The sequence below is a fragment of the Flavobacterium rhizosphaerae genome (genome assembly GCF_046000445.1).
In the GTDB taxonomy this organism is placed as follows: Bacteria; Bacteroidota; Bacteroidia; order Flavobacteriales; family Flavobacteriaceae; genus Flavobacterium; species Flavobacterium rhizosphaerae.
This window is the reverse complement of sequence record NZ_JBELPZ010000004.1, coordinates 115,343-206,914: the sequence shown is the minus strand read 5'-3', so window position 1 is coordinate 206,914 and position 91,572 is coordinate 115,343. Positions and strand designations below refer to the sequence as shown.

Sequence of the window (91,572 nt, the reverse complement as noted above, 5' to 3'; positions counted from 1 at the left end):
CACATAACCTGAAAAAATGCGCTCTTAGGACATCATAACAGGGATAATTTTGTCTTTTTGAAAGATATACGCCTTAAATAGAATTAAAGTCGGAAGCAATACATATAAATCAGTAAATAAAGAGAAATCAGAATTGATTATAAAAAAAAGGAGCTGTCCCTTTTGAGACAGCCCCATATAATTTAATCATACAGATACTTGTTGTTTTTAGTAAAGTTGTATGAGTATATCAGCAGATATATTCAGTCTCTCTTTTAAGGCACGTATCATGGAAAGACTAAGCTTTCTTTTACCGGATAGGATTTCAGATTTGCGTGAACGTGCTCCTAAGATTTCAGAAAGCTCAGCATCAGAAATATTCAATTGCTCCATCCTATATTTTATGGCTTCTATAGGGTTGGGCTCGGGAACGGGATAATGTTCATCTTCATATTTTTTAACCAGCATCGAAAGAATTTCCAGTTCATCGGATTCCTCAGTATCCGGTTGCAAATCAAGTTGCATCAGTTCGTATATACGCGCAAGGGTGTCTTCATGTTGCGCATCATTTTTTATCAGTCTTAACATAGCTAATCTCTTTTGCGTTAATCTTATCGTATTCTTTGTGTGTTCCTAACCAAACTACAAATACTATCTTCAAATGGTATTCAATATCTACAATCAGGCGATAGGTGTTGCCGTGTATATTAAAAACAACCCGTTTGTTTGTGAGTATTGACGCATTGCCGAACTGGCCTTTTAGTTCGTTTGGGTTATTCCAATCAGCAGCCGTCACATCCTTATGCCAATATTGCAGTGGCCTTTCGGAATCCGGAAAAAGCTCCCAGAATTCTTTTAATGTTTTTACAGCAATTATTCTCACTGCAAATATATTAAAATGTTACCAATTTGGTTACATTGCTTTTTGATTTAATTTTAAGTCTCGGTTTTTTGTAATTGTTTCATCACTGATGGGACAATTCAAAGTATTGACTAAGTGATGTTTACAATTGTTGCCGCACTGCGGCAACAATTGTAAAAAGCCTATTTACATATCCTAAGTACACTTTTGATTTCAGGTTTAGTTTCATTTTTCATTCCTAATTATTTCCTCAGCGAAATAATTTCTTCCTGCATCTTTAATACATTAGCAGTCATTGGGTCATCGGGAATTTCTGTTTTTTGGTTTAACCTTAATTGCAGCTGTTTCATTTCTCTGCCGACCGATTGTTGTTCGGTTATGGTATACTCCTCTGTTTGCTTTACAGATTGGTGCCCTAAAAGTTCCTTCACCACATGGATAGGAACGTCATTATTGAGTGTTACAGTGCTTCCAAATGTTCGCCTGGCCTTGTGGGTATTTAAGGTGCTTTCGATGCCGCATAGGTCAGCTATTTCCTTGAGATAGGCATTCATCTTTTGATTGGAAGTAACAGGAAGTACGGAATTGCGCTCCAAACAAAGCTTATGGTTTTTGTAGCGTTCCATAATCGCTTTGGCTTTCGGCAATAGTGGAATATTGATATTGCCACCGGTTTTCTGGCGTTCGGTAATAATCCACATCTCGCCGTCAATCCCAAATTTGATATCCGAATTCTTCAGGTTAAAAGCATCTATGTAGGCCAGCCCGGTATAGCACTGGAATACGAATATATCCCGTACGGTAGCGAGGCGTGGGGTAGAAAAGGTGTGGTTTTCCAGCTGGGCAAGTTCATAGGCGCTGAGTGGCTTTTTAGGAACCTTGATTTTTTTTGCCTTAAACCGCTTGAAGGGGTCTGCGGTTATGATTTCCTTATCAATGGCAAGCAGCACAATTTTCTTAAAGTTAGTGATGTACTTTACCGCCGTGTTATGGCTGATGTTCTTCACCGTCTTTAGGTAGAACTCATAATCCTTTATGAACTCAAAATTGAGTTCATGGAAATCCATATCTTCCAGATTGTATTTGTAATGCAGGTAATCTTTGACATGCTTCTTGGCTATTTCAAAACGCACGTGCGTACCGATAGCATATTCGCCCTTTTCGACTAAAGCTAATAACTCATCATTGTGTTTTTGAAACTCCTGGACAACCTTCGCCTTTGAAACATTCTTGCCCATTACAAAGTCCATGATCTTTTGAGTTGTAATTGCATGCCCGGCTAACATGAGCTCACTTTTAAACTGCTGGATTTTCATATGCAGTGTATCGAGGAAAAAGTTTAATACTTTCGCATCCTCTCTGCTTCAGGTAGCGCGTTCTGTTCTTTGGCTCCAGCGGTTAACTTCCCATTTGCGTTTGGTAGATGTTTCTTTGGGTACACCATCTACTGTAATTCTCAGGTAAACATACCTTTCTTTTGTGCCTTTTGTGGAACTCTTCAAGAAGAAGGTAATTCCGAAACTGTTCTCTAACATAAATTCAACGTTTTAAAAATTAATAAATGTCGAATTATAGTGCTTTCAAATCAAGTCGTTAAGCAGCTTTACCGGTTGATAATCAAAAACTTAAACCTGTTTTTGTGGCAATTTTTTTTTGAATTTGAAATTGCCACAGATTTGCCACAAAAACTTTGTGTATTTTTGAAAATTTTGATAGTGCAGGGATAAAAATAAAAAACCTGCAAAGCCGTAACTTGCAGGTTTTCATTGTTTTAATGTACTTTATAATGATATAAAGCCGAATTGTGGTGGTCCTTACGGGACAATTTTCGAACCATTTTAAAGTGGATTTAAAACGAATCTTAAATTTCGGTTAACCTTATTTACGGCGATTAGTTATAAAATTTTGCGCTAATCAAACTTTTCAATTAGTTGACGTAATTAAACTTATTTATGAAAAATAAACCAGGAATTAATCTAGACGTTGAGTATTAGACGGTCATAGTACAATTAATTCCCCGGCAGCTCAAACACCAAAATTCCTAGTCTTTCCTGCAACGTCAAAGTGTCGACATTTCCATTTCTTTAACCAATTTAAAATAAGCGATTTGACTTTCATCTTACGATAGTTTGTCTTTAAAACAAGTTTCTATTTCTGATAAAATTTCCATTGTTCTATTATACACATCTTTTGCCCAAAAACGTAATACGACCCATCCGTCATTTATTAAAAATTCATTTACTTTTCTATCACGCTCAATGTTGCCTAAAATTTTCCTTTCCCAAAATTCAGTATTAGTTGCCGGCTTCTTTTTGGTATAAAAATTCTTTCCATGAAAAAATTCCGAATCGATGAAAATTGCAATTTTATATTTTTTAAATGTAAAATCAGGCTTGCCAAAAACAGTTTTATTATTTTTTCTATACCTATACCCTAGCGCCCAAAGCTTTTTGGCCAAAAAAATTTCAGGTTTTGTTCCTGTCGCTTTAATTGCAGCCATATTCTTCGAACGCTGTTCAGTAGTGTGAACGTCCATAATTAGAAAATTAATTAGTAATTTAACCTTGCCAAAAATGTTAATATAAGTTTTTTTGTCATATTTTCGTGTAAATTGATAAAATATTCATGGCTTTAACATATATAGATTTATTTTCCGGTGCCGGGGGACTGTCCGAAGGATTTATAAATCAAGGATTTGTTCCAACTGCTCATGTTGAATTAGATAAAGCGGCCTGTTTTACTCTAAAAACACGTGTGGCATATCATCACCTAATTAGTGAGCAAAGAAGCAATATATATAATTCCTATCTAAAGGGTGAAATCTCTAGGACTGATTTGTATGCACATATACCAGAAAAGCTTTTAAATTCGGTTATAAATGCTGAAATCGGAAAAGAAAATAAAAAAATATTTAAGTCTATCGACTCTATTTTGGGAGAAAAGAAAGTAGATTTAATAATTGGTGGACCTCCATGTCAAGCTTATTCAGTGGTGGGACGTGCTCCTCTCAAGCATAAAAAAAATGACGAAAGGACAAAACTCTACATACATTATGGAAAGTTTCTAAAGAAATATCAGCCTAAAATGTTTGTCTTTGAGAACGTTCCCGGAATCTTATCAGCTGCTAAAGGTATTTATTATAAAAACCTGAAATTGTATTATAAAGGTTTGGGTTATGAGGTTGAAGCAAAGCTCCTTAATTCATATGATTTTGGAGTGGTTCAAAATAGGAAAAGAGTAATTATAATAGGATGGAAAAAAGAAATGCCCTTATCATATCCAGTTTTTAAAGAAATACCAAAGAAATATTTTCGTGACGATATCTTTTCTGATCTCCCCATTATTGGAACTGATGAAAAGAGAATGGTGCAAGAATATGCTGGAAAAATTAATGAGTATCTAAAACTAACTGGTATTCGTAATGGAGTCGATTTTGTAACACAGCATATTACAAGACCGCACAATGCAAATGATCTTAAAATTTACGCAAGAGCCATAGCGGAACTAGAAACAGGCAATAGACTAAAAAATAATCAAATTCCAGAAGAAGAACGTACTCAGAAAAATGTAACTGATTTTTTAGATCGGTTTAAAGTTGTTGATACTGAACCTCACACTATGATCGCTCATATTGCCAAAGATGGTCATCATTTTATTCATCCTGACATTAACCAGTTAAGATCAATATCAGTAAGGGAAGCTGCTAGGATTCAATCGTTCCCAGATAATTTTTATTTCGAAGGAGTTAAAGAAAATCAACCCAGATCATCAGCATTTAGGCAGATTGGTAATGCTGTACCACCCCTTATGGCTGAATCTATTGCTAAACAAATAAAAGATATTTTACTAAATGAGTAGTATTAAGTTAAATTTTCAACCGCGTGCTCGACTGCTTCTTCAGCTCGGAGATCAACTAATACGTAATGAAAGTATTGCTTTTATGGAACTAATTAAGAACTCATATGATGCATATGCGTCTCAAGTTCGAGTTACCATGAAGGATGTCGATGAGAAATCTGGAGAAATCACAATTGAAGATGACGGAATCGGAATGAGCAAGGACATTATTACTAATGTTTGGATGCAGCCGGGGAGTGATCATAAACTTAAAATTATTAAATCAATCAAAGATAATCCGAGCGCTAAAGTTGACAGAGCCCCCATAGGTGAGAAAGGAATTGGTAGATTTGGTGTACATAAACTAGGGTATCAAATAGAAATGATATCCAAAATGGAGAATAAAAAAGAAGTCTTTCTAAGAATTAATTGGCGTGATTTCGAAAAAGATGATTTGTTAGAAAATATAAAAGTTGACCTGTATGAGAGGGATACACCTGAGTATTTTAAGAATGGGAAAAGGGGTACAAGAATATCAATTAAAGAACTTAAAAACAAATGGTCTAGAGGTACAATTAGAGAGCTTTACAGAGCTGTAAATTCGTTAAGTTCACCATTTGAGACATTAGATTCATTTAAAGTCTTTTTCTCAATTGATAAACAGGACTGGCTAAGCGGATTAATGTCATTTAAAGAAATCAAGGAGTATGCATTATATTATGCAGAAGCCGTAATAGATGGTAATCAAATTTCTACTTTAAAATATGAATTTCGTCCTTGGGACACAATGTCAAAGTTGGAGGAAAGGGTCGAAACATATCATAACATAAGAATGGTAGAGCAAGTAATTGATGAAGTTTCCAAAAAGAAAGCTTGGCAAGATTTAGATCTTACAGGTTATAAAATTGGTAGAGTTAGATTTAAATTATTAATATTTGACCGAGAATCCAAAATACTTTCACTCGGCGTTACTGACAAAAAGGGGTTTACTAATTATTTAAATACAAATGGCGGAGTTAGAGTTTTCAGAAATGGAATCAGGGTGTACGATTACGGAGAACCTGGAAATGACTGGCTGAATCTTGATATGATGAGGGTGAATCAGCCCGGAAAAACCATTAGCAACAATATCGTGATTGGAGCAATTGATCTAAGTAGAACTAGTAGCAGTGGTTTAGATGAGAAAACTAATAGGGAAGGCTTCGTAGAAAACGAAAGTTATTTCAAATTTTTATCTGCCATTAGATTCACAATAGATAAAGTATTAACAGAGCGAAATAAGGATAAAGAAAAAATCAGAAAGCTTTATAGCCCTACTTCTGCAAGTCAACCGGTTATTGGTAATTTAGGTGTTTTACAAGAAAAAATAATATCGCAAATACCTCCTGGAGATTTCCAAAAAGATTTGCTGAAATCGATTAAAGATATTGAAGAGGATTATAAAACAATTAGTGATATATATACACGAAGCTCAAGTGCAGGATTAAGTCTGGGAATAGTTATTCATGAAGTAATCCATATGATTGCTGAACTGGTTGCCGCCGTTGAAAGTAAATCTGTGGATGATCAAGTTAGATCACTGGTAAAAACATTACAAAGAACTGTTAGTGATTATGCTGGTGTAATAAAACAAAGCGGCAAATCGCGAGAGGATCTTCTGGAAATAATTGATCAGTCTTTATCTAATATCCAATTTAGACTTAAAGTGCATGAATTAGAAGTCATACGCCAATATAAAAAAAGAGTAAATTTAAATACGATGGTAAGATGTTCTCATAACCTTGTAGTTAGTACTCTAATTAATCTGACTGATAATTCTATTTGGTGGCAAAACTATGCTAATGTAAAAAAGAAAAAGCTTTATATAGATCTAATAGAAGAACCCCAAGGTTACATTTCAATACTGATAGCAGATAATGGACCTGGATTTACAATCTCAACAGATGATGCAGTAAAGCCTTTTGTATCTGATAAGCCCGGAGGAATGGGATTGGGATTACATTTAGCATATGAGGTTATGAATAGTCAAAAAGGAGAATTAATTTTTCCTGAAGAAGGAGATTATGATCTTCCAAATGAGTTCAAAAAAGGTGCAAAATTATTACTCGCTTTTAAAAGATAAAATATGGCTGATTTTCAATTACCTTCAGACGGTTCTGTTATTGTTATAGACGATAAAATCAGCGAGGCGATACCACTTATTAAACTACTTTCAAAAAAAGGAATTGCTACTACATATTACTCCGGTAAAGATACTGAACTACCATTACAACCACTCCAAAAAATCAGATTGGCTTTTGTAGATATACAGCTATTTGGCCCTAGTGATCCTCACTCTTATGCTCAAAATATTCTTCGGATTCTGGAGAATGTCATTCCTATAGATAATGGGCCTTACATATTGGTCTTATGGAGTACCGTCGAAACTATGCATGCAGATACAATAGAACAAAGTGTTAATGCACAAAATTTCTCCAGAAGACCAATAATAGTTCTTAGGCTCGAGAAAAGCTCTTTTTTTAGCACCGAGTATGACAGTGATTTGAAAGAAGATATTTTTGAAGAAATCGACAATTCTCTTAGTGCCAGATTCGCAAATGATGACTTAGATGCGATTAAAGGTGTGATAGAAAACACCTTGAAATCTCATACAAAAAAAATTGCCATTGATAATGCATTATCCTTAATTACGGCCGCATTAAACGACAATCTTAAGAAAGCAAATGCATTTCACTTATTTACATTGTGGGAAAATTTAATTAATAAAGCATCGGGAGAAATTGTGAAAGATTATTCCTCACTCCACATCAATGATAAATACTGGGAAAGTAACTTGAAGTATAGCATTTACAGGATGTCTAAGGCTCAATTGGGTAAAACTATAAATAAAGTAAGCGAAGATGAGTTATTAAATAATGCTTTGAAAACAATGAACAGTTCATTTCTCGACGCATTAGAAAATAAGGTTGCTAACACATCTAATATATCTGGAACTATTAAAATTGAAAAGAATAACATATTTTATTCTAAAGAATTTAACAGTGTTGAATATAAAATAAAATTAAGACCATATGCGGATAAATATTCGTTGCTAATTAATGGGAACAAAATGCCTCAAGGCAATCCTAAGGAAGTGAAAAATATTATGTCATTAACTGGATGGGGAGGTAGCCCAGCTAATAATGCGAATATTAAAAATTTGGTAAGTGAATATCTTTCGATAACTCCTGATATTAATACAAGATTGTTAGTAGATATAGCTCCAGTAAATACAATTCAACCAGGTAATGTATTTATTAGAACTGGGATTCACTGGAAAAGAAGAAGAAATTTATTAAAAAATTATTTTGATAATGAAAAATCGGCAGTATTTAAGAAGACAGCAGCAGGACAGAATCAAATTTCCACTAGTGAACTCAACAAAATTCTTTTTATTGAGTTAGAAGTGACACCATTATGTGATTACGTCCAGGATAAGTGGAGAAAGTCAAGACTTCTGCCAGGGGTACTTATTCCAGAAAATTTATTTGTTGATTTACAAAGTTCAGACTCTTTTTATACTCAGATACCGATATTGCGGATAAGTGGTGTATGCTACAAAGCCATGTTTGATTTTAGATTGTTAAAATCGGTTGAAATTCAAAAAAATAAGGACTTAATTCAACCTCCATTATTTAGAGTTAGAAGTGAATTATTTGCTGACATTTTATCAAGATTATCAAGCCATATTAGTAGAATTGGCATAGCATATATAGAATAATGGCTAAAAATGACTGGACATATGAAGAACATGTGGTTGCATTCAATCTCTATTGTAAAATCCCGTTTACAAAAATAAATGCAACTTATAAGCCTGTTATAGAACTTGCTAAGTTAATAGGGCGAAGTAACGGTTCTGTAGCCATGAAACTAGCTAACTTTGCACGTCTTGATCCAGCGCAACGAGCAAGAAATGTATCTGGATTAACCCGAGGAGCAAAAGGCGAAGAAAAAGTTTGGAACGAATTTAATAATAATTGGGAAGAATTAGGGTGGAAAAGTGAGCAGATTCTTGCTCGATATAAAAGCGAATCTATAGAAAGTTCTGCTGAAGTTTATATTGATGATTTGCCATTAGGTATTGACCGAGAAACAATTGTAAGATTAAGAGTTAACCAAGCTTTTTTTAGAAAAACAATTTTAGCTTCATTTAATTATAAATGCTGTATAACTGGCATAAATTCAACTGAATTATTGATTGCTAGTCATATCAAGCCTTGGGCTGCCGACAAGGAAAATCGTCTTAATCCAACAAATGGATTATGCTTAAATGCGCTATTTGATAAAGCTTTCGATAGCGGTTTGTTAACTATAACACCAGATTACACAGTTAAAATCTCAGACACTTTAAATCTTGAAAAAGAAAATAATCTTTTTTTTAGTAAATACAATAAATCAAAAATTTTTCTTCCTCAGAAGTTTCTTCCCAACAAAGAATTTTTAGAGTATCATAATTCAAAAGTTTTCAAAAAATAGAGTAAGTGAAATAAACTTAAAAACTTATTATTTAAGGTCAATTAAATAGATTTGAGCCATCAATTCATAGATATCAATACTAGCATTTTCACAAACAATAAAAGATCTATTCATTAGTTCATTTCTTACTATCGCTTCTTCAACTGTATAGGTCGCTTCATTTGTTTCGTAGTTAATATAATCATTAAAATCGTCATCTGGATGTGCGCTCACACCTTCATTATATAAATCTTTAAAAAATGTTTCTACGTCCTGGATATTATTTATTGTCGCAATCATAACCTTATAAATTTAATAGCTAAAGAGATTTAAAATTAGTGATTTATTTTAATTATAACATAACGTCGGTAAGTTAAATTTCCGACAATACATTTAGGTTTATACTTTACCAATCAAAAGATAAAGTATCACCTTTGCGGTCAAAAAATTATATAAATATTTGTCTCACGATTGATGTTATAGTCTCAGTATTTTTCATCGATTCAATAGTTAGAGCGTAGCAGCAATCCTCCGCCCCCGAGTTCCGAGGGATGGGCGGCAAGATCCGGTTGTGATACAACCGTTCATCTTGCCGATTGCGCCAAAGGAGGCAATCTCCCCAGAAATTCAATGTTTTCCAGGACATACAAATTGCCTTAAAAAGGTGCAAGCAGTCTCCGGCGAAGCTGTTGCCTTCAAAAAGGTATAAGGGCAGGTTAAAGTACCTGCCCCGCTTAAAATTGGTATAATCCTGTATCAGTTTAAGAGGAATATCCCGCTGTCATTCTTGGCAAAACCACTGCACAATTCAAAAGCTTTTTGCGCTCTGGTCTGTGCTGTTCCCCCCATAACAATAGATTGCAATTTGGCTTCTTCATCTTTATAGTTCCGTACGTTTTGATAGTAGCCTGTCACGGCATTGTAAGCCCCAAACAAAGTGCCTTTTGTGGTATCCATTTGTTGGGTATCATTTCCCATGGCATAGGCAAAAGCATCTTCCACCATGTTCTTGAATGCGGTCGATAATTCGTCTTCTGCTCCCTTCTTTAAAAGGTCATAGGTTTCTTTATTCGGGCATAGCGCCAACTGTATCAATTTCTTTACTTCATCATCTTTAACCCTTACTGTTGCCCACTCGTTAAAAATGTTCTCTAACTGGCTGCTCAGGGTATTTGCCATTCCCATTACTTTGTGCGCATTTTCCAAACGTTGTTTCGCTCCTGAAGTGTGTTTAATGCGTACTACGTTGGTCATATTTTTAAGTGCTGCGTTTAAAGTATTTCGGCAGACAATGCGCACGGGTGTAAAGGCTGCTGTTATGCTTCCGCTGCCATCGTGCGAGGTGGTCAGGAAAATATATTTTTCGGTTACGTCATCGCCATTGCCCACGCGGATATAATCAGGTAGTTTAGCAGTTATAAAAATGCGTTCGCCATTTCCTAAAGCCCCTGCTGTCTCGTATAGGGTTCCATCCTCACCTCCTACGATAGCATCAAAGAAAGCAAATGCATCACGGTTCTGCACGATGTGGTAATCTTTGCCCACTACTCCTAAAACTGTGTTATTGTCGCTTCGCACATTGGCAAAATAATTTGGTACTGTTAGAGGCTCGCCGGTAGTTAAATCTGTACCAGCCTGTACCGTTTCGATACTGTTAGTGAATAGCGGAGATTTTACCACTTCATAATCCAGTCCCGCATGTGTGATTGCTTCGACGCTTGTTGGGTAGTCGGTTACTACCTGACCTAAATTGTGCCACGCTTTTTCCTTTACGCTAAAGAAAGAATAACGGCCTGTGCTTTCGTTGAAATTCAGATTGTGTCCCATGATTTCTAAGATTTAAAAAAATTAAGTAATACGAATTCATCACTTTTCTTTTAAGCCGTCAGCCTCAATAAAAGACATTAGTTTTCCACAAAGAAAAAACGGAAAAAAAGAAAGCAGATAAACCGTGCGGGAGCAGCGGGAAACCAAAAGGAAACGGAATAAGTCCCGACAGGGTGGCGAGGCACGAGCCATTATGCCGTAGTCTTTTGGTTTACCATCGTGAGCTGCGCCCGCAATAAATTAGCTGCCTTTTTTGACGTTTTCGCAGGTGGAAAACAATCAGCAAAAAATAATAGAATCTATAGGATTTAGAAATGACAAAAAGTGCATGCCTGAAGGAGCATGCTCTTGAAATAATATAGAAAACAAATCCTTACGGTGCTCCGGAAGATTTTGTTTACATAAATTTTTTTTTCTTAATTTTGAGTATAACACTCTAAAAACAAAACCATTAACTTTAATAAATATGGAGAAAATTAAAATTAATGAAGTGGTCGATTTTCGACGCAAAACAACTGAGAAATCAAAACGAAATTTTATTTCTAAACTTATGACAAGAGTGCCGAAGGAAAAAACTGAATCCGAGGATGATGATGATGAACCAAGAGATTATTGGGTATTTAGCACAAGCTGCATCTACAATGTTTTTAAAAATAAAAGTGACGAGTTTTATGATCCTAAGATATCGGAGCTTGAAACGAAAATGCTTAATCCAGATTTAAAAAGTACAACACTATCAATGTATAAGAGAAACAGAGATATATTACTTAATTTTAAAGAGTTTGACTTATATAATTTAAGGCCGGAGAAGTTTACTCGTCAAGGAGTTCAAACAGAACATAAAATTTTAATGGTTGACGGTTTTCCGCTCTATATCAAGCCTACCATAGTATTTTCATTTGATATGAAAGACAAAAAGGTAATAGGTGCTCTTTGGCTGGTTCCTCAGGTCAATGGTTTTAAAAAATCTGAATTAGGGATTTTTTGCGAGGCATTATACAGATTTCTATTGAAAAATTATTCACAGAATTTTCAAATTTCGGAACAGTATTGTATTGCCATAGATACTTTTAACTCGCAATCAATTACATATAAAGATATTTTAGATGGTAATTTACAACCCTTGTTGGATGTAACTATTAATGAGATGAAATACTTATAATTATTTTTGTTGTAGTGTACTATTTGTACATTAATGATAATCTTATATGATTATAAACTTTGTGAGGAAAATCTAACCTTATCCAATGATCACCTTTTTCATATTGCTTCCTTAGACCCTCAACTAGATTTGATATTTCGGATAATTCTATGATCGCTATAAACTTTATTAAACTCTCCCAATTATCATCAGCCCACAATTCTTCATTGCTGTTGGATTCCCAAATATTCCATTTACTTAATATTTTTCCAACGTTGTATATTGCCAATTCTCTTTTAGCTAATTGATACTGGACTCCTAATATAATACTTACAAATTCACTTGAAATGCTGTTAGCTTTAGACCATAGAAAGTCATCATTTCTATTCGTTTTTGGAAAGAGATATTCTATATATTCATTTATAAGTTTAGCAACTTTGTCATAATCAGTTGGCTGCAAAATCTTACTCGCAGAATACTTGATTGAAAATAATACCGACTTTATTTGTAAAGGATCTTCAGACACCAAAGCTCCTATTTCGCCAAAAATTAATTGATTGTAGAAATCAAGATTAGAAGTGAAATAAATTAAATCTAAAATACAGTATAAATTTAAGTCTTTAACTTTTAAATCGGCATCTATACTTATACTTATCTGTGGATAATGCTTTTTAAAAATGGGTACGTCTTGGACTAAATCCTGAACAATATCATCCCAAAAAAGTATCATCACTGGAAATTTATTTTGACTTGTTCTTTCCTGAGATAGAACTCTTACTTCCTTCTGTAGCAATGAATCTGTGCGATCTGTACAAGCAAAATAATACATCTTTAGCTTTGGAAGGAAAGATTCAGCTTTAATTATTTCGGTTTTTATAAGACTTATATTTAATTTGTCTTTGTAATTTTTGCATTGTACTCCTACTAAATCAAACAGATGATTTGAACCTAAAATGTCTACACCATTTTGAGTTTGTCCTTGCCTACCATTTCTTTGAAGATCGGGGTTTTGCCATCGAATTTTACACGCATCTAAAGTCATTTCTTCAAATTCTTCCCATGACTTAGGTGGAAGTATGTTCATAGAACTTAGCGTAGGCATATAGTATATGAGAATTATAACAAAATTACTTTTTATCTAACAACTTCTCCAAATAAACAACTTTGTCTTTCTCCGCTTGCAATAGCCTTTCATAAAGCTCAACAATTTTTTCAACGGTGTTAAACGTTGGCTGATAGTTCAATGAACTTGCAATCAAAGTTGATGTGTCGCTACTCGTATTATGGTAAGTATTAGATATAATATTAAAAACAGCTTCTTCTGAAAACTGTTTTATACCTTCAGCAGTAACCCCTAATGCTTTGGCTATTTCTTCCAATTTAGCATCCTCAACTGTTTCACTATTCTCAATATTAGAAACTGCCTGTTGGCTAATGCCTAAAGCAGCAGCAAGTGTTTCCTGCTTCATATCACGCAATTCACGGATGCGGCTAATCTTTCTTCCTATATGGTTTTTTGTTGCTGTGCTCATAACTCAAAGGTATTGAAAATCCTGTAAGGTTTTTATTAGTTGGTAAAATACAAGCAGTTACTGGTAAACTACAACCTGCTGTGGTTCGGTACTTTACCATAACTTCTTTACTTGCTGTGTATTAGCAAAAATAAAATTTTTTAATGATGTACCACAGTAAAAGTAAGATAAAATGGACTATTCAATTAAAATTCCGCAAAGCTATTCCGACACAAAGCGTTTGGAAGAGGCTGTGAGAAGCGTAGTAGGCTTTTTACATGCAGACGCAGTATATGTCTCCCTGATTGGAGAAAATGAACAAGGCAAAATCTTTATTTGTACGATTCTTTCCGATGGATATTATCAGGAATTGGAGGAATTCCAGAACAGCAAAGTCGTGGAATCACACCCTGATTTTATTTTTAAATTCTTCAGTGCCGACTGGGCAAAGCATGCTTTTGAAAAAGGGCTGCCTCTGTTCATTGAACATTGCTACGTGGGTAAGCTGGTTTACGCGCAGCCTGAAGTCAAGGTATTCTATCCATCTCAAATAAACACCAAGCTCTTTGTAAAAAGAATTGAGTTCCGTTTCAGGGAAATGATGTGGGCTACCGATGCCTGCCTGAAAAACTACAAAGACCTTAACCGTTCGGAAAGGACTTTAGAGGCCACCTTTTGCCTGCACCAGGCTTTACGTTATTTACTGATGTCTGTTTCAGAACTGTACGGCGATTCATTTATAGGGAGTAACAGCCTTTACGAGCAATATCAATGGGTTATTAATTTCGCCCCGCAACTAAAGGAAATCCTAGATTATAATACGGAAGAAGGACTGAAAATTATAGAAACACTTGATGCGGCTTACTATTCAGTTTATTTTAAAGAATTAGGAATGGTAGAAAAACAAAATGTTGACAAAGCATTTGAAACGGTAGAAACACTTAGCTCATTTTTCGGAAAACAATTAAAGCAGAAACTTAAAAATTATGCTTCTCACCTTTCCAGTACGGTAGCAACACCCTTTATAGGATTGCGAATATTACAGGATAAATTGAGCGGTAATTATAAGATAGAGGCAGCACTATTACAAATCAGCGATATCATCTACGGTTATATCCATACCCGTTCCGCTTTCTGTTTTGGCTATCGCCTTTACGATAGCCCGAAACGAGCTGAAAAGTATTACAGAGATCCAAGCTTTCATTTTTATATCGTGGTGTTTTCGTTGGAACATAAAGATAATGCCGCCTCAGCTATTGAAGCCAAAGTACGTGACCTTCTCAATGGTAAATACAAAGTGACGATCCTGCTACACCGGAAGCAGTCGCTAAGAAAGAAAAGGGATAATGACAGATGGTTCCTAAATAAACTTATTAGTAACGGGCTTCAAATTGGCAGCAGCCTTGAAATTGAAGAAAGGACTATTACAAGGGACGTTCAGGAATCTGTTTGTTACTGGTATGACAGGCAGCTTGCCGCAGACTCTTTCCTTGCTTCTGCCGCGATCCTGTCACAGGATGATGAGGCATTAGTGAAAAATTCCCTGCTGCATCAGGTTGCGGTAAACTTATCATTAGGGCTTATTGAGTTATACCTGAGTTACCGCCCTAACCGCATCAATATCGGGCATTTGCTTTCGCTTTTAGAATACGTCTTTGAAAAAGACTTTGCAGATGATTTTAAAAGAAAAGAAGATAGTTCGCTATATGTGTTATTAGCGGCTAATCCGGATATGGCGCGATACAAAGATGTAAAGCAATACAGCATAAGTGACAGCAACAGGTTGGAAACTTTATGTAGAGGATTTTACGAGTCTGCTTTAAAATTGGCAAATGAACAGATTGAAAAACTAAAAAACAATAAAGATGGAAACAGATAAATTAAAAGCGCTTTCAGACCTGGCGCAAACATTAGAGAAGGCAACCCAGTTCAATATGTTGAAGCCCTACAATGACCGAGAGGATATGTATACAGCCAAACTGTTCTTTAGCAGCTACAGCAATCTTAATCTAGCCGTTATGGACATCATTCAAGTATGTATGACTGCCTTGTATGTCATGGAAGAAAGCGGCAATGACAGGAAAATGGCTTCGGCACTTACGATTGCCGACGTCCTTAAAATTGCTCTTGATCTAATGCCGATGGAAGAATTTCAGATATTGGATAAATGCCATCAACTGCATTTAAAGCTTAAAGAAAATGAGCCTGAAGATACGGATAATTTAAATTCAAGATAGTAACGCTTTAAGTAGGTAATCCAAGCTTCTCTTTAAGTTGAAAATCATATAGTGCATATTCATCATTTAAGCTAATCTCCCCTTTAAGCAGTGCTTCATCTTTTCTAAATTCCCAATATGAGTTATAGAAGCCGTTCTTAAGCCATAAGAGAATCTTTTGAGTATTGTTTTCAAAAGTATGATCCACCTTTTCAACATAGAAATGCTTGGAGTTAACCTTGGCATTCACAAATGGCAATTCTACCTTTTCACCAACCCGGGGCAGATGCTTTATATCATTGACAACAAACTGTCCGTAAATCTTATAGTTATTCAGATAGAAAGTAATCTCTGTTTTGCCAAAGTCAAGCCTGAGATTTGCTTCAGGGTTAAATATTTTATCATACATTTCAAGTAGAAACTTCCGCAATGATGCTGTCTTTAATCCGGTTCCTACTTCGACTTCTTTTAGTGTGGGGTAAGCCAGTTCATAGTCGTTGTAATAATCTTTTGCGGTAAGGAAGGCGACTATAGCCTCGTATTCTGATTCAGGAAACAATGTCTTTAACTGGCATTGAATAGCAAGCAGGTCTACCAATATATGCTTTGGTGATGGTGTATGTTCTATCATGTTTTTTTTCTTAAAAATACTAAAATCTAATACATTGAAAGTAGAAGCGTTTTATGGGTAAATTTTGACTATGATAAATCCGAACCTGTATCGTAATTTTATTTGCTACGTGTTGCTGAAAGGCAACATTCTTAGAAAATGTCGAATTACAAATGAAGGTGAATTATGAGCGAGCATGTAACTAAAGACGATTTAAGGCAGTATAGCCTTATGATTATTGACGAGATTCGTAAATTAAAACCCGAGATTAAAAAAGATGACCAAGTAGAATGGCTTAAAAGCCGCGCTGCCAAAAAAATGCTGACGATGTCGGCAGGTTCTTTACAAAACTTGAGGGTGACCGGGCAGGTACGCTTTAAAAAGGTTTTAGGCTCCTACTACTACAACAGGGCAGATTTAGAAAAATTATTTACGGAAAACTGATGGATTATGAAAACAAAGTCCATTCATAACCATCTTTCCAAATTGGAAAATGATGCCAGGCTCAACGTCTGGCATTTTGCGCTCCTAACAGCTATCTTAACTTTAGCTGCAAGACAAAAACAATCCAAAACCATTAATGTGAGTAGGAGAAAACTAATGGCACTTTCACATATCAAAACACTTCCTTCTTACCATAAGTATTTAAAAGAACTTCAAGAATTAGGGATTATTAAATACACTCCATCATATCATCCTGGGTACAAAAGTGAAGTGGAAATCATGATACCTTAATTCAACCGGCTTTCCGTAGTACTAAACAATCATATTATTAGGAACGTACATCATTTGCAAACCAAATCAAATTATGAGCATGCTTTGTGTGCGCTACCGTTCATGAACATACTCTTTTGCACTACTATCATAATGTGAATAATGAATTTCTCGATTAGGCTAATTGAATATATTTATTCGAAGTCAGATTTTTAAGTTCTTAGAATGTGGTAATTTGTGCATTTAGTCGTGAATGAAATAACGTTATACATACTTAATTACGTAAATTTACATCATTCAAAATCAGGTAATTATACCTATATCCAATTACCGAAAACTTTTTATATTTGAGATTAAAAATACCTATTCTTGGGTATTTTTTAACCGATAATGGAATTATAACTTTCAAACTCAAGTTTAACATCAAACAAACCTACTATGGCAGATTGGTCACCTAACAACAGGGCCTGCACAACTTTGTGGTCTACACTTTATTACATGCAGCAGCTATTTACAAATTTTGATGATAGCGGAGAATTACCCATGAGCGAACTAACGTTTTACAATACATTAGGAAGTGCTGAATTCAGGAAACAACAAGCAACAATTATTGCGGATCAATTGGACTACGTTTTCAGGATTGGCCGTGGGGCCAAATATGAAAACGCCATTGACAGGACAAAAGCGATAGCCAGCATCTTAAAAGTCCTTACTGATAGTAAGAAGATGGTAAAGGATCTGGCTAAAGCCGTGGATGATGCGTACAAATTCTGGGGAGAATCAACTTTGTCAAATCAATAATCCAGAACCATGAAAAAACACTACCTAGTTCTTCTTCTTTTCTTCTTTATCTCTTTTTCCGGCTATGCCCAAATTTCCGATAAGCAAATAAATGACTTGGTCACCGTATTAAGAGCAGCAAATAAAAGTGAAGATGAAATTAAGAATGCCGTTGACGGCATTATAAAAAATCCTGAACTCTATAACACTTTGTGGCAAAACTTTATCAAGCAGAGCTACATCAGTGAGGACAGCAAATTTAAGTTCCTGAACGATTTAAATATTACTTTCAAGACTTTTCAATCTAAGGATAGCACTACTACCTCATTAGGTTTTAGCTATGACTTCAACTTTGATTATGCCAAGTTCATCGAGAAGGATCGTCACAGAATCTCACACACTTTTGGGCTCTCGGCAAAAGGGAACGTTGCAATAAATAGAGATGCCAACCCAAACAACTTTTTAGAAACAAAAGTTAATTACAGCTATGCCCATTTTAGTGGCGGCGTGGCCAAGCAAAACGATTCCGTAATTTTCACAAAACTAAATGAAATAGATTTCAAGCTTGTGAAAATTAAGGATATGAAGAGCAAGGAAGCCATTGCATTATGGGAAGAATTCGGGCAAAACCTAAAATTATCCAACCAGTACTATTACGCTTTCTCACCAAAATTTGCTTTCGAATCGAATCAGGATTTTACCAAGACACAATTTACGCCGGGTTTAATAGTCGATCTTGGTGCCAAGGCATGGAATACTGAAGATCCATTGTCAAAGTTCAATATATTTGACTACCCATTTGCTTTATTAAGATGGATAACAGGAACTGATGAAACTATAACGGCATATGGTTCAACCCTTCCAACAGTACAGTTTGGATGTGATTACGTAATTCCAGATAAGGATACGGTAAGGGACAATTTGGTTGGAGACCTTGACCCTTTTCCAAGATTCAAGTTTGAGACAAGCTTCAGGACTTTTATTTCCAGAATTAATAAGGAAAATATTTTTTTTAACGCAAATTACCGACTGTATCAAGAAATCGATGCGCCAAGGCAAATCAAAGACGCTAATCTCAGTACCATAAATTATTTTGTCATGGCACTGCAGTCTACTTCCGGTTTCTATGTGAGTTATGCCACGGGAAGGCTTCCCTTTGATGCAAAAGATGACCAGGTATATTCCTTGGGCTTCAATTACAAATTTTAAGTAGAACTGATAAATTTAAAGCCTCTTTGTTGTCCGCGACAGGGATAGCAGCGGCATCCTTTCACGGAAAGATATAGCGCAGAGTCCGGGTGTCGCCATGAAAATTACATGGTTTAGCGTTTACAGAAATAGTTACTGAAATTCTAGCCCATATCGTTTAAGTGTATAATTATCGAAATCTTATTTAAGAATGGAATTTCATGATCTGATTTTTATAGGAGAGGTTGTGTTGCAGTCAAAAATTGCACACAGAGCTTCCGAACGGTTAGAAGAAACCAGCAACACTTTTGACCGTATTGAAGTCTGGTGTTCCATCCAGTCTATACTCGTAGCTGCAGGAAATGTTTCCAAGATCCTTTGGCCAAGCCATAAATATAAAATTCGAGGTGAAAGGTTACGACAATTACTCAAAGTAGAGGAAAACAATCTTCTCTCTAGCCGCAAGTTCCGCAATCATTTTGAACATTACGATGAGAGAATTGAAGAATGGTTTCAAAGTCGCTCAGGAGGTGTGTATGTTGATTTGGCAATGAATCCCTCCATGTCTGGATTGGGGAATAGCCACCGTGGTTATAATTCACTCAACAATACTTTGGTTTTTCGAGGTGAATCGTTTGACTTGGCCGAGGTCTTAAAGGCGCTTGAAGAAATATATGAAAATTGTAAGCCACACGTTTTGACTGAAATCCCTTAGATAACTGCCATTAGCGACCATACGTTATTGGCTGCCAACAATAAAAACCGACCAAAATCCATGAAGAAACTCTATATTATAGGAAATGGCTTTGACATCCATCACGGACTAAAAACCAGCTATTATGCGTTTGCAGAGTACCTCAAAGAAAAAGATCGAGATTTGTATGATTTATTAGAGAAATTCATATCACTGCCTGAAGATGAGGATGATTTATGGGCAAAATTTGAAGAGAATTTGGCATATTTAGATGCTAGTGAAATATTATCAGATAATGCCGATTATTTACCTAACATCTCAAGCGAAGATTTCAGAGACCGCGATTGGCATACATTTGAAAGCGTTGTAACAGATATAAAAGACCTTCTAACAGATGGATTATTAAATCAATTTAGAAATTTTATCCTAAAGGTAAAAATTCCCGTCGACATACTAGAGTCGAAAGTGCAATTAGAAAACGACGCGTTATATCTAAATTTCAACTATACTGAAACCCTAGAATCCGTTTATGGAATTCCAAAGGATTCAATCAATTACATTCACCATTGTGCGAATTCAGATTGCGAATATATAATTCTAGGTCATGGAATTGACCCTAAAGAATTTGAAGAAGTTTTACCTGAGCCACCTGAAGATTTAGATCCAGAATATTTGCAGGATTGGTATGAGGAACATCAAAGTTATGATTATCCATACGACTCGGGAAAAGATTCTTTGATGAAGTTTTTTACGGATATGCATAAACCAACTGAAAAAATAATTGCAGATAATGAAAATTTCTTTTCGAAACTAACGGATGTCGAAACAATATTTGTCTTTGGGCATTCGATGTCGCCAGTAGATTTGCCTTACTTTGAAAAAATATTCGACTCTACCAAAAAGGACACAAAATGGATAGTATCTTATTATAGCAATGAAAGTATTGAAGGCTACAAGAAAGTACTCAACAAAATTGGTGTTGAAGAAAGCAATTATGAACTTATTAAACTTTCTTCAATTCAAGTAAATAATAACCAATTAGAGATTGATTTTCACTCCGGTAACCAATAAGAATCCGAAGACTAATCTTTTCAAAGGAATGATCCAGGTACTAATTTAACCGACTTTTCCATTTATTGCAATCTTTTATGGTGTGGGTATTTCGCTCACTGTTTAAGAATTGCAAACATACGTTTGAATCTGGATGAATCGATGTTTAATAAAAAATTGTCGCCGAAGTATGGCGACAATTATAAATAATCATATTCAAACACTTGATGCTTTTAGTAAAGCTGTATCAATATATCCGCAGATATATTTAGTTTCTCTTTTAAAGCCCGAATCATTGAAAGGCTAAGTTTTCTTTTACCGGACAGGATTTCAGATTTGCGAGAACGTGCGCCTAAAATTTCGGAAAGTTCGGCATCTGAAATATTCATCTGCTCCATCCTGTATTTTATAGCTTCTAAAGGCGTAGGCTCTGGGACTAGATAATGTTCATCTTCATATTTTTTAACCAACATCGAAAGGATTTCCAATTCGTCTGATTCCTCAGTATCCGGTTGCAAATCAAGTTGCATCAATTCGTAGATACGCGAAAGGGTATCTTCATGTTGTGCATCATTTTTTATCAGTCTTAACATAGCTAATCTCTTTTGCATTAATCTTATCGTATTCTTTGTGTGTCCCTATCCAGACTATGAATACTATCTTCAAACGGTATTCAATATCTACGATCAGCCGGTAGGTATTGCCATGTATATTAAAAACAACTCGTTTGTTTGTCAGTATTGACGCATTGCCAAATTGGTTCTTTAGTTCGTTTGGGTTATTCCAATCAGCAGCCTCCACATCCTTATACCAATATTGCAGCGGCCTTTCAGAATCCAGATATTGCTCCCAGAATTCTTTTAATGTTTTTACAGCAATAATCCTCATTGCAAATATATTAAAATGTTACCAATTTGGTTACATTGTTGTTTATAAATTTTAAGTTCCCGTTTTTTGTAATTGTCTCATCAGTGATGAGACAATTTAGAATATTGATTAAGTGTAGTTTACAATTGTTGCCGCAGTGCGGCAACAATTGTAGAAAACCTTATTTACATATCCTAAGTACACTTTTGATTTCAGGCTTAGCCTCGCTGGTAATCTCTAGCTGTTTTCTAAGCGAGTTAATTTCTTGCTGCATCTTTAAAACATTAGCAGCCATCGGGTCATCGGGGAGTTCTGTTTTTTGGTTTAGCCTCATCTGCAACTGTTTCATTTCCCTTCCAACGGATTGCTGCTCCGTTATGGCATATTCCTCAGTCTGTTTTACCGACTGGTGTCCCAAGAGTTCTTTCACTACATGGATAGGAACATCATTATTGAGCGTTACGGTGCTTCCAAAGGTACGCCTGGCCTTGTGGGTGTTTAATGTGCTTTCGATACCGCACAGTTCAGCTATTTCCTTAAGGTAGGCATTCATCTTTTGGTTGGAGGTTACCGGCAATACAGAATTACGCTCCAGGCAAAGCTTATGGTCTTTGTAACGTTCCATAATCGCTTTCGCTTTCGGCAATAGTGGAATGTTGATGTTGCTTCCGGTTTTCTGTCTTTCTGTAATAATCCACATCTCTCCGTCAATGCCAATCTTAATATCGGACTTCTTCAGGTTAAAAGCATCAATATAAGCCAGTCCGGTGTAGCACTGGAAAACAAAAATGTCCCTGATCTGTGCCAGGCGAGGTGTGGAAAACAAATGATTTTCAATTAGTGCCAATTCATAACTACTTAATGGTTTCTTAGGCACTTTTACTTTTTTAGCCTTAAACCGTTTAAAGGGATCATTAGAGATAATTTCTTTATCAATAGCTCTCAATACAATCTTTTTAAAGTTGGTGATGTACTTCACTGCTGTATTATTACTGATATTCTTTACAGTCTTCAGATAAAATTCATAGTCTTTAATGAATTCAAAGTTCAGTTCCCTAAAATCCATATCCTGCACGTCGTATTTAAAACGGACAAATTCCTTCAGGTGTCTTTTGGATATTTCAAACCGTGTATGGGTACCAATGGCATATTCGCCTCTTTTCACCAAAGCGAGAAGCTCATCATTATGCAACTGAAACTCTTCCACAATCATCGCTTTGTCAGTTGACTTGCCTAATACAAAATCCATCAGCTTCTGGCTTGTAATAGGCCTGCCGTGATTAATCAGGTCATTAATGTACTGGTGGATTTTTGTCTGTAGGGTATCTAAAAAGAAATTCGTGGTACGGGCATCTTCCCGGTTTCCTGTGGCACGCTCTTTACCCTGATCCCATCGAGTGGCATCCCACTTTCTCCTGGTGGAGGTTTCTTTGGGGATTCCATCAACGGTAATCCTCAGGTAAATCATTTTCTCATTGGTCTCTTTTCGCGGGGTCTTCAGAAAGAAGGTCATCCCAAAACTTGCTGCTAGCATAATTCAACATTTTTAAGTTAATAAAATTAGAATTATAGCGTCCTTAAAACAAGATGTTAAGCAGGCTTATCAGTTGATAATCAAAATCTTAATTTACATTCTGTGGCACATTTGCTCACCCCTTCAATGTGCCACAAAAGCGCCATAAAAGGCCATGTATTTTTCCAAAATTTCGACTGTACAGGGATAAAATAAAAAAAAACCTGCAACTCTTAAAGTGCAGGTTTTCTGTGATTTAGCTTACTTTATAAAAAATAAAGTTAGATTTTAGTGGGCGATGAGGGATTCGAACCCCCGACCCCCTCGGTGTAAACGAGGTGCTCTGAACCAACTGAGCTAATCGCCCTTATTGTTTTGCTATACCACTGTAACCAGTTCCGTATAGAAAGTGCAAAAATACATTTAGTATTTGTATCCACAAGCTTTTTTATAAATATTTTTAAGGGTGAACTATATCTTTTAATTCTGCCTTATTGGTAAAATTTATTATGTGAATTATAATATCCTCATTATTAGCATTACGTCCTTCTATTACATATAATTTTCCACCACCTTTCTGGGGTTTATTACTTAATGAAAAATCAACGTCTCCATAAGTAAGTGTATTGGTTATATCATCCATAGTAACCCAGTCCTGGTTCAATTTCACCTGGGCAGAGTCGCTCACTACCATTTTTTTATTTCTTATATCTTTCAAAACCCTGCAATTGGGCAAATAACAAAATTCGGTTTGCTTATTGTTAAAAATAAAATATAAAAATAGACTGCCTATAAACAATCCTAAAAGGTAATATGCTAGCCGTTGATAAAATTTCATAGTAATAATTTAGTCTGTTTTTCTACGTTTACGTTCTGTACTTATAAGGGTAAGCTCCCTGCTGGTTTGCCCTGCTACAGAAGTGTTTTCCTCTGCCCTGCGTATCAGGTAAGGCATTACATCTCTTACTGGGCCAAACGGCAGGTATTTAGCAACATTATATCCGTGCTTGGCAAGGTTAAAACTAATATGGTCACTCATTCCAAATAATTGGCCAAACCATATCCTGCTATCATTATTTGCAATACCATTTTCCTTCATTAATCTCATAAGAGTATAGTTACTTTCTTCATTATGAGTTCCTGCAAAAATACTCATTCTATCAAGATTCTGTAACATATAGGAAATTGCTGAATCATAATTTGCATCAGTGGCCTGCTTGTTCTCACATATTGGGGAGGGATAACCCATTTCCGTAGCGCGTTTATTCTCTTTTTCCATATAAGCGCCGCGTACAACCTTCATTCCTATATAAAACCCTTGCTCTAAAGCTTTTTGATGAAGCTTTTTTAAATAGTCAAGCCTATCCCATCTATACATTTGTAGTGTATTAAAAATTATAGCCTTTTCCTTATTATACTTCATCATCATTGTTTCAACAATTTCATCAGCAGCATGTTGCATCCAGCTTTCTTCAGCATCAATGAGCAATACAACATTATCGTTATAAGCTTCTTTACATACTTTATCAAAACGATGTACAATATGATCCCATTCTGCCGTTTCAGCTTCGTTAAAAGGTTTTCCTTCGCCTTTCTTAACAAAAAGATCAAAATGACCAAATCCCGAAGGTTTAAAAACAGCACAAGGTATAGCGGTATGCTCTTTAGAGAAATCTATAGTGTTAAGGGTTGTTTTAAGTGCTTTATTAAACTCTTCTTCTTCTTCTTTTGCTTCAACAGAGTAGTCTAATATAGATGAAACCCCTTTAGTATACATTTTATGCACTACCGGCAAGCAATCTTCTTCTGTTGTACCTCCACAAAAGTGGTCAAAAACAGTAGCCCGTATAAGGCCTTCAACAGGCAGGTGCGCCTTTAAAGCAAAGTTAGTTACAGCTGTCCCTATTTTTACCAAAGGCTCAGATGCTATCATTTTAAATAAAAAGTAAGCCCTATCCAGTTCCGTATCGCTCTTTAAGGCAAAGGCATCTTCAGTATTGTCGAAGATTTTTTCCATTATTTCCAAAATTTGTGCAAATATAATTACTGCTCCATAATAAATTACTTTATTTTGCCCTTTAGTAAAATTATATTTCATGCATTCCATACAAACAAACGGGCACAATATTTTTTTTGGGGAACATTGCTATACTTTCCTGAAACAACATTTATCGCAAACACCTTACTCTAAGATATTTGTATTGACCGATTCTAATACGTCGCAATATTGCCTACCACAATTCCTGGCAAATCTGGCTACGGATATTCCTTTTGAAATTATAGAAATTGAGCCGGGAGAAGAGCATAAAAACATTCTTACATGTACTGAATTATGGCAGGCGCTCACCGATTTAGGCGCCGACCGAAAAAGCCTTTTGGTTAACCTTGGCGGTGGTGTAATTACCGATATGGGAGGGTTTGTAGCCGCTACATTTAAAAGAGGTATAGCATTTATAAATATCCCCACTACCCTATTGGCAATGGTTGATGCATCTGTTGGAGGCAAAACAGGTATTGACCTCGGTGTGCTAAAAAACCAGGTAGGTATCATTATTAATCCGGTTGCTGTGCTGATTGACAAGGAATACCTTAATACATTACCTGCTAACCAAATGCGTTCCGGACTCGCAGAGATGCTTAAACATGGCCTTATTGCCGATACTGAATACTGGTGGAAACTAAATAACCTTAATGATCTTACAACAGAAGATCTTGAAGACCTTATTTATACTTCTGTTACAATTAAAAACAATATAGTATTACAAGACCCCACCGAAAAAGGCATACGTAAAACCCTCAATTTTGGGCACACTATAGGCCACGCTGTGGAATCATATTGCCTTGCAAATATTAATAAAGAAACACTTTTGCACGGTGAAGCTATTGCAGTGGGTATGGTTACAGAGGCGTATTTATCTAAGGAACTTAGTTTACTATCCGAAAATGAGTATAAAGAAATTAAAAAAGCCTTTACAGGTTTTTATCCCCGTGTAGCTTTTACTAATGAAGATATAAATGAGATTATTTTATTACTTTCTCACGACAAAAAAAATGATGCGGGAAAGGTACAATTTGTTTTACTTAACGGAATAGGAAAAACAATTGTTGATAAACAGTTATCAAATAGTTTGATATTCAATGCCTTTCAGGATTATCAAAACTAACATTTTTTTAAGGTTTTTGTTTTTAAATACGCTGCATTATTTTTTACATTTGCTGTGATGAAAGTAGTTTTTAACACGTTTTTCGCCGTATACCGCATACTATATCCAATTCTTGTACATACAGGAAAAACTGTTGTACATTTTAAAAAAAGTGTAATAGCCAATATCCTGTTGAGCAATGGTATGGGCCGTGAAAAACTTTCAATTATTTATGCCAACATAAGGGTTTGATAATTAGTTATTTATTTGCTTTTTATAACTTAATTCCTCACCCCTAATAACTTAACATGAATACAAGATATTTTGACCTTATAGACCAGACTTTTTATTTCCCACAAGAAGAATTCACCCTTAATAAAGACCACCTGCTTTGGCACAATATAGACCTGATGAAGCTGGTAGAACAATACGGCACACCACTTAAATTTACCTATCTGCCACAGATTTCTAACAATATTCGCAGAGCAAAAGACTGGTTTAGGGCTGCGCGTGAAAAGTATAATTATGAAGGCGAATATTATTACTGTTATTGCACTAAAAGCTCACATTTTGAATATGTAATGAACGAGGCTTTTAAAAATAATATCCATATTGAAACTTCGTCTGCTTTTGATATAAACATAGTTGAAAAACTGCTTGAAAGCGGAAAAATAAATAACAAGACCTTTGTAGTGTGTAATGGCTTTAAGCGCGACCAATATATTACAAATATTGCCCGCCTTATAAACAACGGACATGACAATACTATACCTGTAATTGATAATTATGAAGAGTTTGACCTGTTGCAGGATGAAATAAAAGGCAAATTTAAAGTAGGTATACGTATTGCCGCCGAAGAAGAGCCCAAATTTGAATTTTATACTTCAAGGTTAGGTATTGGATACCGCAACATTGTCCCGTTTTACCGTAAACAGATTCATGACAATCCCAATGTGGAGCTTAAAATGCTACACTTTTTCATCAATACCGGTATTCGAGACACCCTATATTACTGGAATGAGCTATCAAAATGCTTAAAAGTATATATAAGCCTTAAAAAAGAATGTCCGTCATTAGACAGCCTTAATATTGGCGGAGGGTTTCCTATAAAAAACTCATTGCATTTTGAATATGATTACCAGTATATGGTGAGTGAGATTATAAACCAGATTAAAATTGCCTGTGATGAGGCGGATGTAGAGGTCCCGAATATTTTTACTGAATTTGGCTCATTCACTGTTGGCGAGAGTGCTGGTGCCATTTATGAGGTATTATATCAGAAACAACAAAACGATAGGGAAAAATGGAACATGATAGATTCTTCTTTCATTACTACCTTACCTGATACGTGGGCCATTAACAAACGTTTTATAATGATGGCCATTAACCGGTGGAATGACCAGTATGAGAGGGTACTTTTAGGTGGGCTAACCTGCGATAGTGACGATTATTATAACTCGGAGCAAAACCTTGGTGCCATATACCTACCAAAATATAACAAAGACAAGCCATTGTATATTGGGTTTTTTAATACCGGCGCTTACCAGGAATCAATTGGGGGTTATGGCGGGTTGCACCACTGCCTTATACCACAGCCAAAACATGTATTGATAGACCGTGACGAAAATGGCTTTTTAGCCACTGAAGTTTTCTCTGAAGAGCAGAATGCCGAAGATGTGCTTAATATTTTAGGGTACGGAAAAGGAAAAAAATAAAAACTTATATATATTTACACGCACAAACACATAACAGATGAGTAAAGGACCCATAAGCCAGTTTATCGAAAAATATTATCTGCATTTTAACTCTGCGGCACTTGTAGATGCTGCCAAAGCTTATGAAAAACAATTAGAGGATGGCGCAAAAATGATGGTTACCCTTGCCGGGGCCATGAGTACGGCAGAACTGGGCAAAATATTTGCCGAGATGATTCGCCAGGATAAAGTACAGATTATTTCGTGCACAGGCGCAAACCTTGAAGAAGACATTATGAACCTTGTGGCACACTCTCATTACGAAAGGGTCCCTAATTACCGTGACCTTACCCCACAGGAGGAATGGGATTTACTGGAAAGGGGCCTTAACCGTGTAACAGATACCTGTATACCCGAGCATGAGGCATTCCGCAGGCTACAAAAGCATATTCACAAAATATGGAAAGAAGCAGAAGAAAAAGGCGAGCGTTATTTTCCGCATGAATTTATGTATAAAATGCTGCTAAGTGGTGTTCTTGAAGAATATTATGAAATTGACCTGAAAGACAGCTGGATGTATGCCGCAGCTGAAAAAAACCTGCCTATTATAGTACCCGGATGGGAAGACAGTACTATGGGTAATATTTTTGCCTCTTATGTAATTAAGGGAGAGCTAAAAGCCAGCACCATGAAAAGTGGTATAGAATATATGACCTTCCTGGCAGACTGGTACACAAAAAACAGTGATAATGGCGTAGGCTTCTTTCAAATTGGCGGCGGCATTGCAGGTGATTTTCCTATTTGTGTGGTTCCAATGCTGTATCAGGATATGGAGATGCATGATGTGCCTTTCTGGAGCTATTTCTGCCAGATATCAGATTCTACAACAAGTTATGGATCTTATTCCGGCGCTGTGCCAAACGAAAAAATTACATGGGGAAAACTGGATATTAATACACCAAAATTTATTATTGAAAGCGATGCGACAATAGTTGCACCACTTATATTTGCTTACTTATTAGATTTATAATTAACTGTATGAAAAGAGTTATTGTTGACTACGCTAAATTAACTAACGAAATTTTAACCCTGCTGGTTGAAAAATTTCCTGATGGTTATGATGATTCTCACATTATTCGCTTTAAAAATGCTAAAAATGAAACCATTGAAGCCGTTGAAGTGAGAACTGAAGACACCATTTATCTTGTAAAAGTGAGCACCAAACTTGCTGACAGAATTGAGAATTTTGAAGATGACGATATGGTTGATGAACCAGCAGATGATCTTGATGCATTAAAAGATCTTGAAATTGCCGATGAAGAACCAGACGATGATAATGAGTAGCGGCAAATAAAGTATTTGCTATTATAACTTAAAGAACCTTTAAAAAGGTTCTTTTTTTGTTTTAAACGCTTTAATTTTACTAAAAAACATCTATGAGCAACATAAAAATAATTGTATTTACGGCAATATGCACCATTGTTTTTGGCGCTTGCAAAAATAGCAAAGAGCAAAATAATAGTGTACCTCAGGATAAGCAACCTGCAAAAACGGTATTAGGCAACACAAAACAATGTTATTTAAATGTAACTGAGGCAGCAGCAGGACATAATAATGAATCTATACGAGACAGTATAATTTTTGAGATAGAGCATTATGGCGACAGCGTAAAAGGCATTTTTAACTGGAAACCGTATGAAAAAGATAAAAAATTAAGCTCATTTAAAGGCGTACTGAAGGATACTATAGGCACCGCTATTGCAAATTCTAAAGCCGAGGGAATGGAATATAAAGAAGAATTAGATTTTATATTAAAAGACTCTACCGTTACAATATTTTATGGTGAAAAAGTAGAAAAAAGTAATGGCATCTGGAGCTATAAAGATAAAAACAACACATCTGTTCAGGTATTAAAAAGAGTAGACTGCTTTTAAACAAAAACTAAAGGTAGCGATCGTTAAACACCTTAATATGATGGTTTTGATGGCCTATAATTAAAAAACCCAGAGCACGCACACTTATAACATATCCGGAAGCTGTTCCTCTCTTTAAAAAATCTTCAGGGGTAAATGATTTAAACAATGCAATATTACTGTGCCTAACCATAGAAAGTTCATTTAGCAGGCTTTGCAGATGCCGCTCGTTAGCATGGTTAGCAACTGCATAAGCATTTTCATCAAACCCCGGAAGCAGGGTTTTGTCATTACGGGAAAACCGGAGCGCCCTGTAAGCAAATATACGTTCAGCATCTATCACATGCTGAATAATTTCTTTAATGGTCCACTTGCCTTCAGTATATCGGTAATCATATTTATCCATGGGTATATCCTGCACAAACCGTATAAAATTGTGCAGGCTAACTTCCATTTCCTCTACCAGACTCCAGCTTTCATCTATAAGATTAAAATAATCTTTATGCCAGGGGGCATGCTCATCATGAGCTAAGTCACCTACCTTCATTTTTACGCAGAATTACGGCTTGCATTAATATTACCAAATAAAGACCGGGTAACTATTTTTTCATACACTTCAAGCAGTGTATCATCAGTACCATTATGTTTCATTTTCCTTATACGGTTTAAGGCGTACTGTTGTATTGTAAGCAAAGGCAATACAATATGCTCACGAACTTTAATAGATGCCCTGCCATCGGGGTAATTTTCCATCAGTTCTTCATAGCCTGATATTTTAAGCAGTAACTTTTGTGTAAGAAGAAATTCATCATAAATTATCTGCCAGAATTCTCCAAATTCATCATCTTCTTTCATATAGGCTGTAAGCGGAAAAAATGATTTTGTTAGCGACATCATACTATTTTCAATCAATGTCCTGAAAAACAATGAATCTTCATATAAATCTTTTACCTGTTGCCACTCCCCATTGTTTTCAAAGTGGTTCAATGCAGTACCAAGACCAAAAAATCCGGGTACATTTTGTTTTAACTGGCTCCAGGAACCTACAAACGGTATAGCCCGTAAGTCATTAAAATCAAGTTCGGCAGATTTGCTTCTTTTAGAGGGCCTGCTGCCTATATTAGCTTTGGAATAATAATTAAGTGTACTCATTTTTTCCAGATAAGGTAAAAATTTAGGATGCCCCTTAAAAGCCATATACTTTTCGTAACTAAGGCTGGCAAGTTTATCAAAAAGATTACGCTGCTCTAAACTAAACTGCTTTTTATCACGGTTAAATACACCATTGGTTATACCCGCACTTATAAGGTTTTCTAAATTAAAACGACAGGAATCCAGCGTACCAAAGTTAGAACTTATTGTTTGTCCCTGTATGGTAATTTGTATTTCGTTATTTTCAATAGTTGAACCCAGTGAAGCATAAAACTTATGCGTTTTACCACCACCACGGGCCGGCGGGCCACCACGTCCATCAAAAAACACTACTTTTACATCATGCTCACGCGCCACAAGTGTAAGGTTTTCTTTAGCTTTATAAATACCCCAGTTAGCCATAAGGTAGCCACCATCTTTAGTACCATCAGAAAAGCCAAGCATTATATGCTGCTTATTGCCACGGCTTTTTAAATGTGCTCCATATTTCTCATTTTCATACAGCAACGTCATTACATTGCCTGCATCTTCCAGGTCATCCACAGTTTCAAAAAGTGGCACAATATCCACTGAAGGATTTTTCCAGCCCAACAAACCAAACAATGTTAATAATTCAAGCACATTAAGTGCGCTCTCATTATTACTGATAATATACCTATTAGACCCCAGTTCACCATTTTGCTGCTGTATTTTCTTAATAACTAAAATACTCTCTAACGTCTTACGGGTATTTTCATCTTCAAAATCCTCGGGAACTATATTACCTTTAATTGATGCCAATGCTTTTATTTTTTCATCATCAGTAAAACCTTTATAGCCTTTTATTTCAGGGTTATCGCCCTCTATAGATTTTATTACATCTTCAAAAACTTTGTCATGTATATGGCTGTTTTGCCTTATGTCTAATGAGGCAAAATGGAAACCAAACAGGTTAACTTTATTAATAAATCCATCCAACTCATCAGCATAAAGCGATTGGTGTTGCGTTACTAATAATTCACGTATTTCGCTAAGCGCTTTTTTAAGCTCATCCAGAGTGATAAAAATCTCACCTTTAGAATAATATACAGACCGATATAATTTATCCTCTATATCTTCAAGTTTATCATTAACCCCCTTAAAGGTTAGTTTTCTTTTAAGTTGGCGTATATCTTTATAATAACATTTTAATACTGATGTACGCAGCCTGTCGGCTACTTTAACGGTAGTTTCTGTAGTAACAAAAGGATTACCGTCACGATCGCCCCCTGGCCAAAAGCCCAATGCCACTACGGGATGTTTCAGCGCTCCGTCCTTATAGATAGCATCTTGCACATAAGATGAAATATCTCCCGCAGACTGGTAAAATACATTTTCAAGATACCAGATCAGGCTTACTGCTTCATCATAAGGTGTAGGCTTCTCTTTTTTTATAAAAGGAGTTTTGCCCAACTGTGCCAGTAATTTTTTTATATCTCCAAGATTATTATTTTTAATAGCTACGGTCAAATCGGTAATAATACCTAAAACTGACCCCGGATAAAACTGCGTTGGATGCGCCGTAAGCACAGGCCTTACCTGAAAATCAGATAAAAATTCCCTCAGTTCGGGCATTAGTCCGTTGTTTTCTGCTTTTTCCCTGCTATCCCTAATAGAACCACTACCTTCAAGATGGTGTAGTTTAGAGAATGCCGCATCTTCAATAGCGTCAAAAAGCACTATTTGCCTTTCTACGTATTGTATAAAACGAAACATGAGGTCTATTTTTTCCTGCTCATCAGCTTCCTGTAGATACTTTTCAGCAAAACCGTTAAATATCTGTTCGGGGTTTTTGCCCTGCCTGTACCCTTCTTCACATATTTCTGAAAACAAAGGCAACAAGACACCTGTATTATCTATTTCCCTGAAAGGCAGGGTCATAAAAATACTATTGAAAAGCTGGTACTTTAACTGCACCTCTTCATTAAAGCGTTCTATTCTGGTTGTGGGATACATATTATTTTTTTGTTGAAATTAATAAAAAAACCCTCAGCCTGAAAGCCTGAGGGTATTAATGTTTTTATAAAAAATCTTACAAATCTTTAAATATGGTATGCATAAGCCTTTTTTTATCGTTAAGGCTTTCTTCAAGCGATATCATGGTTTCTGTTCTGTACACACCTTCTATATCATCTATAAGAAAGATCACCTCTTTGGCATGTTTTGTATCACGAGCCCTTATTTTACAGAATATATTAAATTTTCCTGTGGTAACATGTGCAACTGTAACATAAGGAATTTCGTTAATACGCTCTAACACAAATTTGGTTTGAGATGTATTATGCAGAAAAACACCTACATAAGCTATAAATGAATAACCAAGTTTTTCATAATCAAGTGTAAGAGATGAACCTTGTATAATACCTGCATCTTCCATTTTCTTAACCCTTACGTGTACGGTTCCCGCAGAAATAAGTAGTTTTTTTGCTATATCGGTAAACGGCACCCGTGTGTTGTCTATCAGCATATCTAAAATCTGATGATCAACTTCATCTAAACGAAATTTACTCATAATGTGTTCTTTAAGGTTATAATATATAATCAGGTGAAAAGCCAGTTACATTATAAGGAATGTTACTATACCTCTTTGCCGTTAATAAATTTTCTTTCTTGTCCAATAAAAAAATCCGCATTTTCTCCAGCCACAGGATATTTTTTACCATCTGCACTCAAAAATTCTTCGCCATTTCCATCATATTCCTGATGTGCATAAAATCCTTCCAAATTGCCTATTTCGCTAATTATAGACTGAAAAATTACAGATTTGTCAAACAACATTTCCTTATATTGTGATGCAAAATTCGTAATTATTTCTTTATTTTCATAATTTATTTTAATTTTTTTATATATCATATCATAAAAAACCACCTTATTTTGAGGAATATCAAAATAATCTGTGTTTTTATTTTCAACTAAAACGTTTTCGTTAATTGAGTAAAATCCTGAAAATAATGCAAAAAATATAAATTTACGTGTAATGTCTCGTTCATAATCTCCGGCGTAATGCCCTGCCTCCAAAAGAATTGTTGGTACGTTTAACGACTGGAACATATCACCAATACAGTTAATATTAAACGAATCATCAAAACGCCCTACCTGGCCCGGAATATAATTTTGTAAAGTTTTATTCATTGCCACAATAAGATTTATTGCATTTTGCCTTACACTGTTAACACTTCTCTCCTCATTATACGCAGGTGCTAAAAAAGATACAGTTGCCGGCTTACCGGTATCCCCTGCACCAAATATAGTACGCTGATCATGCATATTAAAACAGAAATCAGGTTTAAAAAATTCAAATTCTTTGCGCAATATGCGGCTTTCTGGTTGCGAAAGCGCTACAGAATCTCTATTAAGATCAATTTTATTTGCATTTGCCCGTGTATACAGCTCAGCGCCATCCGGGTTGAGGATAGGGAGTATATAAAAGGTAAAATACTCTCGCCATTTTTTCGCAATACCGTTGTCACTTATAAAGAAGTTTAAAAAATCAAAAATGGCCTTAGTGGTGGTTGATTCGTTTCCATGCATTTGAGACCACATAAATATCTTACAATCTCCGTCTCCTGCTTTGATACTATACACTGGTTTATTAAGTACAGAATACCCAGCAACTTTTATCTCACAACAAACTTTGAGTTTATCTAATAAAGGCTCAATATCAGTATTGGTAATATATCTTCCTTCAAGCACCTGCTGTTTATGGGTATCATATAAAGTGTTTAAATCTGTAATCATTTTGATATAAATATATTTGTTACAAAAGTAAACATCTTAAATATTACAAATGTAAACTGTAGTAATTTTTCTTTTTGTTACACTTGTAATCTTTGTTATTACTTTTTTACCCTGAATAATAAATACATCTATATGTAATATATTAAATATATAAAAATCAGTAAATTAAATCTATTCAAATAAACAATTACTTTGTATAATAGCTTCTATTATTAATATATGTTTGTTTAGTAAATAAATATGATTTACATTTGTAATCGTTTCAATTATTTTAAATTGGTTTACAATGGTAAACACTGATTCTTTCATAAAAAAACTCGAAGAAATACTGGATTTTTATAGTTTATCGGCTTCTGCATTTGCAGATAAACTTAATGTGCAGCGTTCCGGTTTATCACATCTGTTATCAGGGCGTAACAATCCAAGCCTTGATTTTGTATTAAAAATTGTAGAGAATTTTCCTGAGGTAGACTTATATTGGCTCCTATTAGGTAAGGGAAGTTTTCCTAAGAGCGATTTGGAAAACACGCCCCCCCCTGCTAATAATAACAGTACTATAAGTAATAGCAAACAGGATTTGTTTAGTGAACCAGTACTTCTGGAAAATAATGATGATGCCGTAATAAACACTCCTCAAAATATATCTTCTGATAAAATATCTCAGACAGATCAAAATTTTGAAATAGAGCGTATTGTTATTTTTTATAAAAATGGTACCTTTAAAAATTATTTACCCTAAATAAAAAACCCCGGCTTGTACTTTATAAAAAGTCAAACACCGGGGCCATTAACCAATAAAACAAACACAAATTATTTTAAAACGTAACGTCTATTACTTATTTCGTTTTATAATATAAATTTACTCTGTTTATTTGTTAACAAAGCCCAACAAATAGTTAAACTGTTCTTAATATTAAATATACAGGCTTTATATGCTGAAAAAAATTTTAAGCTACCTGGTACCTATAAATATTTACAAAAAAAAATCATTAACCAGCCACAGGCTGGAAGTAACATTAAATTATGGCAAACTTGTATTAGACTCTAAAAATACCAATTACTCTTACGGCAGCCTGCAACGCATACTGCGCAAAGGCCTTACTTATATAGGATTTGAAAGGATACGCAGATTTAATGAAGTATTGGTACTTGGTGTAGCAGGTGGTAGCGTTATAAAAACACTAACCGAGGAAATTAAATTTAAGGGAGCTATAACCGGGGTAGAAATAGACCCTGAAATTATTTCTCTGGCCAACACATATTTTGGCCTTGATAAGGTAAAAAACCTTACTATAGTGATTGATGATGCCTTTGATTTTGTGCTTAAAACCCATATAAAATATGACCTTATTATTATAGATGTTTTTAAGGATGCAGAAATGCCCGGTTTTTTATTTGAAGATTTTTTTGTAAACCGTATAAATAGCCTGCTTAATATAAATGGTTTTATACTTTTTAATACAATGACATTAAATGACGAGCATAAAAAACGTAATATAAAATATCGCTCTTATTTTGATGCCTCGTATTCGGTTAGGATGTACCCGAAAGTGGAAGACCATAATGAATTGTTTACTATTAAAAAATTACGGTGATTTATGAATAGTGATGCGCTGAAGTTTCAATTAGACAATAATGGTTTCGCAATAACCAAACCTATATATAGTAATGATGAAATTGAGTCTGTTTAAAAATAATACAGCAAGCTGATGCTACAACACCATCATTTAGAAAATCAGAAAATCTTTTTGCAATCAGAACTTTTTTTATTGAAATACCACAAGCATTACCTATACTATTTAATGAGAGTTTTAAAAACCTGATAAGCACCATTTTTGGTAATAATTTTTTTATTATTAAATCAATTTATTTTGATAAACCCGGAAAATCAAACTGGTTTGTATCTTATCATCAGGACTTGAGTATTTCAGTAACAAATAAAAATAAAATTAGCGGCTTTGGCCCCTGGACAGTAAAACAAGGTTATTATGGAGTGCAGCCACCTGTTAGCATTCTTGAGAATATATATACTGTGCGAATACATCTTGATGACACTGATATAAATAACGGAGCTTTAAAAATATTACCTAAATCCCACCTCAAGGGAGTTAAAAGGCTGGAAAATAAAATCAATATTGATAATGAAGTAGTATGCGAAGTATCAAAAGGCGGCATAATGCTAATGAAACCCTTGCTTATGCACAGCTCTTCTAAAACAACAAACGATAAAAACCGCAGGGTTATCCATATCGAATTTTCGGCAGACTCTCTGCCCAAACCGTTGGAATGGGCAGAAAAAATACCGCTGCCCTGCCCTATTTAATATATACCGTTTTTACGTTTACAAATTCTTTAATACCATTTTCAGCAAGCTCACGCCCAAAGCCGGAATGCTTTACACCGCCAAAAGGCAAGGCAGGGTCTGATTTAACCATGGCATTAATAAATACTGCCCCTTCTTCAAACAAGTGTATTTTTTGCTTAATATCATTAATATTACCCGTAAAAACTGAAACACCAAGCCCAAAACCGGTTGCATTGCTTAGTTGTATTGCCTCATCAAACGTATTAAAAGACAATACCGGCACGGCCGGGCCAAATACTTCTTCTTTAAAAACAGGCATATCTTTAGTAACCCCTGTAAGTACGGTTGGCTCATAAAACGCTTCATTTCTTTTACCTCCAATAACTATTTTAGCTCCCATTGCTACTGATTTGTTAACCTGTTTCTCCACATCTTCAGCAAGGTCTTTTCTCGCCAATGGGCCAATATCAGTATCTTCATTCATTGGGTTGCCACTTTTAAGTTCTTTTACGGCGCTTGTGAATTTCTCTATAAACTCATTATATATATTATTGTGTACCAAAAAACGTTTTGCAGCAATACAACTTTGCCCTGTATTTTGCATCCTAGCTTTTACCGCAATAGGAATAGTGTCATTCAGGTCGGCATCTTCACATACAATAAGTGCATTACTGCCACCAAGCTCCAATACCGCCTTTTTAATTTTCTTTGCCGCAGCAGATGCTACTGACGCACCAGCTTTTTCGCTACCCGTAAGAGAAACTGCTTTTATTAACGGATTATTGATTACAGCTTCTACCTGGCTGCCGGATATAAGCAAATTTTGGTATATACCTTCGGGAAAACCTGCATCAATAAAAAGCTCTTCAAGCATTTTACCACACCCAGCCACATTAGAGGCATGCTTAACTACAACAGTGTTACCTGCAATTATTGCCGGTATTGCAAAACGAAACACCTGCCAGTACGGAAAATTCCATGGCATAACCCCCAAAATAACTCCAAGAGGCTCATGGGTAACGTAGCTTTCACTGCCATCTGTAGTTATTTTATAGCTTTTTAGAAATGTTCCTGCATTATCTAAATAAAAATCACACAACAAACCGCATTTTTCAACTTCTGCAATACTTTGCTTTATGGGTTTTCCCATCTCATTAGTGCAGTACTCCGCCAAGGATTTTTTGTTTTTTTTTAAGCTAAATTTTAAATTTTTAATAAAATTTAACCTCTCATCTACAGAGTTTAACCTCCATTTAAAGAATGAATTATGAGCAATTGCTATCTTTGCCTCAGCTTGTTGATCAGTAAAATATTGGTGTTCAGCTAAAAAAGCTGAATTAAAAGGATTGATTATTGAAAACATTTTTTACTTTTGTTTTAAAATTGATTAAAAATAACACTATTTTTCTTAAAATAAATTTACTATTTTTACCCGAAATTATTTAGTACTGCTAACAATAAACAATTATTATGAAGAAAATTGTACTCCCCCTATTATTTCTGGGCCTTGCCACTACCTCACTAAGTGCGCAGGAGTCTGGTGCAAACGATTTTAACAAATTTTCAATCGATTTTGGAGGTGGTTTTAATAAAGCCGCAAACCCAATGACTGAAGGCTATCACATGAAAACAACAAACCTGTTTAACGCTAATTTAGGCTTCAGGTATATGTTTAATACAAAATTCGGTGTGAAGTTAGAAGGATATTATGACAAATTCCAGGAAGATGATATAAGCCGTGGTGATTTTGACACCAATGTTATGGGTGGTACATTACAAGCGTATATAAACCTTGGCAGGGTACTTGATTTTCAAACATGGACACAGCGCCTTAACCTTTATACACATTTAGGAGTTGGTATATCTGTGCTTAAAGGTGACAATATTGATTATAACGACCGTTTAGGAAACGTAGTAATGGGTATAGGTGCTAAGTATAAAATATCGCGCCGTATTGCTTTTGATGCAAACTTTACAATGCTGAATAACTTTAGTCAACAAAGAACATGGGATGGTAATGAATACGATCGTCAGGGAAAACAAGGTTTTGACAGTACTCTTTACCACGCTACAATTGGTTTCAACATCTATTTAGGTAAACATGAAGAACATGCTGACTGGTATGTAGATGAAAAATCTGATGAGCTTGAAGAGCTTGAAAACAGGATTGGCGAACTTGAAACCATGATGGACGATTCAGATAAAGACGGTGTGCCAGATTATCTTGATGCTGAACCAAATACAATTACTGGTGTAGCTGTAGACAGTAAAGGTAGAACTATAGACCGCAATAATAATGGTGTGCCTGATGAGCTTGAATCATACGTTGAATCTAAAGTTAGCGAAAACAACAGCGAAATGAGGAGTCAGATGGGTCTTGATTTAGCTAAGCTAATAAATGGCGGCTATGTTAATGTTTATTTTGATTTTAACAAAGATATGCCTAATGCACAATCTGTAGGCGGTATTAACTTCCTTGTAAAATACCTGAAAGAAAACCCAAGTACCGGTGCTGATGTAATTGGTTATGCTGATGAAGTAGGTAATAACGAGTACAACAAACAACTTTCTCAGCGCAGGGCTGAAAATGTTAAGAAAATACTTGTTGATTCAGGTATTGAAGCTTCAAGGCTAAATATAGTTGGTAATGGAGAAGATTCATCTGTTAACCCTGATTCACCTTATGCACGCCAAATAGTAAGACGTGTAACATTTATACTGAAATAATAATTAAGTTATTATATATAGTAAAAACCCCTGCTTTAAAGCAGGGGTTTTTTTATTATCTTTATATTCTAACCAATAGAATATAAAAATGAACACCCGAGATGAAGGAATACTTACCCTTAGGGGCAATGTACTTGGAGAATTACACCCGCAGTCTTCAGCAGAAGAAATTTTTCAAAACCAAACTATACGTCCGGTTTTAAAATTACAAAACGATCTTTTTATCCAGAGTTTTATAAATTATGCCATAAAACAAAAAGGCCATTTTTTTACCCTTTCCACAGAAAAAAAATTACAATATATTGATAACGTTATACACAAGGATATAAAATTCAGGAATGCGCTTAAAGGTATGGTTATAGCATTTTTTACTGTAGATGAATATAAAGAATATATAACAAACTCATCAAACCTGAATAAGCGTATGATGAACCTGCTTATAGACAGGCTTAAGGACCATGTACAACTTTTGGTAAATGAAAATAGTAAGGCATAATTTATTATGCTCCATCAGTATAGTCTTATTGTTTTAAAACAATATTTATTTTTATAAATTAGCCACATGTTAAAAGTTGTGGTTATAGGCTCCGGTAATGTAGGGCAACACCTTATAAAAGCCCTTAAGGCAGTACCGGACGTATTGCTTTTACAGGCATTTTCCAGGCATCCGGAAAAGCTTGATAATATTTTGGTTCCTGAACAGATTACCGACAATATTACTAACCTTGTTGATGCTGATTTATACATAATAGCCGTAAAAGATGATGCTGTAATGCAATTATCATCCCAATTAAATTTTACCGATAAACTTGTGGTACATACATCCGGGAGTCTTGGCTTAGAAGCTATCGACAATAAAAACCGTGGTGGTGTATTTTATCCGTTACAGACATTTTCAGTAAACAGGGAAATCAACTTTAATACGGTACCGTTTTGCCTTGAAGCTGAAAATGAAACCGATTATACTATCCTAAAAGAACTGGCATCAAAACTTAGTAAAAATGTTTACAATGTAAACAGTGCGCAAAGGCAGGCATTACATGTAGCCGCCGTATTTGTAAATAATTTTACTAACCACATGTATACGATTGGCTCAAAAATATGTGACGATAATAGCCTGCCGTTTGATATATTAAAACCACTTATACAGGAAACAGCATTTAAAATACAAGACTTACCTCCTACGCAAGCACAAACAGGCCCCGCCATACGCAATGATATTTTAACAATTCAAAAACACGTAAATTTTTTAACCAACGAAAAAATAAGGGAAATCTATATCCTGCTTTCACAATCAATACAAGCAAATGCAGAAAAGTTATAAAGAACTAATGAATAATATTACCACATTTATTTTTGATGTGGATGGTGTGCTTACAGATGGCACTATACATGTTTCCCCCACGGGTGAAATGCTTCGTAATATGAACATTCGCGATGGTTATGCTATGAAAGCAGCAATTGAAAATGGTTATACTGTTTGTATCATATCCGGAGGTAGTAACGAAGGGGTACGTATCAGGCTGAGAAACCTGGGAATTACTGATATTTATCTTGGTGTGCCCGATAAAGTAGAAACTTTTAAAGAATTTACAGACATATACAGTATTAATCCTGATACTGTATTATATATGGGCGATGACATTCCTGATTATTATGTAATGCAATTAGTAGCATTGCCGGTATGCCCACAGGATGCCAGCCCGGAAATAAAAGAAATAAGCAAATATATATCTCACAAAACGGGTGGCACAGGCTGTGTACGCGATGTTATAGAACAAGTGATGAAAGTTCAGGGGAAATGGATGGAACATTTTAATGCCCGTTATGACTAACCTACAATTTTAAAAACAAACATGAAGATACTCAAATACATAAATATAAAATATTTATTACTACTGATTGTAGGTATGCTGGTTTTTAAATTCGGTTTACTGCAAACACAACCGGGTTACAGTTCTGTATTAAATACAATGCATTATTTTATTTTAATTGTTGCCTGCGTTTTTATTGCAGCAGGGGGCTTCTTTGTAAATAATGTAATGGGGATAGGCAAACAGACTGACATCCCTGAATCCAAAGCTTTTAATATATACCTCATACTTACAGGTATAGGCCTTTTATCGGGGCTATATATAGCAAATTACATTGGTAAACCTTTTTTTACAGGAGCATTTATTGTAGGCGCTGCCGTGTTTTATATATATGCCACCAGCCTTAAACAGGTAATGATTTTAAATAACATTGTAGCGGCTTTACTGTCTATATTGCCATTTTTCATCATTATATCGTTTGACCTCTCCCCTTCGGTAGCTTTTTCAGATAAAGTAATGGCCCGCACCCTGTTGGGCCTTTTTATTGATTATAGTGTTTTTATTTTTGTATTAGCGCTTATTACCGGCATAATAAATGACCTTGCTAATACCGATGGCGATTATAACGAAGGCTTAAACACACTACCCATTGTGTTGGGCCGTTCCCGCACAACTAAAATAATTTTCTTTGTTTCATTGGTTTTGCCATTTTTATTACTGGTATATACAGATATGTACCTCACTAACCTGCTTTATGCTTTTGCCTATATACTTGTATTTATTGCTGGGCCGCTTATTTATTACCACATAAAACTATGGACTGCCGCAACCCCGAAGGATTTTGTGCATCTTGAAAAAGTATTGTTTTTTGTAGCACTGTTCAGCCTGTTATCTATAGCGGTTATAACCTATAATATAAAACTTAATGTTACGGGATAAATTAAAAAAATATAAAATTATACTTGCTTCAGGATCTCCGCGAAGACAGCGCTATTTTAAAGAACTTAATATTGATTTTGAGATACGCCTTAAAGATGTTGAAGAAGTATACCCTCCTGAATTAAAAGGCGCGGAAATAACCGATTATCTGGCAAAACTAAAAGCGGAGGCTCACATACCCATCCACAATCCGGAAGAAATAATTATAACCAGCGATACTATTGTATGGCATAATGGTAAGGCTTTGGGCAAACCAAAAGATTATGATGATGCCTTTGCCATGCTTAAGTCGCTTTCCGGTAACACGCATGAGGTAATAACATCGGTTTGTTTTCTACATCAACATGGGGAGCATGTATTACACGAAACCACAAAAGTGACCTTTAACCTATTGTCAGACCAGGAAATAAAATTCTATCTTGATAATTATAAGCCTTTTGATAAGGCAGGCGCCTATGGAATTCAGGAATGGATTGGCCTTGTTGCCATACAGAAAATAGAAGGCTCTTATAATAATGTAGTAGGGCTACCGGTAGACAAAGTCTATCAATATTTGAGTACTTTTGCTGAGATTACCCACTTTCGGAACTAAACTTAATTTAAGACAAAGCAAATGAAACCTGCATATAAAGCCCTCATATATATTTTTCTCATTATAGGTAGTATTTGCCACGCACAACCCCATAAACCAACTTCATCTGAAATATACCATAAGCTTAAAAAATTGAATTTTCTGGGTTCTGTACTTTATATTGCAGCACATCCGGATGATGAAAATACAAGGCTAATTTCATATCTTTCTAACGATGTACATGCCCGTACAGGTTATTTAGCACTTACACGTGGAGATGGTGGGCAAAACCTCATAGGTAATGAGTTAAGGGAACTTTTAGGCGTGATCCGTACACAGGAGCTTATAGAGGCCCGTAAAATTGATGGAGGTGAGCAATTTTTTAGCCGTGCAAATGATTTTGGTTATTCTAAACTACCGGATGAAACGCTAAAGATTTGGAATAAAGACGAGGTATTGCAGGATATGGTATGGGTAATCCGAACCTTTAAGCCGGATGTTGTTATCACCCGTTTTGACCACCGCACACCCGGCAGCACACATGGGCATCATACCTCTTCCGCTATGCTCACCCAGGAAGCCTATACACTTGCCAATGACCCTGATTATGAAAGAAGTCAGTTACAATATACATCAGTATGGCAGCCGCAAAGGGTATTTTTTAATTTATCGTGGTGGTTTTTTGGAGGTAAGGAAAATTTTGAAAAAGCAGACAAATCAAAATACATTCATCTTTCTACAGGTACTTACTACCCTCTTTTGGGAGAATCAAATCAGGAAATAGCTGCCTTAAGCCGTAGCAGGCATAAATCTCAGGGATTTGGCGTTACAGGAGAGCGCGGTGATGATATGGAATACCTTGAATTGATTAAAGGGAATGATTTAAAAGACAGAGAAAATATTTTTGATGGCATAAACACCTCATGGAGCCGCGTTAAGGGAGGCACTGCAATAGGGCTTGCTATAGATAAAATTACAGAACAATTTGATCTTGCAAATCCTGCTGCTTCTGTTACCGCACTGGCTGCAGTATATAAACAAATACAGGCGCTTGATGATGAATACTGGAAAGAGGTTAAAACCAATGAAATTACTGACATAATAGCTAACTGCGCAGGCCTTTATATTGAAGCTGTAGCTGAACAACAATCCGCCACACCGGGAAGCAACATAAATATTAAGTGTGAAGCTATAAACCGCAGTAATATCCCTATGAAGCTGGTAACACTGCAATTAAATCCGGGCAATAAAGCTGTAGATAAAAATATTGACTTAAAAAATAATGTAGGGTATTATGAAACTTTTGCAGCACAGCTGCCACAAAACCTTAATTACACTTCGCCTTACTGGCTTACTAAAGAGGGTACATCCGGCATGTATAAGGTTTCTGACCAGCAGAAAATAGGTATAGCTGATATTATACGCCAACTTAAGGTAAATTTTCAGGTAAATATAAGTGGTATAAACATACCTTTTGAACGCACAGTAGCCTATAAGTATAATGATCCTGTACAGGGTGAAACCTATCAGCCGTTTGATATTATACCTGCTGTAACAACACAAATATTAAACAAAGTAGAATTGTTTACTGATGATAAAACACGTTTAATAAATGTAAAAATTAAGTCTGGTATAAATAACTGTACGGGAAAATTAAAATTAGACTTACCAAAAAGCTGGACCATATCTCCTGAGTATATAGATTTTGACCTGCCTACTAAAGGCAGCGAATCCATAGTTACTTTTGAGGTTACCCCCCCACCTGCGCCACAGGAAGCTACTGCAAAAAGCCTGGCCTATATTGATGGAAAAGAATATGACCGTGAACAGGAAATAATTGCATATCCGCATATCGCTTCGCAGCAGGTACTGTTACCTTCTATAGCTAAGTTCGCCAAAGTAGATTTAAAAATAAAAGGCCAAAAAATAGCCTATATTATGGGCGCCGGAGATAATGTTCCCCAAAGCCTGCAACAAATGGGATATGAAGTTTCATTATTAGTGCCGGAATCAATTTCTGCAGAAACACTTAAAGCTTTTGATGCAGTAGTTATGGGTATAAGGGCTTATAATGTGCTGGATGGGCTTGCATACAAGCAACAGATACTTTTAAATTATGTTTATAATGGCGGCACAATGCTGGTACAGTATAACACTACCGGTATGCTTTCTGTAAAAGATGTTGGCCCCTACCCGCTTCGCATTTCTCGGGATAGGGTTACAGATGAAGATGCAAAAATAAAATTTATTAACCCGGACAGCCCGCTATTAAATTATCCTAATAAAATAACCGAGAACGATTTTAAAGGTTGGGTTCAGGAGCAGGGGCTTTACTATCCAGATGAATGGGATAAGCATTATGAGCCTGTATTATCATCTGCAGATAGTGGTGAAAAAGCTAAAAAAGGGAGCCTTTTAGTAGCCCATTACGGTAAAGGATATTATATTTATACCGGCCTGAGTTTTTTCAGAGAATTACCGGCAGGGGTATCCGGAGCGTACAGGCTTATGGCTAACCTTATAGCTGTAGGCAAATAGCTATTGTAACAATGTTATAAAAAAAGAGTTTTACTATATAATAAAAGAACGTGCAACTTATGAAAAGCCCATCATCGTGGAAAAAAAGCTATTCGCTGTTATTGCTGCTAAATGTGGTTTATATAGTGCTGTTTTATTTTATAATGCAAATTTTCAATTAGGGCATGCAACTACTGGACTGGGTAATACTCTGCGGCACATTATTATTTATAGTACTCTATGGTACGCTTAAAAATAAAGGCAGTAAAAACGTAGATGAATATATTTTAGGGAATAACGAAACCCCATGGTGGACAGTTGGCATATCAGTTATGGCCACACAGGCCAGCGCCATAACCTTTTTATCCACTCCCGGTCAGGCTTATCATGACGGTATGGGTTTTGTGCAGTTTTATTTCGGGTTGCCCTTGGCTATGGTGGTAATCTGTGTCACCTTTATACCTATTTATCACAAATTAAAGGTATATACAGCCTACGAATTTTTAGAGCAGCGTTTTGATGTTAAAACAAGAACCCTTACCTCACTAATATTTTTAGTACAACGTGGGCTTGGTACCGGCATAACTATTTATGCTCCGGCTATTATACTATCATCACTATTAGGCTGGAATCTCACCGCAATGAATTTTACAATAGGCATACTCATAATAATATATACTTTAGCCGGAGGTACACGTGCCGTAAATACTACGCACAAGCAACAAATGGCCGTTATTATTACCGGCATGGCTATTACCTTTTTTATTATTTTAGACAGCCTTCCGGATGAACTTAGTTTTAGCAATGCATTGCATATTGCTGGTGCAAATGATAAGCTTAATATTCTTGATTTTTCTTTTGACCCCGAAAAACGCTACACTATTTGGAGCGGTATAGCAGGCGGATTTTTCCTTATGCTTTCTTATTTTGGTACAGACCAGAGCCAGGTGCAGCGCTATTTATCAGGACGCTCAATAAGAGAAAGTCAGATGGGTATGATTATGAATGGATTTTTAAAAGTACCTGTACAGTTTTTTATATTGCTTATCGGTGTTATGGTATTTGTATTTTTTCAGTTTCATGCTGCGCCACTGCATTTTAACCCTAATAATACAGCTCTAATAGAAAATTCGGAATACAAAAGTGACTATAAAAATCTTGAGTCACAGCTTAAAAATGTAGCCAGTGAGAAGGAAGAAATCAGCATGCTTTACGTTAATCAACTGCATCAGGATTATGATAATAAAGAACTGCACAACCGCCTGGTAGCACTTAACACGCGCGAAAAAGAGCTTAGGGAAAGTGCCCGTGTGCTTATAAAAAAAGTGGATAACGATGCCGAAACAAATGATAAAGATTATGTATTTCTTTATTTTATATTGAATTTTTTACCTAAAGGCCTTATTGGGTTATTATTAGCCGTTATTTTTTCAGCGGCAATGTCTTCCTCTGCATCAGGGCTCAATGCATTGGCATCTACTACAACTATAGATATCTATAAACGAAATAAAGAGGGAAAATCTGAAAAACATTATGTAAATGCCACAAAGCTGTTTACTTTATTTTGGGGTGTAGTTGCCATATTATTTGCCTGCCTAAGTACCTTATTTGAAAACCTGATACAGTTAGTAAATATTTTAGGCTCTGTTTTTTACGGAACGGTTTTGGGTGTTTTTCTTGTAGCATTTTATATTAAATATATAAAAGCCAAGGCCATGTTTTGGGGAGCGCTCATTACACAGATTATGGTAATTATTATCTGGTACGCCGAAATTGTGAGTTACTTATGGCTCAACATTATTGGTGCCTCTATGGCCATAATACTCTCCCTGGTTATTGAGACAATAGATAATACCAACCATGCAAAGCCTGAACAAATAGCATAAAAAAAGCCCTTTTTTCAGGGCTTTTTTTACAAATAATACTATTTTATTTTTTACTCCAATCCTGTATAGAATCTTTATTCATTTTAACATAATCCTGATTGTTGGCTTTTTCAGCAGCAGCCAGAGATAGTTTAGCAGTTTCAATGGCTCCTTTTGTATCACCAAGTTTGGCTTGTATCAGCGATTTTTGGCGTAGAATATAATACGGTATATCTTTGCCAGTCTCATTTTTTTCAACAGCTGCGTTAACCCATGTTAACGCTTTGTTTAAATCTCCCCCTGTCTGGTAATAATATTGTGCCGCAGCATAATACTCTGCCTGGCCGGGGCCAGACATTGTTTTCTCTATACTTTTCATAGCTATTTCATTAGTAGGCACATCTATACGAAGGGCTACCATGGTTTTTTCCCATGCAATTTCAAGATAACCAAAATCATTATCAAGGTTGTTAATACCAATGGTAAGCGTTTCAACCTTACGATTTAAGAATTCAGGCTTAACCGTTGCACGTAATGCTTCTTTACTTTCTTCCCATTTTTCTGGTAATCCCCAGTTGTCGGTATCAGTATAAAAGATAATGTCCCAACTATCAGCCTTAGGCTGTGTATACAAGGCATATTCACCAGCTTTAAGGCTTTTGCCACCTATTTTTACATCATTACTAAATGAAATAAGCGTATTGTTATTTGCCCCGGTACGCCAAACACGTCCAAATGGAACTAATTCTCCATATACAGCCCTGCCCCTGGCACTAGGGCGATAATATTCAATTTTAATGTCAGTAAGTCCCACCATTTGTTCCACTACCGCTTTCGGACTCACTAAAGGCGTTTGTATCTGGGCATTGCCTACAGTTATAAAACATAACATTATTGCAACACATAACACTATTTTTTTCATAGTAATATTAGATTTTTTTATAAAATTATTGAAAAGCGAAATTAGTCATTAATAAAATTACATCTGTTAAAAAAGGTTAAAATTATAATGCATCAGTGCGAATCTATAACCTATGTTTCTTAACTTTCAATTATAAATAATTATAAAAGATGCTTTATTCGCTTCACAGAAAACAAAACTTTCCGACACCCGTTAACGAAGTGTGGGAGTTTATATCAAATCCCAAAAACCTTGCCGTAATTACACCTGATTCAATGGGATTCAAAACGCTTTCTAGTGATGAGCGTAGTATGTTTGCAGGACAAATTATTACCTATACTGTAACACCGCTGTTTGGTATGAAACTGCAATGGGTAACCGAAATTACTCATGTAAAGGAAAATAGCTTTTTTGTTGATGAACAGCGCTATGGCCCTTACGCTTTTTGGCATCATAAGCATTTTTTAAAAGAAATTCCTGGTGGTACTGAGATGGAAGATATTGTACACTATAAGTTACCTATGGGTTTTTTGGGCAATTTGGCACATCCGTTTATAGTAAAGCCTAAACTTGAAGAAATTTTTAGGTATCGTGAGAAAAAGATGATTGAATTGTTTGGCAAATATAAACTGCAAAATTAATGGTAATACACTGGTTTAGGCGAGATTTACGTATTAATGATAATACAGCATTTTATAATGCTGTATTATCAGGAGAGGAAGTATTGCCCATTTTTATTTTTGACCCCAACATTCTGGAAGAACTACCTGAGGATGATGCAAGGGTAACCTTTATAAGCAACTTACTGGATGACTTGCAGGCCACGTTTAAAAAGCACCAACGCGCTTTGGCTGTATTTTATGATACTCCTGAAAATGTATTTAAAAAATTGCTGGAAGAACATGATATCACTGCGGTGTATGCTAATCGGGATTATGAGCCTTATGCCCGTGAACGGGATGAAACTATTGAAAAATTGCTTAGAAAACATAATGCTGAACTAAAAACCTTTAAAGACCAGGTAATTTTTGAAACAGCTGAAATTCTGAAAGATAATGGAGAACCCTATGTAGTGTATACGCCATACAGCAAAAAATGGCTGGAAAAATTTAAAAATATAAATCTTACACAGCAGCATCATGAAATAAAAGCAGATACTATTTTTAACCATAATTATAAATATATAGCGTTGCAGGATATTGGTTTTAGAGAATCTGATATTACACCGGTACCTTTTGATATTGATGCCCCATTATTGGATAATTATAAAGATACCCGGAACTTCCCTGCAAGGGATGGCACCTCTCGTTTGGGGCCGTATCTGCGCTTTGGGGCAGTAAGCATACGTGAAATTGTAAAAAAAACAGCTGGTGCCAAAGAAAATACTTTTTTAAAAGAACTCATTTGGCGTGAATTTTTTATGCAGATATTATGGCATTACCCCAATACCGTTACTAAAGCTTTTAAGCCTAAATATGATACTATAAACTGGCGAAACGATGAAGAAAATTTTAAAGCCTGGTGCAGTGGTAAAACAGGCTATCCAATTGTAGATGCCGGCATGCGACAGCTAAATACAACAGGGTATATACATAACCGGGTGCGCATGGTAGTGGCTAGTTTTTTATGCAAACATTTGCTTATAGACTGGCGAAAGGGGGAAGCTTATTTTGCTGAAAAATTATTAGATTATGAGCAATCTAGCAATATAGGCAACTGGCAGTGGGCTGCCGGCAGTGGTGTAGATGCAGCACCTTATTTCAGGATATTTAACCCTACAGAGCAGGTTAAAAAATTTGATAAGGATTTAGCATACATAAAAAAATGGGTACCGGAGTTTGAAGAAATAGACTACAAACCTATAGTAGAACATAAAGAAGCCCGGGAGCGGGCACTGAAAGTATATAAAGATGCCGTTAGTGAATCATAGCTATCTTTTGGTAATTTAATTCTTTAAAATCGGTAACCAGTATATCTGCTGCAGTGGTATCCTGAGGTAACCCCAATCCGCTTTTATACGCTATACAATATATATTAGCTGCTTTGGCTGCTGCTATACCGTTGACGCTGTCTTCAATTACCACGCATTCATTTGCTGTACATCCTGTTTTTTTAACCGCTTCTAAAAAAATAGCAGGATGCGGTTTAGAAAATTCAAAATCTTCTCCGCTAATAACGGCATCAAAAAACGGATGTAACCCAAAGCGGTCAAAAATTTTGGTTATTTTTCTTTTTGCCGCCGATGAAGCTAGAATAAGTTTCATGCCATGGCTGTGCAAATCTTTTATAAGTTCTTGTACTCCAGGCATCAGGGTAAGATCGTCCGCAGCGTCAAAAACCTTAAAATAATATTCATATTTTTTGTCAATAAGCTGCTGGCGGGTATACTCAAGATTATATAGGTCTTTCAGCTTCTGCATATTGTTCTTATCACTACCGCCAATAAAAGTAGCATAAACTTCATCCGGAACGGTAATATTAAGATCTTTATACATTTGATGGTTAGCCCTGTAGCCAATTGGTTCAGTATTTACCACTACCCCATCCATATCAAATATTACTGCTTTCTTCATGTTTACTTCAGGCTTTTTATTTTCTCATAATCAAGCTGGCTAAAGTCTGAAATTTTCATATCTGCAAGTGAAATATCCTGTACGGAATGCTCATCATTTTTATAGCCAATACAAAATACCCCGGCTGCATTTGCTGCTTTAACCCCATTGGTGCTGTCTTCTATTACAACACATTCATTAGCTGTAAAGCCTGATTTAGCTACCGCCTCCAGAAAAATAGCAGGGTGCGGTTTGGAAAATTCAAAATCCTGACCACTTATTTTATGGCTAAAGTACTTATCAAGCCCAAACCTGTTAAACACTCTGTCAATTTTTACTTTAGATGATGATGAAGCCAAAAGAATTGTCATACCATTGTTATAAAGGTCTTCAATAAGCTTTTTCACGCCCGGCATCAGCTCCAGGGTTTTGTCATTGTCAAAAGCTTCACAGTAATACTTAAGCCCTTTCTCAAGTAATTCATCTTCAGGGGCTTCTACTCCATAAATATTTTTCACTTTCTGAATAATATTTCGGTCAGAATTACCAATGAATGTTGTATACACATCGTCGGTTACTTCTATTCCCAACGATTTATAAAAAGCGAAGTTAGCCCTGTGGCTCAGTGGTTCGGTATCAACCACTACTCCATCCATATCAAATATTACACTTTTAATCATTATTTTGTATCTAAGTTGTGAACTATATTGTAGTTAAGTTCATCAAAATGGTTAATTACTTTTTTGGCAAGGCTCAGGTCCTGTGGTTTTGTATTGGCGCTTTTATAAGCAATACAATAAATACCGGCATCTTTTGCGGCTTTAATACCATTGGTACTGTCTTCAATCACAATACATTCAGATACAGGGGTTCCGGCAAGCCTTGCGGCTTCAATAAAAATAGCGGGGTCCGGTTTGGATTTGGGGAAGTCTTCACCGCTTACGGTATGTGTAAAATACTGGTGCAATTCAAAGCGCCCAAAAACTCGTTTTATAGTAACTTTTGAAGCAGATGATGCCAAAACAAGCTGCATTCCGTTAGCATACAGGTCTTGTATAAGTGTAAGTACTCCCGGCAATAGCCCTAATGCCTCATGTGTATCAAAAATGGCATTAAAAAATTTTCGTTTATAACCAACAAGGTCTTCAATATCATGCTCAAGAGCAAAGGTTTCTTTTAATTTCTGGTAAGTGTTTATGGTACTCAGCCCGGTAAAAGAAGCGTACATTTCCGCAGAAACATCAATATTAAGGTGCCTAAAGTGCTCATAATAGGCTGCATGGTGCAATGGCTCAGTGTCAACAATAACACCATCCATATCAAATATTACAGTTTTAACCATATTTGTGTTTAAAAACCAAAAATACAATATCCTGTTGTAACAGTGGCCTGCAAAGCCTGTTAATGCTATTTTTTAGGGTAAATTGTACTATTTATAAATTACTGAGAATTTTCTTATCACTTGTACTATGGCACAATATTAGCATATAGCAAACACATAGTAATCGGACGTTATTTATAAAAGAAGCCACGTGCAAAACGACGAGAAAGTATTTATTAAACAAATATTAGACCCATCTACACAAAATGAGGCATTCCAAAGGCTTGTAAATCAATACAGCAGGCCATTGTACAGCCATATACGTACTCTGGTAATTGATCATAACGATACTGATGATGTTTTGCAGAATACGTTTATTAAAGTTTTTAAAAATATTGCTAAATTTAAAGGTGAAAGCAAGCTATTTTCATGGATGTATCGTATTGCGACGAATGAAGCGCTTACGTTTTTAAGCCAAAAAGCTAAGAAAAGCGGAATCAGTAGTGGAGACCTGCAACAAAATGCTATACAAAGTTTAAAGTCTGATGATTATTTTGATGGGGATGCACTGCAAATAAAACTGCAAATGGCTATAGCAAACTTACCTGAAAAACAACAACTGGTATTTAAGATGCGGTATTTTCAGGAATTAAAATATGAAGAAATTTCAGAAATTCTGGGCACTTCTGTAGGGGCTTTAAAAGCATCTTACCACCATGCAGCAAAAAAAATTGAAGATTATATAAACAATGGTTAAACCATTTAGTAATAATACAGTCTAAAAGGTATGAAAAATTTTAAGCTTGATAATAATGTAAAAACCGGCTCTGGCTTTAAAGTGCCAGACGGTTATTTTGAAAGCTTCACCGAAAAGATGATGCAACAATTACCACAAAAACAAACTGTAGTTAAGCCATTATACAGGCGGTTACCTGTTTGGGTTAGAACTGCTGCTATTTTTATTTTGTTGGTTGGTATTGCATTCTTTATTAAAAATACAAAATTTCAAAGTGCACCAAACAGTCAGGATATTGAAGATTACCTGGTGTACCAGACAAATTTTACATCTTATGATATGATGCAACACCTCAACCATAAAGATATTGAAGAATTAGAGTCATCTATTGCTATAAGTGATGATGCTATTGAAAATTACCTGAATGAAAATGTATATTTAAGCGAATAACGCCATGAAACTTAAACTGAAACTTTTTTTACCTATACTGCTGCTTTTTTCGCTTTGCTCTTTTGCCCAAAAAGAAAAATGGGAAAAAATTAAAGCATTAAAAGTATCCTACATTACTACTGAACTGGAACTAACACCACAGGAATCAGAAAAATTCTGGCCTATTTATAATGTTTATGAAAGTAAGCAATACCAAATTCGTCACAACAAAATGAAGCCCTGCATTAAACGTATTGATGAAGTAGGCCTGGATAAAATGTCTGCCAAAGAAGCTGAAGCCTATCTTAATAAGCTTGAAGCTGCAGACAGGGAACTTTTTGAATTACGTGAAAAACTGGTAACTGATTTAAAGCCGGTTATTGGGGCTGCAAAAATACTGAAACTCAAAAAAGCCGAGGAAGATTTTAAACAAAAGCTCCTTGAAAAATATAAACAAAATAAATCGTGAGATTTAGGTTGGTTAGTTTTGTATTATTATGAAGAGGGAAGCAATGCTTCCCTCTTATTTTAGCTTTAAACGGATTATTTTTTTATTGCCGGCTGCTATTACTGTTTTAGCATCAACAAATTTTAAAGTGTGTAACTGGTTGTCATCAAATATTTTTTTCCAGTTTTGCCCGTCGTCATAGCTATAATATAACCCGGCAGGGCCAACACTTAACAATTCATGTCCTTTGCTACCTGGCATAAACTGCACACATGAGGCATAACCAAACGCTTTATTTTCTGCTACTCTTTTCCATGTTTTTCCACCATCATCTGTTACAATTTTATTTGCTGAATTATCATCAGGTTTAGTATAATCTCCCCCAACAGCAAATCCAATCCTGTCATCGTAAAAATCTGCTCCGTATATACCTTTAGTTTCACTCCCCTGTACTATAGGTGTTTCATAAACGTTCCATGTATCACCTTTATCATCACTGCTGTAAACCCTTGATTTTTTACCGCCGGATACCATCCATACTTTATTACCTTGTATTATAATATTGGTATTACTGGCTGCAAAAGCAGCTTCTCCCTCTACGGCTTTAGGCAATGTGCTACAGTCAATTTTTTTCCAGGTATGGCCACCATCAATCGTTTTTATAACCGATAGGCATCCATCGGTTGGGTCTCCCATGGCCAGGCCTTCTTTATCATTAAAAAACTGCATACTGTCATAAAATACCTTTTCTCCCTCTTCGGTATATACTACCTCTGTATACTTGCCGTTTTTAGATATACGGTATAGGTTTGCCGGAGTTCCTGCATGTAATATAAATATATCTTCATCTGTTTGCGCTATAGCCCTGAATTCCGGAAAGATAGTGTCGTTAGCAGCAATACCTACAAACCCTGTACCTTCAGTAAGAGGCACCCATCCATACCTGCCTTTGCTGCCGGCATACCATGCCTTATCACCATCAATTACTATGGCCCTTATACTTATACTGTCATGTAATAAAGTATCTACTTCTACTTTTGTAAAAGACGGCCCGGTAATTTTATCTTCTTTTTTACAGGAAAGTATCACCAAAGCTAATAGCAACAGCAGTACATATTCTTTATTCATATTTAAAATCTTTACGGCTAAAATAATACAATAAATATTAAACCGGACAAAACGGATTTCTTTCAGTAGTATAAAAAAACTGCCGGTATACGGCAGTTTCCAGATATAAAAATTAAAAAAATTATTTACTGTGTTTTAATTCGGTAAACTTAACATCAGGTTTACGTAAGGGGTGGTCTTTTTCGGCTACAATTGGTTTTGATAGTGTAAAAGTATTTTTTATTTTAATATTACGTGATGATGTTCCTACCTTAACTGTATAGTCTCCCGCATCGGCAATCCATTCTGAACTGTCAGTGTGATATGATGCCAAATCCTTAGCCGTTATAACAAATGTAAGTTGTTCTGATTCTCCTGGTTTGAGTAAACGCGTTTTGCCAAAAGCCTTAAGTTCCTGCTCGGGTTTATCAATAGTGCTATCCGGGGCAGAAATATAAATCTGGGCTACTTCTTTTCCTGCAACATTACCAGTGTTTTTTACAGTTGCCGTTACTGTAACTGTAAGGTTACCGTTAACTTCTTTTTTCGATATTTTTAAACCACTTATATCAAAATTTGTATAAGATAAGCCATAGCCAAACTCATACATAGGTTTTATATTAAAGCTGTCATAGTATCGGTAGCCCACATATACACCTTCTTCATACAAAACAAATTCTGGACGTTCTGCCGGCTGTCCGGGAAAATTCTCAGCTGAAGGTACATCGCTGTATTTTACAGGGAAAGTGGTGACAAGCTTGCCCGAAGGGTTTACTTTTCCGGTTAATACGTCAGTTATAGAGTTCCCTGCCTCCTGGCCGGGCTGCCAGGCCAGCAAAATAGCATCGGCAAAATTCTGCCAGCCCTGCATATCTATAACACCGCCAATATTAAGTACGGCTATTACTTTTTTTCCTTTAGCATGAAAGGCATCGGCTATTTGCTTAATTTCATCCTTTTCATCATCAGTAAGCATATAATTATCTTCAATACTGCGATCATAACCCTCACCAGATATACGTGCTATGGTAATTATGGCTATGTCATTTTCTATGGCTGCTGCGTCAATAATAGCACCTTTTAGCGGTTGTTTGCTTTCATAAAGTGCCCTAAGGCTTTCATCCGCTTTAAAACCTGCATCTGTTAAGCCTTTATAAACAGAATTTACATAGGCTTTGTTTACTTCGCCGCTACCGGTACCGCCTGTAAGTGTGTTATAGGTACCCCAGCCAAATGCTGCCACATTTTTAATGCTTTTATTAACTGGCAGCGCAGCGTTTTCATTTTTTAAAAGCACCATACCTTCGGTTGCTGCATTATATGCTATTTTAGCATGGGCTTTCAGGTCTGGCTTATCACTATATTCATACTTTTTTAATGTAGGAGTTTTTAGCATCACATTAAATATGTGCTCAAGGTTTCGGTCTAATACAGACTCTTTAAGAGAATCATGCTTTACTGCATTAATAAGGGTTTCTATTTGGTCTGGCCTTCCGGGCATTATCATGTCATTACCGGCCTGCATTTCTTCAACCCAGTTATATCCCCCACCCCAGTCAGTAATCACAAAACCTTTAAAGCCCCATTCGTCTCTAAGTACAGTAGTAAGCAGGTCAGTGCTTTGTGCCGTATATTTTCCGTTTACACGATTGTATGAAGACATTACCGTCCACGGTTGTGCTTCTTTTACGGCTATTTCAAAAGGTTTCAGGTAAATTTCACGTAGTGCCCTTTCACTTATTGTAGAGCTTACGTAATTACGGTTTGTTTCCTGATTATTAGCAACAAAGTGTTTTATTGAGGTACCAACTTCATTAAACTGTATACCATTAATAAAAGCTGCGGCTATTTTACCCGCCACAAGCGGATCTTCAGAATAGTACTCAAAATTGCGTCCGTTACGTGGGTTACGGTGGATGTTTACTCCCGGGGATAGTAATACATCAACACCATATTCTTTTACCTCATCTCCAAAAGCACGGCCAACTTCTTCTACAAGCTCTGTATTCCAGGTAGACGCCAGCATTGTGCCAACCGGCCATGCTGTTGCATAATATGTATTTATAGTATCTCCCTTTCTTTTAGGAGAAATACGGACCCCGGCTGGACCATCGGCAAAAGTTAGCGATGGAATACCAAGGCAGTCAATTTCGCAAGAGTTGCCTGCTGCTCCCGGTACCTTTTTTTCGGTATGGCCAATCATAGTAGGCTCGGGTACCCAGCCACTACTTACACCGGGTGGTGTTTTAGGTTTAGGGGCCTTACCGGTACCAACCAGTACTTTTACTTTTTCTTCAAGGGTCATGGCATCTATAACTTCCTTTACGGTGGCTTTACCAAGTTGTGGTGCTTTTTTTTCCTGTGCCTGTAACCATACAGGGCTTAATACGAATATTGAAAACAGCAATTTTGCTGTATATTTTTTTGAAAAATTCATGCGGATTTACTTTATAAGGTTAATCAGGGTTTTTGGGTAACTTTAATCCAATCTATATAGGTTTTGCCATTACCTGCTATAATATCATTTACTGTACTTTGGGGCAGCCCGTAATAGGGTTCTTTCACACCGTTTATTTTTGCCGGGTAAGCCCCGCCAAGTGCCATATTCACTAAAATATAATGAGGATTGTCAAAAGCCCATTCGCCATAATTTTTAATCATAGGCTTTGTAACCCTGAAGTATAATTTGCCGTCAACTTTAAATAAAATCTGGTCTTTTTGCCAATCAACAGTATATACATGCCATTGGGTTACATCATTTTTATCATCCAGGTACACATAATTTACAAATGGCGTATCGCCATAGTATTTCTGGCCGTGTAGCGCAGCGCTAACCCAATCCGGCTCTCCTATATATTCCATAATATCAATTTCGCCACAATCCGGCCATTTACCATTGCCTAACATCCAGAAGGCAGGCCAATAGCCACTTCCGGCAGGCATTTTTATACGGGCTTCAACAGTGCCATAGGTAAATTGCACTTTATCACGTGTATGCATACGCCCGGAAATAAAATCGAACGTTTGCCCATCTTTAGTTTTAAAACCGGGACTGTAAAGGGCTTTTATAACCAGTGCGCCGTTTTTTGCACCTTTGGCTTCTTTGGCATCAGTTAAGTACAATGTAGTGGTAGAATCAACATACGCCTGCTGTTCATTATTTACAACATGGCCGGTAATAACAGGGGTCCAGTAATTACGGTTAATTTCTTTTCCTGAAAAATCTTCAAAAAAAATTACTTTTTCGTCTAAAGCAGTGGGCTTTTCGGGCAATGTAGCAGATGTAACAACTAATGCCCCTGCAATTAAGGCTGTAAGCCTGAAGGCATGGAATTTCATAGTGAATAATGATTAAGTTTGGGGCAACTAAGATAGCTCTTTTTTGTAAGTTTTCTAAAACGATATTTTAAGGTAGTATCAAATTAAGCAGTGTTGATAATTATTACATTTGCCTAACTGTAAAAATACATGATGAGATATTTACTTTTTTTTGTGGTTTCAATTGCTTTTTCCCAGCAAAATAAACATGTTGATTTTACCACCTGTAATGCTACTATAGGCTTTAACGTTGCCGAAAAAGAAGTTTACGGGCAGGTAGCTTATACTTTTGATGTTAAAGATGAGGCAGATACCATATATATTGATGCCCGTAACATGGCTTTTGAAAATGTACGCGTTAATGGTAAAAAGAAAACAGGATGGCTTGCAACTACCAATGCATTGAAATTATATAAAGGGTTTAAAAAAGGAAAAAATACGGTTACCTTCAGATATAGTACAAAACCCCGACAGACCCTGTATTTTGTAAAAGATGGCAACGATGTGCAGATATGGACTCAGGGTCAGGGTAAATATACCAGTTACTGGCTGCCCAGCTTTGATGACATGAATGAAAAAGTGGTATTTAACCTTTCTGTTACTTACAATAAAGGCTATACTGTTTTAGCTAATGGCACATTAAAAGATACAGCTACAAAGGGCAGTAATACTTCTTGGTTATATACAATGGATAAACCTATGAGCAGTTACTTAGTAATGTTGGCCATAGGCAAATATGAAAAACGTACCGTAACATCGGTCAGCGGTACACCTCTGGAGTTTTACCTAAGGCCTGAGGATACTGCCAAATTTGAGCCTACCTATCGTTATAGTAAACAAATATTTGACTTTTTTGAACGGGAAATAGGTGTTAATTACCCTTGGCATATATACCGCCAGATTCCGGTGCTGGATTTTCTATATGCCGGTATGGAAAATACGACCTCAACTATTTTTAGCCAGGATTTTGTGGTAGATTCCATAGGCTTTAATGACCGGACGTATATAAATGTAAATGCGCACGAACTGGCACACCAGTGGTTTGGCGATATGATAACCGCACAAAGCGGTAAACACCACTGGCTACAGGAAGGCTTTGCAACTTATTATGCCCTGTTGGCAGAACAGGAGCTGTTTGGGGAAGACCACTTTAATTATGAGCTGTACGAGATTGCCGAACGCTTGCAGCAAGCCAGTGCTACCGATACAATACCTATTCTTAACGAACATGCAAGCTCATTATCTTTTTACCAGAAAGGCGCCTGGGCATTGCATGTATTGCGTGAAGGAGTAGGGCATGAAAAATTTAGGGATGCTGTAAAAAACTATCTCATAAAATATAATTTCAAAAATGTAAATACTGATGAATTTCTGGCTGAAATAAGTAAAGTTGCCCCGGATTATGATACAGCCGGTTTTAAACAGCGCTGGCTGGAAAGTGGCACGTTTCAGGTTCAGGAAGCTATTGATATATTAAGCCAAAACCGATTTATGCAGCTTTATTTTAAAGTAGGCGAACTGGCTGATAAGCGTTTTGAGGAAAAAAAGCCGATTTTTATTCAGATTTTGCAATCAGACCAATTTTATCCGGTAAAAGAAGAAGTACTGTTTCAAATGGCGGAAGTACCTTTTGAAGATAAAGCCGAACTCATAAAATATGCTATGCAAAGCGGTGACATAAAGCTTAGGCAGGCCGTTGCGCGTACTACAACAGTATTTCCGGAAATTTTTTACGAAGATTACAAGACCTTTTTATATGACAACTCTTATATAACACGCGAAATTGCCCTGAATGTATTGTATGCAAAATTTCCCGAAAAACGATCGGAAATTTTAAATATAAGCCAAAACTGGCTGGGCTTTAATGATAAAAACCTTCGTATATTATGGCTTACTTTGGCTTATAAAGCTAATAATTATAAGCCTGATGATAAAGCAGCCTTTTATGCTGAATTACTTAAGTATGCCGGGCCGGAATATGAAAGTTCTATACGGCAAAATGCGCTTTCTAACCTACTGTATTTAAACAGTCCAGACGAGGCAGTGCTAAAAAACCTGGTAAATGCCACTACACACCACAAATGGCAGTTTGTAAAATTTGGAAAAGATAACATACGTAAACTGCTTAAAAAAGCGGGGTACCGTGAACGTTTTGAGGCTTTACTGCCAACATTACAAGAGCCGGATAAAACTAAACTGGAAGTATTATTAAAAGAATAATCAGTCTGCGCTAAAAACAAACTCTTCACCCGTAGCCCCCATAACTAATACTAATTCATTTCCGGTAATATTTATTACTTTCCATGTTTTTATGGCATTACTGCCTTGTAGTGCCAATAAGTGCTCTTTTTCATCGTATTTCCATACCCCCTGCTCTATATTACCACCAAAAGAAATTGTATAATTAGAATTTGCGGTAAGTAAAATAAAATTACCTTCCGGAATTGGTGTTATGTCATCACTATTTAAACTATTAGCGGGCCTTACGCCAATAAGATTCCATTGTTTAACTAAGTCAAAATTTAAGTTAGCATCCACTTTGTCTGGCTGTCTTGCCAAAACTATTGTAACTCCCTTAAAATCAAATGTAAGCGCATCGTGGCTAAATGCTTTTATTTTTACTGTATATTCAGCATTTGCCCCTTCATACGTATTTTTAAAATAAATTATACTGTTTGCAACAGACCACGTTCCGCTTTCATAATGTTCCATCATCTGGTTCTCGTATAACATATTTATTTTAAATACAAACTCCAAACTGCTTAATAACTCTGCAACTTTTACTGCCTTGCTATCATCAGTATTACCGTCTCGCTGTACTGACTGAAATTTCCAGTGCCCTATAATATCTTTTTCGGTCTGGCTGTGTACTGTAAAAGTTATAAATAATACCAGTATATATATATTTTTCATGGGGGTAGTACCTGCATTAGTTTAATCTAAGATAAAAAAATAAAAGCTTCCCTTTTTGGGAAGCTTCCTAAAGCAATATTACTTAAAATAAGAAAACGTCTGTTCATTTTCTATAGTGAGTAATGTTTCATAAATCAGTTTAATAACATTTTCAACATCGTCTCTGTGAACCATTTCTACGGTAGTATGCATATAGCGTAACGGCAGCGAAATTAATGCTGAAGCCACCCCTCCATTACTATAGGCAAATGCATCAGTATCAGTACCTGTAACGCGAGATGAAGCCAGCCTCTGGAAGGGTATTTCATTTTTTTGTGCGGTTTCAATTACCAGTTCCCGCAGGTTATTTTGTACCGCAGGCGCATAGGTAATAACCGGCCCCTTGCCTATCTGGGTATCGCCTTCAACACGTTTATCAATCATTGGTGTAGTAGTATCATGGCATACATCAGTTACAATAGCTACATTAGGGCGTATGGTTTTAGTAATCATCTCAGCACCACGAAGCCCTACTTCTTCCTGTACAGAATTTGTTATATACAGCCCAAAAGGCAGTGTTTTTTTGTTTTCATGCAACAGGCGCGCTACCTCGGCTATCATAAATCCTCCCATACGGTTGTCTAAGGCACGGCATACAAACTTATTGTCATTTAGTACCATAAACTCATCAGGATAAGTAACTACACACCCCACATGCACGCCAAGGTTTTCTACTTCTTCTTTGGTACTGAACCCAAGGTCTATAAAAATAGTTTCTATTTTAGCAGGTTCTTCTTTACCGCGCAGTCTTGTGTGTATGGCAGGCCAGCCAAAAACCCCCTTAACTATACCTTTTTTAGTATGGATATTTACCCTTTTTGAAGGGGCAATCATGTGGTCTGACCCTCCATTGCGTATTACATGTACTAACCCATTATCGGTAATATAGTTAACATACCATGAAATTTCATCACTGTGCCCTTCTATAACCACCTTATAAGGCGCATCAGGATTTATAACCCCTACGGCACTGCCATAAGTATCGGTTATAAAGGTATCAACATAGGGTTTTATATATTCCATCCACAATTTTTGGCCTTCGGCTTCGTAGCCTGTGGGAGATGGATTATTAAGGTAGTTTTCAAGAAATTTGACTGAAGCGTCATTCAATATACTTTCAGATGGCATAAAATTTGATTTTTTTGCTAAAATATAAATAACATAACAGAGTTATGTATAATTGCATAATTTTGATACAAATTTTTCTTACGGATGGACAAACGGATATATATATTGTTGCTTTTATTTACACTGTTTTCAGCTCGGGGGCAGGTAGTAGATAATGATTCAATTGTAAATGATTCGATTGTATTTAATATGCAACTGGATGAAATTGTAATCAGTAATGTAAAAGACAGCCTTACCGACGAAGAAAAAAAACAGCTATGGCTATTGCGCCGCCGCGTGCTAAAAGTATATCCGTACGCCAAAATTGCTGCTGAAAAGTTAACAATGCTTAATGCCAACATGGCAAAGCTTAAGAGTAAAAAAGAAAAGAAAAAATATGCCAAAATAATAGAAAACTACCTTGAAGATGAATTTGAGGGCCAGCTAAAAAAACTAACCCGCAAGGAGGGGCAAATACTGGTAAAATTAATATATCGCCAAACGGGCAGCAGTACATATGACCTTATTAAAGAACACAAGAGTGGCTTTAGGGCCTATATGTCTGACCGTATGGCGCATCTTTTTAATATTGACCTTAAAACAACTTATCACCCAGACAGGGTGCCCGAAGATTATAATATTGAAGGGATTTTATTAAAAGCGTTTAATGATAGACGTTTGCAACGCCAGGAACCTGCCTTTGCTATTGATTATGATGCCATAACCAAAGCCTGGATTGCCAAAAATGAAAATGGCAGATAAGTTTTTTTAAAAAAAGTTAGGGTTTTTATTAATTGAGTTGTTTATAATAAAAAGCAATTAGTCTTTATAAAGACTTTTACAGAGTAATGTAGTGTAGTAGAATTTTTTTTAAATCTTAAATGCCACAGTTTATATTGTGGCATTTTTTATTTGGTAAAAACCCATATAACTTTCTTATTTTTGCACTCTAAAAAAGATATTTAATGAACACTATAACCTCAACCAATTTTAATTTTCCGGGGCAAAAATCTGTTTACAGAGGTAAAGTAAGGGAAGTTTATAATATAAACGATGATCTACTGATAATGGTAGCTACAGACAGGCTCTCAGCTTTTGATGTTGTGATGCCTAAAGGCATACCGTATAAAGGCCAGATATTAAACCAGATTGCCACTAAATTTATGCGTGCCACCGAAGATATTGTACCTAACTGGCTTATTGATACGCCAGACCCTAATGTGGCAATTGGCTTATTATGCGTGCCTTTTAAGGTAGAAATGGTAATTCGCGGATATCTTTCAGGCCACGCTGCGCGTGAATATGCATCAGGAAAAAGAATATTGTGTGGTGTGGAAATGCCTGACGGCCTGAGTGAGAATGATAAATTTCCAACCCCTATTATAACCCCTACTACTAAAGCCGATAACGGTGAACATGATATGGATATATCACGGGAGGATATATTAGCAAAAGGTATTGTTACAGAAGAAGATTATAAAATACTCGAAAAGTATACCCGTGCCCTTTTTCAGCGCGGTACAGAAATAGCCGCTTCGAGGGGATTGATACTGGTTGATACAAAATATGAGTTTGGTAAAACCAAAGAGGGTGAAATTGTGCTGATAGATGAAATACATACACCGGATTCTTCTCGTTATTTTTATGCAGATGGCTACCAGAAAAGGCAGAACGAAGGAGAGCCGCAAAAACAGCTTAGCAAAGAGTTTGTAAGGCAATGGCTTATTTCTAAAGGTTTTCAGGGTAAAGAAGGACAGCAAATTCCTGAAATGACTACTGAGTATATAGAAAGTGTATCAGAACGCTATATTGAACTGTATGAAAATATAATAGGTGAAAAATTTGCCAAAGGAGATATTTCAGACATTAATAAACGTATTGAACGAAATGTATTAAGGTTTTTAGATACATGGTAACACTACATAACCGCCCACACGGGCGGTTTTTTTTATATGTTATATGTAAGCAGCTAATGTTAAAGCTGCCATAGCAAAAAGAAGTAAGAAGAAAAGTAGTGGTAAAACAAACTGTATCCATTTGTTATAGCCAACTTTTACCACAGCCAGCGATGCCAGTATAAGCCCCGTTGGGTTAATAAAGGCAAACAGGCCCATACCATATTGGTAAGCATCTACAATTACCTCTCTGCCCACACCTGCAGTATCTGCCAATGGCGCCATAATGGGCATAGTTAATACCGCCATACCAGATGATGAGGGTATAAAAAAGGATAATCCCGCATAAATAAACATCATCATATTAGCAAAAATACCCTTATTGGCTCCTTCTGCTATATCACTTGCATAGTATAATATGGTATCGCTTATCATACCTTCGTCCATAAGTATAGATACCCCACGTGCAATACCTATTATTATAGCAACCCCTAAAAGTTCTGAGGCACCTTTTACAAAAGTTTCTACAAATACAGCTTCTTTAATACGGCCTATAAACCCAATAAGTATGGCCCCGGCTAAAAAAGTAGCGGTCATTTCTTCAAACCACCAATCAAGCTGAGATACACCATATATCATAACCGCAAAGCACATTACAAAAATAACCAAAATAATGCGGAGCCGTGCTGATAAAGTAACAGTAGCATTTCGGGATGTTATTCCAAACATTCGTTCTATATCCCCCTTCTGTTCAAAAATCACAGATTTTTCAGGATATTTTTTTACGCGTTGTGCATAACGGGTAATATAAAGTATACAAATTAGTACTCCCAATATGAGCATTATAAAGCGTGATGTAATGCCGGTTGTCCAGTTAATACCAGCAGCATTAGAAGCTATTATAGCACTAAAAGGATTTACTGTAGAACACATAGTACCGATGGAAGAGCCTATATAAATACTGGCCAAAGGCACCATAGCATCATAACCCGAAGCTAAAAAAACGGGAATAAGTATGGGATAAAACGCTATTGTTTCTTCTGCGAGGCCAAAAGTAGTACCACCAATAGCCACAAGGGTAGTTACAAAAAAGATAAGTAAATATTCCCTGCCCTGTAATGTTTTGGCAAGCCACGCAATACCGGCATCAAAAGCGCCGGTATAATTCATTATACCAATCAGCCCGCCAATAATTAATACCAGGAAAATAATATCTGCAGCCTGTATAATACCTTTAATGGGAGATTTTATAAATGCAGCCAGCCCTTGGGGCTTATTTTCTACAAATTGAAACGTTCCGGGAATATTGATAGGCTTCCAGATGTCGCCGTTTGTAAATTTTTCAATTGCAATTTTAATATGTAATGAATCCAGTGTTTGCTGAGATGCTTTTAAAACCACCGTATTTTTTATTCCTGTTTTAGTAAACGTATCACTTGCTTTGTCATAGCCAAGCACATCATACTTACCGGCAGGTATAATCCAGGTAAGAAAAGCTGTAAAGACTGCTATTATTAATAATATAGTCTGGGCTGTAGGAAATTTGATTTTCATGTTGGCAAACTCTTTTAAATACCTGCAGCAAATAACCGATATTAAATAACAAGGTTATAAAACGAAAAATGTTAAAATTATGTTAAATAAAATTTTATGAGTAACGTTATCATCATTGTATGCGTCTACTATATAAAGAGAATCAATTAATTGTCAATCATCAAAATTCAATCATCATGAAAAAAACGATCATTTATTTAAGCCTTGCCCTTGTAGCATTTTGCAATGTAAATTTAGCAACAGCCAGTACAGGCAATTTAGAATTTGGGTTAGTTAAAGAATACAAAACTGCCACTCCTCTGGCTGTAGCTATTGCAAAAGGCGACATTGAAGCTGTTAAGAAATTTATTGAGTATGGAGTTGATGTAAACGAGTCCTCTAATGGGATGACTCCCCTTATGGTGGCCGCCCGTTACAATCAGGCAGAAATTATTAACCTGCTTGTAGAAAATGGTGCAAATCTAAAAACTACTGACAGTAACGGTTTTAGCGCCTTAAAATATGCCCAGCTTTCTAATGCCGAAAAAGCCGTAAAAACTATTGAAGCACTTGAAGCTTAACATTTTTTTAATTACAAAAAAAGGCCAGCAGATTTGCTGGCCTTTTTTGTAATTTTTAAGTATAACCTATATTATACTTTTAATCTTCCTTCTACACTATTATCATCTACAGCACTGCCTACAATAGCTCCGGCAGCCCATTTAAGCATAGATATCATTTTTCCGCTTTTGGTATCCCAGTAATAAGCATCAGATGGTATCACTTTAATTACTGTAGCTTCAGGATCGTCTTTACCTTCATCAAACCATGTTTTGGCAATGGGTGTCCATACATCCTCTACATGGCTTTTATCTTTGTAAATAACTGCTTTACCAAAAATGCTGAGATAATGCGCATCAGAATTTTTAGCAAACATCAATTGTACATCATCATCATGGCGTATCTCAAAATTTTTATTACTGCTTTTAGAACTTAAAAACCAAAGGTTGCCTTCGTCGTCTACCTCAAGTACACTCATTGGCCTTGTAGGTATGGGCCTTACAGAAAGTTCTGTACAAAACATACAGACCCCTATATCTTTGGCCATTTCTTTTATTTTATCTTTTGCTTCTTTACTGATTAAATCTTTATATTCTCCCATAATAATTTTTTTGGTTATTTAATATGTTTCGTCATCTATACGTTCAGATGCCCAGTCTACAGCCTTTTCATACTGCTCTTCCGGATAGCATCGAAATTCCCCTGGCATCAATTTACTGAAAACATCGGTAAAATTTTTAACTACTTTTAAGTCAGAAATTATAGCTGCCCGGTTCCATTTTGTAATGTGTGTAATGCCTAAAAGTGCATCCTGCAGCCATGCACCAAGTGTAAAATCGGCAGGTGAATTGTCAAGTAGAAGTAGGTAATTAAGCTTACCTTCTTTTTTAACAAAATTATTAACCTGTACTTTTACAATTTCAAAATCTTCGGATGTCACTTCGCCATCAGAACGGAAACCTACCAGATTAGCCGGAAGGTCAGGAATTTGTACTATCATGTTGTTTTTTTAGTAAGTTACTTATCAAAAGTAATTTATCTAAAACTAAACATGTGTTAGCACCTTCATAATATAAACAAAAAAAATGCTAAATTGAGGAATTTAAGAAACTGCTTTAGTGAAGATTTCTAAAAGTATTACACTTTTTGAAAGAAAATTACACCTGTTGTGTATAACAAAATTACAATTGTTTTTTCATGATATAATCTTCCATAAGATATCCATTTCCAATATCAATATCTTCGCTGCCGATTATGGTAAAATCATTTTTCTTGTAAAAATATACTGCATTGTTATAACGGTTTACATTAAGTATAAGGTGTGTATTATTTTGAGCTGTGGCAATATTACCGGCATATTCAATTAAAGCAGTGCCAATACCTTTTGTCTGTATATCCGGCAATACATATAATTTATGTATTTTGGTCTGCCCGGGCATATAGCTTATTTCAAAAGATATAAACCCCACGCAGCTATTATCAATAACAGCCAGGTAAAATACATGTCCTGCTTCTCTCATCTGCCTGTGTAATGCCTGTGTACTATACATCATCTGCAGCATATACTCCATTTGTTCCTGGGTTAATATATTTTTATAGGCAACAGGCCATACTTTTTTAGCTATCGCAGAAATAACTACACTGTCTTTTAATAAAGCTTTTCTTATATACATAACAACTTAAAAAATTATAACACTATATATCAATTACTTAAAAACAACAAAAGTAACCTAATAAACATTGGCACAGTAATTGGATAATAGTATATAACGAAAACATTTTTTATAAAAGTGTTTATAAATGTTGAAGATCATGAAAACAAAAGTATTAAATATCTTATTCGCCTTTTTTTCTATAGGTGGAATTTTTGCCCAGGATGTAACTACTGTAAGGGCCAACAGTACTGATATAAGTGATAACCTGGATCTGCAGGCGGTAGCTTCAATTTTTGGTGAATCTGCCGATCTTGAAGATTTTGAACGCAGGCTTAATAATCCGGACCTGAGGATATCTAACCTTGACCTTAATGGTGATAACCGTGTTGATTACCTTAGGGTGGTTGAATCTACCGAAAACAACACACACCTTATTATACTACAGGCTGTTTTAGGTATAGATGTTTTTCAGGATGTAGCTACAATTGAAGTAGAGCGTGACCGCCACAATAATGTAACCGTTCAGGTGGTGGGCGATGTCTATATGTATGGGCCAAATTATATATATGAACCTATATACGCAGTTAGGCCTGCTATTTTTAATGTGTTTTGGGTGAGCAGTTACAGGCCATACTATTCTCCATGGTACTGGGGTTATTACCCTACTTATTATACATATTGGAACCCCTACCCTGTATACCGTTACAGGAGCCACATACACTCTTATGTAATAAATACCCGCAACTCATATCACTATGTTACCAACAGGAGAAGCAGCCGTGCTGTAGCAATGCACAATAGCCGCAGGCAAAATGCTTACGAAAGGCAACATCCGGGTACATCATTTACCAGTAGGAATACAAATAGTAGCAACAGGCACGATTTGGTACAGGGAAGAACTAACGAAGTTGCTGCAAGAGGAACTTCATCACGCGATGCAACACAAAGGGCGTCAACCGTATCTACAGGAAGAAATAATCCCAGTGTAAATACCTTAAGGGATAGTAACGCTTCAAGAACTGCTGTTACCTCTGGCGGAAATAACTCTGGAAGAAATAATGCTCAGCAAGCAACTGTAAGAAGCTCTGGCTCTGATTCTAATAGAAACACCCGAGGTATACAACCAGTAAGGCAGTCTGCCGCTACTACTTCTACCAGGGCTTCAGCCTCGAGCCCGGCAAGGAGCAGCAGTGCTTCTCCTGCCAGAAACAATAGTAAGCCCTCCAGAAGTACCACTGTCCCAATACGCAGTAGTAGCCCTGCTACGCAGAGTACTCCGTCCCGCAGTAACAGTCCTGCTGTAAGAAGCAGTGCCCCAACTCGTAGCACCAGTACTCCATCACGCAGTAGTGCTCCTAACTCATCTGGCAGAAGCACTGGCAGGGGTTCTTCAAGAGGATAAAAACATATATCAAGAGGATAAAAACATATATTTAGTTAGTTAGTAAAACCCGTAAAGTACATGGTACTTACGGGTTTTTTAGCTTATACGTTTGTTATTAATAGCCAGCACCCACTCGTGGCGGCCACACACCGTACAAGTGCCCCGTGTAGGCTCCAGTAATTGAACGTTAGCACAAAATGTACAGGCATACGTACCTGTTTTAGGTATATCAATACTCTTTAGGTTAAAAAGCTGCGGCTGAATTGGTAAGCCGTATTTTATATTTTCATCACCATAAAAATATACACTTATTGCGCCATTTGTTTCTATATATGCATTGCGAACCTGCCCCAAATGGTCAACTGATTTAAGCCGCAATTCTGCAAAAAATTCATCTAATGCCAGGGTTTCTTTTTCAAAACTCTGTAAAGAAAACTGTCCATCTTCAATAATACAATGCACTCTACCCTCAATAAAATTCTCAAAGCGCTTGCTTTTGCCCAAAAGCCAGGTTATGGTACGATATAAAAACAACACTACAATAAATACACTTATAGCCGGTATAAGGCCTACATCTTCATAGAACATAGGGTCTCCTGCTGCCGAACCAAGTGATATTATAATTACCACCTCAAATATAGAAAGCTGTTTTACCCCCCGCTTGCCTGTTAGCTTAAGGGTAATGAGTACTATAATAAACATTACGGCTGACCGAAAAGCCACTTCAAATACAAATTCAGCAGGAAGGTCGTTAAACAAAATGCGGTTCCAATCAAAAACCTTTTTCATAGTATAAAGATTTATACTCATAAAATTACAAAGGCTAAGGTGTGCATTAACAAACATTAGGACAACTTTAATATGGCATTAAAACAACCTCCGTTTATTATGGGCTAATTTTACAGTAATCAAATTAATAACATTTAAAACTAATAATCATGGATAAGAGAATAGCAATTTTAGCTACTAATGGATTTGAAGAAAGTGAACTGAAATCACCTAAAGAACATATTGAAGCACAAGGCTGGACAGCTGAAATTATAAGCCCGGAAAGCGGATCTATTAAATCATGGGCCGGCAAAGACTGGGGGCCTGAATATAAAGTTGATAAAACCCTTAGCGAAGCTAATGCATCTGACTATAATGCCCTGGTATTGCCAGGCGGTGTTATAAACCCTGACAAACTAAGGACAAATGAAGATGCCCTTGCTTTTGTAAAAACATTTTTTGACCAGAAAAAGCCTGTAGCAGCCATTTGCCACGGTCCACAAACACTTATTAATGCAGGTGTGGTAGAAGGACGTGAAATGACATCTTACCCTTCTATAAAACAAGATCTGATTAATGCCGGAGCCAAATGGGTAGATAAAGAGGTAGTGGTAGATAATGGTTTTGTAACCAGCCGCACACCGGATGACCTACCTGCTTTCAATAAAAAACTTGTTGAAGAAGTTAAAGAAGGAAAACATCAATTACAGCATAGCTAATATTATTGAGGTTAATACTTAATTCAACTGAGAAGCCTTTGCAATTACGCAAAGGCTTCTTTTTATTATTACTGCGATAAATAACGGTAAATTTTCAGGTTATTTATTAGGCACAAAAGTCAACACCTCATCTGCTTCATCATACAGTACCAATTTATCCTCAGTTATTTTTATGATGTTAGCAGAATTAAGCGCATCAAAAAATTTATTTTCGGCTACTCCTTCACAAAACATTTTGGTTGAAACCAGTTCACTTATGTTTATACCGTTTTCTTCATTAATATTATAACTGCCACCAAACTGGTTACAACCACCATTACCAGTAATTTTTAAATCATTAGTAAAAGTAACTGTAGGAATCTCTTTAGGATATTCTGAGCTGTCTACACCTTCTCCTTTAATTGAGCTAAGCTTCCAGTCTGTAGCGGTTAAAATTTCCATCGATTCACTAGCCGATTTTGAACTGCCGCATCCGGCAAGAAGTAAAAACATGAGTACAAAACCCCATGCAAACAAATTACGTTTCATAAATAATAAATTAAAATTTTGTATAAATGTAGCGAGAATAGGCAGCAGGTGTTTTGTTTTTAAAGAAACTTTAAGGTTATACCAAGCCGTTATACTTACGTATAAACCATTCTGCAGCAAGCGAAGCACATAAAACAATTAGTAATGTTATCCAGTCTATAAGCGGACTTTTTTCTATAACTTCCTTTTGTACTGCTTTGTAAGCTTCGTTATCCGATAAAAATTTTATCAAATCATCTACATTCGCAGGATAAAACACTTTCCCCCCTGTGTTAGCTGCCGTTTGCTGTAACCGTAACAAATCGGGGTTTACAAATTGTTTCTCAATTTCAAAATCAAGTACTTCAAAATTACCACTATATAAGGTATTAGAATTGCTTTCTTTTACGGTAAAGCTGTATTTTCCGGCAGCAAGTCCGTTAAGGTTAACTTTATATTCGTTATTACCTTTTACAAAATCGTATGCTTTGGTAGTATTGTTGCTTTTATTTTTTAACTGTATAGTTAGGCGTGCATTCTGGTCAAATTCATAATTTTTATTAAAGTACTGTGCTGTAATAGAGATAACTTCGCCTGAATTGTAAAAACTTTCATGGTTTACAACAAGCGATTTACGTTTTGAGTCTGATGCCAGATATTGAATAGTTTTATCTATAAAAACATCAAATTTGTCAAATGAATTATTATCAATATGGGTTTGTAAACGCCATTTCCATATGTTTTCACCCAAAAGCATGGCAGAACGGGAGGCCCCTTTTTCTGAAAACACCATTAATGGGCTTCCGGTTTGTATATTGCGTACACGGGCATTAAGCAAAATGTTACCACCCGGCTGTGCCGTTATGGTACCAAAAGGGTTTTGTAAGGGGGGAAAATTACTAAAACCAATATCATCAACAGCAAACACATTAAATTGCGGATTAAAATCAGCCAGGTAGTCTTCACTTTGAGTACTCATTTTAAAATTGAGTACGTTTTGATACTGGTTGAGCAGATTAAAATCAGTATTTAGGCCGGTTATGATAAAAGTATTTAACCCAAGGGCTTTATTTTCTTCAAGCAATGACCTAAATGCCGGACCCGGCTGATATAATATCAGCACATTATAATCCTTCAATGACTTTACCTCTCCGGGTTTTATAATGCTTACATTACGCTGTTTATTAGTTTCTATTGCCCTCTTTAGCGCACCAAGGTCAGGATGGTTTACAGAAGAAATTATAGCCACTTCACTACGCTGGTCAATAACTTCTACCGCAAAGTTTTTTGTATTGTTATAGGTGTTTTTTTCCGGCTCTGCCGATGTAATAACTGCCCGGTAGGTATGTACACCTACGGAATTAGCATTGAGCAATACCGAAACTGTCTGGGCTTTTTTATCTTGTGTAAACTGTATATTTTGTTTAAACACTACCGCATTGCCCTGCATAATATTAAATACGGCATTTATACTCTTGTTGCCGCTGTATTGTAAAAACACCTCTACAGGAAACTTGTTTTTTAAAAATGCATACTTATTTACATTAACCTGGTTAACACGCAAATCTGAGTAAGCAGTGGTATCCCCCAGCACCACAGGATAAACCGAAACATTTTCAGGAAAGCTGTAAATATAATCGTTGCCAATAGTTTGGTTGCCATCACTAAGCAACACAACCGGATAGGCACTATTTCTATATAGCTGTTTCAGGTTTTGTGCGGCTTGGTCTATATGGGTTTGATTGCCGTTAAAATCAGTAGCATTACCGGCATTAAAATCGCCCGAAAAATTATACAGTTGCACATCATATTTATTTCTTAATGCGCTGTTTTCAGCTATTTTTTCGGCCAGTAATTTTGCCAGCGAGTCCTGGCCAAGTTCTTTTACAGAGAGGGAGTTGTCTACCAAAACAGGTAAGGGGGTTTTTACTACCTCATAATCTGTATGGGTTATAACCGGGTTAATAAGCAATATAAATATTGAAAACCAGGTTAAAAAACGTAAAAAAGCCAAAAGCAGGAATACTTTACCCCTGTTTTTGGCTCTAAAAATATATTGATAGAAAGAAAGTGCTAATGCTGCAATTGCAGAAAGTATTACTAATAAAACCGTAAATGCAGTCATTCGCTATGTGTAATCTTCAATGTTAAACAATTTTTAGGTAAGCATACCGCCATCTACATTAAGGGTTTGGCCTGTAATATAAGCAGACATATCTGAGGCAAGAAAAACACAGGCATTAGCTACATCTTCCGGAGTACCGCCACGCTTTAAAGGTATATTTTCCCTCCAGCCTTTTACTACCTCTTCACCAAGTTTTGCCGTCATCTCGGTTTCAATAAATCCCGGTGCTATGGCATTGCATCTAATATTTCTCGAACCAAGTTCAAGCGCTATTGATTTAGTAAAACCAAGCATGCCTGCTTTAGAGGCAGCATAATTGCTTTGTCCGGCATTGCCTTTTACACCTACAACAGAGCTCATATTTATTATAGAACCTTTACGCTGTTTTAGCATGGTACGCTGTACAGCTTTGGTCATATTAAAAACCGATTTAAGGTTTACCTCAATAACGTTATCAAAATCTTCTTCAGATATACGCATTAGCAGGTTATCTTTAGTAATACCGGCATTATTAATCAATACATCTATACTTCCAAATTCAGCCACTACATCATCTGCCAGTTTTTGCGCTTCATTAAAATCAGCAGCATTACTCTGGTAGCCTTTTGCCTTTACACCGTGACCTTTAAGTTCTGCTTCAAGTGCATTGGCTGCTTCAACCGAAGAACTATATGTAAAAGCCACATTGGCTCCTTGTTCTGCAAAAACCAATGCTATCCCACGGCCTATCCCACGGCTTGCACCGGTTATTATCGCCGTTTTACCTTCTAATAATTTCATACCTGTTTGTTTGTTTTTTATGAAAGCAACAAATATAATAAATGTTTATCGTTACAACATTGACTTTAATTCATTAAATGGACACCAATAATTAAAGACCTGAAGTCTGTCAGCCTCATAGGCCATAAATAAAATAATTTGTGTATAGGAAATATGTTTGGAGAATGCATCAAAAAACGTATTTATTTCAAATTGTTTTATCAGGGCTCACAGCACAGAAATAAATTTTCAGAATCTTAAAACTTCATCATTTAGTTACAATTAGCACACATAAAATATCACAAAAGCTAAATAACTATTAAAATTTTATTAAAAAGGTTTATTTTAAAGTAAATAGTAGTAATTTCAAACCAAAATTGAAAAATAACACATAAAAAAAGCAATGAAAAATTTATTTCTACAAAAAAATTTAACTAACAATGCATTAATAAAGTTTATACTGGCATTTTTTGCAGGCCTTGGCCTTGTAAAAATGGTTGGCTTTTTAACCGAAGAAGAATTGGATGGTGAAGAGCTTGAAGTTTATGAGGAAGAAGAATTTCCTTTGTTTGTATAACTTTATCTGCATATTATTATAACTGCATACCTCTATAAGGTACACCATATTTTTTGCCTTTAAAAAACTGAATCCCGAACTAAAACATCGGGATTTTTTTATTTTGTTTCACATCTGTGAATCAAAAAGTTAAATCGGTATTAAAAACTCAAATTTTAAGAGATAGTTAATAGATTTCCGATATTAGTATGGTTAATTTTATTGTATAGAAAATATTTAAATACATAACCATGACAACAGATAGTAAAAAACCGCAAAACACTGTAAGAAATATTGACAGGGGAAATGACCCTTCAGGAACTGACCCAAACAGGCATAGTAAATCGTATGCCGGTAAACCAAAAACCAATAAGAGTAAAATTAATAATTTAAAAACAAAAGCTATGAGTAACAAAAATGCAATTATAGGGATAGCTGCCGGAGTGGCTGCCTTAGCAGTAGTAGGAGTAATTTTAAGGAGAAAAGGATATTTTGATAATTTTTCTGAAAGAGCAGGAGAATTTGGAGAAAATGTAAGAGAGAAATTTAACGATGCTAAAGCAGTAGCAAAACAAAAGTTTAGTGAAGCTATAGAAAAAGGCAGTGAAATTGCCGATAAAGCTAAAGATGCTAAAACTGACGCCAAAATAGCTGCTGAGAAAGAAATTGGTAAAGCCGCTATTGATGTAGCTACAGCATAATTTTTCCCCTTAAAGGAAATTAATAAAAGGCATTCTTAACTAATAAGTGATGCCTTTTATTTTTTATTTTTATAAAAAGCTTTTAGTTATGAGATATTATCTACTTACCATATCATTTATTTTACTTCTTATTTTTGGTTGTGGCAGTAATAGTAACACTGCAACTATGCCGCAGGAAAATGAAATAGCTGGAGTAACAGCTAATGATACTGTACGTATTGCAAATGACTCTCTTGAATATGAAGTTATTATAATAGACCCTGGTTTTAATTCATGGTTATACAGCCGTGCCAGGCAACGGGGGTTTTATGGACAACAATACCTGGAAAATAAAAACTGGCGTTGGGTTAACGAATGGAATATACGTTCACGAAATCCACAACGTTTTGGCAACATGTACCAGATGGAAATTGATTACAGGAGAAATATAAATTATGGTTATGAAGTAAATTACCTGCTTTATAATTACCTTGTTTATTTTCAAAATACCAACAACCAAAATCTTGGTGGTATTGTACCACAATACTAAAAGAGATATATTTGCGGTGATTGCAACCGGATGAAAAAATTTAAACAGCGTTGGGGTATAAAATACAACTATCAATTGGTGGTTATATTTATTGTATTTGCTGTTACGGGATCAACATCTGCCTATGTATCCAAACCAATATTGTCTTTTTTACACCTGAGTAAAGATGAAATATCCCCCTGGTTATATTACCCATTGTACATTATTCTGATTTTTCCGGTGTACCAGGTACTATTGTTATTTTTCGGGTTTATTTCAGGCCAGATAAAATTTTTCTGGGCTTTTGAAAAGAAAATGCTGCGGGGTTTAGGCTTTGGCTTTCTTTTTAAAGAAAATTTACAAAAAAAATAAACCCCTGCATGTTGCAAGGGCTTATAGATACTCTTATTCTTTTAGCTTACTCTTATAATTCTTTTTAAGCTTTTCCATTTTTGGGGCTATAACCATACGGCAGTAATGCTGCTCAGAATTTTCGGCATAATAATCCTGATGGTAATCTTCTGCAGGGTAAAATACAGTTGCCTCACTAATTTTAGTTACTATCTTATTATCAAAAATATTTTGGTCAATAAGTAGCTTTATAAAGTTCTCTGCCTTATTTTTTTGTTCTTTAGTAGTATAAAAAATTTCACTGCGGTATTGTGTACCCACATCGGCACCCTGGCGGTTAAGTGTTGTAGGATCATGTGTAGCGAAAAATATTTCAAGTAAATCCTCATAAGCAACCTCATCAGGATTAAAAGTAATCTGTATGGCTTCGGCATGGCCGGTATTACCGGTACAAACTTGTTTATAAGTAGGATTTTTGGTAGTACCGCCTATATAGCCGGATACCACTTTTTCAACTCCTTTTAACTCGGTAAAAAATGCTTCGGTACACCAAAAGCAACCGCCGGCAAAAATTGCAGTTTCTGTTGTTTTATTATCCATACTGTCTTTCTTTTTTTGGTTTGTTTGTGCCGCATTATCATTATCACCATAATAAACAGGCTCGGCCTGCTTAGAGTTGCATGACATAGAAAATGCAGCTATAAAAATTGCTATAAGCTTGTTCATAAAAATTAATGCTTTAAAATTAAAATATAGTGCTCAGCTTCTATAAGAAAGTTAACCAATCTTACCAATACATACGAAATATTGTGCCAAAAGGATGCTTTTAAAACAAAATGTTTGTTACTTTGTTTCTCTATAAAAATAAAGCATGATACAGGCGGTAAACATTCATAAATATTACAATGACCTACATGTACTCAAAGGTGTAAACCTGCAAATACAAAAAGGCGAAATAGTATCTATAGTTGGTGCATCAGGTGCCGGAAAAACAACATTACTGCAAATTTTAGGCACGTTAGATAAGCCTGCCAACCAGGAAGGCACATCTCTTATTATCGATAGTGAAGATGTTATTAGCATTAAAGATAGAGCATTGTCTCACTTCCGGAACCAGCGACTTGGCTTCATTTTCCAATTTCACCAACTATTGCCAGAATTTACTGCTTTAGAAAATGTATGTATACCTGCATTTATAGCCAATAAACCAAAAAACGAGGCAGAAAAAGAAGCCAAAAGGCTGCTTGAATATCTTGGGCTTGGACACCGCATTGGCCACAAACCGGGAGAACTATCGGGTGGTGAACAGCAGCGTGTGGCCGTAGCCAGGGCATTAATTAATAATCCCGCTGTTATTTATGCCGATGAACCTTCGGGAAATTTGGATACTGCCTCAGCCGAAAACTTACATAAACTGTTTTTCAAGCTACGTGATGAATTAGGTCAAACTTTTGTAATTGTCACCCACAATGAAGAGCTTGCTGATATGGCCGACCGTAAACTGGTAATGAGCGATGGTAATATCATAAGTTAGCCTATGCTGTTAATATTTGTAAGCTGGATTTACATTACTTTTTTATGCATTAATTTCGGCATAGTTTTAAATAGCTTTTTACATATAGAAACTAAAAACTTTAGCATAGCTGCTGTTTCCGGATTATTTTTAACTACATGCTTAGCATCCGTATGGGCAATTTTTGACAGGGTAAATATTGAATTTCAATTAGTAATTTTTGCACTTAGTATCTTGTGTTTCTTCTATAGGAAAAATGATATTTCACCGGTTTATAATAACTTCTTTGTAAAGATAAAAAGCTTCTCGCTTTTCTTTAAGTTTTATTTATCTGCTAATATCATTATGATTATTGCACAATGTGCTACAGCACCTTATATAATAGATAACGAATCATACTATATACAAACAATAAAATGGCTAAATGAGTATGGTTTTGTAAAGGGGCTTGCGAATCTGCACATCTTTTTTTCACAAACCAGCGGATGGCATATTGCCCAGAGCGCTTTTAATTTTTCTTTTCTGTACTCTGGTTTTAATGATCTTAGCGGATATTGTTTATTGTTGGGCAATATTTTTTGTATTATAAAACTAAATGAATATTTCAATAATAAAAATTTTGAAGCGTTAGTAATTGGCCTTTTACCGCTGGCAAATGTTTTATTATTTCAATTTATTAGTGCCCCCTCACCAGACTTGCCTGTATATATTTTTACGTTTATAGCAGTATATTATTTTTTAGACAAAGAAAATTCTGCCGAAAATTTTAAAATTGTAACGCTGCTGTCTGTTTTTATAGTGTATATCAAAATCACAGCAATTGCCATTATTTTGTTGCCTGTAGCAATGTTGGTTTTACATTTTAAGTATATAAGGTCTTCCCTGGTAAAAATAGCTATACCCTGCCTTATGGTTACTACTTTGTTTCTATATAAAAACTATTTACTAAGTGGCTATGTATTATTTCCCAATGCAGATTTTAGCATATTAAAACCTGATTGGAAACTGCCTCTAAACATTGCCAGGCATTATGGGTTCAGTCTGTTTTCTGGCAACCAAAGCCTTGCGCATGGCCAGTCTTTTACAAACTGGCTGTTTATGCCAAAACTTGATGGTATTTTTAATAAACTTGCCATGATTATTATTATAATCAGTCCGTTAGTAATCTATAAGTTTAAAAATAAGAATAAATGGTGGATTCTATATAGCATCATGGTATTGCAACTTATTTTATTACTTCAAATCTCACCACAATATCGCTTTTATCTTAATTTTTTATTATTGTTTTTGTTCTTAGCGGTTTCGGTAATTTTACAAAACAAAAAAGTTATGCTGCTCTCTTTCACTATAAGTGCATTAGCCACAGCTTTTGTATTATTAATTCCGCTGAAACTTAACAAAGTTTCAGATAATAAATACACTTCTGCTACAAGTAATTTTAATATAAAAAACAGTATATTTCCACACAAGAATTCTAAATACAATTTACGATATAGTAAGGTGTCTGAAGGCAATTTAGAATATAATAGTCCCGAGGATATAGATTTTTTTTGGGGATGCGGCGATGGGCCTTTACCATGCGTAAACAAAAAACAGATAATTTATTTTAACCACAAATATAACATTATACCACAACTGCGTGGCAATACATTAAAAGAGGGATTTTATGCAAAAGATACAGGGCAATAAAATGCCCCTGAGTGAATTAAAGGATTTTTTAGATGATAAAGTTATACAGTATAATAATAGCAGTTTTATTGAAACTGACCCGGTACAGATTCCCCATTTATTTACAATAAAAGAAGATGCTGAAATAGTTGGTTTTCTGGCTGCTACAATTGCCTGGGGTAACAGGAAAATGATTATAAATAATGCAAAAAAAATGGTGGCGCTTATGGGCGATAGCCCGTACGATTTTGTGATGAACCACCGCGAACACCATTTAGAACCGCTTGAAAGTTTTGTACACCGAACGTTTAACGGTATTGACTTTATCACATTCATAAAATCATTGCAGCACATTTATCAAAACCACGGCGGACTTGAAACTGTTTTTGCAAAACATCAGGAACATAACAGCCTGCAACCGGCTATATCTCAATTTAAAAAAGTATTTTTTGAAGCCGCCCACTTGCCCCGCACTAAAAAACATGTTAGCGACCCACTAAGCGGCAGTGCTGCCAAACGCATAAACATGTACCTCCGTTGGATGGTGAGAAATGATAATTCGGGGGTAGATTTAGGTTTATGGAAAAGCATTTCTCCTGCAGCCCTCTCCTGCCCTCTTGATGTACACAGTGGCAATGTGGCACGGAAACTGGGCATACTTACCCGTAAACAAAACGATGCCAAAGCTCTTGCAGAACTTGATGCGCAACTACGGCTTATGGATGCTGCCGACCCGGTTAAATATGATTTTGCATTATTTGGATTGGGGGTTTTTGAAGGTTTTTAGTCTATTTTCTTATCCTTCATTTTTCTCTTTCAATAAAGCACCAGTACTATACAGGGCCCAGGCAATAAGCACGGGTTGGAAGAACAGGCGTATAAAACGTTTTTGGTCGGTGTCAAGACCAAAAGCATCGCGGCGGTCAAGATACTGCGCAATATTGCCGGGAAAAACCGCCAGAAAAAAGGCAGCTGCTACCCACCCTACTGTTTTACGGTTCTCTTTTAATAGTATAAGGCTCAGCCCAAGCAGTATCTCTGCCACGCCAGATTGTAGTACTACACTATCTTTATCCATCGGTACCCAATCTGGTACTTGTGCTTTAAATTCTTTACGGGCAAAAGTTAGGTGGCTGGTACCGGCAAACACCAGCATGGCGCCCAGTGCTATACGTAATAAATTTCTTTTTTTAGAATATTTAGATGATGTTTTCATATGTATAGTATTTAATAACCTAAAGTTACTCATTAGCAAAAGAGCCTGAAAAGTATTTATATAAACTTTAAGGATCATAAGGCTTATAGCCATTATTATATTTTTGTTTAAATTGCGTGAATTTAAAATTAAGCGCAATACATGGATACCACCCCTACACACAAAGAGCACAAACACAAAATAAGCCTTTTTCAGGCACTTATACCGGTGATACTGCTTGTAGCGCTTTTGGCTTATAATGTGCATGTGTATGGCGATATGGCTTTGGAAGGTTCTAACCAGTTTGTATTGCTTTTAGGTGCTGCAATAGCTGCCATTGTGGGATTTGCCAATAAGGTATCTTACCACGCCATGATAGAAAAGATCTCTAAAAATATAAAGTCTACATCGGGCGCTATACTAATATTGTTTATGGTGGGGGCACTTGCAGGTACCTGGCTACTCAGCGGCATTGTCCCGGCTATGATTTACTACGGATTACAGATACTTAACCCTACTGTTTTCCTGCCGGCCTGTGTGCTTATTTGCTCTGTAATTTCTCTGGCTACCGGCAGCTCCTGGACAACTTCTGCCACAGTGGGTATAGCCCTTATAGGTATTGGTAATACTATGGGTATAAATAGTGGTATGGTTGCAGGCGCTGTAATTTCCGGCGCCTATTTTGGAGATAAAATGTCTCCCCTTTCAGATACTACCAACCTTGCCCCTGCAATGGCAGGTACCGATTTGTTTACGCACATTCGTTATATGATGTTTACTACGGTACCTACATACATCATTACCTTGATATTATTTATAATATTGGGGCTTACTCAAACGGCCTCCGGTGAAGCTGATACCGCAGGAACACTGGCTGATATTACCCATAGTTTTAATATAAACGGATGGTTGTTTATTGTACCGCTAACAGTTATTATCCTTATAGTAAAGAAGACTGAGCCTCTTATTGCTTTATTGATAGGTACCCTTTTGGGTGGCGTATTTGCGCTAATATTTCAGCCACATTTAGTAGCTATGGTAGCCGGAACAGAATCACTTGATTTTATTTCTGCTTATAAAGGTATTATGAATGCAATAACAGTAGATATAAATATACCAACTGAAAATAAAATACTAAAAGATTTGTTTACTGCCGGTGGTATGGCTGGAATGCTAAAAACTATTTGGCTTATTATTTTTGCCATGACCTTTGGCGGTGTTATGGAAGCCATAGGTGCACTTGGGGTAATAAGTAATGCCCTGCTTAAAATGGCTAAGGGTGTCTTCGGGTTATTTGCCAGCACCGTAGGTAGTTGTGTGGTTTTAAACGTTACAGCATCAGATCAGTACCTTGCCCTTGTTGTGCCCGGAAAAATGTTTGCCGAGGCCTATAAAGACCGTGGGCTTGCCCCGGAAAACCTGAGCCGTACTTTAGAAGATTCCGGTACGGTAACATCGGCACTTGTCCCTTGGAATACCTGTGGAGCCTATCAATCTGGTGTATTAGGTGTATCAACACTTTCTTATTTACCCTATGCATTTTTTAATATCCTGAGTCCTATTATGACATTGATTTTTGCTGCATTTCATATAAAAATTAAAAAATTAGTACGAAATACTACTAATACATTTTGATAAATAAATATTATTTTATAATTTATATTTAATAGTTTTTATCTATCATGAAATAAATAAATATGATGAATGTCATGCCAATATAATATCTAATGAAAGTATCTTTGCAAAAGAGATAATTATTAATCATTAAATATATTTAACACTATGGCATTAGTAGGAAAAAAATTCCCCAACATTGCAGTAGACGCTATCGATGAAATGGGTGACTACCTATCAATCAACATTTTTGAAAAAGCAACTTCCGAAAAGAAAAAAGTACTCCTTTTCTGGTATCCTAAAGATTTTACATTTGTATGTCCTACAGAACTTCATGCCTTTCAGGCTGCCCTAAGCGAGTTTGAAAAAAGGAATACTGTGGTACTAGGCGCTTCTTGTGATACTAACGAAGTACACTTTGCCTGGCTAAACACACCAAAAGATAACGGCGGTATAGAAGGTGTTACATACCCTATACTTGCTGATACTAACCGTAACCTTGCCAACATTCTTGGTATTCTTGACATTGAATCTTCTGAATATAACGAAGAAACCGAAACAGTAGTGGTTACAGGTTCTAACGTTACATACCGTGCTACTTATCTTGTAGATGAAGATGGTAAAATTTTCCATGAAAGTGTAAATGATATGCCTCTTGGCCGTAATGTTGCCGAGTACTTAAGGCTTATTGATGCGTATACACACGTACAGGAAAAAGGTGAAGTGTGCCCTGCCAACTGGGAAGAAGGTAAAGAGGCTATGACAGCTGACCGTAAAGGTGTTGCCAGCTACCTTAGTGCAAACTAATTTTATTAATCTAAAAAATAAACTGCATGTTACAGGAACTTGAAAAAGACAACCTTGCAGAAATAGTTGCTGCAGAGCCAATTGTGGTAGTGCAATACTCTGCCGGATGGTGTGGCAACTGCAGGATTATGAAGCCTAAATTTAAAAAAATGGCTTCTGAAAAAGAAAATGTAACTTTTGTAATTGCTGATGCCGAGAATTTTCCGGAATCACGCAAGCTTGCAAAAGTAGACAACCTGCCCACTTTTGCAGCCTTTAAAGGCGGTAAGCTGGTTAACCAGGTACAAACAAACAAAGTTGATGTTTTAACCGATCTTATCAATGAAGTTACCAGTAATTAAACACCTAACAGAGTTTATAGAACAAAACGACCAGGATTATATAATAGAAACCCTGGAAGTGCTTGAAGCCCTTACCGAAGTGCCTTCTCTTAAAGATGAGGAGCTTGATGTGGTTGGAGAACTTATCTCTAACATGTATGGTGCACTGGAGGTTAACAAAATGATAAAAGACGGCATGAGTAAAAAAGAAGCGCTTAATAGTTTTATGATGCGCGTACTTGGTGCCATTGATAAAGGCTGATTTTAGAAAATTGGTTTTAAAGTGGAACGCCCCCTGAAACGGGGGCGTTTTTTTTAACACTTTATATTTTGATTTTGATTATAACTTAATTAAGTTTGAAATGAACCAATTAATTAAAAACCATGAAAACCAATTTAAAAATTGCTGCATTATTTGCGGCCTTTCTGTTTATTTTATCTTGTGAACGTGATGACTCAGTATCGGAAAGTGAAAATTCCCAACATGATTTTGGACTCCGTGAGTCATACATTTCCGAGCAGGATTTAGAAAATATCCCTGAAGCAAAAAAAATTATTAAAAAAATTCAAGAAAGTCGGAATACTTCTAATTCCAGCGCAGAAAAAACCATTTATAGTGATGATTACGATTTTTATGTTAGTACCGATACTATTTTAAGGATAGATAACGGCCAATACCATTCATTAACTTTTCCTGTTTTCAGGATTCCCGAAACAGGTTATTTGGAAAATTTAGTGTTGAGCAGCCAAGGCGATGGTTCTTATAGCGTTTCTCTCTACAAATATAATTTAACTTCCCAGGAAAAAGATTATATAAAAATTGGTAAACCCACACTTCTAACCAACCCGGTTGTTAGAAATCAATTAAATTTATTTGACCCTAACGATATATTAAGTAGGCAAATACAAATATGGTACACTGAAACAATTGTTATACCTTGTAGCCAACATGTGCATGGAGCACATAACTTTGGAGAGTGGGGCGTATGTGAAGCGAATATAAAGCCGGTAGTTGTGACAGTAACCCGCTCAGTAATTATTGAGGATGGCGATTCAGGCTGGATTACTGGTGGAGATTACAGTGGTGGAGGTACCGGAGGTGGAACTGGTGGAGGAACTGGTGGAGGAGGTACATATAATCCTAATGTACCATCGCTGCCTCCTGGAGACATAGCTCTGGTGAAGGGTAATATAACTCGCCCAGTTATTGCCCCGCCATCAAATGAACAATCATTTTGGAATGAACTTGATACAGCACAACAGGATGCCATGCAGGATTCTGGAGTACGTACTCCTGCGCTAGATGCCTTAAATGAAAATGATTATTCTACTACAATAAAAAATGTGGTTAAGATAATATTAAGCGGATACCATGATTATGAAATTGATTTTACATTGGCTGTTTCTTTGCTTGAATTTGCGGAAAATAATCCTGAAGCCGCTCAGGATATTGTTGAATATTTTAGTTCAACTGATTATAACTCTGAATCATTTATTGATATTTCAACTTTAATAGGACAAACACCTATTGTGACGTATACCCCATCTGATTATCCCGGCAAGGGAGAAGGAAAACCTTTTGAATGGTGGAAAGATGAGGATTATATAAACAACAATATGTCCATACCTTCGGATAATCCGGCAATATTTGAAGGACCAAATGCTCTGGAATTATTTCTTTTTTGGAGATTTCCACTACCAGCCGCTTTGCATGTTGAAAACTCAATCGAAGCCCTTAATAAGGCTAGTGAACTCGCTAATGATAATATTTACACACATGTACATAATGGCAAAGCAGATGCTTTTAGGCATACTTATTGGAATGCTTTAGATGCTGCAGAAATAGGAGTATTTATGACTAAAGTTTTTACTGATGCACATGAAGTGAATTCTGGCAATCATGAGCTTGAAACAGCTATGGATTTACATAATAATGGAGTTGGAAGAGTAATTGGTGAGAATTACAATTTTAATACCGATGATAGCGTAATTGAAGAAACAGTTCATACTTTTATGGATGTAGGTTATTGCAAATATTTAAGTCCATTAGATAATAATGAAGGTGACAACATATTATCAAATACTCAAATTCTATTTACTAATCAATAATTATGAATAAATTCATATACACAATATTAGCTACGTTATTGCTGAGTTTATTATTATTTAGCCAACAGGAAACTAATATTAAGCTTATTATACACAATAAAAGTGGAAAATCATTAGATTCAATAATTATACATGATTTATTTGACCATGAAAAGGTTTTATACAATATAAACATGGACACAATAATAGTAATGAATTATAATAATAAAGAAAAAATACCAAAAGGTGAAAGAGGAGTTTTCAGTTTAGCAGTTTTTGATAAACGTTATTTCTATACAATGTCTAACGGATTCATTGGTTTTCCTACTGCCAGACTCGAAGATGAATACAGCTTTTACATATATGATACTTACATAACAACAAAAGAAGATTTTATACCAAAAAATAAAGATCACAGACATAAAATTGAAGACTTTAAAAGATGATTATAATTTTATTTTTATGAAAAAAATATTAATTTCTTTTATTATGATGACCTCAATCCTGATGGTTAATTGTCAGACACCAATGAATTTTAAAGTTGACGTGTCTCTAATAAATCTGTCCAATATAACATATGACTCAGTGAGTGTACGTATATTTCCAAATAAAACTGCAACATTTTATGATATAGAACCGCAAGATACTATAATAAAAACTTTTGAATATAAAAGCTTTGTCTATCCAAAGGGTGAGCATGGTGCTGCAACAATAGCTGTATTTAAAGATGATTATTATTATATATGTGGTAACGGATTAATTGATGTCCCATTTGCATATTTGGATAATGTGTACAGTTTTTATACTTGGGATAACGGTGTACATTCAAAAAAAGAAATTAAACCCAATGGGGATTTTGCTAAAAAACATAAAATTTCTGAAATAAAATAATACATATCATGTAATCAACTATGAGCAATCAAATACAGGTTTAATAATTTGGCAGGTTCTGTTGTTTACTGCATTAATCATATTGTTGTATTTCAGGGTTAAATTTTATAGAAAACTAACCCTTACCTTTCTCTAAAAATAAAAGTCTTTAAAAAAAACAGGAGATAACAATTAATAATTCTAACTAATGTATAGCGCCCCCTAAGGGCGCTATACATTTTAATTGCATTACCCTGCTTTAACCATATATTTTGTTATTTTTGTTCTATAAATAAATACTATTATGGCTACAGTAAATCTTGGTGGAAACCCAATACAAACCTCAGGCGAGTTGCCTGCAACAAGTACCAAGGCACCCGATTTTACATTAGTAAAAGGTGACCTTTCAACCGCATCACTGTCCGATTATAAAGGCAAAAAAATTATTCTGAATATTTTCCCAAGTATTGATACCGGTACCTGCGCAACTTCTGTAAGGGAGTTTAATAAAAAAGCAGCAGCATTAGATAATACAGTAGTACTATGCATATCACGTGACTTACCCTTTGCACAAAATCGTTTTTGCGGTGCTGAAGGCATAGAAAATGTGGCTACTCTTTCAGATTTCAGGGAGGGTAAATTTGGCAAAGATTATGGCCTTACTGTTACTGATGGCCCATTACAGGGATTACACTCACGTGTAGTTGTGGTAATAGATGAAGAAGGTAATGTTAAGTATACTGAACAGGTGCCTGATATTAAGGATGAACCTGACTATGATAAGGCGCTTGCAGCCTTATAACAAGTAATCATCGTACTTAATGAAAGACCACCGTTTTGCCAAAGGCAGGCTTAAAAGTTTTATCTATGCCGCACGCGGCATGTATAAACTCGCTACTACAGAGCACAGCATTATGCTACAGCTTGTTATAGCCTTACTGGTTACAGCGGCAGGTTTTTATTTTAACATATCGGCTACAGAATGGATGGTACAAACCATGGCTATAGGATTGGTATTAAGTGTAGAAGGGATAAATACCGCAATAGAAAAAACTACTGATTTTATACATCCTGATTTCAACAAAAAAATAGGTTTTATAAAAGATATTTCAGCCGGGGCGGTTTTTTTTGCCGCAATCTCGGCCTTTGTGACGGGGCTGATTATTTATTATCCGAAGTTTTCGGCTATATTTACGTGATATCTGAGAGGTTTTTAGGGGAATGGCAAAGACAAATAAAAAAGTTGTAAAAAAAAATAACGGGACTAATGACCCTACTGCAAAAAAGAAATGGGCATTATCGCGCAGGAATAAGGTATTGCTGGGTGTACTCTCATTTCTTTTTGCCATAGCGCTACTATTATCTTTTGTTTCTTACTTTCTTTACTGGCAGTCAGACCAGAGTGAACTATCCGCTTTTGGCGACAGGCAACAGCATGTACAAAACTGGCTGGGTAAATTTGGCGCATGGCTGGCCAATCTGTTTTTGTATCAGGGCTTTGGTGTAGCTTCCTTTATCTTAATCCGATTTTTCTTTTTGGCGGGTGCCCATATGGTGCTTGATTTGCCTGGTAAAAAATTAAAAAAAGTACTTTTCTGGGATTTATATCTTATCATAATTGTTTCGGTACTTTGCGGTTTTTTTAATGAATACCTTCCGCAACTTGGCGGTATTATAGGGTACGAAATAAACCTGTACCTACAGGATTACCTTGGTAAAACAGGCACATTACTGGTAGTTATTTTTGGTTTTGCCATATTTTTACTGTTCAGGATTAAAATTTCTCCCGATGCCATAAAATCTTTTTTTGAAAAGAAACCTAAGGAAGAGAAAGAAGTGGAAGAAAACATTACAGACAAAAATGATGTGCCTGCCACTCCAAATGTACAAGCTACACAACAACCATCAGTAGACATTGTAACTAGTGAACTGGATGAGGATGAACTGGATAAAATAGAACTAAAAACTGTTCCTACCCCTGCCCCGTCGCCATTTGAAGTAAACCGCGATTCTCTTAAACCAACAATACAAAATGCTTCTGAAATAAACCTTTCCCCTAAGGAAAAACAGCAACTTGATCCCATTAAAAATGTGGCAGATGAGAAGCCTTTAGAAGAATCGTTTGTTATTGAAAAACATGTGGAAGAAACATCGGTTGAAGAAAACCTTGCATCTAAACTTGTAAAAGATTTTGGTGAGTTTGACCCTACACTGGAGTTATCAAACTATCAGTTTCCGCCTATTGACCTTTTAAAGGAATATAGTGTCGGTGGCATAACAATTAACCAGGAAGAACTGGAAGAAAATAAAAACCGCATTGTAGAAACATTGCGGAATTACAAAATTGATATCGCCCAGATTAAAGCCACTATTGGCCCTACCGTAACCTTATATGAAATTGTACCTGAAGCAGGCATACGTATATCAAAAATTAAAAATCTTGAAGATGATATTGCCTTATCCCTTTCGGCACTGGGCATACGTATTATAGCGCCAATACCGGGAAAAGGTACTATAGGTATAGAGGTGCCCAATAAAAACCCGTCAACGGTTTCTATGAAAAGTGTTATTGCCTCAACAAGATTCCAGACAGCAGAGATGGAGTTACCTATAGCGCTTGGCAAAACCATCTCAAACGAAACCTTTGTAGTAGATCTTGCAAAAATGCCACACATGCTTATGGCAGGTGCCACAGGCCAGGGTAAATCAGTCGGGTTGAATGCTGTACTCACATCTTTACTGTATAAAAAACACCCTGCAGAGGTAAAATTTGTGCTGGTAGACCCTAAAAAAGTAGAGCTTACCCTATTTAATAAAATCGAGCGCCACTACCTGGCAAAGCTTCCGGACTCCGGCGATGCAATTATTACTGACAACACTAAAGTAATTAATACCCTTAATTCACTTTGTGTAGAAATGGATAACCGTTACAACCTGCTTAAAGATGCTATGGTGCGTAACATAAAAGAATATAACGAAAAATTTCGCCAGCGTAAACTCAATCCTGAAAACGGGCACCGTTTTTTACCCTATATAGTACTTGTAGTAGATGAATTTGCCGACCTTATTATGACTGCCGGTAAAGAGGTAGAAACCCCTATAGCAAGGCTGGCGCAATTAGCAAGGGCAATAGGCATACATTTAATTATAGCTACACAAAGGCCATCAGTAAATGTGATTACCGGTATAATTAAAGCGAATTTTCCGGCACGGGTAGCATTTAGAGTAACTTCTAAAATAGATTCAAGAACAATATTAGACAGCCCGGGGGCAGATCAGCTTATTGGGCGTGGCGATATGCTTTTTACTCAGGGTAATGAGCCTACACGCGTGCAATGTGCTTTTGTAGACACCCCCGAAGTAGAAAAAATTACCGAATTTATAGGGGCACAAAAAGCATATCCCGAGGCTTATTTATTGCCGGAATATGAAGGAGAAGAAAGTGGCACTAATCTTGATATGGATATAAGCGAAAGAGATGCAATGTTTAGGGAAGCAGCCGAAGTTATTGTAAATGCACAACAAGGCTCTGCTTCATTACTACAGCGCAAGCTTAAATTAGGTTACAACCGCGCCGGCAGAATTATAGACCAACTGGAAGCCGCAGGTATTGTAGGCCCGTTTGAGGGGAGTAAAGCCCGTGCAGTACTTATACCTGATATTATATCTCTTGAGCAATTTTTTAGAAACGAAGAAAACAACTTGTAAAAATGCAACGTATTATCAGGATTATAACAATTTTTATTGTAACCCTAACTATTTCTGCTGCCCACGCCCAAAGCTCACAAAAAGCAAAAAATTTACTTGACCAGGTAACTGATAAAATTAACAGTTATAACAATATAGTTTTTGACTTTAAGTGTTCTGTAAGCAACAGCAGTAAAAATCTTAACCAGGAAAGCCGCGGAGATGTAAGTATGCAGGGTGAAAAGTACGTGTTTAATTTTATGGGTATTACACAAATTTTTGACGGTGATAAAATATATACCATAGTACCAGAAGATGAAGAAATATCAATAGAATCATACAATAAAGATAAAATCAATAGCCTCACGCCAAGTAAAATGCTTACATTTTTTAATACTGGGTATAATTATGCCTGGGATATTATGCAGAATGTAAAAGGAAGAAAAATACAATATGTAAAATTAACTCCAACTGATGCTAAAAACAGTATTAAGCAGGTACTTATAGGAGTTGACTGGCAAACAAAACATATTTATAATCTTATACAAATAGATAAAGACGGTACTAAAACCACTTTTACCCTAATTTCTTTCAAAACAAATCAGCCTTTATCAAAAAATCATTTTACCTTTACAGAGAGTAAATATCCTAATTATTACATTAACAGATTAGACTGATTTTTCTGCGTGAAAATTTTAGACCGCTATATACTTGTTTCTTTTGTAAAAACCTTTTCCTCTGTATTTATCATACTGTTTTTTATATTTATACTACAGGGAATATGGCTGTTTATATCAGAACTGGCAGGTAAAGACCTTGATTTTTGGATAGTAATAAAATTTCTCTTTTTTTATTCTCCAAAGGTGGTTCCTTTGGTACTGCCTCTTTCGGTACTGCTTGCTTCTATAATGACGTTTGGTAGTTTTGCCGAAAATTATGAATTTGCCGCCATGAAGTCTTCCGGAATTTCATTGAAAAGAGCCATGAGGGGGCTTACAATATTTATACTTATTTTAAGTGCTGTATCTTTTGTATTTGCTAATAATGTTATTCCACAGGCAGAATACAAATTCACCAATATGAGAAGAAATATTATGCAAAGAAAACCGGCAATGGCTATTGCCGCCGGACAGTTTACATCTATTGGCGAAAATTTTAATATTAAAGTAGATAAAAAAGATGGCGAAAATGGCGAAAAACTTACCGGGGTAACCATCCATAAAAGAAAAACTGGAGCG

General features: G+C 36.0%; 99 protein-coding genes and 1 tRNA gene (1 of these 100 running past the window's edge). 60 read left to right on the top strand and 40 right to left on the bottom strand.

What is annotated here, in order from left to right:
• Positions 1-207: 207 nt before the first annotated feature.
• The 5 genes from ABS766_RS06560 to ABS766_RS06540 form a co-directional block, all read right to left on the bottom strand.
• Entirely contained in the window at positions 208-567 is a 360-nt protein-coding gene (locus ABS766_RS06560) for a helix-turn-helix domain-containing protein (protein ID WP_408084326.1), read from the bottom strand.
• Positions 545-862 carry a type II toxin-antitoxin system HigB family toxin gene (locus tag ABS766_RS06555; protein ID WP_408084325.1) on the bottom strand — a complete coding sequence of 106 codons (318 nt, stop codon included), beginning with the start codon at positions 860-862 and terminating at the stop codon, positions 545-547. Before ABS766_RS06555 ends, ABS766_RS06560 begins: the two co-directional genes overlap by 23 nt.
• 221 nt (positions 863-1,083) lie before the next feature.
• Positions 1,084-2,157: a site-specific integrase gene (locus tag ABS766_RS06550; protein WP_408084324.1), complete on the bottom strand. Its 1,074-nt coding sequence runs from the start codon at positions 2,155-2,157 to the stop codon at positions 1,084-1,086.
• A 48-nt stretch (positions 2,158-2,205) separates the two neighbouring features.
• Entirely contained in the window at positions 2,206-2,376 is a 171-nt protein-coding gene (locus ABS766_RS06545; RefSeq protein WP_408084323.1) for a hypothetical protein, read from the bottom strand.
• Positions 2,377-2,960: 584 nt separating this feature from the next.
• Positions 2,961-3,377: a very short patch repair endonuclease gene (locus ABS766_RS06540; protein WP_408084322.1), complete on the bottom strand. Its 417-nt coding sequence runs from the start codon at positions 3,375-3,377 to the stop codon at positions 2,961-2,963.
• An 89-nt stretch (positions 3,378-3,466) separates the two neighbouring features.
• On the opposite strand from ABS766_RS06540, the gene ABS766_RS06535 reads away from it, so the two are divergent.
• From ABS766_RS06535 to ABS766_RS06520, 4 genes are read left to right on the top strand one after another with little or no spacing between them, the layout of a single operon-like run.
• On the top strand, positions 3,467-4,699 hold the full coding sequence (locus ABS766_RS06535; RefSeq protein WP_408084321.1) for a DNA cytosine methyltransferase: 1,233 nt from the start codon (positions 3,467-3,469) through the stop codon (positions 4,697-4,699).
• A complete protein-coding gene (locus tag ABS766_RS06530) occupies positions 4,692-6,800 on the top strand; it encodes an ATP-binding protein (RefSeq protein ID WP_408084320.1) in 2,109 nt (702 codons plus the stop codon). The genes ABS766_RS06535 and ABS766_RS06530 overlap by 8 nt, the downstream gene beginning before the upstream one ends.
• Positions 6,801-6,803: 3 nt before the next feature.
• Complete coding sequence (locus tag ABS766_RS06525) at positions 6,804-8,438, top strand: hypothetical protein (RefSeq protein WP_408084319.1); 1,635 nt, start codon at positions 6,804-6,806, stop codon at positions 8,436-8,438.
• The gene (locus tag ABS766_RS06520) at positions 8,438-9,193 is read left to right on the top strand and encodes an HNH endonuclease (protein WP_408084318.1); all 756 of its coding nucleotides are present in this window, start codon (positions 8,438-8,440) and stop codon (positions 9,191-9,193) included. Before ABS766_RS06525 ends, ABS766_RS06520 begins: the two co-directional genes overlap by 1 nt.
• Positions 9,194-9,220: 27 nt before the next feature.
• Here ABS766_RS06520 and ABS766_RS06515 read toward each other — a convergent pair whose 3' ends face one another.
• Positions 9,221-9,472: a hypothetical protein gene (locus ABS766_RS06515; RefSeq protein WP_408084317.1), complete on the bottom strand. Its 252-nt coding sequence runs from the start codon at positions 9,470-9,472 to the stop codon at positions 9,221-9,223.
• A 456-nt stretch (positions 9,473-9,928) separates the two neighbouring features.
• Entirely contained in the window at positions 9,929-10,999 is a 1,071-nt protein-coding gene (locus ABS766_RS06510; RefSeq protein ID WP_408084316.1) for a DUF932 domain-containing protein, read from the bottom strand.
• A gap of 466 nt (positions 11,000-11,465) precedes the next feature.
• On the opposite strand from ABS766_RS06510, the gene ABS766_RS06505 reads away from it, so the two are divergent.
• Positions 11,466-12,161 (top strand): hypothetical protein, encoded by a 696-nt coding sequence (locus ABS766_RS06505; protein WP_408084315.1) that lies wholly within the window; start codon positions 11,466-11,468, stop codon positions 12,159-12,161.
• A gap of 19 nt (positions 12,162-12,180) precedes the next feature.
• Here the strand turns inward: ABS766_RS06505 and ABS766_RS06500 are convergent, their stop codons facing one another.
• Complete coding sequence (locus tag ABS766_RS06500; RefSeq protein ID WP_408084313.1) at positions 12,181-13,224, bottom strand: hypothetical protein; 1,044 nt, start codon at positions 13,222-13,224, stop codon at positions 12,181-12,183.
• A gap of 43 nt (positions 13,225-13,267) precedes the next feature.
• Positions 13,268-13,672, bottom strand: a complete 405-nt coding sequence (locus ABS766_RS06495; protein ID WP_408084312.1) for a helix-turn-helix domain-containing protein — start codon at positions 13,670-13,672, stop codon at positions 13,268-13,270.
• Between the two features lie 172 nt (positions 13,673-13,844).
• Between ABS766_RS06495 and ABS766_RS06490 the strand changes: the two genes are divergently transcribed.
• Positions 13,845-15,530, top strand: a complete 1,686-nt coding sequence (locus ABS766_RS06490; RefSeq protein WP_408084311.1) for a hypothetical protein — start codon at positions 13,845-13,847, stop codon at positions 15,528-15,530.
• A complete protein-coding gene (locus ABS766_RS06485; protein ID WP_408084310.1) occupies positions 15,517-15,888 on the top strand; it encodes a hypothetical protein in 372 nt (123 codons plus the stop codon). Before ABS766_RS06490 ends, ABS766_RS06485 begins: the two co-directional genes overlap by 14 nt.
• Positions 15,889-15,895: 7 nt before the next feature.
• Here ABS766_RS06485 and ABS766_RS06480 read toward each other — a convergent pair whose 3' ends face one another.
• Positions 15,896-16,498, bottom strand: coding sequence for a hypothetical protein (locus ABS766_RS06480; RefSeq protein ID WP_408084309.1), 603 nt, complete (start codon positions 16,496-16,498; stop codon positions 15,896-15,898).
• 165 nt (positions 16,499-16,663) lie between these two features.
• Here ABS766_RS06480 and ABS766_RS06475 point away from each other — a divergent pair, with 165 nt between their 5' ends.
• From ABS766_RS06475 to ABS766_RS06450, 6 genes are all read left to right on the top strand, one after another.
• The gene (locus tag ABS766_RS06475) at positions 16,664-16,921 is read left to right on the top strand and encodes a DNA-binding protein (RefSeq protein ID WP_408084308.1); all 258 of its coding nucleotides are present in this window, start codon (positions 16,664-16,666) and stop codon (positions 16,919-16,921) included.
• 6 nt (positions 16,922-16,927) lie between these two features.
• The gene (locus ABS766_RS06470; RefSeq protein ID WP_408084306.1) at positions 16,928-17,212 is read left to right on the top strand and encodes a hypothetical protein; all 285 of its coding nucleotides are present in this window, start codon (positions 16,928-16,930) and stop codon (positions 17,210-17,212) included.
• A 417-nt stretch (positions 17,213-17,629) separates the two neighbouring features.
• On the top strand, positions 17,630-17,992 hold the full coding sequence (locus ABS766_RS06465; RefSeq protein WP_408084305.1) for a hypothetical protein: 363 nt from the start codon (positions 17,630-17,632) through the stop codon (positions 17,990-17,992).
• A 9-nt stretch (positions 17,993-18,001) separates the two neighbouring features.
• Positions 18,002-19,180, top strand: a complete 1,179-nt coding sequence (locus tag ABS766_RS06460) for a hypothetical protein (RefSeq protein ID WP_408084304.1) — start codon at positions 18,002-18,004, stop codon at positions 19,178-19,180.
• Between the two features lie 190 nt (positions 19,181-19,370).
• Positions 19,371-19,874 carry a hypothetical protein gene (locus ABS766_RS06455; protein WP_408084303.1) on the top strand — a complete coding sequence of 168 codons (504 nt, stop codon included), beginning with the start codon at positions 19,371-19,373 and terminating at the stop codon, positions 19,872-19,874.
• Positions 19,875-19,934: 60 nt separating this feature from the next.
• Positions 19,935-20,924, top strand: a complete 990-nt coding sequence (locus ABS766_RS06450; RefSeq protein ID WP_408084302.1) for a bacteriophage abortive infection AbiH family protein — start codon at positions 19,935-19,937, stop codon at positions 20,922-20,924.
• Positions 20,925-21,136: 212 nt separating this feature from the next.
• Here ABS766_RS06450 and ABS766_RS06445 read toward each other — a convergent pair whose 3' ends face one another.
• The 6 genes from ABS766_RS06445 to ABS766_RS06420 all read right to left on the bottom strand — a co-directional run bounded on the left by ABS766_RS06445 (position 21,137) and on the right by ABS766_RS06420 (position 25,300).
• On the bottom strand, positions 21,137-21,496 hold the full coding sequence (locus ABS766_RS06445) for a helix-turn-helix domain-containing protein (RefSeq protein WP_408084301.1): 360 nt from the start codon (positions 21,494-21,496) through the stop codon (positions 21,137-21,139).
• Positions 21,474-21,791: a type II toxin-antitoxin system HigB family toxin gene (locus ABS766_RS06440; protein ID WP_408084300.1), complete on the bottom strand. Its 318-nt coding sequence runs from the start codon at positions 21,789-21,791 to the stop codon at positions 21,474-21,476. Before ABS766_RS06440 ends, ABS766_RS06445 begins: the two co-directional genes overlap by 23 nt.
• Positions 21,792-21,951: 160 nt before the next feature.
• Positions 21,952-23,304 (bottom strand): site-specific integrase, encoded by a 1,353-nt coding sequence (locus tag ABS766_RS06435; protein WP_408084299.1) that lies wholly within the window; start codon positions 23,302-23,304, stop codon positions 21,952-21,954.
• Positions 23,305-23,575: 271 nt separating this feature from the next.
• Positions 23,576-23,650: transfer RNA gene (locus tag ABS766_RS06430), tRNA-Val, on the bottom strand.
• 93 nt (positions 23,651-23,743) lie between these two features.
• A complete protein-coding gene (locus ABS766_RS06425) occupies positions 23,744-24,001 on the bottom strand; it encodes a hypothetical protein (RefSeq protein WP_408084298.1) in 258 nt (85 codons plus the stop codon).
• 129 nt (positions 24,002-24,130) lie between these two features.
• The gene (locus ABS766_RS06420) at positions 24,131-25,300 is read right to left on the bottom strand and encodes a proline dehydrogenase family protein (RefSeq protein ID WP_408084297.1); all 1,170 of its coding nucleotides are present in this window, start codon (positions 25,298-25,300) and stop codon (positions 24,131-24,133) included.
• 79 nt (positions 25,301-25,379) lie between these two features.
• Between ABS766_RS06420 and aroB the strand changes: the two genes are divergently transcribed.
• From aroB to ABS766_RS06390, 6 genes are all read left to right on the top strand, one after another.
• Entirely contained in the window at positions 25,380-26,447 is a 1,068-nt protein-coding gene (aroB, locus tag ABS766_RS06415; RefSeq protein ID WP_408084296.1) for a 3-dehydroquinate synthase, read from the top strand.
• A gap of 57 nt (positions 26,448-26,504) precedes the next feature.
• The gene (locus tag ABS766_RS06410) at positions 26,505-26,678 is read left to right on the top strand and encodes a hypothetical protein (RefSeq protein WP_408084295.1); all 174 of its coding nucleotides are present in this window, start codon (positions 26,505-26,507) and stop codon (positions 26,676-26,678) included.
• A gap of 56 nt (positions 26,679-26,734) precedes the next feature.
• Positions 26,735-28,141 (top strand): type III PLP-dependent enzyme domain-containing protein, encoded by a 1,407-nt coding sequence (locus ABS766_RS06405; protein WP_408084294.1) that lies wholly within the window; start codon positions 26,735-26,737, stop codon positions 28,139-28,141.
• 37 nt (positions 28,142-28,178) lie between these two features.
• On the top strand, positions 28,179-29,150 hold the full coding sequence (locus tag ABS766_RS06400; RefSeq protein ID WP_408084293.1) for a deoxyhypusine synthase family protein: 972 nt from the start codon (positions 28,179-28,181) through the stop codon (positions 29,148-29,150).
• An 8-nt stretch (positions 29,151-29,158) separates the two neighbouring features.
• Positions 29,159-29,464 carry a hypothetical protein gene (locus ABS766_RS06395; RefSeq protein WP_408084292.1) on the top strand — a complete coding sequence of 102 codons (306 nt, stop codon included), beginning with the start codon at positions 29,159-29,161 and terminating at the stop codon, positions 29,462-29,464.
• Between the two features lie 92 nt (positions 29,465-29,556).
• Positions 29,557-30,054: a hypothetical protein gene (locus tag ABS766_RS06390; RefSeq protein WP_408084291.1), complete on the top strand. Its 498-nt coding sequence runs from the start codon at positions 29,557-29,559 to the stop codon at positions 30,052-30,054.
• Positions 30,055-30,061: 7 nt separating this feature from the next.
• On the opposite strand, the gene ABS766_RS06385 is transcribed toward ABS766_RS06390, so the two are convergent.
• From ABS766_RS06385 to ABS766_RS06370, 4 genes are all read right to left on the bottom strand, one after another.
• Complete coding sequence (locus ABS766_RS06385) at positions 30,062-30,580, bottom strand: DinB family protein (RefSeq protein WP_408084290.1); 519 nt, start codon at positions 30,578-30,580, stop codon at positions 30,062-30,064.
• A 2-nt stretch (positions 30,581-30,582) separates the two neighbouring features.
• Complete coding sequence (locus ABS766_RS06380) at positions 30,583-33,159, bottom strand: phosphoenolpyruvate carboxylase (RefSeq protein WP_408084289.1); 2,577 nt, start codon at positions 33,157-33,159, stop codon at positions 30,583-30,585.
• A 76-nt stretch (positions 33,160-33,235) separates the two neighbouring features.
• The gene (locus ABS766_RS06375) at positions 33,236-33,715 is read right to left on the bottom strand and encodes an Lrp/AsnC family transcriptional regulator (protein ID WP_408084288.1); all 480 of its coding nucleotides are present in this window, start codon (positions 33,713-33,715) and stop codon (positions 33,236-33,238) included.
• 65 nt (positions 33,716-33,780) lie between these two features.
• Complete coding sequence (locus ABS766_RS06370) at positions 33,781-34,941, bottom strand: M14 family metallopeptidase (protein ID WP_408084287.1); 1,161 nt, start codon at positions 34,939-34,941, stop codon at positions 33,781-33,783.
• Between the two features lie 286 nt (positions 34,942-35,227).
• On the opposite strand from ABS766_RS06370, the gene ABS766_RS06365 reads away from it, so the two are divergent.
• From ABS766_RS06365 to ABS766_RS06355, 3 genes are all read left to right on the top strand, one after another.
• Positions 35,228-35,680 (top strand): helix-turn-helix domain-containing protein, encoded by a 453-nt coding sequence (locus ABS766_RS06365; RefSeq protein ID WP_408084286.1) that lies wholly within the window; start codon positions 35,228-35,230, stop codon positions 35,678-35,680.
• Positions 35,681-35,873: 193 nt separating this feature from the next.
• Positions 35,874-36,536, top strand: coding sequence for a spermidine synthase (locus tag ABS766_RS06360; protein ID WP_408084285.1), 663 nt, complete (start codon positions 35,874-35,876; stop codon positions 36,534-36,536).
• A 98-nt stretch (positions 36,537-36,634) separates the two neighbouring features.
• Positions 36,635-37,264: a phytanoyl-CoA dioxygenase family protein gene (locus tag ABS766_RS06355; protein WP_408084330.1), complete on the top strand. Its 630-nt coding sequence runs from the start codon at positions 36,635-36,637 to the stop codon at positions 37,262-37,264.
• On the opposite strand, the gene ABS766_RS06350 is transcribed toward ABS766_RS06355, so the two are convergent.
• Positions 37,257-38,609 (bottom strand): NAD-dependent succinate-semialdehyde dehydrogenase, encoded by a 1,353-nt coding sequence (locus tag ABS766_RS06350; protein ID WP_408084284.1) that lies wholly within the window; start codon positions 38,607-38,609, stop codon positions 37,257-37,259. The two genes, ABS766_RS06355 and ABS766_RS06350, sit on opposite strands and share 8 nt — an antisense overlap.
• A 107-nt stretch (positions 38,610-38,716) precedes the next feature.
• On the opposite strand from ABS766_RS06350, the gene ABS766_RS06345 reads away from it, so the two are divergent.
• The 8 genes from ABS766_RS06345 (at position 38,717) to ABS766_RS06310 (ending at position 47,700) form a co-directional block, all read left to right on the top strand.
• Positions 38,717-39,973 (top strand): OmpA family protein, encoded by a 1,257-nt coding sequence (locus ABS766_RS06345; protein WP_408084283.1) that lies wholly within the window; start codon positions 38,717-38,719, stop codon positions 39,971-39,973.
• 88 nt (positions 39,974-40,061) lie between these two features.
• Positions 40,062-40,469 carry a glyoxalase gene (locus ABS766_RS06340; RefSeq protein WP_408084282.1) on the top strand — a complete coding sequence of 136 codons (408 nt, stop codon included), beginning with the start codon at positions 40,062-40,064 and terminating at the stop codon, positions 40,467-40,469.
• A gap of 66 nt (positions 40,470-40,535) precedes the next feature.
• Positions 40,536-41,297: a Rossmann-like and DUF2520 domain-containing protein gene (locus ABS766_RS06335; RefSeq protein WP_408084281.1), complete on the top strand. Its 762-nt coding sequence runs from the start codon at positions 40,536-40,538 to the stop codon at positions 41,295-41,297.
• On the top strand, positions 41,281-41,808 hold the full coding sequence (locus ABS766_RS06330; RefSeq protein ID WP_408084280.1) for a KdsC family phosphatase: 528 nt from the start codon (positions 41,281-41,283) through the stop codon (positions 41,806-41,808). Before ABS766_RS06335 ends, ABS766_RS06330 begins: the two co-directional genes overlap by 17 nt.
• Before the next feature lie 21 nt (positions 41,809-41,829).
• Positions 41,830-42,726 (top strand): UbiA prenyltransferase family protein, encoded by an 897-nt coding sequence (locus ABS766_RS06325; protein WP_408084279.1) that lies wholly within the window; start codon positions 41,830-41,832, stop codon positions 42,724-42,726.
• The gene (locus ABS766_RS06320; RefSeq protein WP_408084278.1) at positions 42,713-43,318 is read left to right on the top strand and encodes a Maf-like protein; all 606 of its coding nucleotides are present in this window, start codon (positions 42,713-42,715) and stop codon (positions 43,316-43,318) included. The genes ABS766_RS06325 and ABS766_RS06320 overlap by 14 nt, the downstream gene beginning before the upstream one ends.
• 21 nt (positions 43,319-43,339) lie before the next feature.
• The gene (locus tag ABS766_RS06315) at positions 43,340-45,835 is read left to right on the top strand and encodes a PIG-L family deacetylase (protein ID WP_408084277.1); all 2,496 of its coding nucleotides are present in this window, start codon (positions 43,340-43,342) and stop codon (positions 45,833-45,835) included.
• A gap of 164 nt (positions 45,836-45,999) precedes the next feature.
• Positions 46,000-47,700, top strand: coding sequence for a sodium:solute symporter (locus ABS766_RS06310; RefSeq protein WP_408084276.1), 1,701 nt, complete (start codon positions 46,000-46,002; stop codon positions 47,698-47,700).
• Between the two features lie 43 nt (positions 47,701-47,743).
• On the opposite strand, the gene ABS766_RS06305 is transcribed toward ABS766_RS06310, so the two are convergent.
• On the bottom strand, positions 47,744-48,601 hold the full coding sequence (locus tag ABS766_RS06305) for a DUF2911 domain-containing protein (protein ID WP_408084275.1): 858 nt from the start codon (positions 48,599-48,601) through the stop codon (positions 47,744-47,746).
• A gap of 149 nt (positions 48,602-48,750) precedes the next feature.
• Between ABS766_RS06305 and ABS766_RS06300 the strand changes: the two genes are divergently transcribed.
• Together ABS766_RS06300 and ABS766_RS06295 are read left to right on the top strand one after the other, a co-directional pair.
• A complete protein-coding gene (locus ABS766_RS06300; protein WP_408084274.1) occupies positions 48,751-49,221 on the top strand; it encodes an SRPBCC family protein in 471 nt (156 codons plus the stop codon).
• Positions 49,221-50,510 carry a cryptochrome/photolyase family protein gene (locus ABS766_RS06295; RefSeq protein ID WP_408084273.1) on the top strand — a complete coding sequence of 430 codons (1,290 nt, stop codon included), beginning with the start codon at positions 49,221-49,223 and terminating at the stop codon, positions 50,508-50,510. The genes ABS766_RS06300 and ABS766_RS06295 overlap by 1 nt, the downstream gene beginning before the upstream one ends.
• On the opposite strand, the gene ABS766_RS06290 is transcribed toward ABS766_RS06295, so the two are convergent.
• Genes ABS766_RS06290 through ABS766_RS06280 form a run of 3 tightly spaced genes read right to left on the bottom strand, consistent with a single transcriptional unit; the run spans position 50,497 to position 52,474 of the window.
• Positions 50,497-51,153 carry an HAD family hydrolase gene (locus ABS766_RS06290; RefSeq protein ID WP_408084272.1) on the bottom strand — a complete coding sequence of 219 codons (657 nt, stop codon included), beginning with the start codon at positions 51,151-51,153 and terminating at the stop codon, positions 50,497-50,499. The two genes, ABS766_RS06295 and ABS766_RS06290, sit on opposite strands and share 14 nt — an antisense overlap.
• A gap of 2 nt (positions 51,154-51,155) precedes the next feature.
• A complete protein-coding gene (locus ABS766_RS06285; RefSeq protein WP_408084271.1) occupies positions 51,156-51,812 on the bottom strand; it encodes an HAD family hydrolase in 657 nt (218 codons plus the stop codon).
• Positions 51,812-52,474: an HAD family hydrolase gene (locus ABS766_RS06280; RefSeq protein ID WP_408084270.1), complete on the bottom strand. Its 663-nt coding sequence runs from the start codon at positions 52,472-52,474 to the stop codon at positions 51,812-51,814. Before ABS766_RS06280 ends, ABS766_RS06285 begins: the two co-directional genes overlap by 1 nt.
• A gap of 190 nt (positions 52,475-52,664) precedes the next feature.
• Between ABS766_RS06280 and ABS766_RS06275 the strand changes: the two genes are divergently transcribed.
• The 3 genes from ABS766_RS06275 to ABS766_RS06265 are packed head-to-tail and all read left to right on the top strand — an operon-like array spanning position 52,665 to position 54,087.
• The gene (locus ABS766_RS06275) at positions 52,665-53,210 is read left to right on the top strand and encodes an RNA polymerase sigma factor (protein ID WP_408084269.1); all 546 of its coding nucleotides are present in this window, start codon (positions 52,665-52,667) and stop codon (positions 53,208-53,210) included.
• Positions 53,211-53,240: 30 nt separating this feature from the next.
• Positions 53,241-53,639: a hypothetical protein gene (locus tag ABS766_RS06270; RefSeq protein WP_408084268.1), complete on the top strand. Its 399-nt coding sequence runs from the start codon at positions 53,241-53,243 to the stop codon at positions 53,637-53,639.
• Between the two features lie 4 nt (positions 53,640-53,643).
• Positions 53,644-54,087, top strand: coding sequence for a sensor of ECF-type sigma factor (locus ABS766_RS06265; RefSeq protein WP_408084267.1), 444 nt, complete (start codon positions 53,644-53,646; stop codon positions 54,085-54,087).
• 54 nt (positions 54,088-54,141) lie between these two features.
• Here ABS766_RS06265 and ABS766_RS06260 read toward each other — a convergent pair whose 3' ends face one another.
• The 3 genes from ABS766_RS06260 to ABS766_RS06250 form a co-directional block, all read right to left on the bottom strand.
• Positions 54,142-55,194, bottom strand: a complete 1,053-nt coding sequence (locus ABS766_RS06260; RefSeq protein ID WP_408084266.1) for a WD40/YVTN/BNR-like repeat-containing protein — start codon at positions 55,192-55,194, stop codon at positions 54,142-54,144.
• Positions 55,195-55,315: 121 nt separating this feature from the next.
• Positions 55,316-57,610, bottom strand: coding sequence for a glycoside hydrolase family 3 C-terminal domain-containing protein (locus ABS766_RS06255; RefSeq protein ID WP_408084265.1), 2,295 nt, complete (start codon positions 57,608-57,610; stop codon positions 55,316-55,318).
• A gap of 23 nt (positions 57,611-57,633) precedes the next feature.
• Positions 57,634-58,512 (bottom strand): glycoside hydrolase family 16 protein, encoded by an 879-nt coding sequence (locus tag ABS766_RS06250; protein ID WP_408084264.1) that lies wholly within the window; start codon positions 58,510-58,512, stop codon positions 57,634-57,636.
• A 129-nt stretch (positions 58,513-58,641) separates the two neighbouring features.
• Here ABS766_RS06250 and ABS766_RS06245 point away from each other — a divergent pair, with 129 nt between their 5' ends.
• Positions 58,642-60,711: a M1 family metallopeptidase gene (locus ABS766_RS06245; RefSeq protein ID WP_408084263.1), complete on the top strand. Its 2,070-nt coding sequence runs from the start codon at positions 58,642-58,644 to the stop codon at positions 60,709-60,711.
• Here ABS766_RS06245 and ABS766_RS06240 read toward each other — a convergent pair whose 3' ends face one another.
• Together ABS766_RS06240 and ABS766_RS06235 are read right to left on the bottom strand one after the other, a co-directional pair.
• Positions 60,712-61,404, bottom strand: coding sequence for a hypothetical protein (locus ABS766_RS06240; RefSeq protein ID WP_408084262.1), 693 nt, complete (start codon positions 61,402-61,404; stop codon positions 60,712-60,714).
• A 78-nt stretch (positions 61,405-61,482) separates the two neighbouring features.
• Positions 61,483-62,571 (bottom strand): M42 family metallopeptidase, encoded by a 1,089-nt coding sequence (locus tag ABS766_RS06235; protein ID WP_408084261.1) that lies wholly within the window; start codon positions 62,569-62,571, stop codon positions 61,483-61,485.
• A gap of 84 nt (positions 62,572-62,655) precedes the next feature.
• On the opposite strand from ABS766_RS06235, the gene ABS766_RS06230 reads away from it, so the two are divergent.
• Together ABS766_RS06230 and ABS766_RS06225 are read left to right on the top strand one after the other, a co-directional pair.
• Positions 62,656-63,312: a DUF4294 domain-containing protein gene (locus tag ABS766_RS06230; RefSeq protein ID WP_408084260.1), complete on the top strand. Its 657-nt coding sequence runs from the start codon at positions 62,656-62,658 to the stop codon at positions 63,310-63,312.
• 203 nt (positions 63,313-63,515) lie between these two features.
• Entirely contained in the window at positions 63,516-64,466 is a 951-nt protein-coding gene (locus ABS766_RS06225) for a phosphoribosylaminoimidazolesuccinocarboxamide synthase (protein ID WP_408084259.1), read from the top strand.
• A 39-nt stretch (positions 64,467-64,505) separates the two neighbouring features.
• On the opposite strand, the gene ABS766_RS06220 is transcribed toward ABS766_RS06225, so the two are convergent.
• Positions 64,506-65,999 (bottom strand): YfcC family protein, encoded by a 1,494-nt coding sequence (locus tag ABS766_RS06220; protein ID WP_408084258.1) that lies wholly within the window; start codon positions 65,997-65,999, stop codon positions 64,506-64,508.
• A gap of 176 nt (positions 66,000-66,175) precedes the next feature.
• Here ABS766_RS06220 and ABS766_RS06215 point away from each other — a divergent pair, with 176 nt between their 5' ends.
• Positions 66,176-66,559, top strand: coding sequence for an ankyrin repeat domain-containing protein (locus ABS766_RS06215; RefSeq protein ID WP_408084257.1), 384 nt, complete (start codon positions 66,176-66,178; stop codon positions 66,557-66,559).
• A 71-nt stretch (positions 66,560-66,630) separates the two neighbouring features.
• Here ABS766_RS06215 and ABS766_RS06210 read toward each other — a convergent pair whose 3' ends face one another.
• The 3 genes from ABS766_RS06210 to ABS766_RS06200 form a co-directional block, all read right to left on the bottom strand.
• Positions 66,631-67,140, bottom strand: a complete 510-nt coding sequence (locus ABS766_RS06210; protein ID WP_408084256.1) for a pyridoxamine 5'-phosphate oxidase family protein — start codon at positions 67,138-67,140, stop codon at positions 66,631-66,633.
• Positions 67,141-67,158: 18 nt separating this feature from the next.
• Complete coding sequence (locus ABS766_RS06205; RefSeq protein ID WP_408084255.1) at positions 67,159-67,539, bottom strand: SpoIIAA family protein; 381 nt, start codon at positions 67,537-67,539, stop codon at positions 67,159-67,161.
• A 181-nt stretch (positions 67,540-67,720) separates the two neighbouring features.
• The gene (locus ABS766_RS06200) at positions 67,721-68,212 is read right to left on the bottom strand and encodes a GNAT family N-acetyltransferase (RefSeq protein ID WP_408084254.1); all 492 of its coding nucleotides are present in this window, start codon (positions 68,210-68,212) and stop codon (positions 67,721-67,723) included.
• 139 nt (positions 68,213-68,351) lie between these two features.
• Between ABS766_RS06200 and ABS766_RS06195 the strand changes: the two genes are divergently transcribed.
• Entirely contained in the window at positions 68,352-69,596 is a 1,245-nt protein-coding gene (locus tag ABS766_RS06195; protein WP_408084253.1) for a hypothetical protein, read from the top strand.
• A 78-nt stretch (positions 69,597-69,674) separates the two neighbouring features.
• Here ABS766_RS06195 and ABS766_RS06190 read toward each other — a convergent pair whose 3' ends face one another.
• Positions 69,675-70,367, bottom strand: coding sequence for a DUF421 domain-containing protein (locus ABS766_RS06190; protein WP_408084252.1), 693 nt, complete (start codon positions 70,365-70,367; stop codon positions 69,675-69,677).
• 149 nt (positions 70,368-70,516) lie between these two features.
• Between ABS766_RS06190 and ABS766_RS06185 the strand changes: the two genes are divergently transcribed.
• On the top strand, positions 70,517-71,065 hold the full coding sequence (locus ABS766_RS06185) for a type 1 glutamine amidotransferase domain-containing protein (RefSeq protein WP_408084251.1): 549 nt from the start codon (positions 70,517-70,519) through the stop codon (positions 71,063-71,065).
• A 99-nt stretch (positions 71,066-71,164) separates the two neighbouring features.
• Here the strand turns inward: ABS766_RS06185 and ABS766_RS06180 are convergent, their stop codons facing one another.
• The 3 genes from ABS766_RS06180 to fabG form a co-directional block, all read right to left on the bottom strand.
• A complete protein-coding gene (locus ABS766_RS06180) occupies positions 71,165-71,593 on the bottom strand; it encodes an META domain-containing protein (RefSeq protein ID WP_408084250.1) in 429 nt (142 codons plus the stop codon).
• A gap of 76 nt (positions 71,594-71,669) precedes the next feature.
• Positions 71,670-73,697: a hypothetical protein gene (locus ABS766_RS06175; RefSeq protein ID WP_408084249.1), complete on the bottom strand. Its 2,028-nt coding sequence runs from the start codon at positions 73,695-73,697 to the stop codon at positions 71,670-71,672.
• Positions 73,698-73,730: 33 nt separating this feature from the next.
• Positions 73,731-74,477, bottom strand: a complete 747-nt coding sequence (gene fabG, locus ABS766_RS06170; RefSeq protein ID WP_408084248.1) for a 3-oxoacyl-[acyl-carrier-protein] reductase — start codon at positions 74,475-74,477, stop codon at positions 73,731-73,733.
• Positions 74,478-74,859: 382 nt separating this feature from the next.
• On the opposite strand from fabG, the gene ABS766_RS06165 reads away from it, so the two are divergent.
• The 4 genes from ABS766_RS06165 to ABS766_RS06150 all read left to right on the top strand — a co-directional run bounded on the left by ABS766_RS06165 (position 74,860) and on the right by ABS766_RS06150 (position 76,593).
• Positions 74,860-75,033: a hypothetical protein gene (locus ABS766_RS06165; protein ID WP_408084247.1), complete on the top strand. Its 174-nt coding sequence runs from the start codon at positions 74,860-74,862 to the stop codon at positions 75,031-75,033.
• A 230-nt stretch (positions 75,034-75,263) separates the two neighbouring features.
• Positions 75,264-75,713: a hypothetical protein gene (locus ABS766_RS06160; protein WP_408084246.1), complete on the top strand. Its 450-nt coding sequence runs from the start codon at positions 75,264-75,266 to the stop codon at positions 75,711-75,713.
• 88 nt (positions 75,714-75,801) lie between these two features.
• The gene (locus ABS766_RS06155; RefSeq protein ID WP_408084245.1) at positions 75,802-76,242 is read left to right on the top strand and encodes a DUF6146 family protein; all 441 of its coding nucleotides are present in this window, start codon (positions 75,802-75,804) and stop codon (positions 76,240-76,242) included.
• A gap of 30 nt (positions 76,243-76,272) precedes the next feature.
• The gene (locus ABS766_RS06150) at positions 76,273-76,593 is read left to right on the top strand and encodes a DUF6787 family protein (protein WP_408084244.1); all 321 of its coding nucleotides are present in this window, start codon (positions 76,273-76,275) and stop codon (positions 76,591-76,593) included.
• Between the two features lie 33 nt (positions 76,594-76,626).
• Here ABS766_RS06150 and msrA read toward each other — a convergent pair whose 3' ends face one another.
• Positions 76,627-77,172, bottom strand: coding sequence for a peptide-methionine (S)-S-oxide reductase MsrA (gene msrA / locus ABS766_RS06145; protein ID WP_408084329.1), 546 nt, complete (start codon positions 77,170-77,172; stop codon positions 76,627-76,629).
• A 271-nt stretch (positions 77,173-77,443) separates the two neighbouring features.
• On the opposite strand from msrA, the gene ABS766_RS06140 reads away from it, so the two are divergent.
• Genes ABS766_RS06140 through ABS766_RS06130 form a run of 3 tightly spaced genes read left to right on the top strand, consistent with a single transcriptional unit; the run spans position 77,444 to position 80,540 of the window.
• Positions 77,444-78,106, top strand: coding sequence for an ABC transporter ATP-binding protein (locus ABS766_RS06140; RefSeq protein ID WP_408084243.1), 663 nt, complete (start codon positions 77,444-77,446; stop codon positions 78,104-78,106).
• A 3-nt stretch (positions 78,107-78,109) separates the two neighbouring features.
• The gene (locus tag ABS766_RS06135) at positions 78,110-79,774 is read left to right on the top strand and encodes an LIC_10190 family membrane protein (protein WP_408084242.1); all 1,665 of its coding nucleotides are present in this window, start codon (positions 78,110-78,112) and stop codon (positions 79,772-79,774) included.
• 1 nt (position 79,775) lies between these two features.
• Entirely contained in the window at positions 79,776-80,540 is a 765-nt protein-coding gene (locus ABS766_RS06130; protein ID WP_408084328.1) for a TIGR02757 family protein, read from the top strand.
• A gap of 9 nt (positions 80,541-80,549) precedes the next feature.
• Here ABS766_RS06130 and ABS766_RS06125 read toward each other — a convergent pair whose 3' ends face one another.
• Entirely contained in the window at positions 80,550-80,969 is a 420-nt protein-coding gene (locus ABS766_RS06125; RefSeq protein WP_408084241.1) for a DoxX family protein, read from the bottom strand.
• 141 nt (positions 80,970-81,110) lie between these two features.
• Here ABS766_RS06125 and nhaC point away from each other — a divergent pair, with 141 nt between their 5' ends.
• The 12 genes from nhaC to ABS766_RS06065 form a co-directional block, all read left to right on the top strand.
• On the top strand, positions 81,111-82,583 hold the full coding sequence (nhaC, locus tag ABS766_RS06120; protein WP_408084240.1) for a Na+/H+ antiporter NhaC: 1,473 nt from the start codon (positions 81,111-81,113) through the stop codon (positions 82,581-82,583).
• A gap of 147 nt (positions 82,584-82,730) precedes the next feature.
• On the top strand, positions 82,731-83,369 hold the full coding sequence (locus ABS766_RS06115; RefSeq protein WP_408084239.1) for a peroxiredoxin: 639 nt from the start codon (positions 82,731-82,733) through the stop codon (positions 83,367-83,369).
• A 26-nt stretch (positions 83,370-83,395) separates the two neighbouring features.
• Entirely contained in the window at positions 83,396-83,710 is a 315-nt protein-coding gene (locus ABS766_RS06110) for a thioredoxin family protein (protein ID WP_408084238.1), read from the top strand.
• Complete coding sequence (locus tag ABS766_RS06105; RefSeq protein WP_408084237.1) at positions 83,691-83,951, top strand: DUF6952 family protein; 261 nt, start codon at positions 83,691-83,693, stop codon at positions 83,949-83,951. The genes ABS766_RS06110 and ABS766_RS06105 overlap by 20 nt, the downstream gene beginning before the upstream one ends.
• Positions 83,952-84,073: 122 nt before the next feature.
• Positions 84,074-85,798 (top strand): DUF6973 domain-containing protein, encoded by a 1,725-nt coding sequence (locus ABS766_RS06100; RefSeq protein ID WP_408084236.1) that lies wholly within the window; start codon positions 84,074-84,076, stop codon positions 85,796-85,798.
• A gap of 2 nt (positions 85,799-85,800) precedes the next feature.
• Positions 85,801-86,223: a hypothetical protein gene (locus ABS766_RS06095; RefSeq protein ID WP_408084235.1), complete on the top strand. Its 423-nt coding sequence runs from the start codon at positions 85,801-85,803 to the stop codon at positions 86,221-86,223.
• A 16-nt stretch (positions 86,224-86,239) separates the two neighbouring features.
• Positions 86,240-86,668 carry a hypothetical protein gene (locus tag ABS766_RS06090; RefSeq protein ID WP_408084234.1) on the top strand — a complete coding sequence of 143 codons (429 nt, stop codon included), beginning with the start codon at positions 86,240-86,242 and terminating at the stop codon, positions 86,666-86,668.
• Positions 86,669-86,951: 283 nt separating this feature from the next.
• Positions 86,952-87,449 (top strand): thiol peroxidase, encoded by a 498-nt coding sequence (tpx, locus tag ABS766_RS06085; protein ID WP_408084233.1) that lies wholly within the window; start codon positions 86,952-86,954, stop codon positions 87,447-87,449.
• A gap of 19 nt (positions 87,450-87,468) precedes the next feature.
• Positions 87,469-87,846, top strand: coding sequence for a diacylglycerol kinase family protein (locus ABS766_RS06080; RefSeq protein ID WP_408084232.1), 378 nt, complete (start codon positions 87,469-87,471; stop codon positions 87,844-87,846).
• 22 nt (positions 87,847-87,868) lie between these two features.
• Positions 87,869-90,355, top strand: a complete 2,487-nt coding sequence (locus ABS766_RS06075; protein ID WP_408084231.1) for a DNA translocase FtsK — start codon at positions 87,869-87,871, stop codon at positions 90,353-90,355.
• Positions 90,356-90,357: 2 nt separating this feature from the next.
• Positions 90,358-91,011: a LolA family protein gene (locus tag ABS766_RS06070; RefSeq protein ID WP_408084230.1), complete on the top strand. Its 654-nt coding sequence runs from the start codon at positions 90,358-90,360 to the stop codon at positions 91,009-91,011.
• 9 nt (positions 91,012-91,020) lie between these two features.
• A protein-coding gene (locus ABS766_RS06065) for an LptF/LptG family permease (RefSeq protein ID WP_408084229.1) crosses the window boundary here: on the top strand, positions 91,021-91,572 show its start. 918 nt of this gene lie beyond the right edge of the window; the window shows 552 of its 1,470 coding nt (coding positions 1-552); its start codon is at positions 91,021-91,023; the stop codon falls past the right edge of the window.

Coding starts and splice junctions, on each gene's coding strand:
- ABS766_RS06560 (WP_408084326.1), bottom strand. CDS start 567: ATGTTAAGACTGATAAAAAATGATGCGCAACATGAAGACACCCTTGCG.
- ABS766_RS06550 (WP_408084324.1), bottom strand. CDS start 2,157: ATGAAAATCCAGCAGTTTAAAAGTGAGCTCATGTTAGCCGGGCATGCA.
- ABS766_RS06545 (WP_408084323.1), bottom strand. CDS start 2,376: ATGTTAGAGAACAGTTTCGGAATTACCTTCTTCTTGAAGAGTTCCACA.
- ABS766_RS06540 (WP_408084322.1), bottom strand. CDS start 3,377: ATGGACGTTCACACTACTGAACAGCGTTCGAAGAATATGGCTGCAATT.
- ABS766_RS06535 (WP_408084321.1), top strand. CDS start 3,467: ATGGCTTTAACATATATAGATTTATTTTCCGGTGCCGGGGGACTGTCC.
- ABS766_RS06530 (WP_408084320.1), top strand. CDS start 4,692: ATGAGTAGTATTAAGTTAAATTTTCAACCGCGTGCTCGACTGCTTCTT.
- ABS766_RS06525 (WP_408084319.1), top strand. CDS start 6,804: ATGGCTGATTTTCAATTACCTTCAGACGGTTCTGTTATTGTTATAGAC.
- ABS766_RS06520 (WP_408084318.1), top strand. CDS start 8,438: ATGGCTAAAAATGACTGGACATATGAAGAACATGTGGTTGCATTCAAT.
- ABS766_RS06515 (WP_408084317.1), bottom strand. CDS start 9,472: ATGATTGCGACAATAAATAATATCCAGGACGTAGAAACATTTTTTAAA.
- ABS766_RS06510 (WP_408084316.1), bottom strand. CDS start 10,999: ATGGGACACAATCTGAATTTCAACGAAAGCACAGGCCGTTATTCTTTC.
- ABS766_RS06505 (WP_408084315.1), top strand. CDS start 11,466: ATGGAGAAAATTAAAATTAATGAAGTGGTCGATTTTCGACGCAAAACA.
- ABS766_RS06500 (WP_408084313.1), bottom strand. CDS start 13,224: ATGAACATACTTCCACCTAAGTCATGGGAAGAATTTGAAGAAATGACT.
- ABS766_RS06495 (WP_408084312.1), bottom strand. CDS start 13,672: ATGAGCACAGCAACAAAAAACCATATAGGAAGAAAGATTAGCCGCATC.
- ABS766_RS06490 (WP_408084311.1), top strand. CDS start 13,845: ATGGACTATTCAATTAAAATTCCGCAAAGCTATTCCGACACAAAGCGT.
- ABS766_RS06485 (WP_408084310.1), top strand. CDS start 15,517: ATGGAAACAGATAAATTAAAAGCGCTTTCAGACCTGGCGCAAACATTA.
- ABS766_RS06480 (WP_408084309.1), bottom strand. CDS start 16,498: ATGATAGAACATACACCATCACCAAAGCATATATTGGTAGACCTGCTT.
- ABS766_RS06475 (WP_408084308.1), top strand. CDS start 16,664: ATGAGCGAGCATGTAACTAAAGACGATTTAAGGCAGTATAGCCTTATG.
- ABS766_RS06470 (WP_408084306.1), top strand. CDS start 16,928: ATGAAAACAAAGTCCATTCATAACCATCTTTCCAAATTGGAAAATGAT.
- ABS766_RS06465 (WP_408084305.1), top strand. CDS start 17,630: ATGGCAGATTGGTCACCTAACAACAGGGCCTGCACAACTTTGTGGTCT.
- ABS766_RS06460 (WP_408084304.1), top strand. CDS start 18,002: ATGAAAAAACACTACCTAGTTCTTCTTCTTTTCTTCTTTATCTCTTTT.
- ABS766_RS06455 (WP_408084303.1), top strand. CDS start 19,371: ATGGAATTTCATGATCTGATTTTTATAGGAGAGGTTGTGTTGCAGTCA.
- ABS766_RS06450 (WP_408084302.1), top strand. CDS start 19,935: ATGAAGAAACTCTATATTATAGGAAATGGCTTTGACATCCATCACGGA.
- ABS766_RS06445 (WP_408084301.1), bottom strand. CDS start 21,496: ATGTTAAGACTGATAAAAAATGATGCACAACATGAAGATACCCTTTCG.
- ABS766_RS06440 (WP_408084300.1), bottom strand. CDS start 21,791: ATGAGGATTATTGCTGTAAAAACATTAAAAGAATTCTGGGAGCAATAT.
- ABS766_RS06435 (WP_408084299.1), bottom strand. CDS start 23,304: ATGCTAGCAGCAAGTTTTGGGATGACCTTCTTTCTGAAGACCCCGCGA.
- ABS766_RS06420 (WP_408084297.1), bottom strand. CDS start 25,300: ATGGAAAAAATCTTCGACAATACTGAAGATGCCTTTGCCTTAAAGAGC.
- aroB (WP_408084296.1), top strand. CDS start 25,380: ATGCATTCCATACAAACAAACGGGCACAATATTTTTTTTGGGGAACAT.
- ABS766_RS06410 (WP_408084295.1), top strand. CDS start 26,505: ATGAAAGTAGTTTTTAACACGTTTTTCGCCGTATACCGCATACTATAT.
- ABS766_RS06405 (WP_408084294.1), top strand. CDS start 26,735: ATGAATACAAGATATTTTGACCTTATAGACCAGACTTTTTATTTCCCA.
- ABS766_RS06400 (WP_408084293.1), top strand. CDS start 28,179: ATGAGTAAAGGACCCATAAGCCAGTTTATCGAAAAATATTATCTGCAT.
- ABS766_RS06395 (WP_408084292.1), top strand. CDS start 29,159: ATGAAAAGAGTTATTGTTGACTACGCTAAATTAACTAACGAAATTTTA.
- ABS766_RS06390 (WP_408084291.1), top strand. CDS start 29,557: ATGAGCAACATAAAAATAATTGTATTTACGGCAATATGCACCATTGTT.
- ABS766_RS06385 (WP_408084290.1), bottom strand. CDS start 30,580: ATGAAGGTAGGTGACTTAGCTCATGATGAGCATGCCCCCTGGCATAAA.
- ABS766_RS06380 (WP_408084289.1), bottom strand. CDS start 33,159: ATGTATCCCACAACCAGAATAGAACGCTTTAATGAAGAGGTGCAGTTA.
- ABS766_RS06375 (WP_408084288.1), bottom strand. CDS start 33,715: ATGAGTAAATTTCGTTTAGATGAAGTTGATCATCAGATTTTAGATATG.
- ABS766_RS06370 (WP_408084287.1), bottom strand. CDS start 34,941: ATGATTACAGATTTAAACACTTTATATGATACCCATAAACAGCAGGTG.
- ABS766_RS06365 (WP_408084286.1), top strand. CDS start 35,228: ATGGTAAACACTGATTCTTTCATAAAAAAACTCGAAGAAATACTGGAT.
- ABS766_RS06360 (WP_408084285.1), top strand. CDS start 35,874: ATGCTGAAAAAAATTTTAAGCTACCTGGTACCTATAAATATTTACAAA.
- ABS766_RS06350 (WP_408084284.1), bottom strand. CDS start 38,609: ATGTTTTCAATAATCAATCCTTTTAATTCAGCTTTTTTAGCTGAACAC.
- ABS766_RS06345 (WP_408084283.1), top strand. CDS start 38,717: ATGAAGAAAATTGTACTCCCCCTATTATTTCTGGGCCTTGCCACTACC.
- ABS766_RS06340 (WP_408084282.1), top strand. CDS start 40,062: ATGAACACCCGAGATGAAGGAATACTTACCCTTAGGGGCAATGTACTT.
- ABS766_RS06335 (WP_408084281.1), top strand. CDS start 40,536: ATGTTAAAAGTTGTGGTTATAGGCTCCGGTAATGTAGGGCAACACCTT.
- ABS766_RS06330 (WP_408084280.1), top strand. CDS start 41,281: ATGCAGAAAAGTTATAAAGAACTAATGAATAATATTACCACATTTATT.
- ABS766_RS06325 (WP_408084279.1), top strand. CDS start 41,830: ATGAAGATACTCAAATACATAAATATAAAATATTTATTACTACTGATT.
- ABS766_RS06320 (WP_408084278.1), top strand. CDS start 42,713: ATGTTACGGGATAAATTAAAAAAATATAAAATTATACTTGCTTCAGGA.
- ABS766_RS06315 (WP_408084277.1), top strand. CDS start 43,340: ATGAAACCTGCATATAAAGCCCTCATATATATTTTTCTCATTATAGGT.
- ABS766_RS06310 (WP_408084276.1), top strand. CDS start 46,000: ATGCAACTACTGGACTGGGTAATACTCTGCGGCACATTATTATTTATA.
- ABS766_RS06305 (WP_408084275.1), bottom strand. CDS start 48,601: ATGAAAAAAATAGTGTTATGTGTTGCAATAATGTTATGTTTTATAACT.
- ABS766_RS06300 (WP_408084274.1), top strand. CDS start 48,751: ATGCTTTATTCGCTTCACAGAAAACAAAACTTTCCGACACCCGTTAAC.
- ABS766_RS06295 (WP_408084273.1), top strand. CDS start 49,221: ATGGTAATACACTGGTTTAGGCGAGATTTACGTATTAATGATAATACA.
- ABS766_RS06290 (WP_408084272.1), bottom strand. CDS start 51,153: ATGAAGAAAGCAGTAATATTTGATATGGATGGGGTAGTGGTAAATACT.
- ABS766_RS06285 (WP_408084271.1), bottom strand. CDS start 51,812: ATGATTAAAAGTGTAATATTTGATATGGATGGAGTAGTGGTTGATACC.
- ABS766_RS06280 (WP_408084270.1), bottom strand. CDS start 52,474: ATGGTTAAAACTGTAATATTTGATATGGATGGTGTTATTGTTGACACT.
- ABS766_RS06270 (WP_408084268.1), top strand. CDS start 53,241: ATGAAAAATTTTAAGCTTGATAATAATGTAAAAACCGGCTCTGGCTTT.
- ABS766_RS06265 (WP_408084267.1), top strand. CDS start 53,644: ATGAAACTTAAACTGAAACTTTTTTTACCTATACTGCTGCTTTTTTCG.
- ABS766_RS06260 (WP_408084266.1), bottom strand. CDS start 55,194: ATGAATAAAGAATATGTACTGCTGTTGCTATTAGCTTTGGTGATACTT.
- ABS766_RS06255 (WP_408084265.1), bottom strand. CDS start 57,610: ATGAATTTTTCAAAAAAATATACAGCAAAATTGCTGTTTTCAATATTC.
- ABS766_RS06250 (WP_408084264.1), bottom strand. CDS start 58,512: ATGAAATTCCATGCCTTCAGGCTTACAGCCTTAATTGCAGGGGCATTA.
- ABS766_RS06245 (WP_408084263.1), top strand. CDS start 58,642: ATGATGAGATATTTACTTTTTTTTGTGGTTTCAATTGCTTTTTCCCAG.
- ABS766_RS06240 (WP_408084262.1), bottom strand. CDS start 61,404: ATGAAAAATATATATATACTGGTATTATTTATAACTTTTACAGTACAC.
- ABS766_RS06235 (WP_408084261.1), bottom strand. CDS start 62,571: ATGCCATCTGAAAGTATATTGAATGACGCTTCAGTCAAATTTCTTGAA.
- ABS766_RS06230 (WP_408084260.1), top strand. CDS start 62,656: ATGGACAAACGGATATATATATTGTTGCTTTTATTTACACTGTTTTCA.
- ABS766_RS06225 (WP_408084259.1), top strand. CDS start 63,516: ATGAACACTATAACCTCAACCAATTTTAATTTTCCGGGGCAAAAATCT.
- ABS766_RS06220 (WP_408084258.1), bottom strand. CDS start 65,999: ATGAAAATCAAATTTCCTACAGCCCAGACTATATTATTAATAATAGCA.
- ABS766_RS06215 (WP_408084257.1), top strand. CDS start 66,176: ATGAAAAAAACGATCATTTATTTAAGCCTTGCCCTTGTAGCATTTTGC.
- ABS766_RS06210 (WP_408084256.1), bottom strand. CDS start 67,140: ATGGGAGAATATAAAGATTTAATCAGTAAAGAAGCAAAAGATAAAATA.
- ABS766_RS06205 (WP_408084255.1), bottom strand. CDS start 67,539: ATGATAGTACAAATTCCTGACCTTCCGGCTAATCTGGTAGGTTTCCGT.
- ABS766_RS06200 (WP_408084254.1), bottom strand. CDS start 68,212: ATGTATATAAGAAAAGCTTTATTAAAAGACAGTGTAGTTATTTCTGCG.
- ABS766_RS06195 (WP_408084253.1), top strand. CDS start 68,352: ATGAAAACAAAAGTATTAAATATCTTATTCGCCTTTTTTTCTATAGGT.
- ABS766_RS06190 (WP_408084252.1), bottom strand. CDS start 70,367: ATGAAAAAGGTTTTTGATTGGAACCGCATTTTGTTTAACGACCTTCCT.
- ABS766_RS06185 (WP_408084251.1), top strand. CDS start 70,517: ATGGATAAGAGAATAGCAATTTTAGCTACTAATGGATTTGAAGAAAGT.
- ABS766_RS06180 (WP_408084250.1), bottom strand. CDS start 71,593: ATGAAACGTAATTTGTTTGCATGGGGTTTTGTACTCATGTTTTTACTT.
- ABS766_RS06175 (WP_408084249.1), bottom strand. CDS start 73,697: ATGACTGCATTTACGGTTTTATTAGTAATACTTTCTGCAATTGCAGCA.
- fabG (WP_408084248.1), bottom strand. CDS start 74,477: ATGAAATTATTAGAAGGTAAAACGGCGATAATAACCGGTGCAAGCCGT.
- ABS766_RS06165 (WP_408084247.1), top strand. CDS start 74,860: ATGAAAAATTTATTTCTACAAAAAAATTTAACTAACAATGCATTAATA.
- ABS766_RS06160 (WP_408084246.1), top strand. CDS start 75,264: ATGACAACAGATAGTAAAAAACCGCAAAACACTGTAAGAAATATTGAC.
- ABS766_RS06155 (WP_408084245.1), top strand. CDS start 75,802: ATGAGATATTATCTACTTACCATATCATTTATTTTACTTCTTATTTTT.
- ABS766_RS06150 (WP_408084244.1), top strand. CDS start 76,273: ATGAAAAAATTTAAACAGCGTTGGGGTATAAAATACAACTATCAATTG.
- msrA (WP_408084329.1), bottom strand. CDS start 77,172: ATGGATAATAAAACAACAGAAACTGCAATTTTTGCCGGCGGTTGCTTT.
- ABS766_RS06140 (WP_408084243.1), top strand. CDS start 77,444: ATGATACAGGCGGTAAACATTCATAAATATTACAATGACCTACATGTA.
- ABS766_RS06135 (WP_408084242.1), top strand. CDS start 78,110: ATGCTGTTAATATTTGTAAGCTGGATTTACATTACTTTTTTATGCATT.
- ABS766_RS06130 (WP_408084328.1), top strand. CDS start 79,776: ATGCCCCTGAGTGAATTAAAGGATTTTTTAGATGATAAAGTTATACAG.
- ABS766_RS06125 (WP_408084241.1), bottom strand. CDS start 80,969: ATGAAAACATCATCTAAATATTCTAAAAAAAGAAATTTATTACGTATA.
- nhaC (WP_408084240.1), top strand. CDS start 81,111: ATGGATACCACCCCTACACACAAAGAGCACAAACACAAAATAAGCCTT.
- ABS766_RS06115 (WP_408084239.1), top strand. CDS start 82,731: ATGGCATTAGTAGGAAAAAAATTCCCCAACATTGCAGTAGACGCTATC.
- ABS766_RS06110 (WP_408084238.1), top strand. CDS start 83,396: ATGTTACAGGAACTTGAAAAAGACAACCTTGCAGAAATAGTTGCTGCA.
- ABS766_RS06105 (WP_408084237.1), top strand. CDS start 83,691: ATGAAGTTACCAGTAATTAAACACCTAACAGAGTTTATAGAACAAAAC.
- ABS766_RS06100 (WP_408084236.1), top strand. CDS start 84,074: ATGAAAACCAATTTAAAAATTGCTGCATTATTTGCGGCCTTTCTGTTT.
- ABS766_RS06095 (WP_408084235.1), top strand. CDS start 85,801: ATGAATAAATTCATATACACAATATTAGCTACGTTATTGCTGAGTTTA.
- ABS766_RS06090 (WP_408084234.1), top strand. CDS start 86,240: ATGAAAAAAATATTAATTTCTTTTATTATGATGACCTCAATCCTGATG.
- tpx (WP_408084233.1), top strand. CDS start 86,952: ATGGCTACAGTAAATCTTGGTGGAAACCCAATACAAACCTCAGGCGAG.
- ABS766_RS06080 (WP_408084232.1), top strand. CDS start 87,469: ATGAAAGACCACCGTTTTGCCAAAGGCAGGCTTAAAAGTTTTATCTAT.
- ABS766_RS06075 (WP_408084231.1), top strand. CDS start 87,869: ATGGCAAAGACAAATAAAAAAGTTGTAAAAAAAAATAACGGGACTAAT.
- ABS766_RS06070 (WP_408084230.1), top strand. CDS start 90,358: ATGCAACGTATTATCAGGATTATAACAATTTTTATTGTAACCCTAACT.